Consider the following 115,343-nt stretch of genomic DNA (forward strand, 5'->3'; position numbering starts at 1 on the left):
GTTTTATGATCTTGAGATGTTATTACACAATTTTCAAGGTTTGATTGTGAAAGCGATTTAGACCAACTTAATCCAATAACACCTATTATGGCACTGACTGCAAGTGCTATTGACACTTTCTTAGGAATCAATTTTGGTATCATATAAAAATTCTCTCGTCCTCAAGCTCATATTTTTTCTAAGCAGTTACCTCTATGGTACTTGCACCCTTATTTATTTATGGAACTAAAAATAATATATTATTCAAATTATTTACTTTGAACTGGTCACTGGTCACTGTTCACTGTCAATTTACTTTCTGGTAACAACCGTGCTACGACTTTTTTCTGTTGTTTTTGTTTTTTAGAGAAGTGTTGAATCCAATAATGCTTATAAAGAAATAAAACTGTGACTCCCGATATTGCTGTAATTCCAATAGGCGTTAAATACGTCCAATGACCTGACATCTTATCCCAAATATGCCAAGTAATAAGAAACATGGCAAAATAAGTAAGTTGGTGTAATTTCTTCCAGTTTTTCTTCAGTTTTTTGACACTCCAGTCGTTTGAGGTAATTGTTAACAGGGCAAAAATGATGAAAGTAGCTATGCCTTGAATATAAATCCAAGATGTTTTCAAGTCCAACAAATCGATATTTCTTTGTCTAATTAATGGAAAACTATGCAACACGGTAAAAACGAAAGCTAAAATACCTATCGAACGCCGATGCTTAAGAAGCACTTGAGGAATACCAGTTTCTTTTGTCTGGGGAAAAACTATTCTCAACATGGTCGGGAGCAATGTGAGAATATAGCAAGTTAATGCCAAGAACCCTAAAATATTAGCCTCTAACGGCATATCCATTGTTAGCATAATCAATCTCCTAATATTTTATTGAAGAAGAAAACCCTCACCCCCAACCCCCTCTCCCAATGGGAGAGGGGGCTTTGTAAGCTCTTCTGAACTTGGTATACGTTTCCTTCCTCTTACTAATAGGTGTCAGCAAAATCCCTTTATGCACTTAAGGGATTGTTATGTGCAGATTAACCGCAGATGAACGCTAATGTATGCAGATGAAATTTGTTTATACAAAAAGTCTATTGTTGTGTTTGGCTGTAACCAAGGACGCAAAGATGGTTGTGACAAGGGAAAGCACGATAACCAGTATAGCGATCGCTTAGGAGCATCGGTACAGCAATACCAAAAACCCGGTTTCTTTAAATTGAGCATACGAGATATTAAGCTTTGCACGAGAGAGAAACCGGGTTTTTTGCCTCCTTTTTGAATACTGTACCGACGCTCTAGGATGCTCACCCTATAAGAAAAATGTGTCACAATAGTGAGTGGTAAGTCATACAAGAAAGTTTGTGCTCATGTCTGTTAGACAGGATACTGGCTGGGATTTAGCAGTTTACAACAAAGATGGTCAACTAATGCTTGTCGTTCAGGTCAAGGGTAAACTCAATGCCTCACCCCAGTGGGCTTCCCAACTGCGAAGCAATATCCTTGCCCATGGCATCTACCCAAAACCGCCTTACTTCCTCATGGTTTTCCCTGACAAGTTTTACCTGTGGGCTAATGAAGATGCACAACTTGACATGAGCGAACCAACTTATGCTGTTGATGCGCGTCCTATCATTCAGCCTTATCTTGATAAAGCTGGAATAACGCTAACGCAAACCCTCAGTAGTCACAGTCTTGAGCTAATAGTCGCATCTTGGCTATCGGAAATTATTTATTGCGATCGTCCCCTTGAAGAAACACATAAACGAGAGCAATGGCTGCTTGACTCAGGTCTTTATGCTGCGATCTCTGGAGGAAGTTTCAACCGCGAGGCTGTTGCGTGAACGTTTACACTGAAACTAACTTCATTTTGGAACTTGTGTTTCAGCAGGAGCAGTTCGTCAGCTGTGAGCAAATTCTGCAACTAAGTGAAGCCGGACGTATAAAGCTTATTATGCCAGCTTACAGTTTAGCGGAACCCCACGAGAAATTGAGCCGTCAAGCAAAAAGTCGTAAAGATCTCCAACAAGTACTTGACACTGAGTTAAGGCAGCTTGCACGCACTTCATCTTATACAACTCGCATCAATAGCATTCAAGATATTGCAAGTTTGTTAGTTCAAAGCAATAAAGATGAACATCAACGCTTTGTAGAGTATAGAGTTCGACTTTTAAAGAGCGTGGAAGTTATTGCACTGACTGCTGATATTCTGACTGAAGCAGCAACATACGAAGACCCGTTTGATATGAACCACCCCACCGCACAGGGGATGGGGTTTCTAATTTACTGACCCGGTTCAGTGAGTCCTATAGTCGTACAACAAGACAAGCCTGCTGCCGTACTTTTACGTGATGATAATTTTTTACCTATCCAAATGTTGATTCTTTTGAGAATTTGACACACTCGAAAAGTAATTTTTGAAGTGTCAATTTTTGCCTTCCTTAGGATATTGCAAGCACCCTGAGCATCGGCGTTGACGACTGTTCCGCTTGCTGTTTTGTATTCCCCGCGTTTTGTTCTTCTGCCAGAAGGTTTCTGCTTCTTCTGGGATTCGGTTTCTTTTCCGAATATGGGGAGTTCATCCCCGTCAAAAAATGACATTTTTGAAGTGTATGATTCTTCTACAACTACGAATTCTATTCCATATCTTTCACATAAATACTTGAGTGTATCACGTAATGCGGTAAACGGCACTTGTACAAAATTTTGATTATTAACACGTCCGTTATCTATTTCATTCTTAATTCCTTGGTTCCAACCAAATACAATTTTACCTATCTTTGATTCTAGACATTTGTTGATTATTGTACGTGCTGACTTCTTAATAAAATCACGTACTTGGTTGTTCCTGGCTTGTGTTGCTCTAGCTAAACTGCCACTCCAGAAATTCTCATCTTTACCGAGCGTAAATAGAGAAAAAGGGGGAACCCTCAAGCCCCTTGATTCATCGTGGGGTAGTGCAGGATATCCTGTAATAGGGTTCCCCCTTTTTCTAAAAGCAAATTGGTGACCCTTTTTTAGCTTAGATACAGTCTTGTTATAAAACTGATTTATTGCCTTTAACGGTCGCCCATTTATAATAAATCCTTCTTGACCCGTATTCGGAATACAAGTAACAAAGTTGTTTAACCCTATGTCAATTCCTAAAACACTTGACTTATCTAATTCAGTAATAATTTCTTTTTTCTTTCTACATACCCAATGTAGATAAACCTCTCTATGCTTTGATGTAATTACTAGCTCAACAAGGCTTTGGGGGTCAACATCATCAGGAACCCTAAACTTCAATCTTTCATTTAAACTTGTTTCCATGACATCTTCTTTGTGCTGCTTCTTGAACATCATGCCAGTAGAAACAGTAGCAAATATAATGCCATGCTCTTGTGATATATTTACTGATTGACCGGGATACGTCACTTCAAACATACCACCTTTTTGACGATAACCTGGTAATTTAGGTTTCTTTGTTCCCTCGCTAAAATGTTTGTCTAAAAGCTGTTTGAATGATTTGAAATTCTCTGTCACCTTATGGCACACTGATTGTGCTGCTTGAGAATGCAGCATTTTGTAATGGTAGTTTTCTTTGAAATCGGTTTGTAAATCAATAGTTAGAGATTGAAAATTCAGAGTTTTGTGTACAAAAAATCCTTGTCTCAAATTGAATGTCAGGGTGTTGTATAAACTGTTTGCGTGTGACAAAATGTCAGATATTACAGCATAACCAAGATTAGACAATTTAAGATGCTGCACAACAGTTGAAATATAAGTATTTTTATTCTTTTCTTTATCTTGCTCTTTTTGTTCCTTACTTTTGAAAGCCATAGCTAAAATCCTATTGAGGGCTAACACGTGAAAAAATGGGGGAAACCTTTTTAGGTCTGGTCATGCCCTAATACAGATGGTACAAGTTGTTTTTAAGGTTTCCCCCATTTTTTAGGGGCCAAATGAAATAACGCAGATGTTTTGAATACACCCGAAATAGTCCTGTTTCATGTACAGTAAATTATGTAGTAGCCTGACTTGCTTGACTCGATATTATCGACTACAATCAATATAACATAGTTTCCAGATATGACAAGAAATCTTTATGACTAACTTGAGAAGCGGCTCACACGTCGTTTTTTCTATTCACCTGCATATAGTATTTGTTACTAAATACAGACTTCATGTGTTCACGCAACAAATGATTGATGATATGAAAGATGTATTTGAAAGAGTGCTGGTTGCAAATAACTCGAAACTGACTGATTGTAACGGAGAGCCGGACCACGTGCATCTACTGATTGATTTACATCCAGATAACAATATATCTGACTTAGTAGCGTCTCTAAAATCAGCAAGCAGTCGCGTACTAAGGGAAAGATACAAAACTACGATTGACAAATATTATTGGGGTAAAGCTAAACTTTGGCACGATTCCAAATGTATTGTGTCTTGTGGAGGCGCACCTCTAGAAACAGTCAAGCACTACATTCAAAACCAATCAGGAGGAAGATTGGAAAAGTCAGGGGCGTCGAACCCCTAACTTTTCCCCGCTATTCATCCCCACCGTGTAGACGGATGGGGAATTTCGCGGAATCTGTTAAACGACGACCGGTAGGATCGGTTAATTCTTCAGGACGCGCAAGACGTTGATGATTTGCTGTTTGTCCAATTTCAGGACGCAAGCGGATTTCTTTGTTTTGCTGATCGCTGTTATTATCTACAACAACCAATCCCCAAGTGCGTACATCACGAAAAATGCCATAATGCTCTAACAGTCGTCTGAGTTCTCGAATTGTATGTCGCCAGATGAGCATCGATCTACTTTCATCTACAACCAATGCTAAATCCAACCAAGGTTCTGGTTCTGGTTGAAAAACGGGGATGCAAATTCCTTCAGCAGCCGTGCGTTCGACTGTGGCAATTTCATCTAAAATCATTTCTCGACCAGAAGCTACCCGCCGCATCAAAGGACGCAGCGATTGAGCTAGTTTTATAGGTTCTCTCAGCGAAGGTGCATCTGGAATTCCTAGGGTAAGTGCTTGAGTATTGGTGGAAGTTTGAGTTTTGGTGGAAGAATTTGAGTAAATATTTGCGCTTGCAGAAGGGATTTCTGGAAAATTTGGGGGTATATTGGGGGTGGGTAAACCTGTTGGAATCTGGGGTTCTAGTTGTGTTGGTGGCGAGAACTGCTGTTTATTGGGAGTTAACTCTAAACTTTCAATCCGTTGCAATGTCAGCCAAAAGATATCGGCGATTTCTTCCCCAGTGAGTCCTAATTCTTCTTGGTTTAAAGCATTGATGAGTTGGTCTAGGAGAGGGTTGTTTCCCATTTGTTAGTGGTTAGTGGTTAGTGGTTAGTGGTTAGTTGTCATTAAATACTAATCGCTGCTAGTTAGGCTTCGTAATAAGATTTCTTTGATGGATTCTTCGTCTTTTTCTAGTGGCTTGTCTTCGCGGGTTAGCACGTAAATGGTGTTGAGCAATTGGTCTGTTGCTCGCTCTTGCGATTGATTGCTATCTTTTTTCATGAACTCGCCAATTATATCCTCAATTTTGGATTTAGCTTGTTCATCAAAGGATGCTTCTTTAAAATGTGCTTCAACAATTGCTTTTAGCGCTTCTTTCGTAGGGTCTGGCATTCTTACTCGCAAACAACGCCGCTTAAAAGCTGGTGGAAAATCTCGCTCTCCGACGCTTTGCCAACATATCCTTTGTGTCGAGTGCGGTTCATTCAAATCGGTAATCCTTGGACAGAACATGAGTAACTCAGGGAATGTTTTAAAAATTTTGGGCGAATAGAATTCGCGACTATACAAACGAAGTCCGCCTACGCGGACTAATGAAGAATCAAGGGTTTTAAACCCACGTAGGTGGGTTTTGTCTGTATAGCCGCGATTTCCAATCGCCAAGGCTAACATCAATTGAAACTTCACAAACCTCCTCGAATCGAATTGTTGGGTTTCGTTCCTCAACCCAACCTACTGCTGCGGTTAAAAACATATCTATCACAAAACGCCAAAACATCCTCGACTCGAATTGTTGGGTTTCGTTCCTCAACCCAACCTACTTTCATTCCCTCCCCATCCGCGTCCATCGGCGTTCATCTGCGGTTCAAAAAATATCTTTCACAAAACCCCAACACCACCAAAAAATCACTTGTCTGTTGTGGATAAACAACCTCCGGTCGAGAAACCAAGATCAATATTACACCCAACTCCGACGCCACCTGACGCTTTACATCCTCCCCTCCAGCAGAACCCGAAGCCTTACTCACAACCAAAGAAACACCCCATCGTCGCCACAAAGCCATTTCCAAATCTACAGATACGGGAGGACGCAAACAAATCAAGCGATCGCTCGTAAACCCAGCATCAAAAGCAGCGTCCAAAGCCACAACAGAAGGAAGCAACCGCGCAAACAAAGTAGCTCGCTTTTGCCAAGGTAAAAACAGATGCAACGGTTTATACCCTACCGTCAACAGCACCCGTTGATTCTCTAAATAATTTGCCTTAAAAATAGTATCAAAATCATCTACATAAACAACTCCCCCCCCTTCTTCTTCCAAAACAGGACGTTCATACCGCAAGTAGGGAATTTGCAATTTTTCACAAGCTGCGATCGCCACCTGAGAAATCTCCACAGCAAAAGGGTGTGACGCATCAACAACAGCAGCAATTTGCTGTTCCCGCAAAAACTCATTTAAACTGTCTACAGTCAATCGCCCCACCCAAACCCGTACCATCGAGCTATTTGGGTAGAGCGATCGCGCCGACTCTGTTGTGACAGAAACAGTACAAGGAATCTGGTTATGGGAGAGAAGAACTGCCAAAGAAGCGCTTTCTTGAGTTCCACCAATCAACCAGACACGTCCCACAGATACGCTTAACCTTTTAACGCCTTTCTAAAGTTTTGACGATAGGACTTACTTGTACTAAATAAAACAGGCCACATTAAAGCTAAACTAAGACGATTGGGTAAAGAGCGTTGAAAGTTAGTGCGGTCAAAGCCATTCCAAAACTTCCACAGACCAAGCCCGTAACCTACTACCAATATCAAACTGACTAATTCCATTTATACGACTCCACTGAACTCTATCTTAAAAAAATTCCAGCTAATTTAAGTATATGTCTAACAAATTCACAACTTTATTTATGTGATTTACTACACCATGATTTTTTATACTATACTGACATTCTATCTTAATCTTAGAATAAGATCCCCATATTATCTATTTTTTGGAATCAAAGTTAATTTTATTAAATTCCGTATATCTTGATTTTGTACCGATCGACAAGTTAGTGTCACGGGTAGTATACCTATTTCCGATTGGATGCATAAGCGCGAAAGTTCCCTAAACTAAGAGATACATAAGCATAGCTAAAGAAATTATCTTGTGGGTGTTGAGGTAGCAAGTCGTGCAAACAGCTAAGGAGGATTTATGCGTGCAGTTCTGATGGCAGGGGGTTCTGGAACACGGCTTCGTCCGCTTACCTGTGACCTACCCAAACCTATGGTTCCCATACTCAATCGACCCATTGCGGAACACATCATTAATCTTTTAAAACGGCATCAAATCACAGAAGTCGTTGCAACACTCCATTATTTACCTGATGTCCTCCGCGACTACTTCCAAGACGGCAGCGATTTTGGCGTCCAAATGACCTATGCCGTCGAAGAAGACCAGCCTCTGGGGACTGCGGGCTGCGTAAAAAACATTGCCGAACTTCTTGATGACACATTTTTAGTCATTAGTGGGGATAGCATAACAGATTTTGACTTAACAGCAGCAATAGAATTTCACAAACAAAAAAAATCAAAAGCCACTTTGATTTTGACCCGCGTTCCCAATCCTATTGAGTTTGGGGTAGTCATTACCGATGCGGAAGGTCGAATTCGACGATTTTTAGAAAAGCCTTCTACCAGTGAAATTTTTTCCGATACTGTGAACACTGGTACCTATATTTTGGAACCAGAAGTCTTAGAATACCTACCAGCAAACCAGGAAAGTGACTTCTCCAAAGAGTTATTCCCCTTGCTACTTGACAAGAATGAGCCAATGTACGGTTATATTGCTAACGGTTACTGGTGTGACGTTGGTCACTTAGATGCTTATCGTGAGGCTCAGTACGATGCATTACACGGCAAAGTTAAACTAGACTTTGCCTACAGGGAAACTTCTCCTGGAATTTGGATCGGTCAGAATACTTACATTGACCCCACAGCAAAGATTGAAGCCCCATCGGTGATCGCAGACAATTGCCGAATTGGAGCAAGAGTAGTCATCGAATCAGGAACTGTTCTTGGCGATAACGTCACTATTGGTTCTGATGCCAATCTCAAACGCCCTATCATCTGGAATGGAGGCATTATTGGTGACGAAGCTCATCTATCAGCCTGTGTCATTTGCCGTGGTGCGCGTGTAGACCGACGCGCCCATGTCTTGGAAGGCGCTATAGTTGGTTCGCTTTCCACTGTGGGAGAAGAAGCCCAAATTAGCCCCTTTGTCAGAGTCTGGCCTAGCAAAAAGATAGATTCAGGAGCCATCCTTAATATTAACCTGATTTGGGGAAATACAGCCCAACGCAATTTATTTGGGCAACGTGGCGTACAAGGATTGGCGAATATCGACACTACCCCAGAATTTGCCGTTAAATTAGGAGCCGCCTACGGTTCTATCTTAAAACCGGGTTCTCGGGTGACCGTTTCTCGCGACCAACGCAACATTTCTCGCATGGTCACCAGGTCATTAATTGCCGGTTTGATGTCAGTCGGTGTTGATATTCAAAACCTAGATGCAACAGCCATTCCCATCGCTCGCACAGTCATACCTACTATGCCAGTCGCAGGCGGTATTCACGTGCGGGTACATCCAGATCGCCCAGATTACATCTTGATTGAATTCATGGATGCTAAGGGAATTAATATCTCCAAAGCCTTGGAAAAGAAAATTGAGGGTGCGTATTTCAAGGAAGATATGCGGCGATCGCAGATTCATGAAATCGGTGATGTTGCTTACCCCAGCCAAGTCATGGATCGCTACTGCACGGCTTTTGAAAAATTGCTACACGTTGAAACAATTCGTAACAGTCGAGCCAAAGTTGTCATTGACTACGTTTACTCGGTTTCTGGAGCCGTTTTGCCACAAATGTTAGACAATTTTGGGGCTGATGCAGTGGTGCTCAATGCCAGTCTCAATAAAAACGCCATGTCAGCCACTGACCGCGAAACCCTCCTAACCCAGTTAGGTCATGTTGTAGAAGCATTGAAAGCAAACTTTGGCGTCCAAGTTTCAGCCAATGGAGAGCAACTGATTTTAGTTGACGAAGCAGGTATGGCCATTCGTGGTGAAATGCTGACAGCCCTCATGGTAGACATGATATTAACCGCTCAACCAAGGGGAACAGTCGTTGTACCAGTTCATGCTTCCAGTGCTGTAGAACAAATCGCCCGCCGTCATGATGGTAGAGTGATTCGCACAAAGGCAAACCCCACAGCATTAATGGAAGCATGCCAAAAAAATTCCAATGTTGTCTTGGGAGGTAATGGCGATACAGGCTTTATTTTCCCCCAACTGCATCCCGGTTTTGACGCCATGTTCTGCATTGCCAAACTCATTGAAATGCTGACCATACAAGAGCGTTCTTTAACCACCGTCCGTGCTGATTTACCACGTGTCATTCACAGAACGTACACAGTGCGTTGTCCGTGGACAGCGAAAGGAGCATTGATGCGCCACCTAGTAGAAACCCACCCAGCCCAAAATCTGGAATTGATTGATGGAGTCAAAATCTGTCAACCCTACGATGATAGTTGGGTATTAGTCTTACCTGATGCCAGCGAACCAATAGTCCATTTGTATGCTAACAGCAACGATCGCGATTGGGTCGATGATTCTCTAAGACAATACCGCTCTCGCGTACAAGCTTTTGTAGAACGAGAGCAAGAAACCGTTGCGGCTGAAGTGTAAGAGTGGGGAATGGGGAGTAGGGAGTAGGGAAATTTAACCTATTCCTTATTCCCCATTTCCCATTCCCCATTCCTCAATCCAAAATCCAAAATCCAAAATCCAAAATCCAAAATCCCTCATTATAAAAATATTGCCTGCTCTGTTTCTGGGTCAAAAAAATGAATTTTTTCGGGTGTTAAAGATAACCATAGTTGTTCGCCAAAACGTATAAGTCGGTCTGATGGAACTCGTACTTGCAACTCATTGGTTGAAAAAGCAGATTGTTGAAAATTGGGGTCAAGCAGTTTTGTGGCAAGATATGTATCATTGCCCAAATTCTCCACTAACTCTACTTTCACAGGTAAATTTTTGTTTGCAGGTACGCTGAGAATCAAATGTTCTGGACGAATACCTAATACCAGTGTTTGACCATCATATTTTTGTAAAACATTTCCCCAAACGTCTGGTAGGGTAAGGCGGAAATCTCCATTAGTAATCAGCAGGGGAGCATGAAACTCTACATGAATAAAATTCATTGGTGGTGAACCAATAAATTCTGCAACAAAGCGGTTCGCAGGATACTTGTAAAGTTCTAATGGCGATGCAACTTGCTGTAGCTGTCCTTGATTGAGAACAGCTATGCGATCGCCCATCGTCATTGCTTCTGTTTGGTCATGAGTCACGTAAATTGTTGTTACACCCAATTGACGTTGTAATTTGACAATTTGAGCGCGAGTTTCCATGCGGAGTTTTGCATCTAAGTTAGAAAGAGGTTCATCCATCAAAAACACCTGAGGATTCCGTGCAATTGCTCGTCCTAGCGCTACTCTTTGCCTTTGTCCTCCAGAAAGTTGCTTGGGTAAACGATTCAGCAAAGCTTCAATTTGCAGTAACTGAGCAACATAACGCACCCGTTCATCCACTGCTCGCTCTTTGTCAGAAATATATCTTAGCCCCTTCGGTAATTTCTTAGTCATTCCCACCAGGATATTGGGGAGTAGGGAGTGGGGAGTAGGGAGTGGGGAGTTGTTCTTTTCCCCATTCCCGATTCCCCATTCCCGATTCCCTAATTCTCTACGTCTTAATCCAAAAGCAATGTTGTCATACACCGTCATGTGAGGGTAGAGAGCGTAATTTTGAAACACCATTGCAATGTCTCGCTCTTTTGGGGGTAGATCGTTCACCAAGCGATCGCCTACCCAGATATTGCCACCTGTAAGGACTTCCAACCCAGCGATTAACCGCAAAAGAGTGCTTTTCCCACAACCAGAAGGTCCTACGAGAACCATAAATTCACCATCTGTCACCGTCAGATTGATTCGCCGCAGAACACCAGCATTTTCCGAACGGTGAACAGCATCACTGTTTTTATCTGATTTCGTTTGGGGTTGAGTGGGTAATGCAATACTTTCCCCTTTACGAGGAGGAAAACTTTTATAAACGTTTTCTAGAATAACTTGCGCCACGAGTTTTAAATAATAGTCAACGGTCAACAGTCAATGGTCATGTTATCAAATAGCGTTAAAACGTAGTAAATCTTGGTCAATCGTAGTAAAACTGTATTCGTAACCATCAGCACGATGAATAAGTTTGACGTATTGTCGATCTACAGCAATACGACGTGTGCTAATTAAGACTTCTACTCCTTTAGGAGTTGGAGTTTTAACTCTGGCACGATAAATTCCTGATTTAACGTGTTTACGATCTTTTAGCAAATTACAAATCACATAATCACCTGCGGTTGCATGAGTATATTGCTGATTTTTACTGACTAACTTGACTTCTTTTTTACCAGTAATGGGATTCTTTTTGATGCTGGCTATGGCAGGAAAGCCCTTAGCATTCACTCTTTGAACTTGTCTTGTGCCATGTCCAGTACAGGTAACACGCAATGGTTGACATATTCGCAATTTTACAATTTGGTCAGTTGCCACACAAGCCGAGTCAATCCAGTGTTGTTTGGGTAAGCGGCTTTGAATCCGAATCATCTTGGTAGATGCGCCATCGCCACTAATTACGGGTAATCCGAATTTATGTGCCATTTCAAATATTGCTTTACGAGTAGAATTTACAGCAGCTGCATCACTTAATGACTTTTTCTGATGGGATTTAATTTTTTGAAGAATTTCCGGTTTACCCTTAAGAAATTGCTCTACTAGCTTATTTCCCTTTTTTTGGTTACATTTTTCACTTCTATTGGGTTAAATTGGAAAAGCGATCGCTACCACCCTTACTTCGTGAATTAATATGTTCTATTTGTAAGGGTACATCTGTTTGACCGCAATAAACACATTCTCTACCCCAATGCTCAAGCAACGCTTCGCGAGTGAGTGTAGCCGAATAATGTACCTTGCTGATATTCAATGCCCTCTATATCTGGTGTCTCCATTTTTTGCCAATCGAATTTAACAGATTCAATTGCAATGGATTTAATTGGTGCTACTTTAAGTAATCGTTTTATCCAAGTCTCAGTAGTTAACAATCTATGCCTTAAACTTGGCGGTAGCCAACCATCTGGCTTTTTGCGGTCAAATCTCTTTTGGCGATAGCGAAGTCTTCTAGATCTTCTAGAACGTCGAACACCTGCTCGTTTAATTAAGTCCATTTTTATGGCTAGACCTCGATGTTCTAATTCCATTGACCAGACTACTTCATTCTTATTTAAATCTACGAGTGTCATGCCAGTAAATTTGCTACCTGGGTCAATTCGGAGTTCTAAATACGATTCTACATTTTCATCAACATCCTTCTCTAAAATTAGAGTAAATGGAAACAACTTGAGTTTTTTAGCTTTGCCAACAGATTGTAGAATTCTCGCTCTTGCAGGTGTTGTTGGTTTTAATATTTTGCCATTCTTGCTCAGAACAAATACGGAATTAGTAATCATTTGATTAGCTCCCTATTGGGGTATAGTGTGCCTCGACACTGCTTTTAAACTTCTCAAAAAGGTTCGGTGTTACACTATCACAAAGTAGCTATGTTCCTCCCTCGACGCTTGAGACTGGCTAATCTCATTAAGTCATCATTTAAAAGCGGACTTAAATCCTTGCGGATAACATAGAATAAACAGTTCTATGCTGAGTCTGGTGAAGTCAGTTAACCGAATTGCTCCGATTTACTACGAATTACTTCGTTTTGTGTACTTCTCAATTAAATTTGAGCTATTGACCAGTAACAGCGCCAATGATACACCGAATTTTCATCAACCGGGAGATTTTCCGGTTCAAGGACTTGGGTGCGTGTTTTGACTTCCACATAAAATCTACGAGCTAGAGCCATAACTGCGACATTGTGGTACAATTATACTATTGAAGTGTCAAATGCCATGCTTGTCAAGCAAAGGTAGCGAGAAGTTGTAGAGTTGTTCGCGACAATCGCTTGACTTTTGTGCTAGAAGTGATGCACAACAACCAATAGAGTCTTTTTTATTTTAAAAAACTATTGCCAAAATCTCATGCAAATTTTTCCATCCCAACTTTTCTGCTACTTGCCATTAGTTAATGTTATTAAAGCGTTCCTTTGAATTTTGCAATTGTTCTGATCGAGGAGGAATTACATGAATCTTTGTCTTTTGATGGTAGAAATCATCCAAGAACCACAACTGCGTCACACACCAGATGGATTGGAACTTACCGAAATGGTGGTACAGTTTCAAGGACTGCGAGCAGAAGATCCACCAGCAACCTTAAGAGCAGTGGGGTGGGGCAATTTAGCTAAAGATATTCATCAAAATTATCATCAAGGCGATCGCGTTCTTATAGAAGGACGCCTCAGTATGAATACCATACCGCATCAGGAAGGATATAAAGAAAAGCGAGCAGAATTGACAGTACAAAAGATTCATTCTCTAGGAACAGGGTTCGACATAAATTCATCACCGTCTGTTGCTAGAACATCTCCTGCACCTGTAGCGTCTGTACAACCCACTCCCACTTACAATTCTCCAATATCTTCTACATCCACTCCAGTGACAAATGGATCTGGTGTCCTTCCTCAAAATAACTTTGACGAACAACGCGTACCTCAAAGTACCAATTTCGAGCGCAACACTTATGCAACGCCTGTAGAAGAACAAGATCCAGATGATATTCCTTTTTAGCTAATGGAAGACTGGCTAATGTCTATTAGACATTAGCCATTAGCAATTCGCAATTAACTGCTAAAATCCAAATATTTATAAGCAACGCTTTAAACCTGACCGCTATGAGAAACACTATTCTGGACGTTCGCAATCTGCAAGTTGAATTTGTAGGTGATACCAAAGTTGTTAAAGCTGTGGATGGTATCTCTTTTGAGTTGCGCCGAGGAGAAACTCTGGGAATAGTGGGGGAGTCGGGAAGCGGAAAATCAGTGACAGCCCTGGCTGTAATGGGTTTGATACAAAGTCCTGGGAGGATAAGTGGGGGTGAAATTTTGTTTAGCCCTCAGGAAAACAGCACGCCTGTTGATTTGCGGAAGTTGCCTAGCGAGGAGATGCAACTTCACAGAGGTGGCGATATTGGTATGATATTTCAAGAACCAATGAGTTCTCTCAATCCAGTTTACACCATTGGGTTTCAGTTAACAGAAGCAATTTTGCAACATCAAAAGATTTCATCAGAAGAAGCGAAACGACAAGCGATCGCACGCCTGCAAGAAGTGAAGTTGCTTCCAAGTGATGAAGTGTTGAAGGAACAGTATATGGAGACTGAGAAAACTTCTGTTGGTTCATCAACTCCAGATGAGCAAAAGCTGACACAATTGGTCAAACAGCACAAAGAATCAATCTTAGACCGTTACCCGCACCAACTTTCTGGTGGTCAATTACAGAGGGTTATGATAGCAATAGCAATTTCGTGCAACCCATTGTTATTGATTGCTGACGAACCAACGACAGCGTTAGATGTGACGGTTCAAGCAACAATTCTTGAGTTGTTGCGGGAGTTACAGCAAAGTCGTGACATGGCAATGATTTTTATTACTCACGATTTAGGGCTGATTGCAGAAATCGCTGACAAAGTCGCAGTAATGTACCGGGGCAAAATTGTAGAACAGAGTCCAGCCGCACAAATTTTTGCCGCTCCCCAACATCCCTACACCAAAGGCTTAGTTGCTTGTCGCCCCACCCTCAACCGTCGTCCTCACAAACTCCTGACAGTTTCCGATTATATGCAAGTAGAGGAAACACCAACAGGAGAGGTGGTGATACAGCCCAAACAACCCGCACAACCACAAGAAGTCACGACTGAGGAGTTTTCTCAAAGATTAGTCACTTTGGAACAACAGCAGCCTTTATTGGAAGTCCGCAACCTTAAAGTTGGTTTTCCCGTGAAGGGATTGTTTGGCGGTACAAAACGCTACCACATGGCAGTGAATGGAGTTTCCTTTGAGGTCAAAAAAGGGGAAACTTTGGGATTGGTGGGAGAATCTGGTTGTGGCAAAACCACTGTTGGGAAAACCTTGCTGCGATTAATTCAACCAATGGGTGGTGAAATCTTGTTTGAGGGACGAGACGTTACACATTTTCAGGGTAAAGCTTTGCAAGAGTTGCGAAGGGAAATGCAAATTGTGTTTCAAAATCCTTTTAGCGCCCTCGATCCTCGGATGAAGGTTGGGGATGCAATTATGGAACCTTTGGTGATTCACTCTATGAGCAAGACAAAGCAGCAACGCCGCGATCGCGTAGCTTATCTTTTAGAAAGAGTGGGTTTGAGTGCAGATGCTATCAACCGCTATCCTCACCAATTTTCTGGGGGACAACGTCAAAGGATTTGTATTGCCCGTTCTTTAGCTTTGAATCCTAAGTTTATCATTTGTGATGAATCCGTTTCCGCTCTTGATGTATCGGTACAAGCGCAAGTATTGAATTTGCTCAAAGAACTACAAGATGAATTTGGGTTGACTTATATCTTTATTTCTCACGATTTAAGTGTGGTGAAATTTATGAGCGATCGCATTTTAGTCATGAATCGCGGTCAAATTGTTGAACAGGGTACGGCGGAGACAATTTATCGAGAACCCAAAGAAGAATACACGCAAAAGCTCATTGCATCAATTCCTACAGGTAGCCCCGAACGAGTACGTCAACGTCAAGTGAAAGCGTCGTAATTGCAGTTTTTTTGTTTTCCTTTTAGGGGCTTCCAAATAAAAAAATCCTCAATCTACTTCTTGTGGTGCGGGCTTCTAGCCCGCCGATACAGAAATCAAAATCGAGGTAAAAAACCCGCTTTCTCTCTGTTGCAAAGCTTAATATCTTGTAGGCTCAATTCAAAGAAACCGGGTTTTTGATATTACTTTGTTTTGTTGTACCTTACTATTCACTTTTACAAGAATGATGATTTTTCATTGATTGAATATTCAACACGACGAGGATTATCCATGCGCTGAGAAGCATCTGTTATTTCCAATCCTACTACGTTTCCAGATTGGTCATAATCAAAAATAACGCCCGGTTTCTCCTCATCGCTTTCTTCTATTGGCACATTGCTAAAAATTATTCTCAAAATATCAACTTCAGGGTCGTAGGTAATTTTCATGATTGTCTCCAGTATTTCTCGATTTTACTAGTTCGATAAACAGTTATCACAACTGGTGGCTCGACATCATCTGCTACAATAACGCGCAGCAAAAAGATTTTACCGTTATCAAACTCAACTTGTGACTGATAGGCTTTGCGCCCATTTCTTTCTTGGACAATCTGTTGAGGATTCTCGAAAACATGTCCAACCAAGGATAATGGGATTCCTCGTCGTTCTATTTCTGTTTGTGCGTGACGAGAAATTTTGTACTTCATTTGACCAAATTATCAACGGCGGGCAAGCCCCTGCTTTTAAGCATGGGGGCTAGCCGTTGGCATCTTACTGCAGTCAAGCTTCTTTTTGGTTCTGAATGTACATCTTAACTACATCTAAAGGTGCGCCGCCTACTGTAGAAACAAAGTAGGAATTAGTCCATAACGAAGGTAGTTTGCTTTTTAATTCTGGAAACTCTAGCCGCAAATATCTGGAAGTGGCACCTTTGAATCGCTTCACAACTCGATGAATTCCAAACTGTGGGTCTACCTCTACCAATAAATGCACATGGTCTGGCATTATTTCCATCTCTAGTATCTCTGCTTGGATTTCTAGAGCTATTTGAGCAAGCAACTCTTTTAATCTAATTGCCACAGCATTTATTAGCACTTTTCTCCGATACTTGGGGCAAAAAATCACATGATACTTGCATGAGTAGACAATGTTATTGTTTGATTTAAATTTTTCCATAATTTCCCGAATCATAGTTTCCTGTACCGTATCTATATGATAGAATACAGAAAACAAGTAGACAAGTACAAGGAGGTGATGGTAGTGCAAGTAAGATGGAACTTGAAAATCAAGGCAACTAAGACACAAGACAAAACTCTGTCTCGTCACCTCAATACGCTGCGAGCGCACCGTAATTTTGCACTACGAGAAAGAGAAACAGGTTACAACACTAATAATCAACATGCAAATTCAGAGATTGTTTATGCTTGGGGTTCATTCTGCGATCTCGAAACCAAGATGGAGTATGGGTCTTGTTGTCCTTTGTCGTGTCCTGTTTTGAAACATGGCGTAGTTCCACAAGATTTAAACATAGCGAAGAAAGTTAACAAAAAGACTGGTCAAGTTAGATGGGATTCAGCAAGTGGTATTCAATCCAAAATTACAACTGAGCTAAGAAATACTCGTGCCAACTTTGCTGAGATAGATTCTTGTGTTTTGCAAACTAACCTAGCCAAGCTAGATACAGCTTTTACCAACTTTTGGAAACATGGTCGTGGATTCCCTCAATACAAGAAAAGCCTTGATTCTTTTGAGTTCAAGACTGGCAGAGTTAGGATTAGAAATGTTAGAAACAACTACGCTACCATCTATCTACCTGGCATTGGTTCGGTCAAGATACACAATAGTCGCGACTTAAATGGCATTGAGGAATTTGGAACTTGCACCGTTAAGAGAGAGGGAGGTAATTGGTACATTTCAGCATTAGTCGAAGTCCCAAACTTACCAGAAACCAAAAAACTAGAGGACGTTAAATCTGTTGTTGGTATTGACGTGGGAGTGAACAAACTAGTTGCTTTATCAGATGGCAGCTTCATTGAAAACACCAAACCCGCAACCAACAAAAGAACTGCAAGGCGCTTAAAAATGCGTCAACGTGCTGCTAGCAGAAAGCAACTCGGTTCTCAGAACAAGAAAAAGGCACATCAACGTGTTGCCAAGATGCAACATGAAATATCTCAAGAGCGGGATGGACGCAACTGGCAAGGTGCTCAAAAGATTGTCAACACAGCAGACGTGATTGGACGTGAAGACTTGAATGTTGCCAACATGGTCAAACGTGCTAAACCCAAACATAATGGCAACGGCGGCTATCAGAAAAATGGGGCTAAAGCTAAATCTGGGTTGAATAAAGCAATCTTGGACTGCGGATGGAATGATTTGTTCAACAAGATTGCTTGGCTTGCTTTGAAAACGGGGAAGCCTGTAGTTCTTGTCAATCCAAAACACAGTAGTCAAGAATGTCCACAATGTCATCACGTTGATCAAAGCAATCGTGATGGCGAAAAGTTTTTATGTGTAAAATGCGGCTATACTGAACACGCAGACACTAAAGCTTCTCGAACAGTCGGGAAGAGAGTGGGGTTGGTTTTCCCCAGAAAAATTAAAAAAACCCTACCGAGGGACTCTCGGAAAGTCACGCCTGTGAAGCCTGCTAGTCAGGAAGCATCAACCGGATTGAGGGTTGAGTCCAGGAACCATGCCTTTGGGCAGTTGAATATGCAGTTGTCCCTCTTTGATACAACTGTTTATACAACTGCCGACAATCGGGTATCTAGGAGATACGGCAAAAACTCTTAGAGAATCCCCTTCCCTTTAGGGATGGGGAGTGTCAAAAATTTCATAATAGATCACCTAAAAGCCAGGTAAATTAAACATCCTGCTCTGCTAACCTAGACTTGAGCAGTATAGCGTAGCTTTGCTGCAAATAAGGAGGAATCAAAAAAATGCCCGGACACGACATTATCGTTGTCGGAGCATCGGCGGGTGGAGTCGAAGCACTGACTTTCTTGGTAAAAAATTTACCACAAGACTTGAATGCTGCTGTCTTAATAGTCTTACACGTACCCAGTCATAGTACTAGCGTTTTGCCCCGCATTCTTGAGAGAGCAGGTAATTTGCCTGCTGTCCATGCTCGAGATGGTGAACCCCTTTTGCTAGGAAGAATCTATATTGCCCCGCCAGATTATCACTTATTGGTGAAACTGGGAACTTTACAACTCTCGCGAGGACCAAGGGAAAATAGTCATCGTCCAGCAATAGATCCCCTGTTCCGTACTGCTGCAAGAGCATACGGTCAAAGAGTTATTGGTGTCGTGTTGACAGGTGTACTTGATGATGGTACCGCAGGACTAAAGGCCGTAAAAATGCGCGGTGGTGTGGCTGTTGTTCAAAATCCTGATGATGCAATGTATGCGGGAATGCCGCGCAGTGCGATCGAGAATGTCGATGATGTTGACTATGTATTGCCACTATCAGATATCCCAAGTACGTTGGTAGTTTTGGTAAACACGCCAGTGGAAGTTGTGGTAGAAAATCCTATTCCTAAGGACATAGCATTTGAATCTGATTTGGCAGAGATGAAGATGGCACAACTTAACAACGAAGATAAACCGGGCAAACCATCTCCTTTTGCTTGTCCTGATTGTGGTGGAACCCTTTGGGATCTGTCTCAGGGGGATTTGTTGAAATTTCGATGCCGCACGGGTCATGCTTTCTCAGCAGCAACGCTGCTAGCAAAACAATCTGATGCCTTAGAGGATGCATTGTGGATTGCGCTGAGAGCATTAGAGGAGAAAGCCTCTCTAGCACATCGGATGTCTCAACGAATGCGCGATCGCAACCAAACTCTCTCAGCAACACGATTGGAACAAGAGGCAAAAGATGCTCAAAAGCGTGCTGCTGTCATTCAAGAAGTACTTCGTAAGGGCGATGCTACGATTGAAGATAATGTATCTTCATCTTTAGATATAGATGCACTAACTAAGGAGTAGATCAAATACTGCTGCATCATATGTCTTTTTTTTACTGCTATTTCTTACAAAAATCATATTGCAATACTGCTTGATAATAATTCATAAGAAGTATAAAAAAACATGAGCAATGACAAACCCAATCCTGAATTAGAAAAATTATTAGAATATATCAAACGCAGTAGAGGCTTTGATTTTAGCGGTTACAAGCGCACTAGTCTAAGTCGTCGAATACGGCGACGAATGGAAACAATTAACGTTGAAAACTATACTAAGTATTTGGATTACTTAGAAGTACACCCGGATTAGTTTATTGAACTATTTAATACAATTCTAATTAATATTACGGCTTTTTTTCGAGAGCCAGAAGCTTGGGAGTACATCGCAACCGAAGTTATTCTTCAAATTGTAGCTAACAAACGCCATGATAAACCCATCCGCGTTTGGAGTGCTGGTTGTGCTTCTGGGGAAGAAACCTATACCTTAGCAATTTTGCTAGCAGAAGTACTGGGAATGGAAGAGTACACAGCGCGAGTGAAGGTGTTTGCGACGGATGTGGATCTGGATGCTCTTAATCTTGCTCGTCAGGCAAACTACGGTTTAAAAGAAATGCAAAGTATTCCTCCAAATTTACAAGAGAACAGGACTTACGCATTGACAGAAAATTGACTATGTGCATTCAAGCCTACCTGTTGTTTAAGGTGTTCTAGAATGAAGTCACGAGCTACGTGAAGAGACAAATTTCTCTGGACTTCGTACCAGTTTTCAATTAACTCTTCTATTCTCATTAATTCTAATTGGGTAAAGGCGCGGATAGCACTAAAAAAGTGAGTTCTAATTGCCGCAGATGTCCTCACCATAAATCGCTCAATTCCACACACTTGTTTAATAGCTCGATGGTAGCATTCAATTCCCCAATGAATTGAATGTAATTCTTTAAACTCTGCCATAGATATTGAAAAAAGTGCATCGAGGTCAGGTACATACATGATGTAATATCTGTGAGCTTCGTTTTTGAAATCTCTCCGAAATACTTTCACTTGCCCAAACTTTTTCAGATACACTATTAAACCAGTTTCGGGAATTTCTAGATTTTGGACTTGGATAAAATTTTTACCATCGACTGAACAGGAACGATTTTTAGCTATCCCAGTTAAAAACCCTAATTCCTGGTTTTTTAGGAACTTCAAGTTTTTCTGACTGGAATACCAAGCATCAGTAGTCACTATCTTTGGCTCCAATCCCCACTCCAAAACCTCAGTAATCATTTCTCGTAAGTAGTCATTTTTTGTTTTACCATCTTGTTTGTTATAAATGCGATAATTTACTGGTACAGACTTACCCGACACATCGGTGTAATACAAGGTAATTAGCTGAATTCCTTTGACTGTACGATGATGCCGTCCCGAATAAAAATAACCAATTAACTCTGTTAATTTTTCACTATGAGCCTTGTCAATTACCGTATCGTCTCCACTTAATGTGCCACCTACCAAATTGATATGCGGCTTAACTTCATTAAACAAATCTAATGGTTCATACTGCTCACGTAACAAAAATCTGTTGACACTATCATGAGACAAATCTTCCATGATTTCTGCTAAACGTGTGCAGCCTGGATATTTCGATTCCGCCAGTAAAAACAGAGTGTAAGTGTTTAAATCGCATTTGGCCGTGGATGGCTTGGTAGTTACTCTAATTGCCCATACCCTCAATCGAGACAAGATAAATTATCCATCTTTCCAGTCTCCTACGGACTAGCGTAGGCGTAGCTCGCCGTAGGCATCGCCGATGTTTTTCGGTTTTTTATTACTGCATTTATTGTCTCATTTGTCAATGCGTAAGTCCTGGAGAAATACTTTGAGCAGGTGAACAATCACTATGTTGTTCAAAAAGAGTTGCGTCGTGGTGTGATTTTTGGTCGTCACGATTTGGTTCAAGATGCACCTATTTCTCGAATTGACTTATTAGTATGCCGGAATACTTTAATGTATTTCAATACTGAAACACAAGCTAAAGTTCTTGATAGATTTCATTTTGCTCTTAACGATAGCGGCTTTCTCTTTTTAGGGAAAGCAGAAATGTTGTTTAGCCGAAACAACTCATTCACTCCATTGGAATTACGACAACGAGTATTTATTAAAGTTCCAAACGGCAACTTCGGCGATATACTATTGAACTTCGCTTATTCTAGTAGGCCGCAGGCTGTTCCAGAAATGGTCGATCAAATACGCATTCATGAAGCAACTTTTGAGATTGACCCCATCGCTCAAATTGTTGTAGATCTCAAAGGCGCAGTCATTCTGGCTAATAGTGAAGCCCGTAACTCATTTAATCTCAACTCTAGAGATTTGGGTCGTCCTTTGCAGGATTTAGAGCTTTCCTACCGACCGGTAGAATTGCGATCGCGTATCGACCAAGTTCGCACCAATTGTCGCGGGATCGTATTAAAAGACATAGAGTGGTCTACACTCAACCGCGATCTGAAATATTTAGACGTGCAATTAATCCCCTTGTTAGATGATAACACTGACGAGTTGTTAGGTATAAAAATTATTTTTGTTGATGTTACCCGCTATAAAAACTTACAGCAGGAACTAGTTCATGCTAACCAGGAATTAGAAACGGCTTATGAAGAACTGCAATCTACCAACGAAGAATTAGAAACCACCAACGAAGAATTAGAAACCACCAACGAAGAACTTCAGTCTACTGTAGAAGAGCTAGAAACCACCAACGAAGAACTCCAGTCTACAAACGAAGAACTCGAAACTATGAATGAAGAACTGCAATCCACAAACGAGGAATTGCAGACCATGAACGAAGAACTGCGCCAACGCAGTGAAGAACTTAATAAAGTCAACGGCTTTTTGGAATCCATTCTCATCAGCCTTCGCGCCGGAGTTGTTGTTCTCAACCACAATTTACAGATCTTAATATGGAACCGGAAAGCTGAAGATTTATGGGGTTTACGGTTTGATGAAGTTTTTTCCAGACACTTTATGACTTTGGATATCGGCTTGCCCCTAGAACCACTTAGAGTGCCAATTGGGTCTATTATCAACGGGGAATCTGATTATTATGAAGTGGTGCTGGATGCTAGAAACCGCCGAGGTCGCGCAATTCAGTGCCACATAATTTGCACTCCTCTTTTAGGCACACCAAACGACCTTCAAGGTGTCATCCTATTGATGGAAGAGCGTTAACAAGAGAAATAGTCCAAAAAGGTCATAAGTTAAAAAAAGTATTTTTCTTTGTTATTTCATTTCATTATTTTGTCATTAGGAGGGATAATATAATCAAAAGGAGTAATCAAGATTTATTAGAAGTCAACACCTGACTATTAACCTAGTAGATAGATTAAGTATCTTGATAAGACAAGTATCTTTACGGTGGAAGAGAGGATAAGAGGAAAGCCCGTGAATCTTGAAAACTTTGGTCGGCAAGTACACGAGGTGCGCCGACATACCCAGCTTCTACAGTATCGTGTCAGGGAATCACCCGAAGGACAACAAGACTTGTTATCTGAGGCTTTTGAGGAACTACGTACAGCTTTGGAAGAACTGCACGTAGCAGAAGAAGAATTGCGCCTGCAAAACGAACAGTTGGCGATCGCATGCCAAGAAGCAGCCATAGAACGCAGACGATATCAAGAATTATTTGATTTTGCTCCTGACGGTTACCTGGTAACAGATGCTCAGGGAAAAATTTGGGAAGCGAATCATGCTGCGGCTAACCTACTAAAAATCTCAAAAAACTTTCTGATAGGAAAACCACTAGTTAACTTTTGTCTTCAAGAAGATCGTCGGGTTTTTCGTTCTCAATTACAACGCTTAATTGATATGGAGGAAATGCAAGAATGGGAAATCCAATTGCAACCTCGTAAAGGAAGCAAATTTGATGCCAGCCTCACAGTAAAAACTATCCGAGATAACGAAGGAAAACCAACAGGTTGGCGGTGGCTTATAAGAGATATCACATCTCGCAAACAAGTAGAAGAAAAACTGAAGATAATTCAAATCCAGAATTTAAAATTACAGGAAGCTTCACGATTTAAATCGCAGCTTTTAGGAGTGATATCTCATGAATTGCGTACCCCAATGAATACAATTTTGGGGTTTTCCCAACTGTTGTTACGCCGCTACTACCATCTGTTAGCACCAGAATTAAGAGAGATGGTAGAAAGGATTATTCACAGTGGCAAACATCTTTTAAAATTAATTGAAGAGATCCTTGATTTTTGCAAACTGGAAACAAATAAGGTAGAGTTAAACCTGCAAGAGTTTAATTTGGTAGAGTTAGTCACAAGAATTACAGAAGACTTGAGACCTCTAGCCAAACGAAAAAATTTGGCTTTGGTTTTGCACTTAAATATTGAAAATCCCAATATGATTATTGATTGCGATCGCTTGCAACAAGTGTTCGTTAACTTGCTATCTAATGCCATTAAATTTACAGATATAGGTGGTGTATTTGTAGAGGTACAACAAGTTAAGGGGGAGCCATTGGTGTTAATGGTTAAGGACACAGGTATTGGCATTCCCGAATCAGACATACCACACATTTTTTCAGAATTTTGGCAAGTTGACAAGTCTACAACTCGCAAGCAAGGTGGCGTCGGATTGGGACTGGCGATCGTAGATAAGTTAGTGCGCTTAATGAAAGGAACTATCACAGTTGAAAGTAAACTAGGAGAAGGCTCAACTTTCCGAGTAGAATTACCAGTGACCAGTGACCAGTGACCAGTGACCAGTGACCAGTGACCAGTGACCAACGAGAAATAAAGAACAGTACAATTGGGATCTAAATTATCAAAAAACAGTAAAAATTCGGAAATTTTGTATCCCAGAGCAATTAACAATGCAATATATATTCGATCCACCGATCCCCGTAAAAATTCAAAAAATGAAAGAACGGGTGAGGTGGCTGCATCCGAGTGTTGTTCAGCGAGGAATCGATCAAACTAGCTTGGTCTTGGATGACGGAAACTCGGATCATCCAGAATTTTCCTTTATGGTTATGGGTGATACCGGGTCTAAACCATCTTATGGACAGCATCCACAACGGTTAATTGCAGAGTTAATGCTAACTCAACGCGATGAGTGCCGTTTTATTCTCCATACTGGAGATGTGATTTATGTTGTAGGTTCCCATGAGTATTATCCGCAAAATTTTATTGAACCTTATCGCGAGTTTCTAGTAGGAGGGGAAAACTATAAAGGCATTTCTTACAATCGCATGACGTTTAGTACGCCGATTTTACCAGTACTGGGTAATCATGATTACTACGATGTGCCGTTGATGTATGGTTTAATAGCAGGAACCACACTACCACTGCGACGCTTACTGCGTTACAAAGATATAGAGATTGGCTGGCATGGTTCTTATCAAGGAAACGCATATGCCACAGCATTTCTTGACTACCTCAAGCACTTTTCTCCTGGCGAAAAGTTAGAACGTCATTTAGACAGCCATTATACAGCTAAAACCAACACGGGACGCTGTTTGCGGTACGAACCTGGAAGATTTACTCGCCTACCCAACCGCTACTATACTTTTCGTTATGGTGGGATTGACTTTTTTGCCCTCGACTCCAACACCTTTAATGCACCCTCTCCACTCCCTACAACAAAAGAGGGAGATATAGAACGCCGAAAGTTAGAAAAACGACGTCACTCAATAGAACAAGAGGAAACGCAAATTTTAGCAGCCTGTTCTCACCTCAATCCAGATATTCCCCAAGAAGCCGAACAACTTGATGCTCTCAAAAGTAAGTTATACCAAATTGATGAAGTCAAGATTGACATTGAGAAACAGCTTGAATCCCATCAAGCACCACCAGTAGACTTTGAACAACTCAACTGGCTTAAGCAAAGGTTAATTGAATCTTGGAATACTCAAGAGGTACGCGGACGAGTTGTTTATTTTCATCATCCACCCTATGTTACTGAAGCAAGCAAGTGGCATCAAGCACAAACTTTAGCAGTTCGTCACCGCTTGCGTGGGGTATTTGATGCTGTTGCTGACAGTCTTGGTTCTCTGACTCAAGGGCGTCCCGTAGTTGACTTGATATTAAACGGTCATGCTCATTGTTTGGAGTATCTCCGCACAACCGACACCGGACACGGTGATTCCCATATCCACTGTATAATTTCTGGTGGTAGCGGTCGCCGTCCCCGTCGTCAACGAGAGGAGGGATCGGAATTGATGGAAACTTTTGAAGATACCACAGGTAGCTACACTCGTAAAATTGCTGACTCATTTCTTTTTCTTGGTCGCAACGGATACGACACTCAGAAACGGCTTCCTTACTCATTCGTGCGAATAGATGTTCGAGACGGTTCCCCAGCCAAGTTTATTGTTAGACCATTTATGACAGAGCGCTTTCAAGGAGAGTGGTACAATCGGGAGTTGGAGCCGTTTGTTATCAGTGACCAGTGACAAAAGCAAGGTCTTCGCTCGCTTCACTCAGATTCTGTTTTTAAAAGTCTTTGCTCGGTGATGTCCTCGATCGCCAGTAAAATCATCTGGGTACTGTCAATCTTGAACATTTTGCGAGCTTTAAGCCGCATGATTTTACGTCCAATCCGCTCAAATTCATGCTCGACTTCAAAATCTTGAAACTGGGTATTACTGGTAAGAATTTCTTCGAGTTGCGATCGCAATTGGAGTATATCCCAATACTGCTCGGTTAAGGGAAAGTGAAGCCTAAAATTCCGAAGAAACTGTTCTCGTTTTATTTACGAGAACAAAAATGAGAGAAATTTGTATAAATGAACCCACAAGAGATGAGCAAGTATCTCTCAAGAATGTTTATATTTAATTGAAAAAATCTCTAAACCTTGTCCCTTTTAATTTTCTATCTAGTTCAACTATCTTCTACTACTAGATGATGTCAACTAGCGGTTGTAAAAATTGTAAAAGATAGTTGTTGCCGGGGAGTATAATTATTTCTATGACATCGTTTTTTAGTTTTAAATTTAGAACGAGTTTTCTTGATTACCCTCGGATTAGTTCTGCCTGAGGTTGGTGGTATTTGTAAGTCTAAGATTTCCCAGATTAACCAGCTAAAATATATATTCATATTCTCAAGAGAATGATTAACTTGCTGTTGAAACTGAGGAATAGCACGTCTGACAACTCTTAGAGAACTGGTAAAACTTAAACTTAGGGGAGATATTCCCTTGATTGCTGCACTTTGAAACATTAAATAACGTATACAATAGTGTCCTAGTAACCAACCATAAATTTCTTGGATAACTTCACGAGGATTCTTCGAGCGGATAGGAATTTTACGACCGTTCAGATGGACTTTTAACTCATCCAAGGTGTTCTCAGCTTCCCACCGTTGATGGTATTCTTGGGCTAAGAGCAATGCAGGAAAAGTTGAAATATCCATCAAATCAGTTACTAAACGATACACCTTTTCTACACCCTCAACTTCAATAATATATTCAATGACACGAACAGGTATTTTCGTCGCTCCCTTCTTTCTTGACTTTCCATCAGGAGCAAGCCAACTTAGATAGGAACCATCAGGAAAAGCTTTAACAAACTCAAATTTTACATGAGATGGCACGCGACCAAGAATATGACATTTTTGTTTGATTGCAGCATGAATCATTTTAAATGAGTGCAGTCCTCTGTCCCACATTAACAACATACTCTCCTCAACACTTCTTAATAGCTTTAAAGCTCCTTTTCTCTCTCCAATTCGATATGGACAACAAAATATGTCGATAATTAAATGAGTTCCTGCTTCGACTAAAAAAGTTAACCTAGCTTTGGGAAAAGCCGGATTTGTACCAGGACGAGAACCAGGGTAACCAAATACTTTAGCATTAGTTTCTGTATCAGGAACATCAAAAACTGTGCCATCCAAAGCCATTATTCTCAGTCCACCCAAAAAAGCACCTGGTGTTTTAATTGTTGCTAAAGGTTTTGCAACAATTTCAAATAAACGAGTCATAACAGCAGCACCAATTCGTTGTCTAGCTTCACTTATTGATGAAGATGTTGGTATCTTAAAACGTCTCTTAAAGGGGATTTGCAAAGAATTAAAACCCTGAATGAGATTTTTCAATACATCCACGATTGAATCGGAGGACCAAAAACTCATGGCGATTACTAGAGAGATTACTACGTGTGTAGGAAGTATTCTTTGACGCCGTGCGGTACTACTCGTTGTTGTAATCGCTGCCATAATCGACTCGGTAGGGATGATCTGGTTAAGAGCCAGCAGTAATTGTGCCCGATTTAGGATTTGATTGTTGAATTCAAAGTTAACTAGCATCATTAGCACTCAGTTTTGAAGTGAAATTTCGTATAAGATAATATTGATTAAAACACTTTTTGTTCTCGTAATCTATTCGAGAACTCTATCTTTCCCCAATTCCAATTGATGCCTACGAAAACTGACGATATTATTGCCAGAGCCGAACTCTTACAGCAAGCGATCGCTACTCTACAACTACAAATTCAACAAATTCAAGCTTCAGGAGAAGTTGCACCCGAAGGTTGTTGTGTCCTGCGCTACCAGGCACGCGGTCAAAAAGGAACTTACTGGTACTATAAGTTGCACGCTCAAATGCCGATTTTCCCTACGCAAACTCCTAATAAATTAAGTAAATATAAGCATTTGGGGAAAGCTGGAAGCCCCGCTCATATTGATGCTGTTATGCAAGTTACACGAAGAATGCAAATCGACACCTTAAAAAATACGATTCATTCTCTCAGACAAAACTGGATAGATTTGTACGAAAGTCTCAAAGACAAAAAATAACCTTGCCCATCCGCTTTCAGTTATCGTTTTTAATACGCGAACACATTTGACACTGTTTTACCCTTTATTTCCCTTAACCGAGCAGTATTGGAGTATATCCCACTGTCCGTTGCCCAATTCAAAAATTAACTGCTGTTCTGTTTGTATGAGCGAAACCTCAAACGTGTCGTAGAACGAACGATTTGCTGTGATGACCCGCAAGTCAGCATTCAGCACGAGCATCGGTTCCCAGACGGTTTCTACAATTGCATTAGCATAATCTTTCGCTTCTATCAATTGGGCATTACTGCGTTTGAGGTCGTCAATATCAATTAACACTAGCACTGCCCCATCGATCTTATTATCAATCGTGCGGTAGGGGCGAATTTGCAGGTGATACCAATGCCCGTCCCGGTCTTGAATTTCCTGAGCCTTTAAGTTGAGCGTCCGAATCACTTCTAAAATCTGTTGCTCTAAGTTAGGCATATTCAGCTTGTGGGTAATGTCGCTCAGGGGTCGCCCAATATCCGTTGAAATCAAGTTGAAGATGCCTTCCATTGCTGGGGTAAACTGCCGAATCTGGAGGTCAAATCCCAGCATCAAAATCGGGATATGAATACTGTTGAGCAAATTCTGCAAATCGTTGCTCACTTGCGTCGCTTCCTGGGTGCGACGGCGTAGTTCATCATTCACCGTGTTCAGTTCTTCATTCGCCGCCTGAATTTCTTCTTTTGCGGTTTCCAACTCCTCATTGGTACTTTGCAACTCTTCATTGCTCGACAAAATCTCTTCGTTGGCGGCTCTCAAGTCCTGGTTCGTGGCTTGCTGCTCTTCGATGATCGATTGCAGATGCTCTCGGCTCGTTGCGAGTTCGTGCTTGAGTCGAGCAATCTCAGCCGGTTCTCTAGTCTTGCGCTTAGAGGGGGCACTGCCATCATCGGTTGCAGGTGGTAACTCTGAAACGAGGGGGATATCTTCAAAGAGAACTAAGAAACACTCTTGAGCAGCGCCAATTTGGAATGGAATGACATTGATGGTAATTTGCCGGATGCGAGGCATGCCTAGCAGAAGGGCTTCGTTACCGCCTTCTCTCACCTGCAAGCCTTCCCGTTTGACCGGCAGCTTTTGCTGTTTTGCCTGGTAGATAGCAGTTTGTAGCTCTCGCCGCAATTCTTCTTTTGCCATTCTCAGCAGGTTCAAGCTTGCTCGACCGGGAGATGGTTCCAGATAAGGGCTAGTCTGTCCCCGAAATTGCAAAATCTCCAAGTTGACATCGACCACAACACCTGCAGGAGCATATTGATTCAAAACAATCCGGTCTGCTTCTCTCTGTAATTCCAGTTCGTTGGGAAACTGTTCTGTCGCAAAAGGTTGAGGGTTGATAATGGTTGGAGAATAAGAACTGGTAGTCAACTCGATGTTGGGTCGAGATGCTGTCAACTTTTTAGCATAAATTTTGTTTTTTTTGTCGCACAGGGTAAACAGGTCTACAAAGTCACCGACTGTTTCTGAAGTCCCTAGCATGAGAAAGGCTGTGGACTTGAGACCGTAGTGGAAAATTGGCAGGAGTTTTTTCTGTAAAGCGTTTCCTAAATAGATCAGGACATTGCGACAGCTAATTAAGTCCAGCCGCGAGAATGGCGGATCGCCAATCAGATTTTGTCTGGCAAAGACGCAAACTTCCCTTACAGATTTACTGATTTGGTAGCCTGCCTCAACCTGAACAAAGAATCGATAGAGCCGTTCTGGGGTAATATTAGCAACCTGACTGAGGGTGTAGACTCCATTGCGGGCATATTCGATCGCTGTCTCACTAATGTCAGTTGCGTAAATTTGAATCGGTATGCGGGGAACCTGTTCGGCGATAAACTCTAACAAGCAGATGGCGATCGAGTAAGCTTCTTCCCCGGTTGAACAACCTGCTACCCAGATGCGAATGGGTGTGCCTGGTGTTTTATCTTTAATGATGACGGGAAAGACCAGACTTTTTAAGGCATTGAAGCTTTCGGGGTCGCGAAAAAAACTGGTGACATGAATCAAGCAATCTTGATACAGTGCCATCACTTCTGCTGGGTTGCTCTGGAGATAGCGAGCATAATTTTCTAGGCGTTCGAGCTTGTATAACAGCATTCGCCTTTGAATCCGGCGATTTAAGGTTGTTTGTTTATAATGAGTGAAGTCGAGACCTGTTGCCTTCCGCAGCAAATTGAAGATAACGGCAAGTGCCTCCTGAGTGGTAGTCGGGGATGAGTCTGCCTCCGACTTAATTGTGGGTTGGCTTGCAATGTAGGGATGAGAGCTAATCTCAGCTAGCTTCTGGGCAATTTGGTCGGGCGGTAAGATGAAGTCTACCTGACCTGTGGCGATCGCTGTGTTGGGCATACTATCGACTTGTGCTGACTCCTGGCATTGAGCAAACGTTACACCCCCCGCCGCCTTGATTGCCTCTAGACCCTGCGCTCCGTCAGAATCGGCACCCGATAAAATGACGGCGATCCCTTTGTTGCCCCGCTCCTCGGCAAGGGAAAGCAGAAACATATCAACCGACATAAACACCCGACTGGTACTTAAGCGAGGCATGAGCTTTAGTACCCCTTGATCAATGGTCATACTGACATTAGGTGGAATCACGTACACTTGATTGGGTGCGATCGCCATGCCATGTTGCGCCTCATTCACGGACATTTGGGTTGCCCTGGAAAGAATCTGGCTAAGGGCGCTTTCCTGCTCTGGAGCCATGTGCTGAATAATGACATACGCCATGCCCGTATTGGTTGGCAAATAATTCAGCAATTGGGTAAAAGCTTCCAATCCTCCCGCAGAGGCTCCAATCCCAACCACTGGAAATAATTCATTAAAATTATCCTGCCGATTGTCAGTAGGAACTTTGCCATCAGAGGGATTGGGTTGAGATTTTTTGGAAACGCGTCTGGATGCCATGTCTAAAGCTGCTTTTCTGTCGAGCGCTATCGAGCGCCTAGCTATAAATTCAACTCTACTATAGTATTTCCGAAAAAATCGAATTACTTGAACTGAATATAGCAATCATATTTGATTTATGAAATCCGTCTGTTGATGTAAAAGCTCTAGTTCTTTCCGAGTACTTTCTAACTCGTTGTAAGCCATGCTGAGTTCATATTTTGTCTCTGCAAGGGTTTTAGAGACTCTGGCTAACTCTAAGCGAGTAGACTCCAGTTCTTGATTGAATTGCTTGTAATCATTTGTTTCAATAAATGTCAAAGTAACTCCCAGTAAATCATTTTTGGTGGTAAATACCTGCGAAATATGAATATCGAAATGCTTTGTGCTCTTGGAGGTCGTCCACTCAATATTTTTTAACACGGCTAGAGCCTGACGAGAGTGAAGTGCTTGCGTTAACGTGTTGGTACCGATTAACTTTGCAACTTTCAGATCTTGAAAAGGGCGTTTCCAATTGTTAAAGGTTAAGCCAAATAAGGTTCTTGCCCATTCATTGGCATGGAGCAGACAACCGTTTGCGTCAATGGCTAGATAAGCAAAAGAACTGGTCTCGAAGGCAGTTTCCCAGAAGTAGTTCTGAATTGGCAATAAATGAGTTGTGTGTTGTCTGTGAGACTTAGGAATGATGAGGCGGTAGTCATCTACTTCTAGCGTCAGTTCTTTGGCATAAATCCTCTGGTTTATATTAACAGGCATATAAATTTGCCTGCGGTTGATTACTGTTTCTGCCTTACCCAAGAAGAGGAAGCCCGTGTTTTTAAGCGCAAAGTGAAAACGCTTTAGGACGGAGACCTGAGTTTCTGAATTGAAATAAATCAATACATTGCGGCATATTAGGAGATCTATCTTGGAGATGGGAGCATTTTGAGTCAAGTCGTGACGAGAAAAGATAATGGTGCGGCGAAGTTCTGGGTGAAAGACATAGCCTGTTTCGGTGTACTCAAAGTATTTCTGGAGCAATTCAGCAGGAATGCCAATAATATCTTTGTTGCTGTAGGTCGCTTGACGTGCCTTCGATAGGGCTGCTTCATCCGTATCGGTGGCAAAACACTGAACTCGCTGTCGGCAAACTTCAAGACCGAGCGCTTCTGCTAATAAGATGAGAAGGCTATAGATCTCTTGTCCGGTTGCACAGCCTGCACTCCAAATTCGAATGGGTTCATCGGGTTGCTTGCTGGCAATAATTTTGGGAATAACCTCTGCTGCTAAATAATCCCAAGCTTTGCGATCGCGGAAAAAGCTAGTGACGTTAATTAGAACATCATTGAGAAGAGCACGATACTCTTCCCAATGGCGTTGCAAATATTGTAAGTAGCTCTCATAAGTGTCAATGTTGATACTTTGCATCCGGTGCCGAAACCGTCGCATCAAGCTAGAGCGTTTATAACCTGTCAAATCACAACCCTGGTTGTACTTGAGGTAGTCTAACAGGGTTTCAAATTCTAAGTTTACTTCATCCGTGTCTTGTACTCCATTGCACAAGAAGCTCTTCTGAGAAGACATTTTAGCAGACATTTTTATCCCGAACGTTAAAAAATTGACTTGAGCCGCCCCTATATGGCGGATTTTTTTACCGTCACACAGGAGTGATAGATTCATATATTCGTATGCAAATCTATATAATAGATTTGCATACGAATATATGATAACTTTAAAGAAAAATCTGAGTTTGCATACGAATCAAAAATGTCCACACTAAAAAAACTTCAATCTACCTTGGAAGCGCTCAACACCGAGCGAGCACAAGTTGCTGGGGCAGGTTGGTTTCTGCAACATTGTTGGTTAGTGCAAGTGAAGCCGGGAGGCACAGCCCGAACCAACTGTAAATACTGGCAGGTAAGAAGCCGTCAACCCATGTTTGATGGCAAGACACTAAAACACTTGAAACCGAATGAAGTGGAGGATTACAGAGTCGCGATCCAGCGGGGGCGGCAGTTAAAGCACATCGATCGCCAAATTGAAAAGCTGCAACAACAGCTTGCACAACTTACCCTTACAACGGACTCATTAAGGGCTGCATCAGAAAGTTCATCAGCCGCACATAAACCGCCTCTGCAAATTCCTATACTGCCGACTGGCGATCTTCAGCAAGCAATGAAAGAACAACTTCTAAATCAAGTGAAATTCACGAATCTAGCTGAACAAGAGCGTATCGTCACAGAAGTGCTTGCCAACAGTCAAGCATTGAGAGCTTCATTGCGGCAAGCAGTTGCTCGCAGCAAACAGTTAGGTGTCAGGAATATTGACCTCAGAAAGAAATTTTAAAAACCTTGTTTTTCTTCATTGAGCTTTATTTCTCGCTCCAGATTTTCCTGGCTCAATATTTCGTTGCTCATGACTGCTTGCCGAACCAAATCTCCTCGTCGCTTTGCGTCCTCGGCTTTTTGCAACAGTAGGTCTGCCGCCTCATGCTCGTTCATCTCGCGCAGATGCTTTGCGGTATGAGTCATCAACATTTCACTCGCTTCGATCGTGCGGATACCATCCCAGAGGGACTCCTCGATCGACTGCGTTACCTCGGCTAGAAGGGCATTAAGCGAATAGGCATGCCCTGTATGGCAGCGAAAGCGAAGCAGGTTACCTTCTTTTAACTGCAACAGTACGCCATGGCACTCAGGACACGTAAAGGGAGAAAGGTCACCTAGTTTCATAATGCCGAGTTCCAGAGCGTTATCTTGCCGCGCAACACCAACTTCAATATCCATTTTTTCAGACACCAGATTTTCCTCCTGTTCGGGAATTGCTTTGTTAACCAGATGCGCTAACAAAGCTCCCATTTCGATGATAGGCACACAATGATCGACTGCCACTGCTTTCAGCGCCGCCCTAGGCATCGAAGAGAAAAGCGCATCAGACGGGTCTTGAACAACGGCGATGCCGCCTCGCTCTTTAATAGCATATAGCCCTGCCGCTCCATCGTCGAGACTGCCGCTCAACACGACCCCAATGACTCGCGATCCATAAGACCAAGCAGCAGAGCGAAACAAGACATCGACCGCCGGACGAAAGCGGTTTTCTTTGGGACCGCGAGAGAGCCGGACAACCCCTGGCTCAACTAACAAATGGCGATCGGGAGGAGCCACATAAATACGACCCGTTTTGATTGGCTCGTTGTCAACAGCGTGTGCTACTGGCAGTGAAGTGAACCGCGCCAAAATATCGGGTAACATACTAGGGTAATCTGGGGAAACGTGCCAGACGATAAAGACAGCAGCAGGAAAGTTAGAGAGCATTTGAGAAACGAGTATTTCAAAGGCTTTAAGTCCTCCGGCTGATGCTCCGACAACAATAATATCTGGCTTTAACACTCGCTGCTCCTTACCATTTTTGCTTTTTGCTACCCCTAATCAGCCAAGGTAACATACTGGCTTGACCTACAACACTTCCTTTGGATAGGGCTATAAAACACTGACAAATGACAACCGACAAATGACAAATGACTAAAGCAAAATACGTTTTTTTTCCTTTGACTGTATTTATTTTGGGTGTGTTCTGTTTTTGGATATTTGGCTTGAAAAATATAGCGATGCTGCAAAGCAGCCGCTACGCGATCGCGGATTCTCTATCATCCTCGGTTGTTTACGAACAACGGCGTCTTCATAACCCAGATGGAATTGGTAAATTTTATATGGGTCGAGAGATAGCCAGAGTCATGGGACACACGGGTGCGGGTTGGCTGGAAAGACCAAGCCGTGAAGGTGAGGAACAGCCCAGCAAAGTGGTGAATGGTCTTAATCTTAAGTCTAGCGATATTGTGGCGGATATTGGCGCTGGTACGGGTTACATAAGTTTTCGGATTGCGCCTTTACTTTCTACAGGAAAGGTTTTAGCTGTGGATATTCAGCCAGAAATGTTGGAGATTATCGAGTTTTTTAAGCAGGAGAAAAAGATTGCTAACGTTGAGCCTGTTTTGGCGACTCTTAGCGATCCCAAATTACCACCAGAGAGTGTTGATTTGGCTCTAATGGTGGATGCTTATCATGAGTTTGAGTATCCGCGAGAGATGATGCAAGGAATTGTCAGGGGTCTGAAACCTGGTGGTCGTGTTGTACTCGTTGAGTATCGGGGCGAAAATCTTTTTATTGCAATCAAAGCTTTGCATAAAATGACTCAGAGGCAAGTTAAAAAGGAAATGCAAGCTGTCGGTTTAGTTTGGCGGGAAACGAAAGGCTTTTTACCCCAGCAACATTTTATGGTGTTTGAAAAGTCCTAAAATGTTGTATTATATTCTCGGTTAATTTTGCGATGGAAATAGGCGGGCGCTTTTGGTTGTACTATCCCAAACTATCCAAGCAAATTGGCTATCTAAATCAGTTGTATTTTCTGTGACTTTGAAATATATCTTTTCTCCGCCTCTGGTTTCTACAGCAAAGTCGCCATTTTGAGCATATACTACCTTGAAACCGCGATCGCGCAAACAATACATTGCCCAAGCTTTTAATGATTGCCTTTGCGGATCGTGTGTAATGGGAGGTCTCTTAATTGCTTCTTCAATGACTTGGTATGTCTTGGGATCGATCATTAGTGGTTAGTGGTTAGTTGTTAGTTGTTAGTGGTCAATAGTCATTTGGCAACATTCTTTCCCTCACTCCCTCACTCCCTCACTCCTCCTTGTCCCCCTGTTGGGTCGCAACGAATCTCGATCATAAAGCCATCGGGGTCATAAAAGTAGACTCCTCTACCTGTTGGACGGCTCACTGGTCCGTGGGCGATGGTAATTTGATTTTGTCTTAAAACTTCAACTGCGCGATCAAATAACTCAGGAGCGATGTCAAATGCTAAATGATATGCTCTGGTGAAAGTTCTTTCTGGGTTTGGGTCTGGTGGTGGTAAGTCTGGTTCCCAAAATAAATCGAGGATAGTGCCATCGGGGGTGACGAAATTGGCTACTTTTCCTTGTGCTACTAAATCTACGAGGGTTGCTGGAACTTCATCACCTGTCAACTCGTGCAAGCCCAAAATACCATTGTAGAATTGCCTTGACGCTTGCATATTTTGCACGTTGAGGGCTATGTGATGTACTTGTCGCAGATCTCCTACATTAAGGACTCTTTTGAGAGATTGGGAACTTGGTAGCATGGGTGGCAAATTTGACTTGTTTAGATCGGAGTCTTTTGAATTTAATTTACCATGCTCAGTGATGTCCAGATCCCCGACTTCTTCAGGAAGTCGGGGATCTAACTTTTCAATACTGCAAGGTATAAGATAATTGAGGTGTCAGAACCCCGGTTTCTTAAAGAAACCGGGGTTCTAATTTCTGCTGAGGCGACGTAGTATTGATACTTGATTAATTTATTTTATGACTTTTGATTACTCTTTAGATTTTAAAAGTATTGATTTCCGAGAAAATCCTGAACTTTATCGCGTTGGTAAGGGCGAGCAGGGAGTATTGTTGGTAGAACCGTATAAATCAGAGATTCTACCTCATTGGCGGTTTAAAACTCCTGAAATTGCCAGACAATCCAGCGAAAAAATCTACCAAATGTTTCTTGAATATTTGGAGCAAGATGATTTCGTTGGAGCAGATATGGCACGTAAGTTCTTACAGATGGGTTATACGAGATCGCGCCGCTATGCCAATCATAAGAGTGGAAAAAAATACAAAACCAATCCTCAAAAAGCAACTTCTATTGAAGCTGAAGCTAAAGCTAGAAAAGATATTTTGCCAAATGAAGTAGACCCTGTTAAAGCTGAATCAGCAGCAATATTTAAAGAAAAGTGGATGCTGGCAAAGAAAAATGACAGATATTGTCAGTTATTGGCACAGCATAAATCAATACAATGCCAAGAGCGCTGAAATCTCCTTTTCACCCAGTGTTTTAAACTACAGGAGCCGTTTTCCCTCTGAAATACTAAAGGCTTACTCCTGTAGGTTTTTCCTCGGTAACGGTAACAGTAAGACTTATTGCTTAGTAACTGATACCACGGTATTTTCGTCCTATTTCCTCAGTTACCTGGTCTTTGGGAGGGGTTAATTCTCTTTGGTCGGTGTCATTTAAGTTTTCATGATGGTCTTCCATTCGCTGCAAAAGTTTTTGGGTGGTGATGAGAATAACTAGGAGCAGCAAAAGCAAAACTTGCCATGGTGCGAACACCAAGCTTAAAGCAAAGCAGAGAGCTGCGAATATCCCCACGAAATACCCAATTTCGTCAGTACATTTTTTAAAGATATAGCCACCTACCAAGCCGGTAAATAGCGGAATCAAGAAAAACAAAGCCATTTTTCCTCACCTCTGAGCCAATAGCAGAAGCGTTAATGTGTGTATATTAGGTTTGTTGTCGGTAACAAGTGTGCCTAATCTAACAGCTATTCAGTTTTAGCTCTAACACGTTACTCATAACAACAGCGTATAAATACAAGATTCCGAATCAGTCTGTTAAACTAGCTTAACATTATCTACTTGCGCTGATAAATATATCTAGCGTATTACCTTAAAAAAAGTAGCGTTTTCAACTGCAACACCCGATGCTAAACATTCCTAAATCACTGGCTGTCGAACTAGACCTTAAACCCTATCAGGTGCAAAACGCGCTGGATCTTTTGGCGGAGGGTGCGACAATTCCCTTTATTGCGCGTTATCGCAAAGAACGTACTGGGGAAATGAATGAAGTTCAGTTACGTCAACTAGCGGATAGGTATTCTTACTTAACGGAATTAGAAGAAAGAAAATCCACAATTTTAAATGCGATCGCAGAACAAGGTAAACTGACTGACGAACTTAAAGAAAAGATAGAATCCTGTTTGCAAAAAACAGAACTTGAGGATTTATACCTACCCTTCCGTCCAAAACGTCGCACTCGAGCTACTGTTGCAAAAGAAAAAGGGTTAGAACCGCTTGCAGAGTTTATTAAGTCGTTAAACGTCAAAAATGGTGTCGCCGCTTCTCTGGATGAAGAAGCAGCAAAATACGTCTCTGAAGAGAAAGGTGTCAAAACCGCAGAAGAGGCGTTGCGGGGTGCGTCTGATATTCTTGCAGAAGAAGTGGCTGAAAAAGCAGAGTCGCGTTCTTATGTGCGGGAATATCTTTTAGAGGAAGGAGTGTTTGTTTCCCGCATTAAGAATGATTATCCAGAGGGTACAACTAAATTTGAAATGTACCGCAATTACCAAATGCGGGTACGAAATATCGCACCTCATAATATGCTGGCATTATGTCGCGGTGAAACTGAGGAAATCTTGTCTTTTGACATTTCTTTTGATGAAGATGTTGTCTTGTCTTATTTAGAATCAAAAGAAATTAAGACAAAAGTCCGCGCAATTAGGGATTTTTATCAAGCAATGCTCAAAGATGCTTTTAACCGTTTGATGAAAACATCCTTAATGAGTGAAGTGATTTCTGATAAGAAAACTTTTGCAGACATTGAGTCCATCAAAACATTTGAAGCTAATTTGCGAGAGTTATTACTGTCTGCACCAGCAGGAATGAAACCCACTTTGGCGGTAGATCCGGGTTTTCGGACTGGATGTAAAGTCTCAGTCCTTGACCAAACAGGTAAATTTTTAGAATATCAAGCGATATTTCCCCATTTATCAGCAAATCAGCGTTTGGATGCTGCAAAAACTCTTAAAAATTTAATTGAGAAATACAAAATTGAGTTAATTGCTATTGGTAACGGTACCGCTTCTCGTGAAACGGATGAATTTGTCTTGGAAGTCCTACAAACGTTGGACAGAAAACCAATTAAGGTGATAGTCAACGAGTCGGGTGCATCCATTTATTCAGCTAGCAAAGTTGCTCTAGAAGAATTTCCCGATTTAGATGTCACTGTTCGGGGAGCTATTAGTATTGGGCGTCGCTTGCAAGATCCCCTTGCAGAACTTGTCAAAATTGACCCCAAATCCATTGGGGTAGGGCAATATCAGCATGATGTGGATCAAAAATTGTTGAAGAAGAAATTGGATGAAACTGTTGAAAGCTGTGTTAACTATGTTGGTGTAGACTTAAACACGGCTTCTAAAGAACTTCTCACCTTTGTTTCTGGTATTACGTCTAGTGTTGCTAATAATATTGTGGCCTATCGCAACCAAAATGGGGTATTTAAAAACCGCCGCCAATTGTTAAAAGTCTCGAAATTAGGACCAAAAGCATTTGAACAAGCTGCAGGTTTCTTACGCATTCGTGATGGTGAAAATCCACTCGATAATACTGCAGTGCATCCAGAAAGTTACTCAGTTGTAGAAGCGATCGCATCTGATTTGAAAGTCTCATTAACTCAGATCGCAAAAATTGCCGAACAACTGAAAAAAAACAATCTCAAAAAATACGTAACCGACAGCGTTGGCGAACCAACATTACGCGATATCTTGAGCGAATTGGAAAAGCCGGGAAGAGATCCAAGAGCTGAGTTTAAGTATGCCACCTTTAAAGAAGGAATTAAGGAAATCACTGACTTGAAAGTCGGAATGGAACTAGAAGGTAGTGTTACCAATGTTGCCAACTTTGGTGCATTTGTTGACATTGGCGTACATCAGGATGGTTTGGTGCATATCTCTCAACTGGCTGACAAATTTGTAGACGATCCCAAGAAAATTGTGAAAGTAGGACAAGTTGTGAAAGTCAAAGTGCTTGAAGTGAATGAGAAACTGAAGCGGATTAGTTTATCAATGAAATCAGTCAAGCAGTGAATGTTTTTAGCAAAAGATCTCCAAAATCGAGCCATCGAGCGTTTCGACTTTAGTCGAAACGCTCGATGGCTTTTGGCTTTAGTCTGTTCCTAAAATTAGGCTGAAGGGCAATGAATGAAGTTTGAGAGCCAATAAATTTAATTTTATGTTCCCTGAATTGAGCTTTAAGCTCTCGACATTGAGCTTTAATTTCACATGCCTGCTTTACAAGCATTTTAGATTTCGTCACAGTTTCACGTTCTGGCTTTCTCACCGCCGTAATCTTAGTTTGATCTGCTTCATTATTAGTAAGTCTGCAATTCGCTGGAGGGCTTATCAAAGGTTGAATAGAATTTGATTTTTCTCTTGGCTGTAACTCCAAAGGGTTAACCGTCGAATTATAGATAATGCTGATAAGTCTTGCTAAAATTTCATTGATAGGCTTTTTACTGACCAACATTTTTGTAACTAATTCTTTAGCCTCATTAAGTGATAGCCAAGGTGAATTAATTGCAGCACACAAATCCGCATTTGTATCGCGCAACTCTTGTTTTGTCCGTTGCTTTTTACAATTCAATAGGACTTATGCAAAGAAACCTGGTTTCAACGAAAAATCATAGGTTTGAACACAAGTTTTCTACGAAGAAACCGGGTTTCTAGCCTCATCTGCGTAAGTCCTGTTCAAATAGGATTGCTATAGTATTTTCTGAAAAAAAGAATTTATTAATAAATTTCCCTACTGAAAAGTAGGGAAAATCATTGGTCATTGTTAAATATTGCTTCTGCAATTTTAACTCGCGTTCCCTTTTTTTCTAAGATAAGTTATCTACTTATTAAAGACTTCTGCCCTAAGAGGTTGTTTGAAAAGTGGGTAGTTGTGATTTTAATCACATTATTACCCCCCTTAGTCCCCCCGATGGATTGGGGGGAAACAAGAAAAATCTGGTTCCCTCCCCTTTCTAAGGTCCGGGTTAGGGTGGGGTAAAAATATTTGATACATCAATCATCAATACTTGTCGGTTAAGGATAGTTGAGGTGCCAGAACCCCGGTATCTTAAAGATACCGGGGTTCTCGTGTTCTCTTAACCGAGCAGTATTGCATCAATCATGACTTTTCAAACATCCTCTAAGGAATGGATCTATCTGTTCGTAGTTGTACTGTCTTCAAATACAGCGCAACTACAAACTAATACTTGACCAAATTGATTTTGAGGGATTCCAAGATCCCTGGCTTCTTAAGTCGGAGTTCTGAGCAAACTTAACTATCAAAACTTATTTATGAATTCTTCAAAGAGCGCTAGAAACATATTGTATCTCAAATTACAAGTTATTTTAATAAAAAATTAACTTCAGATAGAACTTCATTCAATTCTTTAGTTAGACGTTATTTCCTTTTTTTGTAATTATGATTATTGAATGAGAATCAAAAAAACAAATATTTTAGGAGCATCTGCAATCATGAATAGCCAATTGATAGCACCTCCCAAATTCAACACACATGAAGTCGTTCGTTTTCTAGGAGGTGTAGGCAGAATTTTATATTATCAACCGGATTCTCACACTTGGAAATATGCTGTTGAAATGGCAAAGGGTCCAGAACCAGATATGGGAAGAATTGGTCCTGAAACCACAATTTTATTGCATGAAGAAGACATTTATGAAACCATGAACTAATGGCTTGGCGACAAATGGCATCTTGCCTTATTTTTGAAGCCTGCTCCTAATGCTGCCACTCTAAAAGCCAAGATTACGCTGCTCTTGAGCTTTATGTTCGTTATGCTGAAGCCATTCCAGTTAGGAGTGAAAAAGTACATTGACCTTCTGGAGATTATTGACAACGAAGAAAAGCTTGTCAACTTTCTGCGGATGGAGAAATGGATTTTTGACAGCCCCGATCAAGCTGGTGAGGCTTACCGACAGTTTATTAAAGACTTCTATCAAGGAAACAAACTGATTAAAGGTGAAATCAAGATTGGGGAAAAGCGAGTAGATTTAAGGAATATCCGCATCCCAGTTTTGAACGTTTACGCAACACAAGATCATCTAGTTCCCCCTACATCCTCCTTGGCTCTTGAGAAATACGTTGGAAGCAAGGACTACACAGTTTGCGCTTTTCCTGTAGGACACGTTGGCATATACGTCAGTAGTAAAGTTCAGAGGGATCTACCTCGATCTATTTCCGATTGGCTGAAGGTGAGATTCTCCTGAAGTAGGAGGTTAGTCAGCTAATAAACAGTTATCATAAAGCCAACTTATATCTAAGAATCATGATAGCTGGCATCTTACACCGTACCTCCTTCGGTGATGGTGCTAAGGATCACAATTGGGATAGTCCTTTTTACCTAAACGGAAACGTAATTTTATGTTAACTTCTCAAGGTCAAACTCAAGCTAAACGCATACTAGTTATAGATGATACACAAGATAATTTGTATCTTTTAGAGGCAATTTTGGTAGAAGAAGGGTATGTAGTTGATGTTGCTAACAATGGCAAATCAGGGTTAGCCATGATAGAAGCATCACCGCCCGATCTGGTGTTGCTTGATGCTATGATGCCGGGAATGAATGGTTATGAAGTTACTCGGCATATTCGGCAGAATAAAAAACTACCTTTTATTCCTATTCTTCTGATCACGGCTTATGTAGAAGCTGATATACCTGAAGGATTAAATTTAGGAGCTAATGACTTTATCCGCAAGCCGATTGATTATGATGAATTAATAGCAAGAATTAAAGCCTTTTTACGCTTGAAAGATAATATGAGTAATGCAGTTTGAAAAGGACGAAAGATGAAAAATACTTTACATATTTCATCTTTCATTATTCAAGCTAGAGTTGACTTTCAAAGGCAAAATAACAGTGAAAGTGGAGCCAATTCCTAATAGCTGAGTGCGGTAAATTATCGATACTCGAAATTTGTCGATCTAGGCGAACTGCTTCAACCCAGTTTTTGACGATGGTGTCTATTTTCTTATCAAGCAACTGACTAAAATTCATTGTGATTCGGGTGCTGAGAAGAGTGAATCGAAAAACCGTCTTGGTTTAATTTTAACTAGCAGAGAAATCAAAACTCATACGACTTTCAGACTCTCTCGTTCCCAGCCTCTAGCTGGGAAGGAGTACAACTATGTTTTGATGAGTTGTCTCTGTACAAGTTGAAGTTTTTGAAAGAATGAAACGAGATCTGTCAAAATTACATTTCAACTTAACACTAATACCTTCATTTGGATATAGCAGCAAATAATTTATCACTCTCGTTAGTTAGAGTAAAAAGAACTCTAGTTTTTTTAACATGATGTCCAAAGCCAGAAAACTGATATTAGCCTTCTACAAAACTTGGAGTCATAAAATATGAAAAACGTTACGGCAGGAAATCTAACAGAGCGTTACTGTGCTCTGACAATTGGAATTCTCTTTTTGATTGTAGGTGTAGCTGGGTTTATACCTGGTTTAGTCTCAGTACCAGAAACAGACTTATCTTACGTCCCACTTGGCGCAACTGAAAGCCCCTATGCTATGGGATTTGGCTATATATTTGGCTTGTTCCCTACTAATTTCTTGCATAACCTTGTACGCTGTTCTGTTGGATTATTAGGAATTGCTTCCTATTTCAGTGCAAGCAGCGCACGTTTATTCAATGTTAGTTTTGCAGTTGCTTATACCGCAATCGCCATCATGGGATTGCTACCCTTTGCTAAGACAACGTTCGGTTTGATGCCACTGTTTGGTAATAATGTTTGGTTCAATGCCTTAACAGCGCTAGCTACTGCCTACTATGGCTTTATTATTCCAGCTAAGGTAAAGGGTGTAAGTGTATCGCACAATCTTTAGTCCATAATGCGTAAAGACTCGTCATGACGAGTCTTTACAGATTCTATGTAATGCCTGTAAGGAAAAGTTTATGGCACCAAAAGACTCGTTACGTCTTATTGAGGAGCAGTTTATGGCAACTTCAGACTCTCCCAGCACTAGCATGGCAGACTTGGATATGTCCGAAGATACGCCAGACCTAACTCAAGCACCAGAGCCAGGTGTACACGTCACTTTAGGCGATTCCACAATTTGATTAGTGATGAGAAATACAAAAATTTCAACAGAGAATTAAGGGTTTGAGATGAGATAAAGCTGTTCTGTATAGAGAGCTACATAATAATATTTATCCCTTTTGGATGTGGGTCTATTAACGACCTAAAGTCAGAATAGGAATATGCACATTTACTACTTTTTTAAAAGCAGCTAAGTCACCTCAAGCCTCTATAAGCACCGGAGGCTTTTTTTATTGGTTAGTTAAGGGTCGCGAGGGGAGCACCAAACCCGGTATCTTGGAGATACCGGGTTTCTAAATAACTGCTTAACTGAACTGTATTGCTACCAGCCCTTGTCAAAGTGCAAAATATCAGTTTATGGACTCAGTCTGAGTGCAAGAGCCAATGTGTCTCCCTATACAGCAAATTTTTATATAAAGTCAATCTAAAGATAAATACTTTTTTAGAAAATCTTTTTCTACACTTAACAATAAATATTTCTTTATACGAACGCCCTTGACATTTCATCTACATTACATAAATCTGATTTAATATCTAAGGAAAAAATATTTATTTAATAGCTAATTGTTGCTGGCTACTGAGTCAAACTTCTTCTGTCATTAAGCAAGAGACTAAGGATGGCAAATATGATTATGTTGAAGAATTCAGAGAAGCATGAGCTATACGATCGTCAAAAACTTTTTCAAAATCTAAGTGGATTGCAAGTACTTGTCATAGATGATAATGCTGACTTTCTTAATTTAATGGTCTTAATTTTGGAAGATTACGGTGTTACGGTAATGACAGCAGAATCAGCTAATGAAGCTATTGAAGCTATCAAAAAATTTACAATAAACCTTTTAATTATTGACATTGTTATGCCGGATGAAGATGGTTTTTCATTAATTCGTAAAATTAGAACTCTTATAATTCCTGAGAAACGGTCAATTCCTGCTATTGCGTTAACTGCTTTAGATATAGATGCAAAGCATAACCTCGCTCTCGTATCTGGGTTTCAAATTTATTTGAATAAGCCTGTAGAATTGATAACTCTAATAGAAAAAATAGCAAAGCTTGTAGATAAATGTACTTGCTGCAAGTAACAAAAATCCCGTCCTCAACCGTATTGTCTGAGACGGAGTGAAAATTAAGTACTTTATGTGCTTAACGCTCCTCTGAACCCATGATCGTGTTAATGCTACCTACAATTGGTACAACACCTGCGACCTTCACCACGCCTATTGCTGAAAGCATCCGTGCAATGAACAATGTCACCGCTTCAATGTTATCATCAGAAGAGGCAAACCTTGTTGGCGGTTACTTTAACTACCTAATCGCTGCTATGTACTAAGGTTTTGCTAAAACTTACTCTCTGGAGTTGTTCATGTCAAACTTCGTTTCTCCCATCCAACCCGCCGTCTTAATCACCATCATTGGGGAAACGGTGCTGAAAGACCGTATTGTCAAACTGCTGAAAAGCCATAATGTAAGCGGCTACACTATTAATCAAGTACAGGGCGAGGGCGGGCACGGAAGACGCTTGTCAGATTTAGCAGGCTACAACACTAATATTGAAATCAAGACTATTGTTTCATTAGAAGTATCTGATGCTATCCTTGAAGCCCTGAAAGAGGAGCAGGGTAAGCACGCCTTGATTGCTTTCCGACACAATGTAGAAGCATTTTATTAATTAATCTTTCTAATTAGGGATGTCTGAGAAGTCTTATTTAAGACTTAGGTAAAATTGTGCTAAGTGATAGTTTGTCTTCTTGGGTAAAAGAAACCCGTGCTTCATGCCTCAACCTCAAGGCTTTTCAGCTTAGTTTCTTATAACTAAAAGGCGATCGCTATATATAGGACTCCTATTTGATTTTTGAAATATACGTAGGTAGGGCTATGCCGCACACATAAAGCTTGTATGCGGCATAGCCCTACCTACAGTACTGAGATTTTTTCATAAATCATTTATGATTCCTATCAAAATATAGCGGGAGCGTGAGAACCCCTGTCTTTTAAGCAGGGGAGATATCAAATTGAGGAAGCAATTGTTTAGAATCTGGTAGAACCAGAACGAGTTACCTCGTTGGGGTCGCGATAGGCGTGAGGTTGAGACCGCTTGGGGATAAGACCTGTAAGACCAATGAGACCAAGCAAGCCAAGCCATCCCCAATCGAAACCACGATCGCCTCTGACTTCGCTGGTTCCTTGAGTTGTATTCGTAGTATCTGTAGTATTAGTGGGAGTACCTGTAGTGGTGTCAGTACCAGTGGTGCCAGTGCCTGTTGTCCCTGTACCTGTAGTAGTGTCAATACCAGTGGTGCCAGTGCCTGTTGTACCCGTACCAGTACCTGTAGTTGGATCAATACCAGTGGTGCCAGTGCCTGTTGTACCCGTACCAGTACCTGTAGTCGGATCAATACCAGTGGTGCCAGTGCCTGTTGTACCAGTACCAGTACCTGTAGTTGGATCAATACCAGTGGTGCCAGTGCCAGTTGTACCAGTACCAGTACCTGTAGTGGTGTCAATACCAGTAGTGCCAGTGCCCGTTGTACCAGTACCAGTACCTGTAGTGGTGTCAATACCAGTAGTGCCAGTGCCCGTTGTACCTGTACTGCTACCAGCACCAGTTGTACCAGTGGTTCCGCTAGTACCTGTACTGCTACCAGCACCAGAAGAGCCGCTTTGGGCAGAAACTGGCAAAACTGGATGTAAAGTCACAAGACCAAAAGCAAAAGCACTTGCCCAAACAATTTTTGATAAGTAAGAAGGCTTCATAGTTACGATTCCTTGGATATTATAAATTCTGGTTTTTTTGATTTTTCAATTAATATTGTCTGACTTTCGCAGATGCTCTCCTTTGAGTAATAATGGCTTAGATAAAGTAAAGGTAGATCAGTCTAATTGAGGAAATTTAGCAACACAAAATAGCTAGTTTGATTAAAACAATTTCTATCATTGGTCTTATTGGATTGTGGTGAAAATTACATAGGTATGGTTTAAACTAATGTCTTATAAGGCTATGATGTAATTTCTAAAATATACGAAAACAGGGCTATGTCACACAAAAGCCTCATGTGCTCAGCTTTACCCCTACCTAGGGTACTTAAAATTTTTCATAAGTTATTGGACAGAGGGTCGCATTAGCTGTAAGCTCAAAAAAACTCTATCGATTTTCCTAAGTAGTTCCGTGCATCTATAAAAGTAGAGGAAATTTAAGATGGATATAAATAAGGTAGAAATAGACAAATTTGTTCACCGTGCACAGAGAATGCATGGACGGTTAGCAGATTTGTATCAAAATGTCAACATCGAACCTTTAATACCAGATGTGCTGCCACAAACTTTTGTGGAACTTGGTAACGCATCAGAAATAGTACAGTTAGCTACAGAAGAACTGTACCAGCAGAATGAGGAACTCATACTGACACGAAATCTGGTAGAACTGGAACGCCAACGTTACCGAGATTTATTCGAGTTTGCACCCGATGCTTACTTCGTGACTGATACTAAGGGCATAATTCAAGAAGCCAACTGTGCTGCTGTTAAGTTGCTTAATGCCTTGCAACAGTATCTAGTGGGCAAACCAATCAGTAATTATGTGGCATTAGAAGACCGTCAGAGCTTTCGCAGTTTCCTCACACAGCTATCCAAATGCAATAAGGTAGCAGAGTCAGTCCTGCGCTGGCAAAAACGCAATGGCGAGTTGTTTGACGGCGCTTGTACGGTGGGAGTTGTCTATAACTGTGCTGGTATACCAATAGCATTACGCTGGTTGGTGCGGGACATTACAGAGCGCAATCTCTCCCAATTAACGCTCATTAACAATGAGTGCGACCTGAGTCAAAATCGTCCACAGCATCAATATTCTAAGGGAGAAACTATCTCCCTCACTTGCCAAGAAATTTGGTATGTTTGTCAGGGTTTGGTGAAGCTAACTACGCTTTGTCCAACAGGCTCTGAAGTGTTGATAGGATTGCTAACAGAAGGAATGGTTTTTGGCTCTAGTATGACCAAACTACACATCTATACTGCAACAGCTATGTCAGATGTCACGTTAATTAATATTAAGTTGGCAGAAATAGAAGCGAATCCAACTCTGAATCATATCGTTTCACCCAAAATCAATCAGCGGTTACAGCAGACGGAATTTCTTTTAGCTATTTCTGGACAGCGACGCGTGCAAGACCGCTTTTACTATTTATTACAGTTTCTTAAACAGGAATTAGGTACTCCAGTTGCTCATGGAACTCGCCTAAATTTTCGTTTTACTCATGAAGACCTTGCTAGCGCCTGTAGCACTACCAGAGTTACAATTACACGAATGATAAGCAAGTTAAAACGAGAAGGTCAAATTAGTTTTGACTTCAATAACCACATAATTGTGAAAAATATATAGCAATTTTATTTGAATTTTTAGTTACCGCCTTAGGAGTAGATTCAGTACTACTCGGATAAGGGAAAATTAGAAACCCGGTTTCTTGAAGAAACCGGGTTTCTGGTACTACTTCAACTATCATTAACTGAGTAGTATTGCCTCTACTTAGAACAATTGCAAAATCAGTTGGAGTGGAATGTCTACTTTTTCAGAGCGATCGCTAAGTTCAGAACCTAGTGCATACACAGTTTTCTCTAAAACAAAGGCGTCCAAAAGCACTTGCAATTCTGTAGTTGTGCTTGGTAAGAAGGTATCTTGACCTGCTGTCACTAAATAACTATTGAGGAAAGTAGCGCTTACCCACACGTACCAAAAACGGCTCCAGGCTTCCATGAGAGGCAAAGTTTCAGCGCGAATCATTCCACTTTCTATTTCACTGCGAAGCCCAATTTGTGCTGCATAGTGGAACGATAATAGCATCCCCGCAACATCTCTCAAGGGAGAACGCTTCATGCGTCGTTCGCTCAAACTGCGACCTTCGCTACCTTCAAAGTCATGAATGATAAAGTCCTTACCCGTGTACAGCACCCTCTTCAAATTGTAATCCCCGTGATAACGTGTACGCATTGCAGTGATTTTTTGGTTGAGGATTAACTGATAGCGTCCCAAAATGTCTTGTTGGCGATTGAGGGCGGCTTGTGCCAGTTTTTGAGTCTCAGATGGTAAGGAATTCAGCTTATCTGCCAATAACAGTAAGACTTGACCCGTTAGGTTACGGGCGTATTGGTAAATAGAACGCTGGTAAAATGATGAAAATGGTTCGGGAGCAAAGTCAGAATTTTCTGAATCGCAACTCAAAGCAATGTGAAGTTCCGCCGTACACTGACCTAAGAGCTGAGCGCTAACGAGATATGAACCAATAGTTTCGTTAGCTAATTCGGGAATTTCAAAACTCAATAACTCTATTGGAGAATTTGAGGGAATAGGTACCTCAGTGACCTCTATTTGTTGGGTTGTGACAAGGTCAAAGTAATCTTGCAAGCTATCAAGGGTGTAGTCCCATCCGTTTCGGGTATCTTGGACATATTCTTGCAAGATTCCTACAGTCATCGGTTGAGATGGAAGCGCCCCTATTCTTTTGGGACTGCGATACTCAAGTGCTCCAGCAATGGGTGCAAAGTGTGTTATGCGTTTTTTCTCACCCAAAAAGCGCCGCAATTCTAAATCGGGATGCATACCCTCCTCAAGTTTGCGGAAGATTTTTAAGAACAGGCGATTTCCATAAACGACATAAGTATTCTGAAATTCTCCTTGAAGAATAGTCGGTTCAAGGTAAGACTCATCTCCTCTCAATTGTGGTAACAAATCGGTTGCGGTTGCTCCCAATTCTCCTCCAATGCCCTTGTAAGAGCGATTTTGAGCGATCGCATCTAGCAAAAGAGAGAGAAAATGGTTGTCTGCTGTCGCATCAAATAAAATTCCGTTCGCGGGAGTTTCTAAATCTACCCCTATTCTTTGAACCTCAAGGCAAGCCACTGCAGCTTGCGGGCTTTCTGCTAAAACTTGTCTTGCTTGCTCGCCCTCTGCATAAGCAAAGACTAAAAGGTAAGTTTCAGCATCTCCTTGAATGTACTCTACTCGCAACCAAACCATCTTAGCTTCGGTATCTTTGTAGGATATTAAGACGGTTTCGGTGATTTGTGTAGACTGAACAGTTAGAGTTTTGCCGTTAAACCAGTTACAAGTGTAGAGATAACCGGGCAAAATAGATTCTAAAGTGGCTTTTGCTTCTCGCTGAGTAAAGACATTTTGCCATTGACCGCTAACAACTAATGTTGTGAGATCCGCTTGGAGTCTGGGTGGCTGAGTTAAGGTAGGTTTGGGGGATAGGGCAAACCAGTAGAATCCATAGGGACTGAGGCTGAGAAAGTAGCAGGAATCTCCAATTGCTGGGAACTCAGTATGACCAAAAATTTCCATTGGCACCAGTCCCTTGAAAGGCGATAAGTCTAATTCGACTGTTTGCACAAATCGAGACAGATTCGCTACTACTAAAATTGTTTGTCCATCATAATTGCGGATAAAGGCAAGAACTTTGCGGTTCCTGGGATGCAGTAGTTCAAAAGTACCCAAACCAAATGCTTGGAAGCGATTTCTCGTTGCCAGCAAGCGTTTTGTCCAATACCATAAGGAATTGGGGTTACTTCTTTGCGCTTCAACGTTGACTGCCTCATAATGATATTCTGAGTCTACAATGACTGGTAAGTATAACTTTTGGGGGTTGGTGCGACTAAAACCAGCATTGCGATCGGAACTCCATTGCATTGGGGTGCGAACACCATTGCGATCGCCTACATAAACGTTGTCTCCCATACCAATCTCATCCCCATAGTAAAGCACGGGTGTTCCCGGCAGGGATAACAGCAAACTGTTCAGCAACTCTATTTGACGGCGGTCATTTCCCAGAAGTGGTGCTAACCTGCGACGAATACCCAAGTTAACTCTCATAACTGGATCTTGTGCATACACCCGATACATATAATCCCGATCTTCATCCGTGACCATTTCCAACGTTAGTTCGTCATGGTTCCGCAAGAACAAAGCCCACTGACAATTATCAGGAATTGATGGAGTCTGGTTGAGAATATCGATGATGGGGAAGTTATCTTCCATTCGCAACGCCATAAACAGGCGAGGCATGAGGGGAAAATGAAAGTTCATATGACATTCATCCCCAGACCCGTAGTATTGGGCTGTATCTTCAGGCCATTGATTTGCTTCAGCCAAAAGCATGCGGTTTGGGAATTTTGCGTCAATGTGCGATCGCAGTTCTTTCAAAAAAGCGTGGGTTTCAAACAAGTTTTCACAATTTGTACCTTCCCGTTCGTATAAGTAAGGCACTGCATCTAATCGTAACCCATCTACCCCCATTCCCAACCAAAAATCTAGCACATCAAACACCGCTTGACGCATTGCAGGATTATCGTAGTTCAAATCTGGTTGATGGGAGTAAAAGCGGTGCCAGTAATACGCTTTGGCAACTGGGTCCCAAGCCCAGTTTGAAGTTTCAAAATCTTTGAAAATAATCCGCGCCTCTTTGTATTTTTCTGGATTATCATTCCAGACATAAAAATCTCTTTCCTTGCTGCCCTTAGGAGCGCGGCGTGCTCGTTGAAACCAAGGATGCTGGTCTGATGTATGGTTGACAATCAATTCAATAATGACGCGAATGCCTCGCAAATGAGCCGCTTCCAGGAACTCTTTAAAATCTTCCAACGTACCGTAAATTGGGTTAACATTGGTATAATCTGCGATATCGTAACCATCATCCCTGAGTGGTGAGGGAAAAAACGGCAATACCCAGAGAGCAGTAACGCCTAAATCTTGCAAGTAATCCAGTTTTTCTGTTAGCCCACGAAAGTCTCCAATTCCATCACCATTGCTGTCCGCAAAGGCACGAACAGGAACTTCATAGATAATTGCACTTTTAAACCAAAGAGGATCGTCTTTCAAAATTAAGTTTTGCATTTTTCTGTCAACCGTTCTTGGGAAAGCACCAGTAAAAAATATTTGGGTGTAAACGCCAGTCAAAAATTTAACTTTAGCTGAAATACTTACATTGACCATCTAACGTAGGTAAGAGCAATATTTTTTCATTTAATTTTACAAAACCACTTTTTTCTAAATCTCAAGATACGTAAGTCTTGAGATTGATGAATCTTTTTGATTAAATATCAAAAATAGTAAAAGAAACTACAACAAAAATTGCATTTATATGCATTAGTTATGCAAAACAAAACTAAGTATGAGGAAAATATGGTTGTAACTTTGTGGGATGGGCGTCCTCGCCCGTCCTATGCTAGTGGCGGGCGAGGACGCGCTATGCTAGTGGCGGGCGAGGACGCGCTATGCTAGTGGCGGGCGAGGACGCGCTATGCTAGTGGCGGGCGAGGACGCCCGCACCACAAGAAATTTTGGGAGATTTTTTGCTTTGGAAGTCCTTAACTCAATGGCTGTGGACTAGTAGCAGAAAACGAAAATTCAGTCTTAATAACTTTTAGAGCGGCTTCAGCTATGATTCGATGGGCTACCGTTGTTGGATGAATGCCATCCCAAAACAAATACTTGTCTGGACGATCGCAAATAGCAAGATTATTGGAACAAGCATTCGTCACATTCGTTAAACCAAACATCCCTGGATGTTTTGTTGCTTCTTGATACAAGGAATAAATATCTAAAATGGCAATTTGAGTGTCAGAACCTAATTTTTGCTTAAGTTCCTCAACCGATTTAGCCAAACTCTGATTGTGGGCGATCGCAAACGAACTGATGGTATTAGAATTTGCACTCGTGCGTGTAGCTGGAAGTTTTCCCAAATCTGGTAAATTGACAACCATGATTTTTTTAGCACCCATCTTTAAAAGGGACTCGACCGCTTTCGATATATTACCGAGAGTCAGTGTAGGATTGGCACCACCATACAAATAATCATTTGCACCAGCCCATAAAACGTAAAGTGCATTTGAATTGACCTCTTGATGCACCTTTGTAAAAGCCTGAACTTGTGCTAACAAGCCTGGTACTCCATTAACGCTACCGTTTCCCGTGGTTGCGCCTCCATAAGCAAAGTTGGCATTTTGCTCGGGAGTTAATGCCAGTTTGGCAGAAAGATACTCAACCCACACCAAACCATTGCAATAACGTCCTTCAAAGTAGGGAGGGTTAGGAGGATAGATTTTTCCCGATGCATGATATACGTTACCAACATCTGAAAGGCTATCGCCAAACACGTATAGTCTGTTGATTTGATGAGAAATTTGTATCATATTAGAGCTTTGTATTGGAGCGGCGAGTTGTGCCACCAGAATTGAAGACAAAAGAGCCAGTCCTGCTGTAAGAAATCGTCGTCTCACTTAAAGTAAAAAACCTCTCAACTAAAAGCCCTCCTACCTACCAAGGAAGAGAGCTTCTACTCCGCGTATACATCAGATTCAATTTTTTGTTTTGCCGAACAGGCGTTGATTGACTGACCCTCTAAATGTAACAAATTCAGGTTGCGAGTTGAGTGTGAAAAACCGAACGAGAGAGGAATCATTATCGATATATAAAGAATTTCTTTGTGCTCTATGCCTCCTGAGTCCGCCCCTGCGTGCAAAGCACACTAGAATTCGGATTCCTATATCTCAAAAAGCAAGGTCAGTTTCGGGACTTATATAACAAGTGCATAAGTTAATTGTACTTGCACCAATACATATATAGAAGGAGAGAAGAAAACAGTAAGTACAGAAGCGCTTGCTGTTAATTCTTTTCTTGCATGGTTATATGTTACTGCCTGGTATCGCATGCAGTCACTAGTGCCATACAAGCTGACAAATCCAACAAGCAATCAAGGAATAAATTATGGTTTCCGAACAGTTACAGCAGTTACAAGAAGAGATTAAGCAGGAATTCCACGAATGCCTGAATAACTCTAAGTTAATTGAAATCCTTCTAAAACATGGAATTGAAGGACACAATGTGATTCAAATTCAGTGCATGCTTGACCTCAATGAACTTCAATTCAATGATTCTCAAGAGCAGCCACTACAGGATTTGTCGTCAACAACGCGAGGTGAGTCACTGATAACATTGGCACACAGAGGAGTGTGTACAAGTCCGCGTTGTACTGGTTTAACAAGTTGCGGATAGTATTGACATCAATAGGATCTACCAATCAATGGCTACTGATGGGTGCAGCTTGAGTATTAGCTATTGTTTTTTGATATCAGGGTAATGATGTAATAATGTAAAGTATAAGCCGTAGCAATACGTATCAGAACCCCGGTTTCTTTAAGAAACCGGGGTTCTAATTTCCCAGATATAGGGGCGCGGCAGTCTTGCGCCCCCAACTGTGTGGTTCATTTAGGTGAAAACTGCTGTAATTTATTGTTAGCCGCTAAGGAAGTAAGATTGAAATATTAGTATTCGGTAACATTTAATTTGTCTGTAGGGATAAAATATTAGCAATGAGTCATCCTTGGATCTGGTTGAAAATCATCGGAGTTGCGATCGCTAGTACCATAACTTGCAAGTGCAACATTGCCATTGCCCAAATAACCCCAGATGCGACTCTACCTAATAATTCTCGTGTAACAACACAGGCTAATCTTATAATTATTGAAGGTGGAACACAAGCTAGAAATAATTTGTTCCACAGTTTTGAGGAGTTTTCCGTTCTTAATGGAGCTACGGCTTATTTTAACAATACAACAGATATTCAAAATATTATTAGTCGAGTAACAGGTAAATCTGCTTCTAATATTAATGGTATCATTCGCACTAATGGCACAGCTAACTTGTTTCTGATGAATCCCAATGGCATTCTTTTTGGTCCAAATGCCTCGTTGAACATCAACGGTTCATTTTTGGCAAGTACGGCAAGTAGTTTAAACTTTGCTGATGGCACTAAATTTAGTGCTACAAGCCCCCAACCCGCAGCCTTGCTAACAGTTAGCGTTCCCATTGGCTTACAATTTGGAGCAACAGTAGCACCTATCCGCAATCAATCCCAAGCTAATCAATCGATTGGTCTTGCAGTGCAGAGTGACAAAACCTTAGCATTGGTGGGTGGAGATGTGACTTTGGAAGGCGGAAATTTAACGGCACCTGGTGGACGAATTGAGCTAGGAAGTGTTGGTGGCGATAGTTTTGTCAGTCTCAACCCATCGAACCAAGGTTGGGTATTAAGTTATGAAAGTGTCCGAAACTTTCAAAATATTCAAATCATCCAACGAATTGTTGATGGCTCTCAGATTGGCTCTACTGTAAACGCCAGTGGTGAGGGGGGCGGTAATATCCAGATTCGGGGTAACCACGTAAAACTTACGGAAAATACAAAGATTGAGGCTCTAACCTTAGGCTCGCAGTCAGGAGGAGATTTGCGAGTAAATGCCTCGGAATCTTTAGAACTAGTAGGTCCTGGGACGAGATTGCAGACTGCAACTAAGTTCAATTCCACCGGAAAAAGCGGAAACTTAACAATCGCTACAAAGAAGTTAATTGTCCGCAATGGAGCACAAGTATCCACTTTGACTGTAGGTGAAGGTGCGGGAGGAAATTTGACCGTGAAAGCTTCAGAGTCTGTGGAGATAATTGGTAGTTATCCCCTACCAAATACTGGTATTGTTGAATATAGTGCTTTATCTAGTGAAACTGCTGGTGCTGGAAAGGCAGGAAATATAGCGATCGCCACCAAAAGATTGCTTATCCAAGATGGAGGACTCGTAACAGCAGCATCTAGTGGAGGAGTAGACCCCCAAACCAAACCCGCTCCTGCACTATTTACCCCTGCTACAGGAGATGGAGGGAGTTTGACGGTTACAGCCTCCGAATCTGTAGAGCTAATTGGAACGACAGCAACAGGGCGTCCCAGTCGCTTGGCAGCTTTCACTGAAAGTTCGGGAGATGCAGGAAACTTGACCATCTCCACAGAACAATTGATTGTTCGGGATGGAGCTGCTGTCACTGTCAGTAGTGAAGTTCCAAACGATGTCAATTATTTAGGAGATAGAAAGAATTTAGGGAAAGCAGGGAATTTAAGTATATACGCTCGCTCCATACGTTTAGATAATAAAGGAAAACTCTTCTCTGAAACTGGTATTGGTCAAGGTGGAAATATTCTCATCCAAGTGCAAGATCTATTACTGCTACGCCGCAACAGTCAAATTTCTACCAATGCAGGTAAGGAGCAGGTTCTTGGAGATGGCGGTAATATCTTCATTAATGCTATCGAAGGTTTCATTGTGGCACAAGCCAAAGAAAATAGTGATATTACCGCCAATGCTTTTACGGGTTCTGGTGGCAAAGTCCAAATTAATACCATCGGTCTTTTTGGGATTGTGCCACGGAGTCGTAATGAGTTGGCAAGCCTATTAAAAGTAAACAATTCCTCCGAACTCAACCCCCAACGTTTAGAAACCAGCGACATTACGGCAATTTCTCAAATCAACCCAAATTTAAGTGGCGTCATCAACATCAATACACCCGATCTCGATCCCAATGCTGGATTTATTAACCTGCCAGTGGAAATCAATGAACCAAAATTTGCGTCTGGATGTGCGAGTGCCACGCAAAATGAAAGTGAATTTATTATCACCGGAGGTGGCGGTTTACCAGCTAATCCCAGAGAATTTCTGAGAAGTTATCCTGTGAGCGTACCTTGGATAACACTTGATATAGGTAACAAAAAGCGTGCTACTGATGTTGAGAATGGAGACAGACAACAAAAGATAAGTGCAGTTTTTGGGCGACAAAATGGAAAATATCTTAATTCTGTACAAAATAGGGTTGTAGAAGCTTCTGAATGGATTCGCGATCGAGATGGTAATGTGATACTGGTCGCTCACGATCCCGATAAGACTTCCCACAGTGTCATGTTTGAGCCTCTATCTTGTTCTAGAGCGCCAGTACAGTAGTCAAGCAGGGGGGCAAAAAACCCGGTTTCTCTCTGTGGTCAAGCTTGATATCTTCTGTGCTCAACTCGAAGAAACCGGGTTTTTGTGATTTCTGTATCGGCACTTTATTGTCTTGAAAATAGGGCACAGGGAGTAGATTTCTAAATCAAAATGTGTATATAAAGATACTAAAAACTTAGATAAGTTACAGTTTTTTGCCTTCTATTCTCTGCCTTCTGCCCTCTTGCACGAGTTGCTTTGTTGTTCGGATTTTGATAACCCGTGCTGGAACACCTACAGCCACTGAGTAAGGGGGAATATCTTTTGTTACAACTGCCCCTGCTCCAATCACACTCCCTTCACCAATCGTGACTCCATCCAATACAGTCACTGCATGTCCCAGCCAACAGTCATCCTCGATCGCAATTCCCTTACGAGAGATACCTTGATATTTAATTGGTTCTATGGGATCTGAAAATTCATGGTTGTTAGCATAGATTCCCGTATGCGCTGCTATCAAACATCGCTTACCAATTGTGATATTTCCAGGTCCGGCAATGCAAACCCCAGGACCGAGAAAAGTTTCTTGACCAATATGTATGACTGTATCTTCCAAGCAACCGATATTAACATTACACTCGATCGCAACTCCATCTGCTAAAAAAAGTTTATTGTTGTGATGTCTTCCACCATCAAGGCGAACACCCTTAAAAATATGCACTCCATTTCCCATTTCGATTGCAGAAGCACCAATAAACTCAACCCCCTCTTGAATATACACTGAAGAACCTATGTGGGAAAAAATTGAACGGTATAAGAGATTTCGCCACTTTGGTCCCAAGGTAATTGATGGTAACCCTCCAAGTAAACTGGTGAGAAAAACTTCTTTTAGACGCTGCAATTTTGGGAAAGTTTGATTGTTACTCATGATGAAAAAACCTTTGTAATCTTTTAAAGGACTAGAGAATCTTTAGACGGCAGATATTCTAAATCCCTCAAGAGAATACACAAAAGTAGTTCTATACTTTACTTGTAGAGCCGGGTTGCTTTTGTAGCAAAACCCGTTATGAAATTGATGAACAAGTAAAGAAATTCAATTTTCTCGTCGCAATTACATTTAGAGGCTTGTGTTACTTTAGGTCAGCCAAAAGTATGAAAAAGGTCTTGACAAACCAACTTCACCTAAAAATATTTGAAAAAATTGTTCTAAAACCACTAATATGACTCCGCCTTGAGGGAATTGTCAGCTAAGTAGCTTCAACTTCTTATAGGAATACAAACATACCAAATAATTCTACCAAAGCTACACTTTTCATTAGTGAGTCTGGAAAAATATAAAATTCTTTATTTTGGTGAAAATGCAATCCTTGTTGAACTCCTAGCAGTTTTATGCAATTCCTGTAACGTTAGGGCGGAGTGTCTCCAACTTCAGCCATTACATTGAAGTTAACCATCGGTGCAAACAAATAAGCACTTCCCCGATTGCTATGACGGCTTAATTGAAGCCAGTTTTCAGAGTATGCCGCTGCTATCATGTTGCACGCAAATGATTTACTTACTAACTATTTCACAATATTGACAGACTTTGAATACAGATATATTACACAGATATTATAAAAAAATTGAATACAAAAAATCAGTCTAAAGACATAGATTTAGACCGAGCGCGACGAGAGTAAACACCTAGAGCGCTAGTCCAGTAACCCCAAAAACCCGGTTTCTTTGTAGAGACTAGCCATGCTTAGTCTGTAAGCATACGAGATATCAAGCTTTCCGGCAGAGAGAAACCGGGTTTTTTGCCCCCATTTTAACTACTGGAGAACCGCTTCTCATCATTGTGATATGTGATACTCTCTCCCCGTGTAAGATTACCGCTCCTGTTCTTTCTTTTTCTTGGCGTCCTTGGCTCAGGAGCGGTTTTTTAATAGGTAATCTTCTGGCGGAAAGGGAGTAGTACTGGTGAATAAGAGGTGACCGATCTCATGCCTCAATTTTACAACGCTGGGACAATTGGTATTCCTTTCTCCAACTTTGAGGTGGAGTCCCGTTGTGTTGACGAAACTGCCGGGAAAAATGACATGCGTTTTGATAACCAAGAGCAGATGCAATTTGTTCAATCGTTTGATCTGTTTCTTGAAGCAAAGAACGTGCTGCAGCCATCCGGCGCTTTACAATCCAACCGTTAACTGTTTCTCCTGTAATTTTTGCAACTCTATTTGTTAAGTAAGCTGAAGAATAACCAACAGCCTCAGCTACATCGCACAAAGTGATTCCTTGATCGAAATTGGCTTCTATATATTCAAAAACTTCTTTGAGCTGGGGAACTGAGGGAAAAATAAATGCCGGAGATTGTGGTGAACCATCAGCAACAGCGACTGGCTGTGCAAGCTTCTCATAGCATGCCGCATACCAGTACTGCATTAGTTTCGCTTGCTTTTCCAATCTGGCAGTCATGGCTTTCAGTAATTGGTGAACTGTACACGGCTTGGTAATGTAATCATCAGCGCCTAATTCCATGCCCTGACGAAGAGACGCTTTGCTATCGCTACCAGTTAAAAAGATGAAAGGAACAATAGCTGTCACTGGATCTTGTCGCAATGCAGCCAAGACACCAAAGCCATCCATCTCTGGCATCAAAATATCGCAAATCACCAGGTCAGGTAAATGCTCCTGTGCTTTTTGGATACCAATACTACCATTTTCAGCATCAATTGTCTCAAAACCTTCAGCTTGAAGACCGTCCAAGAAAATCTGGCGAGTCATTGCATCATCTTCAATAATCAAAATCTTTTTTGACGATTCCTGCATCATGTTTAATCACCACAATATTTGGTAGCCAACGGTTACTGAATTCAAAAGTCGAGTTACGGAAAACACTAATACGTGAGGAGTGAATTTGTCACAATGTGCTGTTGACACTACTGGTAACTATCATCCCCTACATACGTTGTTGGTAATTTGACAGTGAAAGTTGTGCCAATTCCAACAGCACTTTCTACAGAAATTTCACCAAAGTGTAAGTCAACAAGAGTTTTTACTATCGAAAGACCCAGTCCAGTTCCAGGTATACTGTCAACATTGCTGCCTCGATAAAAAGGCTCGAAAATTTGTTGCCGATCTATAATTGGAATACCAATGCCAGAATCTTTGATTTGAAAAATGGTTTCTTGACTTTGACAGTGAAGTTCAAAGGTCACGGTACTACCAGGTGATGAATATTTGATAGCATTTGAGAGTAAGTTATTTAAAATATGCTGTAACAGCTTTGGGTCTAGGTAGGCACTATCAAAATTGCTGTGGCTTACAAAGTTAACTGACTTTTGATTACCACTAGCTAACTGCATCTGTGCAACTATATCGACGCAAAACCTATCTAAGTTTATCTGTCTAGGCTCACACACCAACTTTCGTGATTCTGCTTGTCTATACAGTAAGATTTCATCTAGTAGTTCGCTGATTTGTTGAACAGCGACTTGAATAATATCTAGATAAAAACGGTTTTTTTCTTCTGTCCATTGATGAAGATGCCGTTTGAGTAAATCGGCAGAGAAAGAAACAACATTTAAAGGGGTGCGTAATTCATGACTGAGCATAGAGACAAAACGTTCACTGAGTTCACTGAGTCGTTTTGTCTGCTCAAGAGCTTGACGCACTTCTGATTTTGCTTGCTTGTAATCGGTGATATCAATAGAAGATTTGTTCGCGTATTGCCGCAAGCTTAACTCTACTAGTTCCTCACTGCGATCGCAAGCAACTGCACAACCTAATTCTCTCCCTTGGGTTTCTACATAGTTAACCGTGACTTGTACTAAAAATATTTGCCCTGCTTTAGTCTGATATCGGGATTTAAAAGTGAGACAATTCTGCTGCTTCAGGGTTGACCATTGTTCCGACCATTTTTGCAACTCAAAATCCAAGTCAATATTCTGTAGTGTCATTGACAGCAGTTCATTACAGGAATACCCCATCATTTGACAGAAAGCCGTATTGACATAGAGAATTTGGGCTTTGGCATTCAAGCAAAATGTCGCCTCTACAACTTGATTGAGAAGAATTTGTGCAACTTGCAACTCTTCTTCTGGTTTTAGCACCGATTGAGAATTAGATTTCGATAACATATGGTCGCTAAAGTACATCACCCCTCCCGCTTGTTTGTATTAATCAGCACTTACCGCGATTGATGGGCTGTAATCTAAATTTCCTAACTTGTTGGAGCTATTATTTTGCCCGCAAAATTAACCTACCAGATTTTTTAAAAAACTTAATATAACTTTACAAATTCTTTAAAATAGAAGTTTAAGTACTTTTACTTAGTTTCGACCGTATTAACTGCATAGCTACTTAAACAGGACTTACGCAAAAATTGCTAGAAACCTTGATTTATCGAACCGCCAAGACGCCAAGAGCGCCAAGAATTCGTAGAGCGTGCGTAAGTTCTATGAAAGTAGGTTAACCTATAAAGACTGTAGATTTACTTGCAATAAATACAATAATCTTTCTTACGTAGAAATATTGATTTCATGAGTCTAAATTCCTTTACTTAACTCTTCCATGAATTCAACTACAAAATTGTTTACAAAGTCATCCACCACAAGAAATAGCCTCATCATCACGTATATATTATGTATTTTTCAACATCTATCATTTGGTATAACCTGTATTAAGATTATATGTGTTTTTTGTAACACTAACTTGACTGATAAATATTTAAGTAGTAACAGCAATGTCAAGCCTCCTATTTTTAGAAGAATCAGCTATAATATTAGATTGTCTAAAAAAATATTGCTCTAGTCTTTTCTATTTGCTATTCCTACTTCATTACTTCTATTATTTTGTCTATAGAGTATAAAATTGCAATTAACATTTAGAGTTAATTTCTTGTAGGAATGGAAATAAAAAGAATTGTGATTTGTCATCCGTCGCTAGGTAGGTAAGAAAGTTCAGTCGGGTAGAAAGAAGTGTTGAGACGCCTCTTAGTAAGCGTTAAAATGAGCGTAATAAGAGAGCAAAAAAATTGATAACCCGATCAAAAGATTCTTCATTGCAGTAAGGTATTGAGCTTCTGTAGTCTTGTTTCCATAAGCACAGCCTTGATTGTTTACCTTGAACGTAAAGATTTATTTACTATCAGGAAAGCGGTGACAAACCGTGCTTGGTGTTCGACAAGCTTGGTGAATTTTTAAAAGAAAAAGCAGACTTTGGCAGGACACATATTTGAGGCTGCGAGTGAAAGCGTAGTCTATGTAGGCTAACTGGCACCCTCTCCAAGATTCAGGGAGTACTTAGAAGCAATGAGCCAAAATTATATTCAAACAACCTCTAACAACGGCACTCAGCCATACGAGGTATATCAACCAAGTGGCTGTGTAAAAACCGCACCAAATGGTAGAAAGTCCGAATCCAAAGAACTTGCGAACGAGCCATCCAAAACCGGATCGATTGTGGAACAACCGCAGCGTTCGCTAACGGTAGCAGATGCGATCGCTAGAATGATGGAAGCGTTGGGAATTACCCATGCTTACGGAGTCGCTGGAGGCGCAATGGCTACTCTTTGGGGTTCGTTATCCAACAGCCTTCTCGAAGTCTTAAACGTCCGTCATGAATCAGGAGCTGCCTTTGCAGGGACTGAAGCTTACTTTGCCACAGGTCGTCCCAGTGTTGTATTCACAACAGCAGGACCGGGTATTACCAACGCCCTCACTGGGTTATTTGCTGCCCGTGGTGAAGGAGCGAAAGTGATTTTACTCTCGGCTTACACCTCAGCACCCCAACGCGGAAAGTGGGCTATTCAAGAAACCAGTAGCGAAACGTTGCCCACTGATGGAATTTTTACATCAGGGACATTATTTAACTACGCAACGACTGTAGAAAGCGCTGCACAACTGCCACAGATTTTTCGCAAACTAGCTTTGGGTTTGTCGCAACCAGGAAGTTTTGTTGCTCATTTGACTATCCCCACCGCCGTCCAAACATCTCCACTAGATGAAATTCCGACTTTTCAAGGAGTTTATTGCTCGAAGCTAGCACCTAGTAGAGAAACCATTTTGCAAGCAGCAGAACTGTTATCAGACGGACCTTTTGCCATATGGTTGGGTTTCGGTGCTCGTCACGCCGCAGAAGAAGTTCGCCAACTCGCCGAAATCACAGGGGCTGCAGTTATGTGCTCTCCTCGTGGCAAAGGTATTTTCCCCGAAGATCATCCTCAGTTTGTAGGTGTCACAGGTTTGGGCGGTCATAGTTCTGTGTTTGCGTATATGCAACAACAGACACCTTTCCGCACTCTTGTGTTAGGCTCGCGTCTGAGTGAACCGACTTCTTTCTGGAATCAAGCATTGGTTCCTCCAGGAGGCTTTGTACACGTAGATATCGATCCCACAGTACCTGGTGTAGCCTACTCAAAGGCTGAAACCTTTGCTATTCAGTCCGATATTAAAACTTTCTTACAAGCACTATTACAACACAAGCACCTTATTGCCAGTGCAGGCATAGGAGCTTTTGAACTACCACGCCCCGAAAAACAAGCACTCGAACCAAGCACGGACTCTCCAGTGAGACCGGAAATGCTGATGCAAGCAATTCAAAAAGTCATCGTTGAGGGTAGTAATGCCATAGTCTTAGCTGAGTGCGGTAACTCCTTTACCTGGGCAACACACCTCCTGCGATTTGGTCAACCAAACCGTTACCGTGTCAGCACCGGAGTAGGAGCAATGGGTCACGCTGTGACCGGAGTCATTGGATCGGCTCTTGCAACTAACAGCAAGTCTGTAGCTATTGTAGGTGATGGTGCAATGCTGATGAACAACGAAATTAGCACTGCTGTAAAATACCAAATTCCTGCAGTCTGGATTGTACTCAATGATGCCCGCTACAATATGTGCCATCAAGGCATGGCAATGCTAGGGCTTACAGGAGCCGATCCATTGATCCCAGAGACAGATTTTGTAACAGTTGCTCGCGGTATGGGCGCGGATGGAATCCGCATCAATCAAGAATCCGATCTTGAAGCTGCACTAGAGAAAGCGATGGCTTTTCCAGGTCCATTCGTTGTTGATGTAATTATTGACCCAGATCGACGCGCACCATCCAAAGGACGCAACGCCGGTCTAGCAGCACAAGGAGTTAAATCAGCCCCTGCTGAAAAGAGTGCGATTTCATTTCCAAATATTTAATGGTTAGTGGTTAGTGGTTAGTGGTTAGTGGTTAGTGGAGAAAAACAAATAACAAATAACAAATAACAAATAACAAATAACAACTAACCACTAACAACTAACAACCAACAGTAATTGAGGAGACTTAGCGTGAACTTATTTGAAACAGTCACAGAGATGGGGCACGAACAAGTGCTCTTTTGTAACGGCAAAGACCCGGAAATCAAAGCAATTATTGCTATTCATGATACAAGCTTGGGACCTGCAATGGGCGCGACAAGACTGTTGCCCTACCCCAATGAAGAAGCTGCACTGAAAGATGCTTTACGTTTAAGCCGTGGTATGACTTACAAGGCGGCTTGTGCAGGCATTCCAGTTGGTGGTGGTAAAGCAGTTATTATTGCTAATCCCGAAAACAAGACACAAGATTTATTTAAAGCTTACGGACGTTTTGTAGAAAGACTTAACGGTCGCTTTATCACGGGTCAAGATGTGAATCTTACTCCTAATGATGTCAGAGCAATTAGCAGAGAAACTAGATATGTGGTAGGGGTAGAAGAAAGGTCTGGCGGACCTGCTCCTGTGACTGCGTGGGGAGTTTTTCTAGGGCTTAAAGCTGCGGTTAAGTTTCGTTTGCAAACTCAAGACCTAAAGGGGCTGAAAGTTGCAGTTCAAGGTTTGGGCAATGTAGGTAGCAATCTTTGCCGTCACTTGCACGAGCATGGCTCTCAACTATTTGTTACTGATATAAGTAAAGAAAAAACTCAAGAACTCAAGCGTCTTTATGGTGCAACTATTGTTGAGCCAGACGAAATTTACTCCTTAGATGTCGATGTGCTATCTCCTTGTGCTTTAGGAGGAATCATCAACAGCGAAACCATTCCTCAAATCAAAGCATCGGTTATTGCAGGTGCTGCTAACAACCAGCTTGGATTGGAGCAAATCCACGGTCCAATGCTATCAGCGAAAGAAATTCTTTATGCTCCAGATTATGTTATTAATGCAGGGGGGCTAATCAACGTTTATAACGAAATGATTGGCTATGACGAAGATAGAGCATTCCAACAAGTGCATAACATTTACGATACACTGCTAGAAATTTTTGATAGAGCGAAAAAGCAGGACATCACAACCAATGATGCTTCCAAGCAATTGGCAGATGACAGAATCAACCGTGCTAGACATATCAAGGCTATGGCTGTGGTGTAAAGGAGACACAAATGGTTACTGAAAGAAATACATTTGCAACGTCTGCATATATTGCGACTGAACCAGAGACTGCTTATGAATACCTCTCCAGTTTAAAAAATCTGGACGAGTGGACGCTTTACAGTCGGATGCAAGAGCAAATTGATGAAGATACTTGGCTTGGAACTGCATCAGGATATCAAACAAAGCTTTACTATCACGTTAAAAAATTAGACCACCCGTATTTTCATGGCATTGAATGGCATTGCGGGTTGGAGTATCAGAAATACTATCAGGTTTATCCCGTATTACTGTTTTCTCCCGATTACATTGAGCCGGGAACTGATGAGAAAGGCGTGTACTTGCACTGGATTAGTTTTGTCGATCCAAAGCGGCGATCGCCATTAATCATGGAGGGAATTCACACGGTACATACTTCCGAGTGCCGTTCTCTCAAGGGTAACTTGGAGCGTAAAGCTGGTCTTACTTCCGCAGGTAAAGGACGCTATTACATCGACACCGATACTGTCTATGTTAACGCTCCTATAGAAATGGGTATTGAGTTCTTATCAGATCTCAAGAACATGGATGATTGGGCACATTTGCTGCATGCAGATGGTGAAATCGCTGGTTCTTCAGGTGAGTTTCGCGATGAATACAACCAAAAGGTAAAGGTAACTCAGCGACTGCAACCTGTCAGCAAATGGTATTTGCTAGAGCATGAATTTTATTATCCAGACTATGGATTTTATCAACGCTCTCCCGTGTTGTTGATTCCAACTGCCTATGCTTTCGGCGATCCCAACGCCCCAGGTTTTATCCAGCATCGGATTACATTTTGGAAAACCGGTGAGCAACTCCCTCATGGCAAACTCCAAATCGAAGATTTTGGCTCTGAAAGTTTAAATATTAAACGTCTTTTGGAAGCTAAAGCAGGTAATTTGGATACTTTAGCTCAAGGTTTGAGTTATATGCCAAATAGTCAGTGACCAGTAACCAGTGACCAGTGACCAATGACCAATCATAAAAGATGAAACTCAAGCATATCACCGCAACACTTCTCTCTTTTTGCGTTGTTACTCTTAGTGGAATAAAGATAGCAGAAGCTGCGTCATTTACAGTCATTGCTGATGGTCTTGACAACGCACAAGGTCTAAGCGTCGGTCCTGACGGTAGTGTTTATGTTGTCGAAGCAGGGAAGGGAGGAAGCAGTCCTTGTGTCCCACCTCCAAGTGGCCAAGGTGATAATCTGTGTTACGGAGCAAGCGGTGCTGTCACAAGAATTAAGGATCGCAAGCAAGAGCGCGTTCTCACAGGGCTTCCTTCCATAAGCGGAGCGAGTGGTGCTCAAGCCTCTGGTTCTCGCGATATAATTTTCGATAAGACTGGGAAACCTTATGTTTTGGTAGGGTTGGGAGCTAATCCGGCTAATCGCGATGCTACGCTTGGTAACACTGACCTTGGAAAAATTATTGCTCCTGATTTTAATACAAATACTTGGACTAGTATTAGCGATATTGCAGGTTATGAGCTTACTAATAATCCAGATGGGGAGAATATAAGTAGCAGTCCAATAAGTTTTTTAATAGATGGAAATAATTTTGTTTTAGTGGACTCAAGTGCAAATACTTTGCTAAGTGTTGGCACAGATGGGAGTAATTTGCAAGCGATCGCAGTTATTCCCAAACAAACCATCACGAACCCGGTCTTCCCCCCTTCTAACACCCCATCTGTTGAACCGTCAGAAGTTCCAGATTCTCCCGAACCGCCACCGATCGCGGAGTTTGCCACTCAAGCAGTACCTACAGGTGTTACTAAAGGTCCTGATGGTGCCTATTATGTAAGCATATATACTGGGTTTCCTTTTCCAGAAGGTGGTGCTAAAATATACAGAGTAAGTTCTGATGGTCAGCCAACAGTTTACGCAGATGGCTTCACGCAGTTGACCGACCTCTCGTTCGATGCGGAAGGCAACTTATATGCCTTGCAGTATGCCAATGAATCAGCCTGGAAAGGGAATTTAGAAGGTTCTCTCATCAAAGTAGCACTTGATGGCACTCGTACAACGATTGTAAGTGGTGACGGATTGCAAGCACCTGGTGGTCTGGCAATTAGTTCTGATGGTGCCATTTATGTGACCAACCAGAGTGGTCGTCCAGGACAAGGACAAGTCTTAAGAGTAAACAACCCAAAATCTGTTCCCGAATCCTCCTCCACTATAGGCATTTTAGTATTAAGTGCTTTCAGCATTTATCAATTACGCAAAGGTAAGCAAAAAGCACTTCTTATTTCAACTTACAGCCATTTTCAGGTAAATAGACCACAGATGTAGGGGCGCAATGCCTTGCGCCCTTACAAAGGGTGTGGTTCATTTAGGTGAAAACTGCTGTAACCAAACTAGTTATCAGTTATTAGTTACCACGAATAACTGGTCACTGGTCACTGGTCACTGGTCACTGTTCACTGTAAAACTACCAACACTTAATTTAAGCCAGTATGAGATTCAAGTCATTTGCCCTTGCATTTCTCACTTTTTGTGCTGCTAGCGGAGTACAGGCTGTAAAGGCTGCCGAAATATCGACAGTAACAACAGCACCTCTGAGCAACGCAATGCACGCTACCTTTAGTCCCGATGGCTCTTTATACATCATGGAAGGTGGTATAGGTGGTGACGGAGATGGCGGAAAAAGATGCACTCCATCACCCAGTACACAGTTTATCAATATATGTGCTGGTAATACTGGTGCCATTACTAGAGTTAAAGATGGTGTGCAGCAGCGTATATTCGATGGTCTTCCATCTCTAGCACAACAGACACCAGAACGCGATCAAGGTGCAGGACCTGCAGACCTACAATTCGATCCCAAAACAGGTAAGGCATATCTCGCATACGGTATGGCTGGCGATCCAAGAAACCGCGATGGCGTCTTAGCAACTCCCACACTGGCACAACTCTACGAACTCGATTTGAACACTGGTGCATTAAAGAGTATTGCCGATTTTGCTCAATACGAAATTGACAACAATGTTGATGGCACTGACTTGATTACCAACCCCTATGCATTAGCAATTAAAGATGGTTACGCTTACCTTACTGATGGGGGTGCAAACGTTGTTTATAAAGTTGGGCTAAACGGCGAAGGTATTGTAAAAGCAAACTCTCTTCCCAGATTTAATATCTCTCCACAAGAACTCAATTTCCCATCTGCCGAGGCATTAGGTATTCCAGAGGGTTCAATTGCTTTTGAACCATCACAACAATCAGTACCTACAGGTATTAAAGTGGGTCCAGATGGTAGTTTATATTTAACTGAATACACCTTCTTCCCTTATCCAGAAGGTAAGGCACGTGTTTGGAAACTAGACGATGACTTGAATCCAACACTTTTTGCTGAAGGCTTTACTCAACTCACCGATTTGGAATTCGACGATGAGGGCAATATGTTATTGCTGCAACACTACAACATTGCAGAATACAACGCTCTTGCACCAGGTGGCGATAAAAGTGGTTCCATTATCAAACTAAATAAGGATGGCTCTCGCGAAGTTGTCTACAGTAGCCCAGAAATCGGAGCAGGTGGTTCCTTGACTAAAGGGCCTGATGGTGCTTACTACGTTACAGCCGACTCTAGATTCGGATTTACAGGGAAAGTCGTCAAGCTCGATCTATCCGATAAAAATACAGCCAAAGTCCCTGAGCCTGCTGCTGTAGTTGGTTTAGTAGGAGTTGCTGCTTTTGCAGGTAAGATACTTAAGCGCAAGCGCCAAGAAGAGTTACTCGCTAAGGTAGAAACTCTCTAATCCTTATACCATTTTGGATTTTGGATTTTAGATTTTGGATTGAAAAAGCTTTGTAGGACTCAATTTCATCCAACTATCTGTAGCATTCTTGTTTCAAATTGGTATTATTTCTTGGCAAATTTCTAAGAATGACTTAGAAAGAAGCTGCTGCCTAAAAAGGTCGTTAGAAAGGCAGCAACTCAACTCAAAATTCCCAGACTGGGTCTGGGAACATAAACCTAAAAAAAGTATAACTCATAACACTGAGAAGTCATCATGGGATTAGTAAAGAATTTATCAATTGCCTTAGTCAGTGCTAGCGTTATGGTAGCAGCTGCCGCAGCCCAAGCTATGGCGTTAAGCTTACAGTACGAGCGTGACATTGGCAGCCCTGGCTTCGGTCCTGGGCAGCTCTTTGTTCCCCAAGGCATAACGGTAGATAGCTCTGGGAATACCCTTGTAAGTAACGGTCGCGGTCTCAACGCGGACGGCAGTTTTAACCCGGCGATCGGTAACAAGGTGGAGGTCTTTGACCCTCAGGGTAACTATATTGGAGCAATTGGCAGGGGTGGCAGAGGACCTGGAGAATTCGACGAGCCATCAGCTCTTGAAATCGATCCGGATACTAAGAATCTTTACGTAGGTGATGTTTTCAACAACCGCGTTAATGTTTACGATCCCCAGGGTAACTTTATTAATTCATTTGGGGAATTTGGCGGTCTCAAAGAGGGTAGGGCTTTCTTTGGACCATCTGGTGTGACTTTCGACAAAGCTGGCTATGTGTATATAGGTGATTTTAGCGGCGATAAAATCAATAAATACACCAAAGATGGCGAGCTAATCGGTAGCATTGGCACCACTGGTACCGCTCCTGGGCAGTTCCAAGGACCAGCAGGTGTAAGAATTTCCCCAGTCAGTGGAAATTTCTTTGTGAGTGACCAGTTTAACAACCGCATTCAGGTACTCAGTCCAGAAGGTCAACCTATCTTGACATTTGGCAAGCAAGGCACTGGACCTGGAGAATTTAATCAGCCAATCGGTATAGAAGTGGATGAGGAAGAGAATATCTATGTGGCTGATTCTATCAACAGCCGCGTTCAGGTATTCGATAAAAACGGTAACTTCCTCACTGCATTTGGCGAACCGGCTCGCAATGCAAATGGTGAAATTGTACCACCTCCTGCACTAGGTGAGCCGCCCTTTGGCATCCCTCTTGACCTCAAACCAGGTTCATTTAACTGGACGGGTGGTACAAGCTACAAAGATGGTAAATTCTATGTAGGCGATTTCTTCCAGGGTCGTGTTCAGGTGTTAAACGTCGTTAAGGATAGCAAAACTAAAGTTCCCGAACCAGCATCCATATTTGGTTTGGGATTAGTTGGATTTGGCGTTGTGGTATCCAAACTGCGGAAAAATCGCAGAAAGTTAGCCGTGAATGTAGAAGGGTAAATTTAGCTAACAAGCACCAGACAAAGCGTAGGTAGAGCGCCGATACAGAAATCATAAAAACCCGGTTTCTTTGTACAGACTAGCCATGCTTAGTCTGTACGCCTACGAGATATCAAGCCTGACCACAGAGAGCATCCCAATTTGGAAAAAACACCTAGCGATTGAAAATCGCGGCTATACAAACAAAGTCCACCTACGTGGACTTAATATAAAGTCCTTGCCTTGCGAACTTGGCTTGTATAGCAAGAGAATACTATTCTTGCAGGCTTGTGCCAAATTGGGATGCTCCCTTCCGACAGAGAGAAACCGGGTTTTTACCTTCTTTTGTCTGTTACTAATGGTTACCTTATTTCCGCCGACCTATAATAGTTGGTTCTTTCTTGTTAATTTATTTAGCAAATTAATGAAGTTTAATTAGGACTTACGCACGCTCTACGAATTCTTGGCGCTCTTGGCGTCTTGGCGGTTCGATAAATCAAGGTTACTAGCAATCTTTGCGTAAGTCCTGTTAATTTTAAAATTAATTTTAAAATTGCTTGTTTTATTCACTTGATCCGTTAAATTACATACCTTTATTGAAAAAATGTGATAGCTTCTTAAAGTTTTAACAAAGGTTTCAGCACTTATAACAATTTTATAAATAGAATTTTATTTAGATGAAGATTAAGTCAAATTACTAGCAAAATATCATTATTTATGACACGATAAACAAAAATCAACACATGAAAATTGCTACTTTACTCGCTTAAATACATACAAATATGGAAGCGATATATTCATCTAATCAACTTTTGCTAGCTCGTTAACTTCACATCAATTTAGTGCTATGGGTGCTATAATTTCCCTAGAAAAAATAAATTTTCATATAACTGACTTACTTTATAATTGGCTCTCCCAAAGAGTTGAAAAAGAAAGTCTGAACTGGTTAGATACCAAAAAAGCACAAATAGAAAATGGTACTAATGTGCGGGTGTTTTTCACTGCCTTTAGTGCTGTACCTCGTCATATAGGCAAAAGTGACTTAAATTTAACCTCAAAAGACTTAGAAACTGCTTTCGCAGCACGGACAGATTGGTCTCCAACTCATTGGAGTGTGGACCAAGCAGCGCGCACACTTTTAGTGCTGTCTTTACCTCAAAGGTACTCAGAACAGTACTTGCAAACCCTAGAGCAAGTTTTTGCAGCCGCCGATGTAGGAGAACTTGTTGCCCTTTACCAAGCTCTATCACTACTACCTTATCCAGAAAGGCTTCGCTCCCGTGCTGCAGAAGGAGTCCGCAGCAACATGACAGCAGTCTTTAATGCTGTTGCTTTGCGAAATCCCTATCCATCTGAATATCTTGATGATATTGCTTGGAATCAGATAGTCCTCAAAGCTTTGTTTGTAGGTAGTCCCTTACATTTAATTCAAGGGATTGATAGCCGTGCAAATCCAGTACTCGCCAGAATGCTTGTTGACTACGCCCGCGAACGCTGGGCTGCTAAGCGCACTGTATCTCCTGAAATTTGGCCTTTAGTTGAAAAATTTACCTCAAGACCAGTGATCGGTGACCAGTGACCAGTGACCAATCTAAAATCCAAAATCCAAAATCCAAAATTTTTATTATGTTTATAGATCCTCACATTCACATGAGTTCTCGCACTACCGACGATTATCAGATGATGCGTCAAGCTGGAATTGTGGCTGTTATTGAGCCAGCGTTTTGGTTTGGACAACCTCGTACTAGTGTTGGGTCTTACCAAGATTACTTTAGCAGCTTAGTCGGGTGGGAACGATTCCGTGCAGCACAGTTTGGGATAAGACATTACTGTACAATTGGGTTGAACTCCAAAGAAGCTAACAACGAACCACTAGCAGAGCAAGTCATGGAGTTGTTACCCCTGTACGCCTGTAAAGAAGGTGTCGTCGCTATTGGTGAAATTGGCTACGACGATATGACTCCTGTAGAAGATAAATACTTTCGCTTGCAGTTGGAGTTGGCAAAAGAATTAGATATGCTGGTGATGATTCATACACCTCACCGCGATAAAAAAGCAGGAACCAGTCGCAGTATGGATGTGTGCTTGGAGCATGGGTTAAAACCATCACAAGTAATTGTGGATCACAACAACGAAGAAACCGTGCAAGAAGTTTTAGAGCGCGGCTTTTGGGCGGCTTTTACAATTTACCCAAACACAAAGATGGGTAATGCTCGCATGGTAGAAATTGTTCGTCAATACGGATGCGATCGCATTATTGTAGACAGCAGTGCTGATTGGGGAGTCAGCGATCCGCTAGCAGTACCCAAAACAGCCCAACTGATGCTAGAAAGAGGAATTTCAGAAGCACACGTGCGAGCCGTTTGTTATGAAAACGCACTTCTTGCTTACAGCCAAAGCGGTCAAATGAAAGAATCCGACTGGCTCAACCCATCACCTATAGATCAACGCCAGTTATTTAATGGAAATTCCGTACTGCGGGGACAAAAACCTGTTATAGGAACTCCTGTTCGCGAATATGCACTTATTGAGTAAAGAGTTAGTTGTTAGTAGTTATTAGTTATTACAACAACTAACAACTAACAACTAACAACTAACAACTAACATTATGAACACAGCAATGACAACACCGCGATTGCGGGCGTATTTTCAGTTAATGAGACCAGCCAACATTGTCACTGCATGGGCAGATATTTTAGCAGGCTTTGCAGCCTCAGGAAGTATTGTTCTTGCAAACCAAGCTGTAATTGGGGGGTCAACGCCAGATAACTTAACATCACTAGCATGGCTGCTGCTATCAACTACGGGTTTATACGGTGGTGGAGTTATCTTTAATGATGTATTTGATGTCAGTATAGACTCTATAGAACGACCTGAGAGACCTATCCCTAGTGGAAGGGTATCTCGTACAGAGGCAATTCTCATAGGAAGCCTGTTTTTATGTGTGGGTATTTCAGCAGCTTTGCAAGTGAGTTTGCTAAGTGCAACTTTGGCGTCTGGTATCGCGGCGGCTGCTCTTTTGTATGATGCGTGGGGAAAGCATCACCCTGTTTTTGGTCCATTCAATATGGGGCTTTGTCGCGGCTGTAACTTATTGCTTGGCGTAAGTGCAATGTCATCAATGATTACAGAGTGCTGGCTTCTCGCTTTAATTCCCATTGTTTACATCGCTGCTATCACAACTTTAAGCCGAGGTGAAGTACACGGGGGTAAAGTCAGTACTGGCATTATTGCGCTACTACTTGTTAGCACGGTCATTGCAGGGCTTTTGGGTTTGGGTTTATTGAATAATTATCACCTGCTTGCGGCACTACCATTCGTTGTACTGCTAGCTGTGCGAGTCTTACTACCTTTTATAAAAGCTGTTAGCAAACCAAGCCCAGAAAACATTCGTATAGCTGTACGAGTGGGTATTTTATCATTAACGGTGTTAGATGCTACAGTAGCTGCTGGTTTCGCTAGCTTGCCATACGGGTTAATCGTCCTGTTGCTACTACCCATTTCGATAGCACTGTCAAAAATCTTTGCCGTTACTTAACTAAACGATTTTGGATTTTAGATTTTGGATTTTAGATTCGGATGACTTTGTCTGAACTAAATTTCACACTACTATTTTGGATTTTAGATTTTGGATTTTGAATTGGGATGACTTTGCCTGAACTAAATTTCACATTCCTATCTTTAAACTTGGTATTAGATTCTGGTCACTGTTCACTGGTCACTGCTCACTGTTTACTGGTCACTGTTAAATGAGAATTCTGATTTACTCCTACAACTACCATCCAGAACCCATTGGCATTGCTCCTCTCATGACTGAACTAGCAGAAGGACTAGTAAAGCAAGGACATCAAGTGAGAGTGATAACAGGAATGCCAAACTACCCACAGCGTGAAATATACGAGGAGTATAAAGGCAAGTGGTTTGTCACAGAATTTAAAAATGGCGTCACCATCCAGCGCAGTTATCTGCGAATCAAATCGAAACCCAACCTAATAGACAGACTGTTACTGGAGTTGAGTTTTGTATTTACGAGCTTGCCACAAGCCATTAACGGTTGGCGACCAGATGTTATTCTTTTAACAGTACCACCATTATTAATATCACTTCCTGCAATTTTGCTGGGTTGGATATATAACTGCCGAGTCATATTAAATGTGCAAGATATTTTACCAGAAGCAGCTATACGCGTTGGATTAATAAAACACAAATTGATGATTTGCGCCTTAGAAACTCTGGAAAAATTTGCTTACCGCCACAGTCATACTATCAGTGTTATTGCAGATGGATTTAGAGAAAATTTAATAAATAAAGGAGTTCCAGCCCAGAAAATTTTTTGCGTCCCCAATTGGGTAAATGTTAATTTTATCCGTCCTTTGCCGAAGCAAGGAAATGTCTTTCGAGCAGCTTATCAGTTAGAGGACAAGTTTGTTGTGCTGTACTCGGGTAACATCGCTCTCACTCAAGGTTTAGAGACAGTCATAGAGGCAGCAGTTTCCTTACGTCACATTCCAGAAATTGTCTTTGTCATTGCAGGTGAGTCAAGAGCGCTGCAACGATTAAGAAAATATTGCCAAAGTTGCGGGGCAAATAATGTTTTACTGATACCACTTGTGGCAAGAGAAAAACTATCTGAAATGCTGGCTGCAGCAGATTTAGGATTGGTTGTGCAAAAACGCAATGTCATTTCCTTCAATATGCCTTCTAAAATTCCACTACTACTTGCGTCTGGTCGTCCCATTGTGGCATCGGTTCCTGCATCTGGAACGGCTGCTCGTGCTGTTAGAAAAAGTGGCGGTGGTATAGTTGTTGCTCCTGAATCACCCCAGGATATGGCATCTGCGGTTTTAGAACTCTATAAAAATCCGGAAAGAGCAGCAAAACTTGGTAAGCAAGGAAGGCAGTTTGCTGTTGAACATTATTCTTTTGAGCAAGCACTAGCTGCTTATGAAGCACTATTTGCTGAAGTTGTTACTAGTTCAACAACCAATACTGCTCTCCTAAGCCGGAACAGAAACCCGGTTTCTCAAAGAAACCGGGTTTCTCACAGCGCGAATAGTTAGTGGTTAGTAGTTAGTGGTTAGTCGTGATTAGAACAACTAACAACCAACAACTAACAACCAACAACTAACCCCTCTTACAAATTATGATCCCAGAAAAGCTGAAACAAACAGACCAAAACCCAAGCAATCTCTCGCGAGATTGCCTATCGAGTTCAGAAACATCAAAAATCCCCAATCTTGAAGAACAAGTTGCATATGCAATTTCCATACTTGCCGAAGCTGGTTTTCCTGAATCACTTTGGGCAAATAATATAGTGCAAAGTTGTTATGCTCAGCGATCGCAGGATATTTCCAGTTCTTCTACTGACAATGTCGCACCTCAAAAGATTACCATAATTGGAGGATGTGGTAGAATGGGGAGATTTTTCACGAATCAACTTGCGATCGCAGGTCATATAGTCAGTGTTCTGGAAAATGAAGATTGGGACCGAGCGGATGAACTGCTTGGTTCAGCAGACCTCGTTATGGTTAGCGTTCCTATTGAGTGGACAACAGAAGTGATCGAGCAAGCCGCTCAATATCTTGCACCAACCACAGCACTATGCGATCTCACAAGTCTGAAGGTTGAACCCGTGCAAGCGATGTTACACCACCATAGCGGTTCGGTGATGGGATTGCACCCTATGTTTGGTCCCAATGTCAAGTCTTTTGTGGGGCAAAAAGTAATCGTGTGTCCCGGTCGAAATGAAGAATCATTTCAATGGTTATTAGAACTCATTCAAGATCGAGGAGGCGAAGTTATTGTTTGCACGCCTGAAGAACACGATCGCATGATGGTGATTATTCAAGCAACCCGTCACTTTTCTAGATTTAGCGTTGGAGTTTTCCTAGCACAAGAGAAAGTAGACATAGAGCGTAGTTTGTTAATGTCTAGTTTCAGCTACCGCCAAGAGATTGAAATCATTAAAAGATTGTTTACCCAAAACCCAAACTTATGTGTGGACATTATGTTGGCAACTCCAGAAAGATGTCAAGCAATAGCCCGGTTAGCTGATACCTATAACCGCTTGGCAATGCTAGTAGCGCGGAAAGATCGAGAGGGATTAATTAAAGAATTTGAAACCTCTACAAACTTTTTTGGATTTTAGATTTTAGATTTTGGATTTTAAATTTTAGATTTTGGATTGAAATATCGGTAAAAATATGGTTACGGAAATCAGGCAGAAAACTACAATACATAATTTACCCGCAATACGCCAAAGTGTTTCGGTGACTTTCCACTACGCAGTGCATTTTACCACCGGATTGTTTGATACCAAAAACCCTTTGTTAGCACAAACGATCGCAGCCGATGGAGAACCGGGCCCGAAAAAAGTATTGGCAATCGTAGACTCAGGGTTTTTGCACTCCCACCGCACGCTACCCAAACAATTGGCACTTTATTGCGATCGCTATGCTGATGCGATCGCACTTGTTGCAAATCCTATTGTAATTCCAGGTGGAGAAGAAGCAAAAAACCATCCCAAGTTGCTAGAACAAATTCATGCTGCAATTGATGCAGTCGGACTGTGTCGCCATTCCTACCTGTTAGGAATTGGTGGTGGCGCTGCATTAGACTTGATTGGATATGCAGCCGCAACAGCACATCGCGGAGTTCGTCTGATTCGCGTTCCCACAACCGTACTCGCGCAAAATGATTCTGGTGTAGGGGTAAAGAACGGAATCAACGCCTTTGGGAAAAAGAACTTTCTGGGAACTTTTGCACCACCCTACGCAGTTTTAAATGATGTTTCGTTTTTGACTACTCTAGACGATCGCGATTGGCGTTCTGGCATTGCAGAAGCAGTTAAAGTAGCACTCATCAAGGATGCTAACTTCTTTGACGACATCCGTATACAAGCTACTGCACTTGCTTGTCGCGATATGAAAGCTATGCAAAATGTCATCTATCAATGTGCTCAATTACATATGAACCATATTGCCAAAGGCGGAGATCCCTTTGAAATGGGTTCATCCCGTCCTTTAGATTTTGGTCATTGGGCAGCACATAAGCTAGAGCAGTTAACAGACTACAGCTTACGCCATGGAGAAGCAGTTGCGATCGGTATTGCTTTAGATAGTACTTACTCCTATCTGTTAGGATTGCTTTCTCGTTTAGAGTGGCAGCAGATACTCAATACACTGACAGCGCTAGGCTTTAACCTATACGTACCCGAGCTTTCTACAAAAATGGATCAACCAGAAGATCCTCATTGTTTGTTCCGAGGACTCACCGAATTTCAAGAACACTTGGGTGGTGAACTGACAATTACACTTTTACAACGCATCGGTAAGGGTATTGAAGTTCATGAAGTAGACCTATCCTTATACCGACAAGCCATTTGGTTGCTCAGCGAGTTTTATAACTCCACGTTACCAACCTCAGGCTGGACTAGGGATTAGGGGGTAGTAGGGTGGGCAATGCCAACCATTCAAGGCGCTGCAAGATTCCCAGATCCCCGACAACTCATGCGAAGTCGGGGAGCTAGACCAATTAAAGCTAGGATAGGGAAAAAATCATGAAAATTGCCACAAATAAAGACTTTCATTTAACATACTGTACAAATATTCATCCCGGTGAAGAGTGGAACAAAGTCTTTACCAACTTAAAGCAGTACATACCATCTTTAAAAGCACAGCTAGTGAGTTCAAATCCCGGACTTCTTCAAGAAGTCCGGGATTTGACAGCCCATGAAAGTCCATTTGGTATTGGATTGCGATTGGCAGATGTTGCAACGAAGGAATTGCTTGAAGGAAACAATTTAACAGAGTTCCAATCGTGGTTAACTAAGCAAAACCTATACGTATTTACCTTAAATGGCTTTCCGTTTGGTGGATTTCATTGGCAAGTCGTAAAAGACCAAGTTTATGCACCAGATTGGTCAAAACAAGAGAGATTAGACTATACCATAAGATTAGTACACATACTCGCACAGCTTTTACCTTCAGGTGTCGAAGGCAGTATTTCTACATTACCGCTATCATACAAACCTTGGTTTAAAGGCAATCAACTTTTTCAAGCCTCCGTCACAAGTAGTGCTACTCTCCGTATAGCAGAAGTAGTAGCAGAAATGGTAAAAATTAAACACGAAACTGGAAAAAATATTCATTTAGATTTAGAACCAGAACCAGATGGGTTGATAGAAAATGCTGCTGAGGTGGTTGATTATTTCCAAACCTACTTATTACCTATAGGTGGAGATTATTTAACAAAGCATTTAGGAATTTCTTTTGAAGCAGCTGAAACTCATTTATTAAATCACGTGCGCGTTTGTTACGATACCTGTCATTTTGCTGTGGAGTATGAAGACCCAATTACAGTCTTCCAGAAATTCCAATCTGCAGGAATTCAAGTTGGCAAAATTCAAATTAGTGCTGCACTACAGGTGAAAATTCCCACAGATATTGAACAGCGCCGCCTCATCAAAGAGAGATTGCTGCCTTTTGCTGAATCTACATATTTACACCAAGTTATTGCAAGAGAGAGTCATGGAAAACTGCGTCACTACCCTGATTTAGAACAAGCTTTACCAGAGTTAGAAAAGACGACAGCTTCTGAGTGGCGCATTCACTTTCACGTTCCAATTTTTATTAGAGATTATCAACTATTTCAGTCCACTCAAAATGATATAACAAAGGTATTAGACTTATTACAAGATAATCATGCTTGTGACCATCTTGAAATAGAGACATACACCTGGGAAGTTCTGCCAAAGGAGATGAAGCTAGATTTATCATCATCACTTCAACGGGAGTATGAGTGGGTATTGTCGAAGATGGAAGCAAATAGTAGAAATGTGTTGACAGTTAGCTGTTAAATGCTGGCGATTGAAATCGCGGCTATACAAACAAAGTCCACCTGCGTGGACTGATGCATCAAAGCCTGCTCCGGCAGGCTTTGTTTGTATAGCCCCAAATTTCTATTCTTGCAGGCTTGTGCCAAATTGGGATGCTCCCTTATTTATCCTCTTCCTATAGCAATCATCGCTTCAAGTTCTTCCAATGCTTGAACGCTACCTACCTGCCAAGCACGCTCTACCAAAGCGGGAATAATTTGTGTTAATTGTATGTTTTCAAAATTGGGACTGGTTTCGGATTTTATGTAACTTCCTTGTCTTAATAAATAGATAGTAAGTGTTCCGCTATCATAAACCCAAACTTCTGGGACACCGATTACCTTGTATGCTTCGAGAGTAGTTTTAGAAGACACATCTGTTTCAATAGCTAAATCTGGTGGTGGATCGTCGGCTTGTAACCGACGACGACCAATCATGCGTTGGTAATTCTGAATATAAAAGCAAGCATCAGGTTCAACTCCTGCTGTCCCTTCTTTTTTAAAAGTAGTAGAACCAAATGGTTCATATCTTCTACCTTTAGCTCTGAGCAAAGTTTTTACAAGATCTGAAATTAATTCTTTTGGCTTCTCATGTTCTGGTAAGGGAAGCATAATTTCTAAAGTCCCCTTGCTGTAAGCTACTCTTGCACTTCGGTGTTCGCCCAATTCCTGCACGATCGCTTCAAACTCCTCCCAAGTAACATCTGGGATAGTCACTAAGCTACCGGGAGCCAATCGTATCTTGCTAACAGGTTTGACAACAGGAGCTAAAGCAGTCATAACGAAGAATCAGAAACAGGTTTTACATTTACCTTAGCATTATATAGATTAGCTCAAGCTTTGACAGCATGGTGTTGGGTAAGTTATTTGTAAAAGAGCGGGGCTATTTGTAAAAAAGACGGGCTATTTGTAAAAGGGGAGCATCCCAATTTGGAAAAAACACGTTTGCGATTGAAATCGCAGCTATAGAGGCTAAGTCCACCTGCGTGGACTTAATAATAAGAAGTCCGCGTAGGCGGACTTTGTTTGTGTAGCCCCAGAATTCTATTCTGAGGGCAATTAGCAAATTCGGGATGCTCCCTGTAAAAGAGACGGGCAAGATGCCCGTTCCACAAGAATTTCACTTGCAAATTGTTCAATTCTTGTGGGGTGGGCATCCTGCCAGCCCAAATTATGTAAATTGGATGTAGAACAGCTTACTGATAGGTTGCAAGATCCGCGACTTCTTGAAGAAGTCGCGGATCTAACTAGGATTTAACGCCGGAATTTCAACTTACGACTATATTTTCCTAACAAAAAACTTAAGCCAACAAATCCCATACCAATTACCCCAGCAGTTGCATTTGGTTCTGGAACAGCTTTGGGGGTTTGTACGGAGAATTTGAGCACAGCTTTACCTTTAAAAGGCGCAGTCAAATCTGTACTGGTTAATCTGTCATTTTGAGTAAAAGTTATGTTACCAACTGCATCCTTGAATAGACCTTCACCACCAGTCAGAGTGATAGTTCCAGCACCATTCACTGTACCGTTAACAAAATCAAATTTAGCTTGGTCGTTGGCGGTTCCATATAATTCATTGCTCCCACCATAATATCGATCGCTAAGAAGTGGCTGATTTTCTAAGCCAAAAGCAGATGCATCTGCATTGAAGTAAGAAATGTTTGTTGTTGGGTCAAATTGACCGTAAGTATTGCTGAGAAACTTACTCAATCCATATGGAGCATCAGCATTTTCACCTGTAATCGTTGCTCTAGTAATACCTATGTCTGGTCTAAAAGAAGGGTCAATGGTGACTACCGTATCGTAAGTGGCGCTAAATTCATAATTTGTTTGCGCGTTGGCTTTTGCTGTATCTAGTCCAAAACTAATTAGCGTGATAGCTACTGAGGCTAGTCCTAAAGTATATGAACGTGAAATCATAATTGCCCTTTTTTCTACAAATAAAAAGCGCGATTGACATCAAGACGCATTTTTTTATAACCCTTTACTTTAGAAGTATAAGATATGTAAATTTCAGGATAAATGAACAATTTTTTGATGTGTTTGTTAGATTTTTAGATATCCCAAAAATTACGCAGGTAAAGATAGGAAAATCTGTGCTATTTTGTGATTCCCTACTATGATTAGAAGCAAATATTAAATAGCTATCATGTACTTCCCTACACCAGAACAAACAAAAATTTCTTACCCCTACTCCCTACTCCCTACTCCCTACTCCCTATCATAGTCATGCATAAAACTGCTGTTCTTAACGTAGTCGGATTGTCACCCAGTTTATTGGGAGAACATACGCCATTCCTATCTCGATGGGTAGCCTCTGGAAAAGCTGTTCCAATTTCGCCAGTGTTACCTGCTGTTACCTGTACAGCGCAAGCAACCTATCTAACCGGAAAAATGCCCGATGAGCACGGTATTGTTGCCAATGGCTGGTATTTTCACGATGATTGCGAGATTAAGTTTTGGCGACAGTCCAATAAACTCGTTCAAGCACCAAAAGTGTGGGATATGGCGCGATCGCTAGATCCATCTTTTACCTGCGCCAATTTGTTCTGGTGGTACAATATGTACTCTTCAGTAGACTATGCAGTTACCCCCCGACCAATGTATCCTGCTGACGGTAGAAAACTTCCTGATATTTACACTTATCCACAAGAATGGCGTTCGGAACTCCAAACTGAGTTTGGTCAGTTTCCTCTCTTTAATTTCTGGGGTCCCAACACGTCTATTCGGTGTAGTGAGTGGATAGCCTCTTCTGCTAAATGGGTGGAACAAAAGTGCAACCCTACCCTCACACTCATTTACTTACCTCATTTAGATTACTGCTTGCAAAAATTTGGACCAGAGGACAAACGAGTCGCAAAAGACTTACAAGAAATTGATGGTGTTTGCCGCGATCTCATTGAATTCTACGAAAACCGAGGTACACAAGTCATTGTTCTGTCTGAATATGGTATTACAGCTGTATCTCAACCAGTTCACCTGAACCGGATGCTCCGAGAACAAGGGTTGCTGAGTGTAAGAGAAGAACTGGGGCGGGAATTACTCGACCCTGGAGCAAGTAAAGCATTTGCTGTCGCCGACCACCAAATTGCTCACGTTTATGTCAACGATCCATTTTACATACCTAAAGTGAGAGTGCTGTTAGAAGCAACAGAGGGTGTTGCCCAAGTGTTGGGAGACGAAGAAAAGCCAGCATACCATCTCAATCATTCCAGATCGGGAGAGTTAGTCGCGATCGCTCAACCAAATGCCTGGTTTACTTACTATTACTGGCTAGATGACAATCGTGCTCCGGATTTTGCCAGAACAGTAGATATCCATCGCAAACCCGGTTACGATCCAGTAGAACTTTTTCTCGACCCTCAAATTCAACTTCCCAAACTTAAAATAGGCATAAAACTGTTAAAAAAACAGCTTGGTTTTCGCTACTTAATGGATGTTATTCCTTTAGATGCATCCTTGGTACGTGGATCTCATGGCTCTACAACCGTTGCTGCTGCAGATAAACCATTATTTATAACTCAGCAAACTCATTTGCTATCTGCTGAATCGATAGAAGCAAGGGATGTATGTCACCTCATACTGCAACATCTTCATTGAAAATAGGGAGTGGGGAGTTGGGAGTAGGGAGTTGGGAGTAGGAGGAAGAAAATTGAAAATAGGGAGTAGAAAATATAATTTTTTATATACTCCTATTCTCCTAGTAAATACTTAGTCTTAAACGAGTTATTACATATATTCCTTTAGAGAGAAAGAATTTGTAACTCAAGGTGGTAGAGGATAACGACCTTCATGTAGTTTCTGGAGTTTTACTTAGAAGCAAAAGTAAAAAGCCAAAAAAATGACACATATAACGAAAAAATGTTCATCTATATATTCCTTAACATTTAGTAAGCTAAACTTATACCAAGAAATACTTCATACTTTGCTGCTACAAGCTCTGTTTTCCGTGAATTGTCCGTCTCGATTAATTTATTGTTATTAGCTGCGTATATACTGTGCTTTAAGGCACAATTTATCTAATTAGAGATTAGTCCAAGTGGCAAAGTCTGCGTTTATCGTAGGCTGTTTAGATATGCAATTAAATACTCCCTCACCATCAAAGAAATTGCCCATGATTGTTGATTCTCACACTTACAAAACTCTTGGCGGTATAGGTGTATCTCGCTCCATCACTGAAGTGAAGTTGGACACAGCCTTGGATGAAATTTCCTTTTATTTGGACTCCCAGCGAGGAGGATTGCTTAAAAGCAGCTATGAATATCCAGGGCGATACAAAAGATGGGCGATTGGATTTGTAAATCCACCACTAGAACTGACAACACGGGAGAGAGCTTTCAGCGTAAAAGCTCTAAACAATCGCGGCAAGGTGCTTCTACCCCTATTGTTGGTGCGTCTATCTGCACATTCCCAACTTCAAGAAGTCAAGCAAGACAGCGATTATATTACTGGATCTGTAAAGCCTGCCTTGCAATTGTTTGTAGAAGAAGAACGCAGTAAGCAACCTTCTGCGTTCACAGTGATTCGCGAAATTCTCCATGTTTTCTCTAGTCATGAAGACGAGCATCTAGGATTGTATGGGGCATTTGGCTATGATTTGTTATTTCAGTTTGAACCAATTCCAATGCGTCTGGAACGTCCCGCAGACCAACGGGATATAGTGCTTTATTTGCCCGATGAATTGGTTGTTGTTGACTACTATTTGCAGCGTGCTTATCGAGTGCAGTATGAATTTGAAACAACAGAAGGCAATACCCAACATCTTCCACGTATAGGGGAATCAATTGACTACAGAGGTAAGCACCTTGTTCCAGCAAAAGCTTCCGACCATGCACCAGGAGAATATGCCAGTCAAGTAAAAGTAGCGCTAGATTATTTCCGGCGTGGAGATTTGTTTGAAGTGGTTCCTTCGCAAAGCTTTTTTGAGTCCTGCGAACAACCACCCAGCCAACTTTTCCAAACCCTACAGCATATAAACCCCAGCCCTTATGGTTTTATCTTCAACCTTGGTGGAGAGTTTATCATTGGTGCTTCCCCAGAAATGTTTGTGCGGGTTGAAGGGCGGCGAGTAGAAACCTGCCCAATTAGTGGTACTATTACTCGGGGACAAGATGCCCTTGATGATGCCGAGCAAATTCGTCAACTCCTAAATTCAGGTAAGGAAGAAGCAGAGTTGACCATGTGTACTGACGTGGATCGCAATGACAAATCCCGGATTTGCGAACCTGGATCCGTACAGGTGATCGGTCGCCGTCAAATAGAAATGTATAGTCACTTGATCCATACAGTGGATCATGTTGAGGGTTTGCTGCGATCGCAGTTTGATGCTTTGGACGCCTTTCTAACCCATACCTGGGCGGTGACAGTGACAGGCGCACCCAAGCGATCGGCAATGCAATTCCTCGAACAGCACGAACGCAGCGCCAGACGCTGGTATGGTGGAGCAGTGGGCTACCTCAACTTTAATGGTAACCTGAATACAGGATTAATTTTGAGAACCATTAGGCTTCAAGATTCAATTGCCGAGGTAAGAGTAGGAGCAACAGTTCTTTATGACTCTTTGCCATCAGCAGAAGAACAAGAGACAATGACAAAAGGTGCGGCATTATTTGAAACAATTCGCCGTGCAAAGCAAGGAATCTCATCAAACAATTGCAAACGAGCAAAATTGAGCGCTTGTGTTCCAGATGTCGAACCCGGTAAGCGTATTTTACTTATCGATTACGAAGACTCATTTGTTCACACACTAGCCAACTACATTCGTCAAACTGGAGCAACAGTCACCACATTACGTCACGGCTTCTCAGAATCCCTCTTGGATATAGAGCGTCCGGACTTAGTTGTTTTATCTCCCGGTCCCGGTAAACCCAGTGATTTTAATGTACCAGACATGGTTCAAAGTTGCGTGCGCCGCAATATACCTCTGTTTGGAGTGTGTCTGGGACTACAAGGAATTGTTGAAGCCTTTGGAGGAGAACTCGGAGTTCTTCATTATCCCCAACATGGTAAATCCTCAAGGGCGATCGTGACTGAACCAGATTCAGTTTTATTTAAAGGCTTACCCCAATCCTTTTCAGTAGGTAGATATCATTCTTTGTTTGCCTTACCACATCGGTTACCCGAACAATTGAAAGTAACAGCTATCTCAGATGATGAAACGATCATGGCAATTGAGCATCGATCGCTTCCTATAACTGCCGTGCAGTTTCATCCAGAATCTATTATGACTCTATCACAAGAAGTTGGTCTGGCAATCATCCAGAATGTAGTCCGTGCATATACTCAAATACAGAAGTTAGTGGTTAGTGGTTAGTAGTTTCTAATAACCAACAACTATTCACTATCCACTAACAACTATCAACTAACATTTATGAATTATTCAGTTGGTGTTCGTCCGCGCCACATTCTCGAAGAAATTGTGTGGTACAAAAGGCAAGAAGTTGCACAAATGCGTCAGGAATTGCCTTTAGTTTCTTTGCAACAACAATTAAGTACGGCTTCTATAGTCAGAAATTTCTTGACGGCTTTGCGAGAAAACCCTTACCTACCTAGCGTGATTGCGGAGGTGAAAAAAGCATCTCCAAGCCGTGGCGTACTTCGTGCTGACTTCGATCCGGTAGCGATCGCACAAGCTTACGAACGAGGTGGAGCAGCTTGTTTGTCCGTTCTTACAGATTCCAAGTTCTTCCAGGGTAATTTTGATAACTTGCGTAATATCAGGCAAAAAGTTGCACTGCCACTATTGTGTAAAGAGTTTATTATTGATATTTATCAAATTTATTATGCACGAGTGGCAGGTGCAGATGCTGTATTATTGATAGCAGCCATTTTAACAGATGAAGAAATTCAGGATTTTGCGAGAGTTATCCATGACTTAGGAATGAAAGCTTTAGTAGAAGTTCATACCTTAGGTGAACTAGATAGAGTTCTAAAATTGGATAACATACGCTTAATAGGTATAAACAATCGCAATCTAGAAGATTTCACCCTCGATATTAAAACAACCCAAAAACTGTCAGAGCAACGGCGATCGCAATTACAAAGCTATGGCATCACTCTTGTCAGTGAGTCTGGCTTATATACACCCGCCGATTTATCATTTGTAGCTGAAGTTGGTGCTCGTGCAGTACTCGTGGGAGAATCCTTAGTAAAACAAGCTGATATAGAGAAGGCTGTGCGAAGCCTGCTTAACAGTGACCAGTGACCAGTAATCAGTGACCACTAACAACTAACAACTAACAAAATCAATGGCTTCTATTTCCGAACGCTTTCAATCTTTAAGAAATCGCAATCAGTGTGCTTTAATTCCTTTTGTGACAGCAGGAGATCCAGACCTGGAAACAACAAAAGAGGCTTTGCGCGTATTAGACAGGAATGGTGCTGACTTTATTGAATTGGGTGTTCCTTATTCCGATCCCCTTGCAGATGGTCCCGTTATTCAAGCGGCAGCGACTCGCGCTTTGTCTAAGGGAACTACACTAGAACAAGTGCTAGACTTAGTTGCAGAAGTTAGCCCTAGCCTGCAAGCACCTATTATTTTATTTACTTACTACAATCCTATTTTAAATTGGGGTATTAGGCCATTTTTAGCGCAAATTGCAAATGTTGGAGCGCGGGGCTTAGTTGTTCCAGACTTACCTTTAGAAGAAGCAGAAGAGTTAATTAACACGGCTGCTGAATTTGGAATAGAAGTTATTTTGCTTGTGGCTCCTACAAGTTCCAAAGAAAGAATTAATGCGATCGCCCAATCTTCTAGAGGATTTATTTACCTTGTTAGTGTCACTGGTGTAACAGGTATACGTTCTCAAATTCAGGAGCGTGTAAAGCCGTTATTAGCGTCCATGCGAAGCGTAAGTGATAAGCCAATTGGCGTCGGCTTTGGTATTTCCGGCTCAGAACAAGCGCGTCAGGTTAAAGAATGGGGCGCAGACGCCGTGATTGTTGGTAGCGCTTTTGTGAAACGTTTAGCAACTGGTAATCCAGAAGAAGGACTCCAAGCAATTGAAGAACTTTGCAAAGAATTAAAAGCAGCGATAGCACCTGAATTGCTAATTGCTAATTGCTAATTGCTCATTAGCCACTGTACGGGCGCAAGGCATTGCGCTCCCTACTCCCTACTCCCTACTCCCTAACAAACATGGTAAGCATCTCAGATAAAAACATTGCAGCCGCATCTGTAGTTCCTGACTCTTTGGGAAGATTTGGACGTTTTGGGGGTAAATATGTCCCTGAAACCTTAATGCCTGCTTTAAGTGAATTAGAAGCTGCAGCAGCACAATATCGCAATGACCCAACTTTTCAAGCAGAATTAAACGAATTACTGCGCGATTATGTGGGTCGCCCCAGTCCTTTATATTTTGCCGAACGTCTGACAGCAAAATATACTAGACCCGATGGAACCGGACCACAAATTTACTTAAAGCGTGAAGATTTAAACCATACAGGTGCTCATAAAATTAATAATGCTTTGGGTCAGGTGTTGTTGGCAAAGCGTATGGGCAAGCAGCGCATTATCGCTGAAACTGGCGCAGGTCAGCACGGAGTTGCAACTGCTACTGTGTGTGCTCGTTTTGGTTTGCAGTGCGCGATCTACATGGGTATCCATGATATGCAACGCCAATCCCTTAACGTTTTCCGGATGAAGCTGATGGGAGCAGAGGTGCGTCCCGTTGCAGCTGGGACTGGAACCCTCAAAGATGCAACTTCTGAAGCTATCCGAGACTGGGTAACAAATGTAGAAACAACTCATTACATTTTAGGTTCTGTTGCTGGTCCTCATCCCTATCCAATGCTAGTACGCGATTTTCACGCTATCATTGGTCAAGAGACTCGCGCTCAATGTTTGGAGAAATGGAGCGGTCTTCCAGATATCCTTTTGGCTTGTGTGGGTGGTGGTTCTAATGCCATTGGGTTGTTCACTGAGTTTGTGAATGAACCATCTGTCCGTATCATTGGAGTTGAGGCAGCAGGTGAAGGTGTTAACACGGAGAAGCATGCAGCTACTTTAACACGAGGTCGAATTGGTGTGTTGCATGGTGCGATGAGCTACGTGTTGCAAGATGGCGATGGTCAGGTTGTGGAAGCCCATTCCATTAGCGCTGGTTTGGATTATCCTGGTGTAGGTCCAGAACACAGCTATCTTAAGGATCTCGGTCGTGCTGAGTACTACAGCGTAAGTGATTCTGAAGCTTTAGCAGCGTTCCAGCGTTTGTCTCAGCTAGAAGGAATTATTCCAGCTTTGGAAACCTCTCATGCGATCGCGTATCTTGAAACACTCTGCCCGCAGCTAAGTGGTAGCCCCCGAATAGTGATTAATTGTTCGGGTAGGGGAGACAAGGACGTACAAACAGTTGCTAAAGTCATCAATCCCGCTTGATACTTATTTTAGATTTTACATTTTGGATTTTGGATTGAGAAATGATGTTGACCCTCTCCCAAAGGCAGAGGGAATGAGGAAATTAGCTCCCTTCTCCCTTTGGGAGAAGGGTTGGGGATGAGGGCAATTCATTTTTAATCCAGAATTGAAAATTTAAAATTCTTCTTCGCGACTGCATTCATCAAAAACCAGAATAAATTATGGTAGCCTCAACACAATTGGCAAGTGACAACATCACCGTCACACCCGAATCTCTCGATTTACCTGCTTTGCTCAAGCAACTGCTCGATAGGCGATCGCTTTCAGTCGATCAAGCCAGAGCGCTTATGGAAGGTTGGCTGACAGATGCTATTTCTCCAGTACTATCTGGGGCAATTTTGGCAGCGATTCAAGCCAAAGGAGTATCTACAGAAGAGTTGGTAGGTATGGCTGGTGTCCTGCAATCCCAATCTTCTTCCCCCATTGCCCCTTGTCCCCAGAGGGGGCCGCACCTTCCCCATTCACCACTCCCTACTCCCTTAGTAGACACTTGCGGAACGGGAGGAGATGGAGCTTCAACCTTCAACATCTCCACAGCCGTCGCCTTTGTTGTTGCAGCAGCAGGGGTAAAAGTTGCAAAGCATGGTAATCGTTCGGCGTCCAGCAAGACTGGTTCTGCTGATGTGTTAGAGGCTTTAGGTATAAATCTTAGCGCCGATCCTCAGAAAGTCAAGTCCGCAGTCGATGAAGTCGGCGTAACATTCTTGTTTGCTCCTGGGTGGCATCCAGCACTCAAAGCAGTTGCTGCTATGCGAAAAACATTAAAAGTGCGAACTGTTTTTAACTTGCTGGGTCCTTTGGTCAATCCCATGCGACCAACAGGGCAAATTATTGGTGTGTGTGACCCAATGCTAGTAGAAACAATTGCGAAAGCTTTGTCAGAACTAGGAACTCGTCGTGCAATTGTAGTGTACGGACGGGAAAGGTTAGATGAAGCTGGGCTAGCAGATTTAAATGACTTGGCTGTACTCAAAGATCGAAGTGTCATTCCATCTGTACTTAGTCCGGAAGAACTGGGTTTAACTCCTGCGCCAACGGAAGCATTACGAGGAGGAGAAGTCCAGGAAAACGCAGAAATTTTAAAAGCGGTGTTACAAGGAAAAGGAACACAACCACAGCAAGATGTTGTGGCATTAAACGCAGCCCTAGCACTTTATGTGGGTGAAGCAATTGATGATGGAGCAACGGATATTGCCACCGCAGCTGTAAAAGGTATTGCCCTTGCCAAGGAAGTTCTGCAAAGTGGTGAAGCTTGGAAAAAACTAGAACAGCTTGCGGAATTTTTAAATCAGTGACCGGTGACCGGTGACCAGTGACCAGTGTAAGGGCGCAAGGCATTGCGCCCCTACTAACCACTCACTACTATCAAATTTAGAGGATAAACAATCATGATTGTAATTATTAAGAATAATACACCTGTTGATGAAATTACTCGTATTAGTCAAGAATTGAGTGAAAATTGGGGAGTTACTGTAGAAAAAAGTGTCGGTCAGCATAAAGTGGTTCTCGGAATGATTGGTGAAACTGCAACTCTTGACCCAATGGTTATTCAAAATAGCAGCCCTTGGATCGAGCAAGTTTTGCGTGTTGAGAAACCTTTTAAGCGGGCGAGCCGACAATTCCGTCACGGACAACCAAGCGAAGTTGTTGTACCTACACCCAATGGTTCTGTCTGCATTGGCGAGCAACATCCTATTGTATTGATTGCTGGACCTTGCTCTGTTGAAAATGAAGCCATGATTGTAGAAACAGCTAAGCGGGTGAAGGCTGCGGGAGCTAAGTTTCTGCGTGGTGGTGCTTTCAAGCCTCGTACTTCTCCTTATGCCTTTCAAGGACACGGTGAGAGTGCTCTAGAGTTATTAGCAGCTGCTCGTGAAGCGACAGGTTTGGGTATCATTACAGAAGTTATGGATGCTGCTGATTTGGCTGCGATCGTTCGTGTTGCTGATGTGGTACAAGTTGGCGCTCGAAATATGCAAAACTTTTCTCTATTAAAGAAAGTAGGTGCTCAAGATAAGCCTGTACTGCTCAAGCGAGGAATGTCTTGCACAATTGATGAGTGGCTCATGGCAGCAGAATATATTCTGGCTGGTGGAAATCCAAATGTGATTCTTTGCGAGCGTGGGATCAGAACTTTTGATTCTAAATATGTTCGCAACACCTTAGATTTGTCTGTCATTCCAGTATTGAGACAGCTTACACACTTACCAATCATGATCGATCCCAGTCATGGTACTGGTAAGTCTGAGTATGTTGGCTCAATGGCGTTAGCAGCTATAGCAGCAGGTACAGATTCTTTAATGATTGAAGTTCACCCCAATCCTGCTAAAGCACTTTCTGATGGACCCCAATCCCTCACTCCCGAAAAGTTTGATTGCTTGGTTCAGGAATTGTCAGTTATTGGCAAAGTCGTTGGTCGTTGGTCTAATGAACAGACTTTCAAACCTTCCCGAAAGGAAGTAGGTGTTATGGTGTAGAAGTTAAAAGTTAATTCTAACTTTTGATTTTGTACTTATTCCTAATTTGAAAGATTATGTAGGTAGGGCTAAAGCCCATCAATTTTAGCTTTTAGTAGGCATTGCCCACCCTACAAAAATTCTTCCTAATTTAAATTAGACACTGTATTCCTGCTATAGGACTCCTATTTAATTTTTGAAATATACGTATGTAGGGCTAAAGCCCACCACATAAAGCTTTTGGTGGTCTTTAGCCCTACATACCAAGATTTTTTGATAAATCATTTATGATTCCTAATATTGATACTTAATGAGTTAATTAAAGGTAGCGATCGCGCTGTCTATTTTGCATTTTAAAATATATCTAAAAATTTGATAAATACATCAAAATAAATTTTATTGAATTTCTTGAATATTTTGTTTAAGTTTTATATAGATAGTAGCGTGATTTACAGTTTGATTTGATTGCGTATACATCGTTTCAGAATCGGTGTGAGTGGATTTTACATGACAACGCAGTCTGCTTCTTAAACCTCAAACTTCATTATTAATTTGAGCGATAAAAATAAGCAAAAACTTGTAAACAAGCAGACTATTTTTGTCTGCAGTGTTTACCATTGCTTCCGTGATTTCTAGTTCAAAAATAGGAGAATTATTCTCAATGGCAACTGAAAACACTTCTACCCAAAGTACTTCTAGTTCTGGGTTTTCACAATCTCCATTTGGTCGCTTGGGCGATGCTGTAGGCACTGAGAATTTACCAGGCTTTCCTGACGGTGGTGGTACTCAATCTGGCGGTGAGGGTGGCAACCAATTTGCTGGTGGTGGTGCGCCAGTGTCACCTTTCGATCAAATCAGATATAACATTGACCAGGCAATTTATAGCGCATTTCCTCCTGGTGGTACTCCTGATACCAACACCAGCATTAACACTAGCACGTTAAACCCTTTCAATCAACCGTCAGGTGGTAGCAACCAGTCTGGTGGTGGAGAAGGCTCATCCTTTGGCGGTTTCAATCCGTTTGATCCTAGCTTTGGTAGCAACGTGAGCAACCAAGCTATCCAGGCTAGCAGTGGATCTGGTGGTGGTAGCACTGGCGGCTTTGGTGGTGGTGATAGTAACCAAACTGGTAGTCCTTTCGCGTCCAATCCACAAGCAAATCAAATAGATGCAACTCGTACCGATTTAAGTAACTTTGTTACTGCACAAGTCAACGGCGGTAACACTAACTTAATTGCAGAGCAAATAAGCTCTATAGTTAGCGGATTGGTTACTTCTTTAACGGGTAATACACCATCTTCAACTGTTGTACAAGAATCAGTACTAGTTGCTGAAGTTGTTACTCCTGCTGAAGAAAACATCGTCATTCCAACAGATGAAGTCGCAGCAGTAAATAACATCACAAACCAAACAGATATCTTCAACAGCAGCATTGAAAATTCTTCTGTTGCAACCTTCAACGAATCTATTGCTGGTAGTAGTGTGACTTCTGGTTACCCAACTCAAGAAGAGTTCCTTGCAATCCTTAATGGTGGAGATTTAAATCTTCCTGACTATTTGTCTGATGACGCAAAAGCATATATCCAAGGTCGGGTTTCAACAATTAGCGGGAATATCGGACAGTACCAAGAAGCAGGTAGTTTATTTGCTGGTGGTAATCTATCTACTGATGGAAGTAATCCATTTAGTGGATCTGGTGCTCCATTTGGTGGTGGTAGTAACCCATTTGTCTAAAGTTATAAATTGATACAAAAATGTTGGGTTCAATCATTTACTGAAGAACCCAACATTATTCTACAAGCTACTAGCCGTTATAAAGAATTGAAGAAGAAAGTCATAAACCTAGCTTGCATTATTCTCTCTAGTTCAGAAAAATTTTTGTTCTAACAATAGGAGGATTTTTGTTTATGACAACGGCTTCAAATGTTAATACCAACGCTAGTAGCAATAGCGTGTTCCCTCAATTATCCGGTGATGTTTTAAACCGCATTCAAAAAAACCTCTCAACCTTCACTGACATTGTTAATCGCTATAAAAGCGGTAATCCAGTGACAAACGGTGACTTAGCAGTATTATCACCTGTGGTTGAGTTTGTCAACTATTTAAATAGTACTGGTCGATTACCTACTGGTAGCAATACAGTTGCTGGTAGTAGTAATGTGCCTGGTACTACCAGCCCAGTGACAACTAGTGGCAGTGTGGTTCCCTTGCAATCTCCTAATGATGTTTTGAAGTTGATAGAAGCTGATATCACAAGCTTTTACAATACTGTCAACCGGAATTCTGGTATTGGTGGTAACAATCAGCTTCCACAATCTGCCGCTGATGTCTTCAAACTCTTGCAGAATGACATCATCGCATACAGTAACAACATCAATAAACTTCAATCTACTAACAGCCCATTAGTTGGTGGTAGCAATACCAATACGATTCTCTAAGAGAACTCAATTAGTCTCAAAGTTTACTAGCTCATGATTTAACACCCACTCCAGAAACAAAAGAAGAAAGTTGCTTTTTTAGGTTTGTTTTTAGACGTTACACAACAGTTATTCTGTTTGCGTCTGAGGCAAACCTATTTTCTTTCATAAAAACGGCCAAGTTTACCCAAAAAAATTCTTGTGTTTTGTATTGTTTTCTCTCCTATATGACTCCTGTTTGATTTTTGAAATATACGTAGGTAGGGCTAAAGCCCACCACATAAAGCTTGTGTGCGGCAAAGCCCTACCTACTAAAAAAATCTTATGTTTTGTATTTTTTTCTTTCCTAATTTATTTATATTTAAATAAAAAAAACAGAAAAATATCTAAAAAATAGACAAGCTTATCGAAAAATAACTTATTGCTGTTTGTCTTGCAATTGCTTAGATTCTTAATTAACTAGTGTTGATTACAATCCTAAAAAAACAGTCACAATGTGCGTTAGTGGTAGCATCTATCTTCACTATTATTTCCCTTGGGTGAATAATTTTATGCTAAAGACCTACTGTTCTCTAAGAAAACTAACAAAAGGTATAGCTTTAGTCTTCTAATTGTTAGTGATGGTAGCTTGTGTTTTCTGTCTTGTAACTCTTACACAGGCAGTAAATCTATCAACGCAATGAAGAGCGATCGCTTCGGCGCAAGCCGTACTCGGCTTATCGCACTCAAACAGTTCAAATTCTTAGTTGAAATAAGAAATGCTGGGTTAAACCCATTGACGGATCACCCAACAAGCTTTCAAGAGCTATTAGCCAATAATGCCTGCCCTCAAAAAACTGTCAAGTGCTAATTGATAAGCAGGATCGACTTTTCTATCTTTTATATTCTACGGGATTTTGGTTCCACAAATTAGGAGGATTGTTATTCATGGCGACTTCTACTACTGATATTCTCACACCTAGCGACCCCTTGGCTGGGAGCGTAACTTATGGCTCCTCTGCAAGCACTTCTAGCGGTTCACTCCCCAACACTTTTGGTGATAGTGCTAACTTATATAGTGGCAGTACTTGGAGTTCCAGTACTAGCAATAATTCTTTTGCTGGTGCTGAAAATAACCCATATGCAGGTGGTGGCGGCTACGCTTATGCAAGTCTTGGCAACACGGTTGTTGGTGACAATCAATGGATTATCGGTAAAGAAACCACACCGGAGAGATTTTCAAAAGTGATAAATTATACTACAGAGGAAGTGATAGACTCAGCGATCGTCAAGCTGACCAACAGACTTTCTGAGAGTGGCATTACAACTTCTTCCACCGATGGAAACCCATTTGCGGGTGGAAACAATCCTTTTGGCAGTACTAATGCTCCAGCTCTCGATTTTTTAAGACAGGTATATGGTGTAAACTTCCCCATACCTGAATCAGCATCGGAGTTCTTAACATCAGTATACGGACAAACCTTACCTGGTGGTTCCAGTAACCCATTTCCCAGTACTGGTACTGAGACTTCAGGTACTGGTGGTGGCAATCCGTTTGCTGGTGCTGGAACTTCAAGTGCTGGTGGTAGCAATCCGTTTGCGGGTGCTGGTAGTTCAGGTGCTGGTGTTAGCATACCTCAACAGCCATCTTTTGATATCACACAAGTTATCTTTGGTGAAAGCTTACCGTCTGGAGGTAGTGGCAAATCTTCCTCTGAGACACTCAGAGTTGTCCAAGATGGTTTGTTAAACTTCACGAAAACCGTCAATTCTGCTGTTGGTCAAAGACTTTTTAGTGGTAACAACACACCTCTGAAATCACCTTCAGATTTGTTGACGCTTTTTAAGAATGACATACTCAGCGCCAATACCAGTATCAACACTGTTAATGACCTTGCTGGTGGTGGCGAAGATCCCTATAACAACCTGACTGGAGGTAGTGGTTCTCAGGCTGTTCAGCCATCTTCCGATATTTTGTACACCGTTCTTGGTGGTTTGTTGCCTTTCAGTGGTACTGACAACATTTTCAATACTCCTGATGGTAGTATACCTGTTGGTTACGGCAATAAGGACTTTGGAAGTGACAGCGCAGTTATCGGTAATTCCAACTGGAATTATGGGCAATCCAATGCAAGCATCGGTAATGCTAACTGGAATTGGGATTACACCAAAGATAACGCAACTATTGGTAATGGTAACTGGTATTTAGACTCCAGCCAGAACAACAGAACTTTAGGTAATGGTAACTGGTACTGGGAGTCAACGGCTGAGAACAATACCTTGGGTAACGGTAACTGGCACTTTGGAAATAACAATACCACCATTGGTAACGGTAACTGGGACTTCGGTAGCAACAACACAATCATTGGTAATGGCAATAGGGTCTTTACCAGCAACAGCATTGTAATTGGTAACGGTAACTGGTCTGTTATTATTGACAAATCTTCCACTGCTGCAGGCGACTTCCTGGGCAAGTTGGACAATTTAGTAATGTCAATGGGAATTAAGGACAGTGCTGATAATCTGGTGAATTCCCTGATTGGCAAATTCGGTGGTGCTTTTGAACCACTGACAGGTGAGTTAACTGAAGGCGGTCGTAAGACTTACAATCAGCTTTTCTACTCCGATAATAGCAGTGCGATCGCAGCTGCACCTAGCCCATAGGCTAAACAAGGATGAAGTATGAAAAAATTTATCTTTCATGCTTCACCCTTTTAACCAAATTCCTTTCGTAGTGCATGGCAGTTACTTGACATTAGTCCGGTGACTGCTTTTTGTTTTGCCTCATAAACTCAGAAGCAGGCGTTGTCATGGGTGGTGCGGTATCAAGCAACAATGTTTTCACGTCTTGATTGCCAAAGCCATAGGTCTTTTACTATACTTTAAGGTATTATAGCCTTTCTCAGTCTAATGAGGTACACCCCCCTTTCATCCCCCCAAGGCATCGGGGGGACAGAGGGGGGTAATTTTTGTACCTCACCAAGTTGAAATTTGCTGTAAGAGATTATGGTATTTACTATGTGCTGAAAGCGTACCTAAAGTTATCCATGCTCCGACTTGCAAAACCCGAAGATACAGAAGCATTAATTGCCGTAGCCAAGACAATTGGTTTCGAGCCGAACGAGATCGAGCTAATCAGCAAGATGCTTGCTAACTACTTCCATGGCAACAACGACAGTGATTCCTTCTGGATTGCTGACGATGATGAGAAAGACGGAATCGTGGGAGTTGCTTACTGTGAGCTTGAACGGATGACTGAGCAGACGTGGAACCTACAATTGATTGCTATTCGCTCTGACTACCAGGGACAAGGACGTGGTGGGAAACTGCTGTGCTATGTTGAAGAAATTTTGAAAGCACAAGGTGGGCGAATGCTTCTAGTAGAAACATTGGCAAGCTTAGATCGCACGCGTTCGTTTTACGCAAAATGTGGTTATGAAGAAGAAGCTTGCATTCGGGACTTCTACACGACGGGTGCTGATAAGATTGTGTTTCGCAAAGTTTTAAATGCGAACTAGAAAATAAAGACCAGACAAAATTCAATTATGACCTCTGAAAGAAAAAGAGCTGATAATGATTCACCATGGAAAGAAATTTTAGAAGCCTACTTTCCGCAAGCAATGCAATTTTTCTTCCCGCAAACAGCCGCATTAATTGACTGGACGCGCCCTTACGAATTTTTAGACAAGGAATTTCAGCAAATTGCACGCGACGCCGAAGTTGGTAGACGATATGCAGATAAGTTGGTGAAAGTCTGGCAACTGCAAGGAGAGGAAATGTGGTTGTTGATACACGTAGAAGTTCAAGCTAGCCCGGAAGACGACTTTGCACAAAGAATGTTTTCCTACAACTTGCGGATCTTCGACCGCTTTGGCAAACCTGCCATCAGTTTAGCCATTTTGTGCGATGCCGACCCCGAATGGCGACCGAATCGGTATAGTTTTCGCTACCCTAACACCAGGCTGAAATTTGAATTTGGTATTGTCAAGCTACTCGATTACCAAAACCGTTGGGCAGAGTTAGAAGCGAGTGACAATCCATTTGCCACAGTGGTGATGGCACACTTAAAAATGCAACAAACAACGAAAAAGCCCCAGGAAAGGAAAAGTTGGAAATTTAGCTTGATAAGACGGTTGTATGACTTGGGATGGCAAGAGAAAGAGATTCGGAACCTATATCGATTTATCGATTGGATTATGATATTACCAGATGGATTAGAAGCAGAGTTTTGGCAGGAATTTAAGCAATTTGAGCAGGAGCGTCGGATGAGTTACATTACTACAGGTGAGCGCATTGGCTACGAGCGCGGAAAGAGCGAAGGCAAGATCGAAGGAGAGCTTGAAGGCGAACAAAAGCTTGTTCTACGGCTACTGAGAAGACGAGTAGGAGAATTACCACAAGCACTCATCGAAAGCATTCAAACCCTCTCAGTTACACAATTAGAATCACTAGGCGAAGCTTTGTTAGATTTTACAGCCATGGAAGACTTGCTCGACTGGTTAGACGCCAATCGCACAGTCTAAGGTAAGTTGTTGGGAAGCTCTACTGAAGCTAGGCTCCCAAGACTCAATAGCTAACAATCCAAGTCGATGTTTTTTCAAGCTTTCGGATTGATAACATTATGATATTACCAAATAGGTTAGAAGCAGAGTTTTGGCAGGAATTTAAGCAATTTGAGCAGGAGCGTCGGATGAGTTACATGACTACAGGTGAGCGTATTGGCTACGAGCGCGGAAAGAGCGAAGGCAAGATCGAAGGCAAGATCGAAGGCAAGATCGAAGGAGAGCTTGAAGGCGAACAAAAGCTTGTTCTACGGCTACTGAGAAGACGAGTAGGAGAGTTACCACAAGCACTCATCGAAAGCGTTCAAACCCTCTCAGTTACACAATTAGAATCACTAGGCGAAGCTTTGTTAGATTTTACAGCCATGGAAGACTTGCTCGACTGGTTAGACGCCAATCGCACAGCATAAGGTAAGTTGTTGGGAAGTTCTACTGAAGCTAGACTCCCAAGACTCAATAGCTCTACAATCCAAGTTGATGTTTTTTCCAAGCTTTCGGATTGATAACATCACTGCCGTAAGGCGGATACGGCTTGCTCTTCGCCATTAGCTAAGTCCGGCTGACGCTTCGCTATCAGTTCTCAATGAAACATCCTTTGATTTGCATCGTCTTTTGGTTGATTTAAAAGATACGATCAGTTTAGCTATTTTGTGCGATGCCGACCCCGAATGGCGACCAAATCGGTATAGTTTTCGCTACCCTAACACCAGGCTGAAATTTGAATTTGGTATTGTCAAGCTTCTGGATTACCAAAACCGTTGGGCAGAGTTAGAAGCGAGTGACAATCCATTTGCCACAGTGGTGATGGCACATTTAAAAATGCAACAGACAACGAAAAAGCCTCAAGAAAACTGAGGTTACGCCAACTTCTCTATCTTCTCATAGGTGTCAATCATGCCTAGTTATGCACTGAACGATCGGACTTTTAGCATGAGAGTGGATTAGACATCTGGTGGAAAAGGTGTAAGGGTGCAAGGCGTTGCGCCCCTACCAAGACTTTTGGGTAATGCATAATTAATTTCTGGAGATGTCTATGAACAAGTTTCGGTTCAGAAGTGGAAGTTTTTAAGGTAAGTTTGGCATATGCACAAATTCTAGTTTGATTCCATCAGGATCGGCAAAGTAAAAAGCGTAGTAGCCAGGAGCGTAGTGGTTGTATTCTGCGGGTGCATCCAAAATTGTACCGCCCATATCCAGAACGATCTGGTACAGTTTATCGACTTGCTCTCGACTTTCAGCGTTAAAGGCAAGGTGATGCAATCCTGGTGAGTAGCGGTCATGAATTTTGTTAGGAGAGTCCGGGCGGCTGTTGTAAATGAGAATAGCCCCCGCACTCTGTTGCCACCACATGATGAATTCTTCGTTCTTTTCTACCTGCTGATACCCCATGAACTGTAAAATCTGGTCGTAAAAAGGTTCCGATAAGGCGCGATCGCTCACCGTTAAAGATAAGTGGTTGATTGTACCTAACGTCATAGCAGCTTACCAAGCAGTTGTTTGTACTGAGTTTATCTTAGTACTTTTGTTCTTGTATGCGAAGCAGGTTGTTAGTTCATAACATAGAGTTAATCAACAGACAATACTGCTCGGATAAGCGGAAATTAGAACCCCGGTTTCGCAGAAGAAACCGGGGTTCTGACATCAACGCCCTTAGCTGCTTTCAGTTTCTGCTAAGCATGCTTGCTGTTCTGCTGAGAGCGCTGGTTTCGCTTGTCCGACGACTAACTATTGTTTCTAACTTTGTTTTCGCTCAGAGCCAATTCACTAGTATAAACATCACTCACTCCTTGAGTGAACAATCGTAGGGGCGCAAGGCATTGCGCCTCTACGAATGCTACGAAACCATTCCGAACAAGAACAGTTGTTAGCCTTGTTGGTTAATAGCTTGTCTTACTACCTCAATATCTAGTTCGAGGACTGGTGCAATTTGTTCTAAGCTCAATCCTTCTTTTAACAACTTTGGAATTGTTTCTAACTTTGTTTCTTCCTTAACTTCTTGATAAAACCTGGTTTGTCGCCATTCTGTTAATCCAAACATTGCTTCCAACTCCTGCCGACTTTGATTTGAGAATTTATAAATTAACATCCTTTCTACTAATTCTAAAAGCTGACTACGGTTCGCAGCATCTGCTTTGGGAAACGCTATATTACAGTTGAATGCTATAATTCACTATCTTAAAATTCTGTGCTTTGATTAAATTTGAAAGTTGAGAATCTGCTGTGTCACAGGTTCTTACTACAATTCTATTTATTGTGAAGTGGAGTCCAATCTCCAGAAGCAACAAAGCTCGCCCAATACTTTGGATGCTGGTATTTTGGTGTTGCCAACATCTCTAGTTGTGCTTCCCTCAGTGCTTCATGTCTGCCCTGACTTGCTTTCAATTTCTGATAATATTTCACCATCAGCTCTTTAGTACCAGCATCGTCCACTTTCCACAAACTTAAGACCTGGCTTTGAGAACCAGCAATGACTAGAGCACAACAAAAGCCATAAAGCCCATCCCCAACTTTAATATCACCCAATCCCGTTTCGCAAGCTGACAGCACCACTAACTGTGTCCCACGTAAATCCAGTCCCGCCACTTCCAGTGAAGTGAGTACGCCATCATCAGAATTTTGTGAAACCGTTCGGCGATTGTTAAAACCAGCCAAAGCCAAACCAGAACGCAGCAGGGGATTTTCTCCTGAGAATGTAACAGGTGTTTGGGAATCAAAATTATTCAACTGAGGTTTGATTTGTTGGTCAGTGAGGAAAAAGCCATGAGTTGCTAGGTGTAAAATACTGGGAGCAGAAAGTTGCTTGATGGCTGTTTCTGTGGCTTTGGTACCAGATAATATTGTTGCACTCGAAAAAATTACCTTGATTTGTTGTGCTTCTTCTTGAGTATTCCCCAGTCTTGGAAATTGCATACTAGTTGTGAGGTCATTGGAACGACGGTGAGTAGCACCCCTAGTTGCGGACTTTGGTGTAGCGGCAATAGTTTGTTGTTTGTCATAGTCTAGTTGACAGGAAACTTTTGTGCGATCGCGATGGTAGCACAGGACACAACAACCTTCGGGTGCAAGTTCTCCGGAAGCTTGAATTTAATAATACTTGTACCCCAAATTCTGATTGTGTTTGCAACTTTTTGAGGTAAGTTTTGTGGAGTTTACAAATTGCATTCTTGACAAGACAATGCAAATGCATTACATTAAAAGAAATCTTAAATAAATTAATTTTCTATGGCAGTAACACAAATTATATGCGTAGAATCTAGCCTTACCGATCGCTATCAGACTACAGTCCCTGATGCTGTTCGCAAAATTCTTGGCTTAAGTAAGCGCGATAAAATTTGCTACACAATTCAATCCGATGGTAAAGTAGTAATTTCTCGCGCCGAGCAGACCCAGAGCGATCCTGTCCTTGGGCAGTTTCTGAATTTTCTTGCACGAGATATTGAAAAAAATCCTCAGCATTTACAAGCACTTAGCCCTGATTTAGTTAGTCGTGTTCAGTCCTTGGTTGCTGAAGTTGATTGCGATCTTGATGCTCCACTCTCTGATGAGGATGAATAAATTTGTCTCTAAACCAGATGCTAGTAATTAATGAGTGGAGCATATTTGTCCATCCTCTCTTTCTCAAACAGTTTGATGAACTTTTGGCGCAAGTTGAGCGTTTGCGCCAGAAGTATCCCAAAGACTACAAGAGAAAAAACGCTACAAAGCGTCTAGCTGCCATAGCAAAGCTGGCATTTGAAACTATTCCTCAAGATCCAACACGTAGTGATTATCGCCAAGGTACAACGCTTGGTGATGATTATAAGCACTGGTTCAGAGCTATATTTTTTCAGCAGTACCGACTGTTTTTTCGATATCATGTAGAGAGCAAAATAATTGTTTATGCTTGGGTTAATGATGAGAACTCTAAGCGAGCCTATGAAAGTAACACAGATGCTTATCGAGTTTTTAAGAAAATGCTTGAAAGCGATCGCCCTCCAGATGATTGGGATACCTTACTTGAAGAGGCAAAAAGCGAGATTAATCGTTTAGAGGAAATAGTCAAAGTAGAAATTTAATTTATGAGGACGTTCTGAAGTAGACAGTTAATTTCTAGAGATGTCTACTGGTTACATAACTTTTCTGGCAAATCTTTTCTTATTTGTAATAGCTCACTAGAAGCCTTGGGAACTGAATACACTTGCTGCAATACGTCAGACCATAATTCTTTTTCAGCGAAAAATTGTGCTTTTTCAAGGGCGACTGTTTTCTCATCTGCTTTTTTGGCTTGCAGTTGTTTTTCCAAAGCCTTAAGTTCATTGCTTATAACCAAGCGTTCTTGCTCGTCCATGATTTGAAAATTGGCAAATATAGCAGGATTGTCACCGAGGAAGCCTTCCCACTTATAACTATTTCCTGGTTGTAATGCTTCTTTTCCTGTATAAGTTACTGAAGTTTTTTGCTCGATATTTGGCTTCCAAGCATATTTATTACCATCTACTTCTGAAACTTCAATTTTCTTCAAATTACCTTTCCATAAGAAAAGTGGCTGAGTACTGTAAATCTTTTCATTAGGAGAGATGAGACATAAATCTCCTCGTGAAATTGGACGTTGTTTCTTCCGTTTTACCAACCAATGAAACATATTTTGCCAAGAGGATACGTAGATTGATGTTTGACCTCTTGTTATTTCTGGTGCGATCGCTAAAGTAGGAATAACTGAAATTGAGGCAAAACTGACGCACATCAAAAAGCGAATTCCAGAAATTTTATTTATCATTGTGATTCCTCAATCCGAATAACACATAAATCCAAAATGTTGCGGATGGTAAAAATAAAGGCACTACAAGGCTTGCTGATACATACAACTGCATTGATATCAATGCATAAATTCCCGTTCCACCCACAAGGGAAGTCATGAATAAAGATCTACGGCGTTTGGTATGCTGACTTTGAGTCAGTAACAACTGTGTCCCTTTTCCAAATAATGCAGCAATACCAATCATCCACAAGTCGGGAATTGGGATAATAAGATGTTGTTTGAGCAAATGTTGAATCATATAAGCATTGATTTCTACTCCAGTAATCTCTGGAAGAAAGTTCTGAGAAGGATTTTGCGATCGCCAATAAGCCACTCCCATTGGTAACGCAAAAATATCCTTGTGAAACTTTGATAATCCAGCTTCCTCATATCCACCAGCACCAATAAGTACAACTTGCTGTTTTAAGTTTTCTTGGTTGAGAGTCGTATTATATTTTTGTAGAAAATCCCCAGACTTCATGAGCTGATAAACTCGATCTGGTGGTAGAGAATAGTCAATAATTGGATAGAGCCAAGCTTGACCGAAATACTCCGAAAAGCTCGTGACTCTTGAAAGACTTAATTTTCGTAATTCTTGAGTCAACGATGAATTTTCTGGAAGTTTCTCCAAAGACTTAATCAAATCTGTACGTAGATCGCGATTTCTTGATAATTGTGGTTGCGGTATATTTTGAGTTAGTTTTTCTTGATTTTAAAAAGATACTAATGCTATTAAGTAACTAAAAGGACAGCTTTCTATACAATCTGTACTCGCCTGGACTAATGATAGATATCCAGCAAATTTATCGGCATTACCTTGTAAGGTTTGGTTGAGGTCGGCAACCTCTTTAAGTATACCTTGCGGCTTGTTATTATATGTTGTGTTTGCAAAGATAAACCACGTTCCATTGTTATTAATAGAGTTTTTTATAGACGTAGATAAGATTTTATCGTCTTCTGTCAATCTATCAAAAAGATAATCTATACCAATAATTTTAATAGAAAATGTTGTTGCTTTATCAATTAATTTAGCAAAATAACTACGATCTATAGGATTAAATTTATGAGCTTTAGTACCAGCTTCATTCAATGATACTTCATCGATGTGGATAAGTAAAACTGGTGGATGAGTTTTTGGTGGGATTTGTTTAGTAACATTGCGATAAGCGGCTTGCATACCCACTTGCCAATCTAGTACAGCTTCTTGTACGGGTTGGAAAAGACTTAAAATAACTAATGTTCCTAACGTAAAAATTTCACAAGGTGTTGGTAACCATTTTCTAATTTGATGTTGAATGCCAAATGGTTTTAAACGGAATAACTCTGCATCAGGATGACGAAATAAGGAAGTAATTAGATAAGCACTGGGATAAGTAAGATTTTTTTCAGTTTTGAGGTAGTCGTTTGCTGCTAATAATGCTTCATGGACATCTCTATACTCTTTAATTGCATTCAAAAACTGAACAAAAAATTCTCCTGCTACACGATTATGTACCTTTTCTCGCATAATGGCAACTTGACTTAAGCCCAAATCAATCAGTTTGTTTGCTATACTTAAACCATCGCAAGAATTAAAGAGAGCAAATTGTAAACCATTTGCGATCGCAGTCTTTAAAGGTTTCTCAATTTCACTTAAAGCAATAGTTACATTGGGAGCGATTGATAATTGACCACCAGTGAAGTTCGTTTTATTACTGTGACCTGCAAAAAAGAGCATATCCCAGCATTGAGTTATTAGAGACTTGATGATTTCACCTTTAAACTCATTAATATCTTGGTTTGGTTTCCAACGAAGAACTTTAACCGTGGCTTGGTTTTTAAGTGATTTTATAGCTCGTAATTCTTCATCAAAGCTTAAGCCAGTTTCGTCTCCAAAGATTGCTAACAATCGAGCTTTTCTGGAGCTTTTTTTATTTAAGTTAACAACTTCTTGACGGATATTAAGTGGTTGACGCACAATACGGAGTTTACCAGATACGAATTCCGTACTAATTTCCCATGCTTCCCAAGGCAAATATTCTAATTCAGAACAATTACAACTGATGAAAATATCAATGGTGTTTGCGGAATTATCTTTAACGCTCCTGTTAGTCTGTTCTAGTGCTTTCTGACTGAGCTTTATCCGAATCTCGTACAATTCTTTATTGCGTAACCATTGATGAAATTCATATAAAAACTTTGCCTCAGATTGCACTAATTGTGCTTGCCAATCTACAGGAGGTGGAGCAATAACTCCTTTGTCTATGACTTTTCCTCGCGATTGATTGCTGTAGAAATTACAATAAACTTTTTGCCATTCTTGGTAAGACAATATGATGTTTTCCGGATAAGAAAGTTCAGCAGTGATATGTTGACTCTTACCCCAAGACAGTTCAAATAAACAAGTTCTAGCAACTTTTTGAATTTTAAGATAAAAGTTATTCATAGATTTGTTATTTTGTCAAATCAAAGGCAAATGGTGGTAAAGATAGTATGCGATCGCTCGGATTGCTAGTGGTGGAATCTACTCTAGAATAATTAAGAGGTCATTTATAAAGTCAATCTTAAATCGCCAACATCAGATATTACGTAGGTTGGGTTGAGGAACGAAACCCAACATTGAATCGAATTGTTAGGTTTCGTTCCTCAATCCAACCCACGATGTCTTAATGTTTACTTTATAAATCATCTCTAACCGCAGATGACCGCAGACGCACGCGGATGAAGTCTAGGTAAGTCAATTGTCATTTGTCACCTGTCCTTGGTAAGGATTTTGGGTTTATTTACCGAAAATAAGGAAGGAGGAAGAAGAAAGGACCGAAGTTGGAAAGAATTTTCCTGATTCTCTTTCTCTCTTCCTTCTTCCTAAGGTAGAAGCCCCTCAATTTATTGATGGAAAAGTAAGATTTTGTTCTTGCCATTTCAAATCCCCTCAATTTATTGATGGGGATACTTCTTCCCTCTTCCCTCTTCCTTCTTACGAGCGTTAAATTTTGTAACTTAGTTCGGTTTATTTGCGCCTAGCTACTTATACTTAAAACGGTTTAGAATCTAACTTTCCAAAAATTGTCAAAAACTTGTAGGGGCGCAATGCCTTGCGCCCCTACAAATGCTATCAAACCTTCGAGGATATTTGCGACTTGCAGACTTGTTTAACCTCGATTATCCAGCCGATTTAATTGTGCTGAGTGCTTGTGAAACCGGACTCGGTAAAGAAATTCAAGGAGAAGGATTGGTAGGGTTGACAAGAGGACTCATGTATGCAGGTGGAGAACGACTGTTAGTGTCATTGTGGCAAGTGAGCGATGAAGGCACATCTGAGTTTATGCAAGAATTCTACCAGCAAATCTGGCAAAACAAAAAGACAGCAAATCAAGCGTTACGAGCAACACAATTAAAAATGTGGCAGCATGAAAAATGGCGCAATCCCTATTATTGGTCGGCGTTTACCTTCTTGGGTGAATGGCGATGAATTAATAGTATTGCACTTAACTGAAAACAGCTATGAGGTTGCTCGAAAACTAAATATTATCAGGGTCAATATTCAACTCGCGTAATTTGGCAGCCAGTTTTTCAGCCCGTTGTGCTTCGGCTTGTGCCCGTTGTGCTTCGGCTTGTGCTTGTTGTTCGGCTATTTTGACTTGTTCAGAGGGTGTTGGATATCGCTGTTGGTGTTCGTCGTACCAATACAGCCACTCGCGGGTAATTCCGCCATAACTTCCACGAGCACAGCCAATTCCCAACATGATTTCTGGCATCCAAATTGGGTTTCCCTGCTGTAATACGTACTCACCGTTTACTAGTTTATGTACTTCTAGGCGAGGTTTGCGACGGCGACGCGATGAGTAAATTACATAGTAAAGTACGCCTAGCGTTGCATACTCATCTTTTTTAGCACTGTATTCTTTACGATAAGTTTGGGATACGACTTCTAAAGCTAAAATTGGGACTACATTTTCATCCCAAAGTACATAACTAGGACGTAACTCTTCATCATAAAATCTTTCAACACCCAAACTGAGAAATCCATCCGGTACTATTGCCGGTTCATCTGGGTGAGTATAAATCCCCATATCAATGCCGAAAAACCAGTCCATCCGCTCTGACCAAAGCATCAGCAGGGTGGCTTTTAACAGTCCTGGTAATAATTCTTGCAGTTCGTTATCCACAGGTGTTTCGTCCGAGTCGGGCAGTTCTTCTGCCGAAGGTAGATATCGCGGCAATTTGTACTCTAGCATGGCGGAGTATCAAGTTTGGTTTGGGGTTCTAAAATTATTTTAGATAATTTAATTGCCATTTAATAGATAAACACACCACACCAGATACATCTTTTTGTCAAAGCGAATACTAAAGATTGCAGGTCATCAGAAATTGTCATTTATGATGAGCCTTTTGTCTGGCGTCTCAGAGTTAAGTTATGTTAAGCATAGTGCTGATGTTTCCATAACAACTCTTTTTTGTCCAAATTTCAAAAGAAATTTTAAACTCGCGGTAACTTCTCGATCGCAGTTTGTCCGCCCATTATAAAAAGTTATAAGAGTACCTCAATTCAATCGGATGTCTGTACCTTAGTAAAACCTGGAACGGGTGTAGATTTATTTATCGTTTTAGCAAAACTGCATACCTGGTAAAACCTCTAGAAGTATATTAACTTGTCAAAAACAAAAGTTTCATTTTCACAACTCTGAATTACAAAATCAAGAGATGAAACCAATTGGAAAAAAAGCTGAGACAGAGAATTAGTTAAAACTAAGTCTATGCAAGACTTTCTCAATCCCAAATCCCAAATCCCAAACGGTATGAACTATGAATAACAATCTCATCATTCAAAGAATAACTGCATTATTTACTGCTAGTCTCACCAGCGTAATTACGTTAAATTCTTGGTTGAATAGCAATGCTCAAACTGCTACATCATCAGCAACAACACCAAAATTTACACGGTTACAAGATGCTAACAATTCTCTTATCAAAGTGAATGGCAGAGCTTTCCAACCTCATACTTTACAACAATCCACTCAGCCAGACCAAGCTGATGATACACAAGCTCGCAGCAGAGGAATCGTGGGTTGGGACGATCGCATTCCTCTTTTAAGCTGTAAATATCCTTGGTCAGCAATTGGTAAAGTCCAAGGATTAACTGCTGAAGGAAAAGGTTACCATTGCACGGGTACATTAATCGGTGAAGATATCGTTTTGACTAACGCACACTGTGTTATTGATGAAAATACAAGCCAGTTAAGTCAAAAAATTTTATTTATACCGAATGTAATTAATCGTAAAGTTGCAGATAAATCAGATGTTGCTCTGGTTGAAAATGTAGTTTACGGCACTGATTTTACGGGAACTGCTTTAGAAAATCAAATCAACGACTGGGCGCTTTTAAAGCTAAATAAACCTATTGGTTTAAAATACGGTTATCTGGGTTGGCAATCTTTATCTTCATCAACTCTTCTTAACAATCGCAATCAGTATATTTTTGTGGGTTATTCTGGTGATTTTCCCGATCCAAACAAAGAAAAATATCAATTTTTCACTGCTGGAAAGGGATGGACGGCTAACGTGCAAAAGGGTTGTAGTATTGTAGGTGAAGAAAGCAATGTTTTATTACATAACTGTGATGCGACAGGTGGTTCTTCAGGTGGACCAATTATCACTATTATTGGTAATCAGCCTTACATTGTCGCCTTAAATAATGCAGAATTTAAATCCAATGGACGTGCAGTTATCAACTTAGGGGTAAAAATTAACTTTTTAGATAGATTTCGTAGAAATTAGGATTGATAGGAATTGGTGGTAGCCCTATCAAGGTAATGTTTGAAAAACAAGTATTCTCTTCGCGCTCTTTGTGTCTTTGCGGTTCAAAAACATTTTTTAACCACAAAGACGCAAAGAGCACAAAGGTAAGAGAGCGAGAATTAGGTGGAATTTATCTAGTTTTTGCGTCACTTTAACAATACGTTTTCGAGTATACTCAAGCGACTAACACTTCTATTGACGATCACAAGCAAAGTTGTTGTTTACAGAATACCTAACCCGTGTAGGCTCAATCATGGAAGAGTTAACTATGAAATTGAAGCCAGAAAGAGATGAAGCAAAAAATATCCTGTACGTCTCTTAAACCCAAGTATCATTACTGTTACGAGAATGTTGAACAAGCGATGACTGCGATGGAGAAATACCGACAACAACTCTGTGTCATTGCTCACGAAAAAAGAAGACAAGGAGAGGTGATTGCCGATCAAAGCTACCCTGTAGAAGTTATTGCCCTCAGACCAAAGCAGATTCGATTACCACCTTTACTTCTGTTAGGTGGTATGGGTCCCTTAGCGGGTACCATCGCTTTTGAACAAGCTTGTCAAATGTTTCAAGATAACAGGGAAATTGTTTTGTTTCAGGCTTGTTCTCTACCTGACAGAACTGCAATCATCGAACAAACAACTCGAATTTTGAGTGCATTCTCTCAAGAACACCAAATAGTTGTGATGCTAGAAACTGCTATCCGAGAAGGGCTTCACTATATTTACTCGATCTCTAAACCTGTTCAAGTGATTGTCCTATGTAATACCGCTCATTACTTTTTTCCTAAAGTGTGGCATCGCTTACAACTTAATTATCCAAAAATTGCTGACAAATTGCAATGGGTTTCTTTGATTGAGTCTGTTATGTATCATTTACAGACATCCAACTTGTGTCAGCCTTTAATTTTGGGTACGAGCGGAACACGACTAGGTCATATTTACTCTCAACCATTGCAGCAAGCCAACATTGCCTATGTAGAACCCAGCAAGATGTTGCAACTCACGCTAATGGAGGGAATTTATCAAGGTGTGAAAGCCTTTGACCGTGACATTGCCTGTCAAGCAGGGGAGAAATTTTTTGTACAGATGCTCAAAACGCAACCAGACTTTGACTGTATTATTGCTGGATGTAGCGAAATTCCTTGCTTATTCGAGTGGCTCAAAGCAACAAGTGTTGACAAAGTCAAGCAATTCTTGTCACAGATTGAAATTATCGATCCAGTACAAATAGCTTTACAATGCACTGCCCAAAGCTTTGAGATAGTGGAAGCAATCTTAGGTTAGTAGTTGCGCTTTAGCGCTGTTCTCTCCAAAAATTGTCAAAAACTCGTAGGGGCGCAAGGCATTGCGCCCTTACAAGTAATATCAAACCATTCCGAAAAAGAACAGTTGTTAGCCGTTTCCAGTATACAAACTTGTGCAATTCTGTACTTAATTCTCGTCCCTTCCGTGAACTTGAGCGGGTGGACTGGTTGCTTCAACAGCTGTAAACGATTCTAAGATTTTGTAAGTGTGAGACGATCCCTTCGGTACGACCCAAGAACTTCCAGGCTCTAGCAAAACCACTTGTCCTTCAATATGTAACTCAGCCCGACCGCTAATGACATAACCAACAGTTTCGTATTCCCTGACAGTTGCTTTTTTGGGTTCATTGGGTTGTTCATTTTCCCAAAGGCGCATTGAAATAGTCTTACCGGAAGCAAGATACTTTTGACCTTGTTCACCTTTAGGGGAATAAGCTGAATCTATTTTATTAACAGTTGTATCTAGCATATTTGTTTCCTCAATATTGTTAGTGGTTAGTGGTTAGTGGTTAGTGGTTAGTGGTTAGTTGTAAAACAAATAACAAATAACTCCTAACCACTAACCATTGTTTAAACTTTTACCTTTTCGCCTGTACGCGCTGCTTGGTAAATTAAATTCATGAGTTTGACATCTTGCAAGCCTTCCTTACCGGGAGTTTTAGGTTGCTTGTTTGCCAAGATGGACTCAGACAGGTGATCTATTTCTAAAGCAAACTGGTTTTTCTCTTCAATATTTTGCTCTTCTCTACGGTTATTTCGGTTGATATATAGGCGATGTTGATAGTAGTCTGTTGCTGGATCTAATTCCAAGACTGCGTCAGATCCAAAAACTTGAATGCGCTTCGTACTGGAGTAACCATAACTGGAGGTACAGTTAGCAAGCACACCGCTAGGAAAGCGCAACGTGAAGTTAACGTTTTCCTCAACTTGACGGAAGCGGGGGTCTCCAGGAGTGCTGTAGGTAAAGGCACTAATTTCTGCGGGTTCTTCGCCTGTAATGTACCTTGCAGCTTGCAAGCTGTAGATACCGATATCGTAAAGGGAACCTCCACCTGCTAGTTTTTTGTCCATGCGCCAAACATCTGCGGGGTCTTTGGGGTCAAGAATCCGCCCGTGGTCAGAAGTCACAGCTTTTAATTTTCCTAGTTTGCCACTTTGAGCAAGTTGAATGGCGGCTAGATTATAAGGTTCATACTGAGCGCGATAAGCAATCATCAACTTGCGGTTTGCTTTTTTGGCTGCATCAATCATTGCTTGGCATTCTTCAACAGTATTTGCCATTGGCTTTTCACACATAACGTGCTTAAGTGCCTGTGCGCCACGAATACTATATTCGGCGTGCAGCCCATTAGGTAAGATAATATAGACGACATCTACCTCTGGGTTATTGCGAAGATTATCGTAGTTCTGATAATCGTAAATATTTTTTGAGTTGATACCGTATTGCCGTGCATACTTTTCTGCTTTGGCGCGATCGCCACTCACTAAGGCGACCAACTTTGACCTTTTGCACTCAGCGAATGAAGGCATAATTTGTTCGGTAGCAAACTTACCTAGACCGACAACTGCCCATCCCAGCTTTTTCTCAGGAGGCAAAGAAGGTTCTTTAGATGGTGCAGGAGCAGCTTGAGCTAGAGTCCGAGATGGTTTAATAATGTACTCTATTGCCCCACTGACACCAACTGCCATAAAGCCAAAACCTGCTTTATGTAAAAGATGACGACGAGAAAGTTCTTTTCTAAAAGAATCAAACATAATAGTTACTAGTCATTTATTACTAGGAAATAGGGAATAAGGACTCCCTACTCCCTACTCCCTATTTATCGAGCGCGAGAAGGTTCTTGATAGTAACCTTCTGGTGTTCGAGTTACTGGTTGAACTGTCTTTTCAACTCGCTTTTCCGTTGAATTCAAAAATTCTTTTGTACTGCGAGGAAGAGGCTCATCTAAATTCAGCTTTTCGCGAACATTATCAGCAGCATCTTTTAAAGGATTTCCAGAATTTTGGGAGTAGCGATCGTTATTGCTATAGTTACCCGCATCAGGTGTTGATTTGTAATAAGTGCCTTCTGGGGTTGTAACGTTATCACCAATATTACGGGCGGTATCATTAACATTCCGAGAAACTGAATCACGGACATTATCAGCAGTTTCTTTCAGGCCTTTTTTGGCATTTTCAAGCAGGTTATTATCATTTCTGATGTTATCAGTATAGCCCGTATTATTGTTATCAATAGTTCTGAGCTTGTCAGTACTGTTAACATTACGTGCTTCTCCGGGTACTGCTTTGTAGTAAATACCCTCTGGGCTTGTTACAGTTTGGTCAGCTTGCGCTTGTAATGTACCATAACCAAAAGCTTGCATCACGAAAAAAGTTGATGCTACTAAAAAAACTGTCAAAATTTGATGTAAGCGTTTCATGAATTTCCTCCTATATAATCGGAACTTGGTTAGTGGTTAGTTGTTAGTGGTTAGTTGTTATGAGAACCACTAACAACTAACCACTAACCACTAACCACTAACAAACTTTATGGTTTCAGCAGAACTTTGACACAGTTATCTTTCTTGTGCTTGAACATTTCAAAGCCCTGCTTTGCTTCCTCTAGGGGTAAGCGATGGGTGAAAACACGGGACGGATCGACTTCGTTATTAAGAACGCGATCCAACAACATGGGCATATACTTCTGACCGAACATTTGCCCCATTTTCCAAGTAAGGGCTTTGTTCATAGCTGCACCCATGGGGATTTTGTCTACAAATCCCGAATAAACACCCATAATTGACAAAATTCCACCTTTTCGACAAGCCAAAATCATTTCCCGCAGCACGTGAGGACGATCCGTTTCTAACCTGACTGCTTGCTTGGCTTCATCGTAAAATCCTTCCAAACCCATACCGTGTGCTTCAAGCCCAACAGCATCTATACAAGCATCAGCACCACGTCCGCCCGTCATTTCTTTAAGGGCATCCCCTGCACTGATTTCTTCATAGTTGATAGTTTCTGCGTTGGCGAATTCTTGAGCCATTTGCAGACGTTCGGGAACTCGGTCAATGGCAATTACCCGTTCTGCGCCCAGCATATAGGCACTTTTCATAGCGAATAGACCTACGGGACCTGCACCCCAGACTGCTACGGTATCCCCAGGAGAAATATTGCACATTTCTGCTCCCATGTAGCCTGTGGGGAAAGCATCGGAAAGGGGCAGTATTTTTTCATCAGGAATACCTTCTGGTACTTGAACGGCACCGTAATCTGCAAACGGTACTCGTATATATTCTGCAAAAGCTCCTGCATAGCCACCGAAAGCGTGGGAGTATCCAAAAATCCCTGCTGTACCAAAACCAAATAACTTATCATGTATCCAACCGTTGGGGTTGGAATTATCACACAGCGACCACTTCTGTTGTTGGCAGTAGTGGCATTGACCGCACCCGATGATTGAAGAGACTACAACGCGATCGCCCTTTTTCAACTTCTTGACTTCACGACCAACATCAACGACTTCTCCCATAAACTCGTGACCAATAATGTCACCTGCTTTCATCGTTGGGATGTAGCCATCATAAATGTGTAAATCAGAACCACATATAGTTGCTGATGTAATTTTGAGAATGGCATCACGGGGGTTAAGAATTGTTGGATCTGGTACATTCTCTACCCTTACATCATTAGCACCGTACCAACAGACTGCTTTCATTTTATGCTTATAGTTTGGATTTTAAATTAAAAATTGTTGGTGGTTAGTAGTTAGTGGTTAGTTGTTATGAGAACCACTAACTACTAACTACTAACCTTTGCCTCTAGGCTGTCCCTCGGTTGTAGCAATTTCGCCTGCTTCCATCAGCATTTTGAAACGGCGCAAATCATCACCAATTTGTTGTTCTGGTTCTTCACCGAAAAGTTTAGCGAAAGTCGCTGTCAACGCCCCGCCCGGTGGGAAATATTCAATTACGACCTTGACCTCAGTCCCACGATTACCAGGTGCTTGTTTAAACCGGACAAAACCCGAGTTATCGATATCTGCTCCTTCTACTGAAGCCCAAGAAATAAATGCATTTTCCCGGTCTTCAAGAATCTCAGCATCCCATTCCACACTTCCGCCTAAAGGTGCGCTAGTAATCCAATGAGAACGTTTTGCATCATATACCTTCACGGATTTGAGATGCTTCATAAATCTGGGCAAATTTTCAAAGTTGTGCCAGAAACGATAAAGCTCTTCAACAGGCTTATCTATAGTCACTGTCTTTTCAACTTTGATCCCTTGTTGACCTATGCCTATTGCTTGCTGTGCTTGCTGAATCGTGCTTTGCTTTGTTGCACCCTGATAAATCAGACCACCACCCGCCACAGCCATCAAAACCCCTCTCAAGGAACGCTGGCTTAAACCCATTAATACCATTGCACTACCACCAAGCAATGAAGTCCAGCGTTCGGTTTCACTGGCTTCAGTTTTACCTTGATTTTGCTTACTTTCTGAAATAGATGCCATTTTATGATTCTCCTTTACAAATTGTATAGACGTGTCATGACGCGTCTGTACAAACGAACCATACAGGCGCAAAGTTACCCTCCTGAACTTTTTACGCTATCTTTACGCCTATAGTTCGTTCCGCAAAAACCTACATTGACACAGCCGCTCCTGTAGTCGGTTTCGCGGGCTTAACTCCTGCACCCGAATGCGCCCGATACAAGTCTACGAGTCGCTGCTCGTATGTCCGTAGGTCGTTGTGGATTTGTGTAAAAATGGTCGTTGAAACTGGATCGGTTGTTGCTGCCATTAAAGCTCCAATATCACCTATACCAGTTTGCACATCTCCTAAAGCACTACGCAATTGGTATATGTCATCGCTTCCTGTGAGGGCAGTTTTCACTTTTGCATACTGGTTAGCGATATTTGCTGTCAAGGAAGGCTTTTCACCTAATTGATCCAGACGTGCTTCCAATATTTTGATATTGCGCTGTTTGCTTCCTACCATTTCTTGAAAGACAGAGTTCACTTGTGGCTCTGATTCTTTTTGGATGTAATTTTCCAGCGCTTCTAAAGAATAACGCTCACCAGCAAGAGATGTATTTAACGCTTTGACAATATCACCCTTGGTAGAACCGCCCCAAG

General features: G+C 41.5%; 105 protein-coding genes and 4 pseudogenes (2 of these 109 cut by a window edge). 62 read left to right on the top strand and 47 right to left on the bottom strand.

Features of this window, described 5'->3' with window-relative positions:
- Together WA1_RS16745 and WA1_RS16750 are read right to left on the bottom strand one after the other, a co-directional pair.
- Positions 1 to 143, bottom strand: partial view of a WD40 repeat domain-containing protein gene (locus WA1_RS16745; protein WP_017746603.1) — the 5' end (the start) only. Its footprint begins 883 nt before the window's first position; only the first 143 of its 1,026 coding nucleotides appear in the window; the start codon lies at positions 141 to 143; its stop codon lies beyond the left edge, outside the window.
- A 123-nt stretch (positions 144 to 266) separates the two neighbouring features.
- Positions 267 to 851 carry a ferric reductase-like transmembrane domain-containing protein gene (locus tag WA1_RS16750; RefSeq protein WP_017746604.1) on the bottom strand — a complete coding sequence of 195 codons (585 nt, stop codon included), beginning with the start codon at positions 849 to 851 and terminating at the stop codon, positions 267 to 269.
- A 190-nt stretch (positions 852 to 1,041) separates the two neighbouring features.
- On the opposite strand from WA1_RS16750, the gene WA1_RS16755 reads away from it, so the two are divergent.
- The 3 genes from WA1_RS16755 (at position 1,042) to WA1_RS16765 (ending at position 2,271) form a co-directional block, all read left to right on the top strand.
- Positions 1,042 to 1,263, top strand: coding sequence for a hypothetical protein (locus WA1_RS16755; RefSeq protein ID WP_017746605.1), 222 nt, complete (start codon positions 1,042 to 1,044; stop codon positions 1,261 to 1,263).
- 88 nt (positions 1,264 to 1,351) lie between these two features.
- On the top strand, positions 1,352 to 1,825 hold the full coding sequence (locus WA1_RS16760) for a hypothetical protein (RefSeq protein WP_017746606.1): 474 nt from the start codon (positions 1,352 to 1,354) through the stop codon (positions 1,823 to 1,825).
- Positions 1,822 to 2,271 carry a PIN domain-containing protein gene (locus WA1_RS16765; RefSeq protein WP_017746607.1) on the top strand — a complete coding sequence of 150 codons (450 nt, stop codon included), beginning with the start codon at positions 1,822 to 1,824 and terminating at the stop codon, positions 2,269 to 2,271. The genes WA1_RS16760 and WA1_RS16765 overlap by 4 nt, the downstream gene beginning before the upstream one ends.
- Here the strand turns inward: WA1_RS16765 and WA1_RS59845 are convergent.
- Positions 2,265 to 3,803: an RNA-guided endonuclease InsQ/TnpB family protein gene (locus tag WA1_RS59845; RefSeq protein WP_081403125.1), complete on the bottom strand. Its 1,539-nt coding sequence runs from the start codon at positions 3,801 to 3,803 to the stop codon at positions 2,265 to 2,267. The genes WA1_RS16765 and WA1_RS59845 overlap by 7 nt on opposite strands.
- Positions 3,804 to 4,068: 265 nt before the next feature.
- Here WA1_RS59845 and tnpA (WA1_RS16775) point away from each other — a divergent pair, with 265 nt between their 5' ends.
- Entirely contained in the window at positions 4,069 to 4,506 is a 438-nt protein-coding gene (tnpA, locus tag WA1_RS16775) for an IS200/IS605 family transposase (RefSeq protein ID WP_017746609.1), read from the top strand.
- Positions 4,507 to 4,516: 10 nt separating this feature from the next.
- Here the strand turns inward: tnpA (WA1_RS16775) and WA1_RS16780 are convergent, their stop codons facing one another.
- From WA1_RS16780 to WA1_RS16795, 4 genes are all read right to left on the bottom strand, one after another.
- Positions 4,517 to 5,296, bottom strand: coding sequence for a hypothetical protein (locus WA1_RS16780; protein ID WP_017746610.1), 780 nt, complete (start codon positions 5,294 to 5,296; stop codon positions 4,517 to 4,519).
- A gap of 48 nt (positions 5,297 to 5,344) precedes the next feature.
- Positions 5,345 to 5,899 (bottom strand): hypothetical protein, encoded by a 555-nt coding sequence (locus WA1_RS16785; protein ID WP_148662702.1) that lies wholly within the window; start codon positions 5,897 to 5,899, stop codon positions 5,345 to 5,347.
- Positions 5,900 to 6,066: 167 nt separating this feature from the next.
- Entirely contained in the window at positions 6,067 to 6,840 is a 774-nt protein-coding gene (locus tag WA1_RS16790; protein ID WP_017746612.1) for a cobalt-precorrin-6A reductase, read from the bottom strand.
- Between the two features lie 8 nt (positions 6,841 to 6,848).
- Complete coding sequence (locus WA1_RS16795; protein ID WP_017746613.1) at positions 6,849 to 7,037, bottom strand: hypothetical protein; 189 nt, start codon at positions 7,035 to 7,037, stop codon at positions 6,849 to 6,851.
- A gap of 367 nt (positions 7,038 to 7,404) precedes the next feature.
- Here WA1_RS16795 and WA1_RS16800 point away from each other — a divergent pair, with 367 nt between their 5' ends.
- Positions 7,405 to 9,933, top strand: a complete 2,529-nt coding sequence (locus WA1_RS16800) for a mannose-1-phosphate guanyltransferase (RefSeq protein ID WP_017746614.1) — start codon at positions 7,405 to 7,407, stop codon at positions 9,931 to 9,933.
- A gap of 119 nt (positions 9,934 to 10,052) precedes the next feature.
- On the opposite strand, the gene WA1_RS16805 is transcribed toward WA1_RS16800, so the two are convergent.
- From WA1_RS16805 to WA1_RS59865, 5 genes are all read right to left on the bottom strand, one after another.
- Positions 10,053 to 11,378, bottom strand: a complete 1,326-nt coding sequence (locus tag WA1_RS16805) for an ABC transporter ATP-binding protein (protein ID WP_017746615.1) — start codon at positions 11,376 to 11,378, stop codon at positions 10,053 to 10,055.
- Positions 11,379 to 11,423: 45 nt separating this feature from the next.
- The gene (locus tag WA1_RS59850) at positions 11,424 to 11,954 is read right to left on the bottom strand and encodes a hypothetical protein (RefSeq protein WP_051077093.1); all 531 of its coding nucleotides are present in this window, start codon (positions 11,952 to 11,954) and stop codon (positions 11,424 to 11,426) included.
- A gap of 151 nt (positions 11,955 to 12,105) precedes the next feature.
- On the bottom strand, positions 12,106 to 12,276 hold the full coding sequence (locus WA1_RS59855; RefSeq protein WP_336389807.1) for an HNH endonuclease: 171 nt from the start codon (positions 12,274 to 12,276) through the stop codon (positions 12,106 to 12,108).
- Positions 12,221 to 12,799, bottom strand: coding sequence for an RNA-guided endonuclease IscB (gene iscB, locus WA1_RS59860; RefSeq protein ID WP_017746616.1), 579 nt, complete (start codon positions 12,797 to 12,799; stop codon positions 12,221 to 12,223). The genes WA1_RS59855 and iscB overlap by 56 nt, the downstream gene beginning before the upstream one ends.
- Positions 12,800 to 13,062: 263 nt before the next feature.
- On the bottom strand, positions 13,063 to 13,191 hold the full coding sequence (locus WA1_RS59865) for a hypothetical protein (protein WP_272819158.1): 129 nt from the start codon (positions 13,189 to 13,191) through the stop codon (positions 13,063 to 13,065).
- Between the two features lie 277 nt (positions 13,192 to 13,468).
- On the opposite strand from WA1_RS59865, the gene WA1_RS16815 reads away from it, so the two are divergent.
- Both WA1_RS16815 and WA1_RS16820 read left to right on the top strand, forming a co-directional pair.
- Positions 13,469 to 14,011 (top strand): single-stranded DNA-binding protein, encoded by a 543-nt coding sequence (locus WA1_RS16815; protein ID WP_017746617.1) that lies wholly within the window; start codon positions 13,469 to 13,471, stop codon positions 14,009 to 14,011.
- Between the two features lie 104 nt (positions 14,012 to 14,115).
- Positions 14,116 to 15,999, top strand: coding sequence for an ABC transporter ATP-binding protein (locus WA1_RS16820; protein WP_017746618.1), 1,884 nt, complete (start codon positions 14,116 to 14,118; stop codon positions 15,997 to 15,999).
- A 215-nt stretch (positions 16,000 to 16,214) separates the two neighbouring features.
- On the opposite strand, the gene WA1_RS16825 is transcribed toward WA1_RS16820, so the two are convergent.
- The 3 genes from WA1_RS16825 to tnpA (WA1_RS16835) all read right to left on the bottom strand — a co-directional run bounded on the left by WA1_RS16825 (position 16,215) and on the right by tnpA (WA1_RS16835) (position 17,168).
- The gene (locus tag WA1_RS16825) at positions 16,215 to 16,427 is read right to left on the bottom strand and encodes a DUF2283 domain-containing protein (protein ID WP_017746619.1); all 213 of its coding nucleotides are present in this window, start codon (positions 16,425 to 16,427) and stop codon (positions 16,215 to 16,217) included.
- Positions 16,424 to 16,684 carry a DUF4258 domain-containing protein gene (locus tag WA1_RS16830; RefSeq protein WP_017746620.1) on the bottom strand — a complete coding sequence of 87 codons (261 nt, stop codon included), beginning with the start codon at positions 16,682 to 16,684 and terminating at the stop codon, positions 16,424 to 16,426. The genes WA1_RS16825 and WA1_RS16830 overlap by 4 nt, the downstream gene beginning before the upstream one ends.
- A gap of 73 nt (positions 16,685 to 16,757) precedes the next feature.
- Positions 16,758 to 17,168 (bottom strand): IS200/IS605 family transposase, encoded by a 411-nt coding sequence (gene tnpA / locus WA1_RS16835; protein ID WP_017746621.1) that lies wholly within the window; start codon positions 17,166 to 17,168, stop codon positions 16,758 to 16,760.
- A gap of 63 nt (positions 17,169 to 17,231) precedes the next feature.
- Between tnpA (WA1_RS16835) and WA1_RS16840 the strand changes: the two genes are divergently transcribed.
- From WA1_RS16840 to WA1_RS52830, 3 genes and pseudogenes are all read left to right on the top strand, one after another.
- The gene (locus tag WA1_RS16840) at positions 17,232 to 18,773 is read left to right on the top strand and encodes an RNA-guided endonuclease InsQ/TnpB family protein (protein ID WP_017746622.1); all 1,542 of its coding nucleotides are present in this window, start codon (positions 17,232 to 17,234) and stop codon (positions 18,771 to 18,773) included.
- Positions 18,774 to 18,919: 146 nt separating this feature from the next.
- Positions 18,920 to 19,966, top strand: coding sequence for a chemotaxis protein CheB (locus WA1_RS16845; protein WP_017746623.1), 1,047 nt, complete (start codon positions 18,920 to 18,922; stop codon positions 19,964 to 19,966).
- A 102-nt stretch (positions 19,967 to 20,068) separates the two neighbouring features.
- Positions 20,069 to 20,584 (top strand): annotated as a pseudogene (locus tag WA1_RS52830) (CheR family methyltransferase); the annotation flags it as partial.
- An 8-nt stretch (positions 20,585 to 20,592) separates the two neighbouring features.
- On the opposite strand, the gene WA1_RS16855 reads toward WA1_RS52830, so the two are convergent.
- Entirely contained in the window at positions 20,593 to 21,645 is a 1,053-nt protein-coding gene (locus WA1_RS16855) for an IS701 family transposase (protein WP_066613377.1), read from the bottom strand.
- Between the two features lie 144 nt (positions 21,646 to 21,789).
- Between WA1_RS16855 and WA1_RS16860 the strand changes: the two are divergent.
- The 3 genes and pseudogenes from WA1_RS16860 to WA1_RS16870 all read left to right on the top strand — a co-directional run.
- Positions 21,790 to 23,151 (top strand): annotated as a pseudogene (locus tag WA1_RS16860) (CheR family methyltransferase); the annotation flags it as partial.
- 213 nt (positions 23,152 to 23,364) lie between these two features.
- Positions 23,365 to 24,687, top strand: coding sequence for a PAS domain-containing sensor histidine kinase (locus WA1_RS16865; RefSeq protein ID WP_017746626.1), 1,323 nt, complete (start codon positions 23,365 to 23,367; stop codon positions 24,685 to 24,687).
- A gap of 118 nt (positions 24,688 to 24,805) precedes the next feature.
- On the top strand, positions 24,806 to 26,386 hold the full coding sequence (locus WA1_RS16870) for a metallophosphoesterase family protein (RefSeq protein ID WP_017746627.1): 1,581 nt from the start codon (positions 24,806 to 24,808) through the stop codon (positions 26,384 to 26,386).
- Between the two features lie 23 nt (positions 26,387 to 26,409).
- Here WA1_RS16870 and WA1_RS16875 read toward each other — a convergent pair whose 3' ends face one another.
- The gene (locus WA1_RS16875; RefSeq protein WP_066612905.1) at positions 26,410 to 26,610 is read right to left on the bottom strand and encodes a hypothetical protein; all 201 of its coding nucleotides are present in this window, start codon (positions 26,608 to 26,610) and stop codon (positions 26,410 to 26,412) included.
- A 230-nt stretch (positions 26,611 to 26,840) separates the two neighbouring features.
- Positions 26,841 to 28,241: an IS4 family transposase gene (locus WA1_RS16880; protein ID WP_026135398.1), complete on the bottom strand. Its 1,401-nt coding sequence runs from the start codon at positions 28,239 to 28,241 to the stop codon at positions 26,841 to 26,843.
- Positions 28,242 to 28,346: 105 nt separating this feature from the next.
- On the opposite strand from WA1_RS16880, the gene WA1_RS16885 reads away from it, so the two are divergent.
- Entirely contained in the window at positions 28,347 to 28,727 is a 381-nt protein-coding gene (locus WA1_RS16885; protein WP_017750188.1) for a hypothetical protein, read from the top strand.
- 57 nt (positions 28,728 to 28,784) lie between these two features.
- Here WA1_RS16885 and WA1_RS16890 read toward each other — a convergent pair whose 3' ends face one another.
- Positions 28,785 to 31,646: a chemotaxis protein CheB gene (locus tag WA1_RS16890; RefSeq protein ID WP_066612908.1), complete on the bottom strand. Its 2,862-nt coding sequence runs from the start codon at positions 31,644 to 31,646 to the stop codon at positions 28,785 to 28,787.
- A gap of 105 nt (positions 31,647 to 31,751) precedes the next feature.
- Complete coding sequence (locus WA1_RS16895; protein ID WP_272819159.1) at positions 31,752 to 33,284, bottom strand: CheR family methyltransferase; 1,533 nt, start codon at positions 33,282 to 33,284, stop codon at positions 31,752 to 31,754.
- Between the two features lie 87 nt (positions 33,285 to 33,371).
- Here WA1_RS16895 and WA1_RS16900 point away from each other — a divergent pair, with 87 nt between their 5' ends.
- Positions 33,372 to 33,950, top strand: coding sequence for a hypothetical protein (locus tag WA1_RS16900; protein WP_017748756.1), 579 nt, complete (start codon positions 33,372 to 33,374; stop codon positions 33,948 to 33,950).
- On the opposite strand, the gene WA1_RS16905 is transcribed toward WA1_RS16900, so the two are convergent.
- The gene (locus tag WA1_RS16905; RefSeq protein ID WP_017748757.1) at positions 33,947 to 34,993 is read right to left on the bottom strand and encodes a chemotaxis protein CheB; all 1,047 of its coding nucleotides are present in this window, start codon (positions 34,991 to 34,993) and stop codon (positions 33,947 to 33,949) included. The two genes, WA1_RS16900 and WA1_RS16905, sit on opposite strands and share 4 nt — an antisense overlap.
- A gap of 218 nt (positions 34,994 to 35,211) precedes the next feature.
- Here WA1_RS16905 and WA1_RS16910 point away from each other — a divergent pair, with 218 nt between their 5' ends.
- Positions 35,212 to 35,898 carry a class I SAM-dependent methyltransferase gene (locus WA1_RS16910; RefSeq protein WP_051077137.1) on the top strand — a complete coding sequence of 229 codons (687 nt, stop codon included), beginning with the start codon at positions 35,212 to 35,214 and terminating at the stop codon, positions 35,896 to 35,898.
- A 21-nt stretch (positions 35,899 to 35,919) separates the two neighbouring features.
- Here WA1_RS16910 and WA1_RS16915 read toward each other — a convergent pair whose 3' ends face one another.
- Entirely contained in the window at positions 35,920 to 36,207 is a 288-nt protein-coding gene (locus tag WA1_RS16915; RefSeq protein ID WP_017748759.1) for a hypothetical protein, read from the bottom strand.
- 71 nt (positions 36,208 to 36,278) lie between these two features.
- On the bottom strand, positions 36,279 to 36,764 hold the full coding sequence (locus WA1_RS16920; protein ID WP_017748760.1) for a VOC family protein: 486 nt from the start codon (positions 36,762 to 36,764) through the stop codon (positions 36,279 to 36,281).
- Positions 36,765 to 36,984: 220 nt separating this feature from the next.
- On the opposite strand from WA1_RS16920, the gene WA1_RS16925 reads away from it, so the two are divergent.
- Entirely contained in the window at positions 36,985 to 37,482 is a 498-nt protein-coding gene (locus WA1_RS16925) for a DUF4385 domain-containing protein (RefSeq protein ID WP_017748761.1), read from the top strand.
- Between the two features lie 112 nt (positions 37,483 to 37,594).
- Here WA1_RS16925 and WA1_RS16930 read toward each other — a convergent pair whose 3' ends face one another.
- Complete coding sequence (locus WA1_RS16930) at positions 37,595 to 37,906, bottom strand: hypothetical protein (RefSeq protein WP_017748762.1); 312 nt, start codon at positions 37,904 to 37,906, stop codon at positions 37,595 to 37,597.
- Between the two features lie 245 nt (positions 37,907 to 38,151).
- Here WA1_RS16930 and WA1_RS16935 point away from each other — a divergent pair, with 245 nt between their 5' ends.
- Positions 38,152 to 40,311 carry a Tex family protein gene (locus WA1_RS16935; RefSeq protein WP_017748763.1) on the top strand — a complete coding sequence of 720 codons (2,160 nt, stop codon included), beginning with the start codon at positions 38,152 to 38,154 and terminating at the stop codon, positions 40,309 to 40,311.
- Positions 40,312 to 40,360: 49 nt separating this feature from the next.
- Here the strand turns inward: WA1_RS16935 and WA1_RS16940 are convergent, their stop codons facing one another.
- Positions 40,361 to 40,834 carry a hypothetical protein gene (locus WA1_RS16940; protein WP_148662703.1) on the bottom strand — a complete coding sequence of 158 codons (474 nt, stop codon included), beginning with the start codon at positions 40,832 to 40,834 and terminating at the stop codon, positions 40,361 to 40,363.
- A gap of 914 nt (positions 40,835 to 41,748) precedes the next feature.
- On the opposite strand from WA1_RS16940, the gene WA1_RS16945 reads away from it, so the two are divergent.
- From WA1_RS16945 to WA1_RS16970, 8 genes are all read left to right on the top strand, one after another.
- The gene (locus WA1_RS16945) at positions 41,749 to 41,964 is read left to right on the top strand and encodes a hypothetical protein (RefSeq protein WP_026135248.1); all 216 of its coding nucleotides are present in this window, start codon (positions 41,749 to 41,751) and stop codon (positions 41,962 to 41,964) included.
- 102 nt (positions 41,965 to 42,066) lie between these two features.
- Complete coding sequence (locus WA1_RS16950; protein ID WP_272819160.1) at positions 42,067 to 42,498, top strand: alpha/beta fold hydrolase; 432 nt, start codon at positions 42,067 to 42,069, stop codon at positions 42,496 to 42,498.
- A gap of 154 nt (positions 42,499 to 42,652) precedes the next feature.
- Complete coding sequence (locus WA1_RS16955) at positions 42,653 to 43,066, top strand: response regulator transcription factor (RefSeq protein WP_017748767.1); 414 nt, start codon at positions 42,653 to 42,655, stop codon at positions 43,064 to 43,066.
- A 574-nt stretch (positions 43,067 to 43,640) separates the two neighbouring features.
- Complete coding sequence (locus tag WA1_RS16960) at positions 43,641 to 44,120, top strand: DUF4383 domain-containing protein (RefSeq protein WP_017748768.1); 480 nt, start codon at positions 43,641 to 43,643, stop codon at positions 44,118 to 44,120.
- Positions 44,121 to 44,190: 70 nt separating this feature from the next.
- Positions 44,191 to 44,355, top strand: a complete 165-nt coding sequence (locus WA1_RS56995) for a hypothetical protein (protein ID WP_017748769.1) — start codon at positions 44,191 to 44,193, stop codon at positions 44,353 to 44,355.
- A 597-nt stretch (positions 44,356 to 44,952) separates the two neighbouring features.
- Complete coding sequence (locus tag WA1_RS16965; protein WP_017748770.1) at positions 44,953 to 45,417, top strand: response regulator; 465 nt, start codon at positions 44,953 to 44,955, stop codon at positions 45,415 to 45,417.
- An 80-nt stretch (positions 45,418 to 45,497) separates the two neighbouring features.
- Positions 45,498 to 45,665, top strand: coding sequence for a globin family protein (locus tag WA1_RS55060; protein ID WP_148662704.1), 168 nt, complete (start codon positions 45,498 to 45,500; stop codon positions 45,663 to 45,665).
- 33 nt (positions 45,666 to 45,698) lie between these two features.
- Positions 45,699 to 46,004, top strand: coding sequence for a P-II family nitrogen regulator (locus tag WA1_RS16970; RefSeq protein WP_017748771.1), 306 nt, complete (start codon positions 45,699 to 45,701; stop codon positions 46,002 to 46,004).
- A 359-nt stretch (positions 46,005 to 46,363) separates the two neighbouring features.
- Here WA1_RS16970 and WA1_RS16975 read toward each other — a convergent pair whose 3' ends face one another.
- On the bottom strand, positions 46,364 to 47,089 hold the full coding sequence (locus WA1_RS16975) for a WGxxGxxG-CTERM domain-containing protein (protein WP_017748772.1): 726 nt from the start codon (positions 47,087 to 47,089) through the stop codon (positions 46,364 to 46,366).
- A gap of 442 nt (positions 47,090 to 47,531) precedes the next feature.
- Between WA1_RS16975 and WA1_RS16980 the strand changes: the two genes are divergently transcribed.
- Positions 47,532 to 48,710 (top strand): PAS domain S-box protein, encoded by a 1,179-nt coding sequence (locus tag WA1_RS16980; RefSeq protein WP_017748773.1) that lies wholly within the window; start codon positions 47,532 to 47,534, stop codon positions 48,708 to 48,710.
- A 144-nt stretch (positions 48,711 to 48,854) separates the two neighbouring features.
- Here WA1_RS16980 and treS read toward each other — a convergent pair whose 3' ends face one another.
- Positions 48,855 to 52,217 (bottom strand): maltose alpha-D-glucosyltransferase, encoded by a 3,363-nt coding sequence (gene treS / locus WA1_RS16985; protein ID WP_026135250.1) that lies wholly within the window; start codon positions 52,215 to 52,217, stop codon positions 48,855 to 48,857.
- Positions 52,218 to 52,475: 258 nt separating this feature from the next.
- On the opposite strand from treS, the gene WA1_RS59870 reads away from it, so the two are divergent.
- Complete coding sequence (locus WA1_RS59870; RefSeq protein WP_272819161.1) at positions 52,476 to 52,604, top strand: hypothetical protein; 129 nt, start codon at positions 52,476 to 52,478, stop codon at positions 52,602 to 52,604.
- Between the two features lie 86 nt (positions 52,605 to 52,690).
- Here WA1_RS59870 and WA1_RS16990 read toward each other — a convergent pair whose 3' ends face one another.
- Positions 52,691 to 53,515, bottom strand: coding sequence for an SGNH/GDSL hydrolase family protein (locus WA1_RS16990; RefSeq protein WP_081403126.1), 825 nt, complete (start codon positions 53,513 to 53,515; stop codon positions 52,691 to 52,693).
- 574 nt (positions 53,516 to 54,089) lie between these two features.
- On the opposite strand from WA1_RS16990, the gene WA1_RS16995 reads away from it, so the two are divergent.
- Both WA1_RS16995 and WA1_RS17000 read left to right on the top strand, forming a co-directional pair.
- Positions 54,090 to 54,377 (top strand): hypothetical protein, encoded by a 288-nt coding sequence (locus WA1_RS16995; protein WP_017748776.1) that lies wholly within the window; start codon positions 54,090 to 54,092, stop codon positions 54,375 to 54,377.
- 317 nt (positions 54,378 to 54,694) lie between these two features.
- Positions 54,695 to 57,142 carry a filamentous hemagglutinin N-terminal domain-containing protein gene (locus tag WA1_RS17000; protein ID WP_017748777.1) on the top strand — a complete coding sequence of 816 codons (2,448 nt, stop codon included), beginning with the start codon at positions 54,695 to 54,697 and terminating at the stop codon, positions 57,140 to 57,142.
- A gap of 184 nt (positions 57,143 to 57,326) precedes the next feature.
- Here WA1_RS17000 and WA1_RS17005 read toward each other — a convergent pair whose 3' ends face one another.
- From WA1_RS17005 to WA1_RS17015, 4 genes are all read right to left on the bottom strand, one after another.
- Positions 57,327 to 58,049: an acyltransferase gene (locus tag WA1_RS17005; RefSeq protein ID WP_017748778.1), complete on the bottom strand. Its 723-nt coding sequence runs from the start codon at positions 58,047 to 58,049 to the stop codon at positions 57,327 to 57,329.
- Positions 58,050 to 58,527: 478 nt separating this feature from the next.
- Positions 58,528 to 58,656 (bottom strand): hypothetical protein, encoded by a 129-nt coding sequence (locus tag WA1_RS59875; RefSeq protein WP_272819162.1) that lies wholly within the window; start codon positions 58,654 to 58,656, stop codon positions 58,528 to 58,530.
- A 445-nt stretch (positions 58,657 to 59,101) separates the two neighbouring features.
- Positions 59,102 to 59,932, bottom strand: coding sequence for a response regulator transcription factor (locus WA1_RS17010; RefSeq protein WP_017748779.1), 831 nt, complete (start codon positions 59,930 to 59,932; stop codon positions 59,102 to 59,104).
- Positions 59,933 to 60,039: 107 nt separating this feature from the next.
- A complete protein-coding gene (locus tag WA1_RS17015) occupies positions 60,040 to 61,257 on the bottom strand; it encodes a PAS domain-containing sensor histidine kinase (protein WP_033336625.1) in 1,218 nt (405 codons plus the stop codon).
- Between the two features lie 1,155 nt (positions 61,258 to 62,412).
- On the opposite strand from WA1_RS17015, the gene scyA reads away from it, so the two are divergent.
- From scyA to eboE, 13 genes are all read left to right on the top strand, one after another.
- Complete coding sequence (gene scyA / locus WA1_RS17020) at positions 62,413 to 64,290, top strand: scytonemin biosynthesis protein ScyA (RefSeq protein WP_017748781.1); 1,878 nt, start codon at positions 62,413 to 62,415, stop codon at positions 64,288 to 64,290.
- A 129-nt stretch (positions 64,291 to 64,419) separates the two neighbouring features.
- The gene (gene scyB / locus WA1_RS17025; protein ID WP_017748782.1) at positions 64,420 to 65,478 is read left to right on the top strand and encodes a tryptophan dehydrogenase ScyB; all 1,059 of its coding nucleotides are present in this window, start codon (positions 64,420 to 64,422) and stop codon (positions 65,476 to 65,478) included.
- 11 nt (positions 65,479 to 65,489) lie between these two features.
- Positions 65,490 to 66,446 carry a scytonemin biosynthesis cyclase/decarboxylase ScyC gene (gene scyC / locus WA1_RS17030; RefSeq protein ID WP_017748783.1) on the top strand — a complete coding sequence of 319 codons (957 nt, stop codon included), beginning with the start codon at positions 65,490 to 65,492 and terminating at the stop codon, positions 66,444 to 66,446.
- 41 nt (positions 66,447 to 66,487) lie between these two features.
- Positions 66,488 to 67,789, top strand: a complete 1,302-nt coding sequence (locus WA1_RS17035; protein ID WP_017748784.1) for a ScyD/ScyE family protein — start codon at positions 66,488 to 66,490, stop codon at positions 67,787 to 67,789.
- Positions 67,790 to 67,953: 164 nt separating this feature from the next.
- Positions 67,954 to 69,258 (top strand): ScyD/ScyE family protein, encoded by a 1,305-nt coding sequence (locus WA1_RS17040; RefSeq protein ID WP_017748785.1) that lies wholly within the window; start codon positions 67,954 to 67,956, stop codon positions 69,256 to 69,258.
- Between the two features lie 255 nt (positions 69,259 to 69,513).
- On the top strand, positions 69,514 to 70,686 hold the full coding sequence (scyF, locus tag WA1_RS17045; protein ID WP_017748786.1) for a scytonemin biosynthesis PEP-CTERM protein ScyF: 1,173 nt from the start codon (positions 69,514 to 69,516) through the stop codon (positions 70,684 to 70,686).
- 826 nt (positions 70,687 to 71,512) lie between these two features.
- Positions 71,513 to 72,244: an EboA family metabolite traffic protein gene (locus tag WA1_RS17050; protein WP_017748787.1), complete on the top strand. Its 732-nt coding sequence runs from the start codon at positions 71,513 to 71,515 to the stop codon at positions 72,242 to 72,244.
- Positions 72,241 to 73,200, top strand: coding sequence for a TatD family hydrolase (locus WA1_RS17055; protein WP_017748788.1), 960 nt, complete (start codon positions 72,241 to 72,243; stop codon positions 73,198 to 73,200). Before WA1_RS17050 ends, WA1_RS17055 begins: the two co-directional genes overlap by 4 nt.
- A 73-nt stretch (positions 73,201 to 73,273) precedes the next feature.
- The gene (gene eboC, locus WA1_RS17060) at positions 73,274 to 74,203 is read left to right on the top strand and encodes a UbiA-like protein EboC (protein ID WP_017748789.1); all 930 of its coding nucleotides are present in this window, start codon (positions 73,274 to 73,276) and stop codon (positions 74,201 to 74,203) included.
- 211 nt (positions 74,204 to 74,414) lie between these two features.
- Positions 74,415 to 75,725, top strand: coding sequence for a glycosyltransferase family 4 protein (locus WA1_RS17065; protein WP_017748790.1), 1,311 nt, complete (start codon positions 74,415 to 74,417; stop codon positions 75,723 to 75,725).
- 83 nt (positions 75,726 to 75,808) lie between these two features.
- Complete coding sequence (gene tyrA, locus WA1_RS17070; RefSeq protein WP_017748791.1) at positions 75,809 to 76,813, top strand: bifunctional chorismate mutase/prephenate dehydrogenase; 1,005 nt, start codon at positions 75,809 to 75,811, stop codon at positions 76,811 to 76,813.
- 55 nt (positions 76,814 to 76,868) lie between these two features.
- The gene (locus tag WA1_RS17075) at positions 76,869 to 78,107 is read left to right on the top strand and encodes a 3-dehydroquinate synthase (protein ID WP_017748792.1); all 1,239 of its coding nucleotides are present in this window, start codon (positions 76,869 to 76,871) and stop codon (positions 78,105 to 78,107) included.
- A gap of 116 nt (positions 78,108 to 78,223) precedes the next feature.
- Complete coding sequence (gene eboE, locus WA1_RS17080) at positions 78,224 to 79,522, top strand: metabolite traffic protein EboE (protein WP_017748793.1); 1,299 nt, start codon at positions 78,224 to 78,226, stop codon at positions 79,520 to 79,522.
- Positions 79,523 to 79,665: 143 nt separating this feature from the next.
- On the opposite strand, the gene WA1_RS17085 is transcribed toward eboE, so the two are convergent.
- Positions 79,666 to 80,319: a Uma2 family endonuclease gene (locus WA1_RS17085; protein WP_017748794.1), complete on the bottom strand. Its 654-nt coding sequence runs from the start codon at positions 80,317 to 80,319 to the stop codon at positions 79,666 to 79,668.
- Positions 80,320 to 80,793: 474 nt separating this feature from the next.
- Positions 80,794 to 81,459 carry a hypothetical protein gene (locus WA1_RS17090; protein WP_017748796.1) on the bottom strand — a complete coding sequence of 222 codons (666 nt, stop codon included), beginning with the start codon at positions 81,457 to 81,459 and terminating at the stop codon, positions 80,794 to 80,796.
- Between the two features lie 309 nt (positions 81,460 to 81,768).
- On the opposite strand from WA1_RS17090, the gene WA1_RS17095 reads away from it, so the two are divergent.
- The 14 genes and pseudogenes from WA1_RS17095 to WA1_RS17160 form a co-directional block, all read left to right on the top strand.
- On the top strand, positions 81,769 to 83,139 hold the full coding sequence (locus WA1_RS17095; RefSeq protein ID WP_017748797.1) for an alkaline phosphatase family protein: 1,371 nt from the start codon (positions 81,769 to 81,771) through the stop codon (positions 83,137 to 83,139).
- Between the two features lie 514 nt (positions 83,140 to 83,653).
- Entirely contained in the window at positions 83,654 to 85,852 is a 2,199-nt protein-coding gene (locus WA1_RS17100) for an anthranilate synthase (protein WP_017748798.1), read from the top strand.
- A 57-nt stretch (positions 85,853 to 85,909) separates the two neighbouring features.
- Positions 85,910 to 86,743 carry an indole-3-glycerol phosphate synthase TrpC gene (gene trpC, locus WA1_RS17105; RefSeq protein ID WP_017748799.1) on the top strand — a complete coding sequence of 278 codons (834 nt, stop codon included), beginning with the start codon at positions 85,910 to 85,912 and terminating at the stop codon, positions 86,741 to 86,743.
- A gap of 43 nt (positions 86,744 to 86,786) precedes the next feature.
- On the top strand, positions 86,787 to 87,605 hold the full coding sequence (trpA, locus tag WA1_RS17110; RefSeq protein ID WP_017748800.1) for a tryptophan synthase subunit alpha: 819 nt from the start codon (positions 86,787 to 86,789) through the stop codon (positions 87,603 to 87,605).
- 71 nt (positions 87,606 to 87,676) lie between these two features.
- Positions 87,677 to 88,915 (top strand): tryptophan synthase subunit beta, encoded by a 1,239-nt coding sequence (trpB, locus tag WA1_RS17115; protein WP_017748801.1) that lies wholly within the window; start codon positions 87,677 to 87,679, stop codon positions 88,913 to 88,915.
- 200 nt (positions 88,916 to 89,115) lie between these two features.
- Positions 89,116 to 90,249: an anthranilate phosphoribosyltransferase gene (gene trpD / locus WA1_RS17120; protein ID WP_017748802.1), complete on the top strand. Its 1,134-nt coding sequence runs from the start codon at positions 89,116 to 89,118 to the stop codon at positions 90,247 to 90,249.
- 93 nt (positions 90,250 to 90,342) lie between these two features.
- Positions 90,343 to 91,431 carry a 3-deoxy-7-phosphoheptulonate synthase gene (gene aroF, locus WA1_RS17125; RefSeq protein WP_017748803.1) on the top strand — a complete coding sequence of 363 codons (1,089 nt, stop codon included), beginning with the start codon at positions 90,343 to 90,345 and terminating at the stop codon, positions 91,429 to 91,431.
- 640 nt (positions 91,432 to 92,071) lie between these two features.
- Positions 92,072 to 93,145, top strand: a complete 1,074-nt coding sequence (locus tag WA1_RS17130; protein ID WP_017748805.1) for a hypothetical protein — start codon at positions 92,072 to 92,074, stop codon at positions 93,143 to 93,145.
- 173 nt (positions 93,146 to 93,318) lie between these two features.
- A complete protein-coding gene (locus tag WA1_RS17135; RefSeq protein WP_017748806.1) occupies positions 93,319 to 93,849 on the top strand; it encodes a hypothetical protein in 531 nt (176 codons plus the stop codon).
- Between the two features lie 906 nt (positions 93,850 to 94,755).
- A complete protein-coding gene (locus WA1_RS17140; RefSeq protein WP_017748807.1) occupies positions 94,756 to 96,471 on the top strand; it encodes a hypothetical protein in 1,716 nt (571 codons plus the stop codon).
- 383 nt (positions 96,472 to 96,854) lie between these two features.
- Entirely contained in the window at positions 96,855 to 97,325 is a 471-nt protein-coding gene (locus WA1_RS17145) for a GNAT family N-acetyltransferase (protein WP_026135254.1), read from the top strand.
- 27 nt (positions 97,326 to 97,352) lie between these two features.
- Positions 97,353 to 98,330 (top strand): DUF4351 domain-containing protein, encoded by a 978-nt coding sequence (locus WA1_RS17150; RefSeq protein WP_017748809.1) that lies wholly within the window; start codon positions 97,353 to 97,355, stop codon positions 98,328 to 98,330.
- A gap of 83 nt (positions 98,331 to 98,413) precedes the next feature.
- Positions 98,414 to 98,779, top strand: a pseudogene (locus WA1_RS17155) (DUF4351 domain-containing protein); the annotation flags it as partial.
- 214 nt (positions 98,780 to 98,993) lie between these two features.
- Positions 98,994 to 99,209, top strand: a pseudogene (locus WA1_RS17160) (hypothetical protein); the annotation flags it as partial.
- A 225-nt stretch (positions 99,210 to 99,434) separates the two neighbouring features.
- On the opposite strand, the gene WA1_RS17165 reads toward WA1_RS17160, so the two are convergent.
- From WA1_RS17165 to WA1_RS17175, 3 genes are all read right to left on the bottom strand, one after another.
- Complete coding sequence (locus tag WA1_RS17165) at positions 99,435 to 99,845, bottom strand: VOC family protein (protein ID WP_017748812.1); 411 nt, start codon at positions 99,843 to 99,845, stop codon at positions 99,435 to 99,437.
- 388 nt (positions 99,846 to 100,233) lie between these two features.
- Positions 100,234 to 100,536, bottom strand: coding sequence for a DUF2887 domain-containing protein (locus WA1_RS17170; protein ID WP_419183618.1), 303 nt, complete (start codon positions 100,534 to 100,536; stop codon positions 100,234 to 100,236).
- Between the two features lie 77 nt (positions 100,537 to 100,613).
- The gene (locus WA1_RS17175; protein WP_336389844.1) at positions 100,614 to 101,453 is read right to left on the bottom strand and encodes a CHAT domain-containing protein; all 840 of its coding nucleotides are present in this window, start codon (positions 101,451 to 101,453) and stop codon (positions 100,614 to 100,616) included.
- A 138-nt stretch (positions 101,454 to 101,591) separates the two neighbouring features.
- On the opposite strand from WA1_RS17175, the gene WA1_RS17180 reads away from it, so the two are divergent.
- Together WA1_RS17180 and WA1_RS17185 are read left to right on the top strand one after the other, a co-directional pair.
- Entirely contained in the window at positions 101,592 to 101,924 is a 333-nt protein-coding gene (locus tag WA1_RS17180) for a type II toxin-antitoxin system PrlF family antitoxin (RefSeq protein ID WP_017748815.1), read from the top strand.
- 2 nt (positions 101,925 to 101,926) lie between these two features.
- Positions 101,927 to 102,424, top strand: coding sequence for a type II toxin-antitoxin system YhaV family toxin (locus WA1_RS17185; RefSeq protein WP_026135255.1), 498 nt, complete (start codon positions 101,927 to 101,929; stop codon positions 102,422 to 102,424).
- A gap of 44 nt (positions 102,425 to 102,468) precedes the next feature.
- On the opposite strand, the gene WA1_RS17190 is transcribed toward WA1_RS17185, so the two are convergent.
- From WA1_RS17190 to WA1_RS17195, 3 genes are all read right to left on the bottom strand, one after another.
- A complete protein-coding gene (locus WA1_RS17190; protein WP_017748817.1) occupies positions 102,469 to 103,125 on the bottom strand; it encodes a hypothetical protein in 657 nt (218 codons plus the stop codon).
- Positions 103,115 to 103,789, bottom strand: a complete 675-nt coding sequence (locus WA1_RS59880; RefSeq protein ID WP_017748818.1) for a CHASE2 domain-containing protein — start codon at positions 103,787 to 103,789, stop codon at positions 103,115 to 103,117. The genes WA1_RS17190 and WA1_RS59880 overlap by 11 nt, the downstream gene beginning before the upstream one ends.
- Before the next feature lie 69 nt (positions 103,790 to 103,858).
- The gene (locus WA1_RS17195) at positions 103,859 to 105,571 is read right to left on the bottom strand and encodes a CHASE2 domain-containing protein (RefSeq protein WP_017748819.1); all 1,713 of its coding nucleotides are present in this window, start codon (positions 105,569 to 105,571) and stop codon (positions 103,859 to 103,861) included.
- 663 nt (positions 105,572 to 106,234) lie between these two features.
- On the opposite strand from WA1_RS17195, the gene WA1_RS17200 reads away from it, so the two are divergent.
- Positions 106,235 to 106,597: a CHAT domain-containing protein gene (locus WA1_RS17200; protein WP_017748820.1), complete on the top strand. Its 363-nt coding sequence runs from the start codon at positions 106,235 to 106,237 to the stop codon at positions 106,595 to 106,597.
- Between the two features lie 49 nt (positions 106,598 to 106,646).
- Here WA1_RS17200 and WA1_RS17205 read toward each other — a convergent pair whose 3' ends face one another.
- A complete protein-coding gene (locus tag WA1_RS17205) occupies positions 106,647 to 107,363 on the bottom strand; it encodes a Uma2 family endonuclease (RefSeq protein ID WP_017748821.1) in 717 nt (238 codons plus the stop codon).
- 568 nt (positions 107,364 to 107,931) lie between these two features.
- On the opposite strand from WA1_RS17205, the gene WA1_RS17210 reads away from it, so the two are divergent.
- A complete protein-coding gene (locus WA1_RS17210) occupies positions 107,932 to 108,903 on the top strand; it encodes a trypsin-like serine peptidase (RefSeq protein ID WP_017748822.1) in 972 nt (323 codons plus the stop codon).
- 311 nt (positions 108,904 to 109,214) lie between these two features.
- Positions 109,215 to 110,210 (top strand): aspartate/glutamate racemase family protein, encoded by a 996-nt coding sequence (locus WA1_RS17215; RefSeq protein WP_081402898.1) that lies wholly within the window; start codon positions 109,215 to 109,217, stop codon positions 110,208 to 110,210.
- Positions 110,211 to 110,357: 147 nt separating this feature from the next.
- On the opposite strand, the gene WA1_RS17220 is transcribed toward WA1_RS17215, so the two are convergent.
- From WA1_RS17220 to WA1_RS17245, 6 genes are all read right to left on the bottom strand, one after another.
- Positions 110,358 to 110,699, bottom strand: coding sequence for a cupin domain-containing protein (locus WA1_RS17220; protein WP_017748824.1), 342 nt, complete (start codon positions 110,697 to 110,699; stop codon positions 110,358 to 110,360).
- A gap of 101 nt (positions 110,700 to 110,800) precedes the next feature.
- On the bottom strand, positions 110,801 to 111,985 hold the full coding sequence (locus WA1_RS17225; RefSeq protein ID WP_017748825.1) for a Gfo/Idh/MocA family protein: 1,185 nt from the start codon (positions 111,983 to 111,985) through the stop codon (positions 110,801 to 110,803).
- A 65-nt stretch (positions 111,986 to 112,050) separates the two neighbouring features.
- Positions 112,051 to 112,650 (bottom strand): hypothetical protein, encoded by a 600-nt coding sequence (locus WA1_RS17230; protein WP_017748826.1) that lies wholly within the window; start codon positions 112,648 to 112,650, stop codon positions 112,051 to 112,053.
- A gap of 107 nt (positions 112,651 to 112,757) precedes the next feature.
- Entirely contained in the window at positions 112,758 to 113,927 is a 1,170-nt protein-coding gene (locus WA1_RS17235; RefSeq protein ID WP_017748827.1) for a zinc-dependent alcohol dehydrogenase, read from the bottom strand.
- Between the two features lie 90 nt (positions 113,928 to 114,017).
- Positions 114,018 to 114,719, bottom strand: a complete 702-nt coding sequence (locus WA1_RS17240) for an SRPBCC family protein (protein ID WP_017748828.1) — start codon at positions 114,717 to 114,719, stop codon at positions 114,018 to 114,020.
- A 130-nt stretch (positions 114,720 to 114,849) separates the two neighbouring features.
- Positions 114,850 to 115,343: the end of a DJ-1/PfpI/YhbO family deglycase/protease gene (locus WA1_RS17245; protein ID WP_017748829.1), read on the bottom strand. Its footprint extends 604 nt past the window's final position; the window shows 494 of its 1,098 coding nt (coding positions 605-1,098); the start codon falls outside the window, past its right edge — the gene reads right to left on this strand; the stop codon is at positions 114,850 to 114,852.

It is taken from the genome of Scytonema hofmannii PCC 7110 (assembly GCF_000346485.2).
GTDB classification, from domain to species: Bacteria; Cyanobacteriota; Cyanobacteriia; order Cyanobacteriales; family Nostocaceae; genus Scytonema; species Scytonema hofmannii.

What these genes read in the sequence shown, in the direction of transcription:
- WA1_RS16750 (WP_017746604.1), bottom strand. Translation starts at nt 851, where the DNA reads ATGCTAACAATGGATATGCCGTTAGAGGCTAATATTTTAGGGTTCTTG.
- WA1_RS16755 (WP_017746605.1), top strand. Translation starts at nt 1,042, where the DNA reads ATGTATGCAGATGAAATTTGTTTATACAAAAAGTCTATTGTTGTGTTT.
- WA1_RS16760 (WP_017746606.1), top strand. Translation starts at nt 1,352, where the DNA reads ATGTCTGTTAGACAGGATACTGGCTGGGATTTAGCAGTTTACAACAAA.
- WA1_RS59845 (WP_081403125.1), bottom strand. Translation starts at nt 3,803, where the DNA reads ATGGCTTTCAAAAGTAAGGAACAAAAAGAGCAAGATAAAGAAAAGAAT.
- tnpA (WP_017746609.1), top strand. Translation starts at nt 4,069, where the DNA reads ATGACTAACTTGAGAAGCGGCTCACACGTCGTTTTTTCTATTCACCTG.
- WA1_RS16780 (WP_017746610.1), bottom strand. Translation starts at nt 5,296, where the DNA reads ATGGGAAACAACCCTCTCCTAGACCAACTCATCAATGCTTTAAACCAA.
- WA1_RS16795 (WP_017746613.1), bottom strand. Translation starts at nt 7,037, where the DNA reads ATGGAATTAGTCAGTTTGATATTGGTAGTAGGTTACGGGCTTGGTCTG.
- WA1_RS16800 (WP_017746614.1), top strand. Translation starts at nt 7,405, where the DNA reads ATGCGTGCAGTTCTGATGGCAGGGGGTTCTGGAACACGGCTTCGTCCG.
- WA1_RS59850 (WP_051077093.1), bottom strand. Translation starts at nt 11,954, where the DNA reads ATGGCACATAAATTCGGATTACCCGTAATTAGTGGCGATGGCGCATCT.
- iscB (WP_017746616.1), bottom strand. Translation starts at nt 12,799, where the DNA reads ATGATTACTAATTCCGTATTTGTTCTGAGCAAGAATGGCAAAATATTA.
- WA1_RS59865 (WP_272819158.1), bottom strand. Translation starts at nt 13,191, where the DNA reads ATGGCTCTAGCTCGTAGATTTTATGTGGAAGTCAAAACACGCACCCAA.
- WA1_RS16815 (WP_017746617.1), top strand. Translation starts at nt 13,469, where the DNA reads ATGAATCTTTGTCTTTTGATGGTAGAAATCATCCAAGAACCACAACTG.
- WA1_RS16820 (WP_017746618.1), top strand. Translation starts at nt 14,116, where the DNA reads ATGAGAAACACTATTCTGGACGTTCGCAATCTGCAAGTTGAATTTGTA.
- WA1_RS16825 (WP_017746619.1), bottom strand. Translation starts at nt 16,427, where the DNA reads ATGAAAATTACCTACGACCCTGAAGTTGATATTTTGAGAATAATTTTT.
- WA1_RS16830 (WP_017746620.1), bottom strand. Translation starts at nt 16,684, where the DNA reads ATGAAGTACAAAATTTCTCGTCACGCACAAACAGAAATAGAACGACGA.
- tnpA (WP_017746621.1), bottom strand. Translation starts at nt 17,168, where the DNA reads ATGATTCGGGAAATTATGGAAAAATTTAAATCAAACAATAACATTGTC.
- WA1_RS16840 (WP_017746622.1), top strand. Translation starts at nt 17,232, where the DNA reads ATGGTAGTGCAAGTAAGATGGAACTTGAAAATCAAGGCAACTAAGACA.
- WA1_RS16845 (WP_017746623.1), top strand. Translation starts at nt 18,920, where the DNA reads ATGCCCGGACACGACATTATCGTTGTCGGAGCATCGGCGGGTGGAGTC.
- WA1_RS16870 (WP_017746627.1), top strand. Translation starts at nt 24,806, where the DNA reads ATGCAATATATATTCGATCCACCGATCCCCGTAAAAATTCAAAAAATG.
- WA1_RS16880 (WP_026135398.1), bottom strand. Translation starts at nt 28,241, where the DNA reads ATGATGCTAGTTAACTTTGAATTCAACAATCAAATCCTAAATCGGGCA.
- WA1_RS16885 (WP_017750188.1), top strand. Translation starts at nt 28,347, where the DNA reads ATGCCTACGAAAACTGACGATATTATTGCCAGAGCCGAACTCTTACAG.
- WA1_RS16890 (WP_066612908.1), bottom strand. Translation starts at nt 31,646, where the DNA reads ATGGCATCCAGACGCGTTTCCAAAAAATCTCAACCCAATCCCTCTGAT.
- WA1_RS16895 (WP_272819159.1), bottom strand. Translation starts at nt 33,284, where the DNA reads ATGAATCTATCACTCCTGTGTGACGGTAAAAAAATCCGCCATATAGGG.
- WA1_RS16900 (WP_017748756.1), top strand. Translation starts at nt 33,372, where the DNA reads ATGTCCACACTAAAAAAACTTCAATCTACCTTGGAAGCGCTCAACACC.
- WA1_RS16910 (WP_051077137.1), top strand. Translation starts at nt 35,212, where the DNA reads ATGCTGCAAAGCAGCCGCTACGCGATCGCGGATTCTCTATCATCCTCG.
- WA1_RS16915 (WP_017748759.1), bottom strand. Translation starts at nt 36,207, where the DNA reads ATGATCGATCCCAAGACATACCAAGTCATTGAAGAAGCAATTAAGAGA.
- WA1_RS16920 (WP_017748760.1), bottom strand. Translation starts at nt 36,764, where the DNA reads ATGCTACCAAGTTCCCAATCTCTCAAAAGAGTCCTTAATGTAGGAGAT.
- WA1_RS16925 (WP_017748761.1), top strand. Translation starts at nt 36,985, where the DNA reads ATGACTTTTGATTACTCTTTAGATTTTAAAAGTATTGATTTCCGAGAA.
- WA1_RS16930 (WP_017748762.1), bottom strand. Translation starts at nt 37,906, where the DNA reads ATGGCTTTGTTTTTCTTGATTCCGCTATTTACCGGCTTGGTAGGTGGC.
- WA1_RS16935 (WP_017748763.1), top strand. Translation starts at nt 38,152, where the DNA reads ATGCTAAACATTCCTAAATCACTGGCTGTCGAACTAGACCTTAAACCC.
- WA1_RS16945 (WP_026135248.1), top strand. Translation starts at nt 41,749, where the DNA reads ATGAATAGCCAATTGATAGCACCTCCCAAATTCAACACACATGAAGTC.
- WA1_RS16950 (WP_272819160.1), top strand. Translation starts at nt 42,067, where the DNA reads ATGCTGAAGCCATTCCAGTTAGGAGTGAAAAAGTACATTGACCTTCTG.
- WA1_RS16955 (WP_017748767.1), top strand. Translation starts at nt 42,653, where the DNA reads ATGTTAACTTCTCAAGGTCAAACTCAAGCTAAACGCATACTAGTTATA.
- WA1_RS16960 (WP_017748768.1), top strand. Translation starts at nt 43,641, where the DNA reads ATGAAAAACGTTACGGCAGGAAATCTAACAGAGCGTTACTGTGCTCTG.
- WA1_RS56995 (WP_017748769.1), top strand. Translation starts at nt 44,191, where the DNA reads ATGGCACCAAAAGACTCGTTACGTCTTATTGAGGAGCAGTTTATGGCA.
- WA1_RS16965 (WP_017748770.1), top strand. Translation starts at nt 44,953, where the DNA reads ATGGCAAATATGATTATGTTGAAGAATTCAGAGAAGCATGAGCTATAC.
- WA1_RS55060 (WP_148662704.1), top strand. Translation starts at nt 45,498, where the DNA reads ATGATCGTGTTAATGCTACCTACAATTGGTACAACACCTGCGACCTTC.
- WA1_RS16970 (WP_017748771.1), top strand. Translation starts at nt 45,699, where the DNA reads ATGTCAAACTTCGTTTCTCCCATCCAACCCGCCGTCTTAATCACCATC.
- WA1_RS16975 (WP_017748772.1), bottom strand. Translation starts at nt 47,089, where the DNA reads ATGAAGCCTTCTTACTTATCAAAAATTGTTTGGGCAAGTGCTTTTGCT.
- WA1_RS16980 (WP_017748773.1), top strand. Translation starts at nt 47,532, where the DNA reads ATGGATATAAATAAGGTAGAAATAGACAAATTTGTTCACCGTGCACAG.
- treS (WP_026135250.1), bottom strand. Translation starts at nt 52,217, where the DNA reads ATGCAAAACTTAATTTTGAAAGACGATCCTCTTTGGTTTAAAAGTGCA.
- WA1_RS59870 (WP_272819161.1), top strand. Translation starts at nt 52,476, where the DNA reads ATGCAAAACAAAACTAAGTATGAGGAAAATATGGTTGTAACTTTGTGG.
- WA1_RS16990 (WP_081403126.1), bottom strand. Translation starts at nt 53,515, where the DNA reads ATGATACAAATTTCTCATCAAATCAACAGACTATACGTGTTTGGCGAT.
- WA1_RS16995 (WP_017748776.1), top strand. Translation starts at nt 54,090, where the DNA reads ATGGTTTCCGAACAGTTACAGCAGTTACAAGAAGAGATTAAGCAGGAA.
- WA1_RS17000 (WP_017748777.1), top strand. Translation starts at nt 54,695, where the DNA reads ATGAGTCATCCTTGGATCTGGTTGAAAATCATCGGAGTTGCGATCGCT.
- WA1_RS17005 (WP_017748778.1), bottom strand. Translation starts at nt 58,049, where the DNA reads ATGAGTAACAATCAAACTTTCCCAAAATTGCAGCGTCTAAAAGAAGTT.
- WA1_RS59875 (WP_272819162.1), bottom strand. Translation starts at nt 58,656, where the DNA reads ATGATAGCAGCGGCATACTCTGAAAACTGGCTTCAATTAAGCCGTCAT.
- WA1_RS17010 (WP_017748779.1), bottom strand. Translation starts at nt 59,932, where the DNA reads ATGATGCAGGAATCGTCAAAAAAGATTTTGATTATTGAAGATGATGCA.
- WA1_RS17015 (WP_033336625.1), bottom strand. Translation starts at nt 61,257, where the DNA reads ATGTACTTTAGCGACCATATGTTATCGAAATCTAATTCTCAATCGGTG.
- scyA (WP_017748781.1), top strand. Translation starts at nt 62,413, where the DNA reads ATGAGCCAAAATTATATTCAAACAACCTCTAACAACGGCACTCAGCCA.
- scyC (WP_017748783.1), top strand. Translation starts at nt 65,490, where the DNA reads ATGGTTACTGAAAGAAATACATTTGCAACGTCTGCATATATTGCGACT.
- WA1_RS17035 (WP_017748784.1), top strand. Translation starts at nt 66,488, where the DNA reads ATGAAACTCAAGCATATCACCGCAACACTTCTCTCTTTTTGCGTTGTT.
- WA1_RS17040 (WP_017748785.1), top strand. Translation starts at nt 67,954, where the DNA reads ATGAGATTCAAGTCATTTGCCCTTGCATTTCTCACTTTTTGTGCTGCT.
- scyF (WP_017748786.1), top strand. Translation starts at nt 69,514, where the DNA reads ATGGGATTAGTAAAGAATTTATCAATTGCCTTAGTCAGTGCTAGCGTT.
- WA1_RS17050 (WP_017748787.1), top strand. Translation starts at nt 71,513, where the DNA reads ATGGGTGCTATAATTTCCCTAGAAAAAATAAATTTTCATATAACTGAC.
- eboC (WP_017748789.1), top strand. Translation starts at nt 73,274, where the DNA reads ATGAACACAGCAATGACAACACCGCGATTGCGGGCGTATTTTCAGTTA.
- WA1_RS17065 (WP_017748790.1), top strand. Translation starts at nt 74,415, where the DNA reads ATGAGAATTCTGATTTACTCCTACAACTACCATCCAGAACCCATTGGC.
- tyrA (WP_017748791.1), top strand. Translation starts at nt 75,809, where the DNA reads ATGATCCCAGAAAAGCTGAAACAAACAGACCAAAACCCAAGCAATCTC.
- WA1_RS17075 (WP_017748792.1), top strand. Translation starts at nt 76,869, where the DNA reads ATGGTTACGGAAATCAGGCAGAAAACTACAATACATAATTTACCCGCA.
- eboE (WP_017748793.1), top strand. Translation starts at nt 78,224, where the DNA reads ATGAAAATTGCCACAAATAAAGACTTTCATTTAACATACTGTACAAAT.
- WA1_RS17085 (WP_017748794.1), bottom strand. Translation starts at nt 80,319, where the DNA reads ATGACTGCTTTAGCTCCTGTTGTCAAACCTGTTAGCAAGATACGATTG.
- WA1_RS17090 (WP_017748796.1), bottom strand. Translation starts at nt 81,459, where the DNA reads ATGATTTCACGTTCATATACTTTAGGACTAGCCTCAGTAGCTATCACG.
- WA1_RS17095 (WP_017748797.1), top strand. Translation starts at nt 81,769, where the DNA reads ATGCATAAAACTGCTGTTCTTAACGTAGTCGGATTGTCACCCAGTTTA.
- WA1_RS17100 (WP_017748798.1), top strand. Translation starts at nt 83,654, where the DNA reads ATGATTGTTGATTCTCACACTTACAAAACTCTTGGCGGTATAGGTGTA.
- trpC (WP_017748799.1), top strand. Translation starts at nt 85,910, where the DNA reads ATGAATTATTCAGTTGGTGTTCGTCCGCGCCACATTCTCGAAGAAATT.
- trpA (WP_017748800.1), top strand. Translation starts at nt 86,787, where the DNA reads ATGGCTTCTATTTCCGAACGCTTTCAATCTTTAAGAAATCGCAATCAG.
- trpB (WP_017748801.1), top strand. Translation starts at nt 87,677, where the DNA reads ATGGTAAGCATCTCAGATAAAAACATTGCAGCCGCATCTGTAGTTCCT.
- trpD (WP_017748802.1), top strand. Translation starts at nt 89,116, where the DNA reads ATGGTAGCCTCAACACAATTGGCAAGTGACAACATCACCGTCACACCC.
- aroF (WP_017748803.1), top strand. Translation starts at nt 90,343, where the DNA reads ATGATTGTAATTATTAAGAATAATACACCTGTTGATGAAATTACTCGT.
- WA1_RS17130 (WP_017748805.1), top strand. Translation starts at nt 92,072, where the DNA reads ATGGCAACTGAAAACACTTCTACCCAAAGTACTTCTAGTTCTGGGTTT.
- WA1_RS17135 (WP_017748806.1), top strand. Translation starts at nt 93,319, where the DNA reads ATGACAACGGCTTCAAATGTTAATACCAACGCTAGTAGCAATAGCGTG.
- WA1_RS17140 (WP_017748807.1), top strand. Translation starts at nt 94,756, where the DNA reads ATGGCGACTTCTACTACTGATATTCTCACACCTAGCGACCCCTTGGCT.
- WA1_RS17145 (WP_026135254.1), top strand. Translation starts at nt 96,855, where the DNA reads ATGCTCCGACTTGCAAAACCCGAAGATACAGAAGCATTAATTGCCGTA.
- WA1_RS17150 (WP_017748809.1), top strand. Translation starts at nt 97,353, where the DNA reads ATGACCTCTGAAAGAAAAAGAGCTGATAATGATTCACCATGGAAAGAA.
- WA1_RS17165 (WP_017748812.1), bottom strand. Translation starts at nt 99,845, where the DNA reads ATGACGTTAGGTACAATCAACCACTTATCTTTAACGGTGAGCGATCGC.
- WA1_RS17180 (WP_017748815.1), top strand. Translation starts at nt 101,592, where the DNA reads ATGGCAGTAACACAAATTATATGCGTAGAATCTAGCCTTACCGATCGC.
- WA1_RS17190 (WP_017748817.1), bottom strand. Translation starts at nt 103,125, where the DNA reads ATGATAAATAAAATTTCTGGAATTCGCTTTTTGATGTGCGTCAGTTTT.
- WA1_RS17195 (WP_017748819.1), bottom strand. Translation starts at nt 105,571, where the DNA reads ATGAATAACTTTTATCTTAAAATTCAAAAAGTTGCTAGAACTTGTTTA.
- WA1_RS17200 (WP_017748820.1), top strand. Translation starts at nt 106,235, where the DNA reads ATGCTATCAAACCTTCGAGGATATTTGCGACTTGCAGACTTGTTTAAC.
- WA1_RS17205 (WP_017748821.1), bottom strand. Translation starts at nt 107,363, where the DNA reads ATGCTAGAGTACAAATTGCCGCGATATCTACCTTCGGCAGAAGAACTG.
- WA1_RS17210 (WP_017748822.1), top strand. Translation starts at nt 107,932, where the DNA reads ATGAATAACAATCTCATCATTCAAAGAATAACTGCATTATTTACTGCT.
- WA1_RS17215 (WP_081402898.1), top strand. Translation starts at nt 109,215, where the DNA reads ATGAAGCAAAAAATATCCTGTACGTCTCTTAAACCCAAGTATCATTAC.
- WA1_RS17220 (WP_017748824.1), bottom strand. Translation starts at nt 110,699, where the DNA reads ATGCTAGATACAACTGTTAATAAAATAGATTCAGCTTATTCCCCTAAA.
- WA1_RS17225 (WP_017748825.1), bottom strand. Translation starts at nt 111,985, where the DNA reads ATGTTTGATTCTTTTAGAAAAGAACTTTCTCGTCGTCATCTTTTACAT.
- WA1_RS17230 (WP_017748826.1), bottom strand. Translation starts at nt 112,650, where the DNA reads ATGAAACGCTTACATCAAATTTTGACAGTTTTTTTAGTAGCATCAACT.
- WA1_RS17235 (WP_017748827.1), bottom strand. Translation starts at nt 113,927, where the DNA reads ATGAAAGCAGTCTGTTGGTACGGTGCTAATGATGTAAGGGTAGAGAAT.
- WA1_RS17240 (WP_017748828.1), bottom strand. Translation starts at nt 114,719, where the DNA reads ATGGCATCTATTTCAGAAAGTAAGCAAAATCAAGGTAAAACTGAAGCC.